This window comes from Rhodosalinus halophilus, assembly GCF_003298775.1.
Lineage (GTDB): Bacteria > Pseudomonadota > Alphaproteobacteria > Rhodobacterales > Rhodobacteraceae > Rhodosalinus > Rhodosalinus halophilus.
Genome location: NZ_QNTQ01000002.1, coordinates 1 through 109658, shown reverse-complemented (window position 1 = coordinate 109658; position 109658 = coordinate 1). Strand labels below are relative to the sequence as shown.

At 70.9% G+C, this 109658-nt stretch carries 108 protein-coding genes, 1 tRNA gene and 2 riboswitches; of the genes, 55 read left to right on the top strand and 54 right to left on the bottom strand.

What is annotated here, in order from left to right:
* Window positions 1-187 precede the first annotated feature (187 nt).
* The 10 genes from DRV85_RS02635 (at window position 188) to DRV85_RS02595 (ending at window position 9994) form a co-directional block, all read left to right on the top strand.
* Window positions 188-571, top strand: coding sequence for a carboxymuconolactone decarboxylase family protein (locus tag DRV85_RS02635; protein WP_476705474.1), 384 nt, complete (start codon window positions 188-190; stop codon window positions 569-571).
* Window positions 572-573: 2 nt separating this feature from the next.
* Window positions 574-1176, top strand: a complete 603-nt coding sequence (locus DRV85_RS02630) for an NADH-quinone oxidoreductase subunit J (protein WP_113287887.1) — start codon at window positions 574-576, stop codon at window positions 1174-1176.
* Window positions 1177-1272: 96 nt separating this feature from the next.
* Window positions 1273-1578 (top strand): NADH-quinone oxidoreductase subunit NuoK, encoded by a 306-nt coding sequence (gene nuoK, locus DRV85_RS02625; protein WP_113287886.1) that lies wholly within the window; start codon window positions 1273-1275, stop codon window positions 1576-1578.
* Between the two features lie 4 nt (window positions 1579-1582).
* A complete protein-coding gene (locus DRV85_RS19680) occupies window positions 1583-1705 on the top strand; it encodes a hypothetical protein (RefSeq protein WP_275401708.1) in 123 nt (40 codons plus the stop codon).
* A gap of 1 nt (window position 1706) precedes the next feature.
* Entirely contained in the window at window positions 1707-3800 is a 2094-nt protein-coding gene (gene nuoL, locus DRV85_RS02620; RefSeq protein ID WP_113287885.1) for an NADH-quinone oxidoreductase subunit L, read from the top strand.
* On the top strand, window positions 3800-5356 hold the full coding sequence (locus DRV85_RS02615) for an NADH-quinone oxidoreductase subunit M (protein WP_113287884.1): 1557 nt from the start codon (window positions 3800-3802) through the stop codon (window positions 5354-5356). Before nuoL ends, DRV85_RS02615 begins: the two co-directional genes overlap by 1 nt.
* Window positions 5353-6795, top strand: a complete 1443-nt coding sequence (gene nuoN, locus DRV85_RS02610; protein ID WP_113287883.1) for an NADH-quinone oxidoreductase subunit NuoN — start codon at window positions 5353-5355, stop codon at window positions 6793-6795. Before DRV85_RS02615 ends, nuoN begins: the two co-directional genes overlap by 4 nt.
* Window positions 6785-7564, top strand: coding sequence for a biotin--[acetyl-CoA-carboxylase] ligase (locus DRV85_RS02605; RefSeq protein ID WP_275401707.1), 780 nt, complete (start codon window positions 6785-6787; stop codon window positions 7562-7564). Before nuoN ends, DRV85_RS02605 begins: the two co-directional genes overlap by 11 nt.
* The gene (locus tag DRV85_RS02600; RefSeq protein ID WP_113287882.1) at window positions 7548-8330 is read left to right on the top strand and encodes a type III pantothenate kinase; all 783 of its coding nucleotides are present in this window, start codon (window positions 7548-7550) and stop codon (window positions 8328-8330) included. Before DRV85_RS02605 ends, DRV85_RS02600 begins: the two co-directional genes overlap by 17 nt.
* Window positions 8327-9994 carry a ribonuclease J gene (locus tag DRV85_RS02595; RefSeq protein ID WP_113287881.1) on the top strand — a complete coding sequence of 556 codons (1668 nt, stop codon included), beginning with the start codon at window positions 8327-8329 and terminating at the stop codon, window positions 9992-9994. The genes DRV85_RS02600 and DRV85_RS02595 overlap by 4 nt, the downstream gene beginning before the upstream one ends.
* A gap of 7 nt (window positions 9995-10001) precedes the next feature.
* Here DRV85_RS02595 and DRV85_RS02590 read toward each other — a convergent pair whose 3' ends face one another.
* The 17 genes from DRV85_RS02590 to secG all read right to left on the bottom strand — a co-directional run bounded on the left by DRV85_RS02590 (window position 10002) and on the right by secG (window position 25646).
* Entirely contained in the window at window positions 10002-10535 is a 534-nt protein-coding gene (locus DRV85_RS02590) for a phosphohydrolase (RefSeq protein WP_199525777.1), read from the bottom strand.
* A gap of 81 nt (window positions 10536-10616) precedes the next feature.
* Window positions 10617-12053 (bottom strand): DEAD/DEAH box helicase, encoded by a 1437-nt coding sequence (locus tag DRV85_RS02585; RefSeq protein ID WP_113287880.1) that lies wholly within the window; start codon window positions 12051-12053, stop codon window positions 10617-10619.
* Between the two features lie 165 nt (window positions 12054-12218).
* Complete coding sequence (locus DRV85_RS02580; RefSeq protein WP_113287879.1) at window positions 12219-13526, bottom strand: NAD(P)/FAD-dependent oxidoreductase; 1308 nt, start codon at window positions 13524-13526, stop codon at window positions 12219-12221.
* Between the two features lie 95 nt (window positions 13527-13621).
* On the bottom strand, window positions 13622-14980 hold the full coding sequence (locus DRV85_RS02575) for a glutamine synthetase family protein (protein ID WP_113287878.1): 1359 nt from the start codon (window positions 14978-14980) through the stop codon (window positions 13622-13624).
* Window positions 14977-15660: a type 1 glutamine amidotransferase gene (locus DRV85_RS02570; RefSeq protein ID WP_113287877.1), complete on the bottom strand. Its 684-nt coding sequence runs from the start codon at window positions 15658-15660 to the stop codon at window positions 14977-14979. Before DRV85_RS02570 ends, DRV85_RS02575 begins: the two co-directional genes overlap by 4 nt.
* 57 nt (window positions 15661-15717) lie before the next feature.
* Window positions 15718-17034, bottom strand: a complete 1317-nt coding sequence (locus DRV85_RS02565) for a glutamine synthetase family protein (RefSeq protein ID WP_113287876.1) — start codon at window positions 17032-17034, stop codon at window positions 15718-15720.
* Between the two features lie 89 nt (window positions 17035-17123).
* Window positions 17124-17930 carry an ABC transporter permease gene (locus DRV85_RS02560; protein WP_113287875.1) on the bottom strand — a complete coding sequence of 269 codons (807 nt, stop codon included), beginning with the start codon at window positions 17928-17930 and terminating at the stop codon, window positions 17124-17126.
* Window positions 17927-18811: an ABC transporter permease gene (locus DRV85_RS02555; RefSeq protein ID WP_113287874.1), complete on the bottom strand. Its 885-nt coding sequence runs from the start codon at window positions 18809-18811 to the stop codon at window positions 17927-17929. The genes DRV85_RS02560 and DRV85_RS02555 overlap by 4 nt, the downstream gene beginning before the upstream one ends.
* 86 nt (window positions 18812-18897) lie before the next feature.
* Window positions 18898-19623, bottom strand: coding sequence for a transporter substrate-binding domain-containing protein (locus DRV85_RS02550; protein WP_113287873.1), 726 nt, complete (start codon window positions 19621-19623; stop codon window positions 18898-18900).
* 34 nt (window positions 19624-19657) lie between these two features.
* The gene (locus DRV85_RS02545; protein WP_113287872.1) at window positions 19658-20431 is read right to left on the bottom strand and encodes an ABC transporter ATP-binding protein; all 774 of its coding nucleotides are present in this window, start codon (window positions 20429-20431) and stop codon (window positions 19658-19660) included.
* 112 nt (window positions 20432-20543) lie between these two features.
* Window positions 20544-21296, bottom strand: a complete 753-nt coding sequence (locus DRV85_RS02540) for a phosphate/phosphite/phosphonate ABC transporter substrate-binding protein (protein ID WP_113287871.1) — start codon at window positions 21294-21296, stop codon at window positions 20544-20546.
* Entirely contained in the window at window positions 21293-21730 is a 438-nt protein-coding gene (locus DRV85_RS02535) for a tellurite resistance TerB family protein (protein WP_113287870.1), read from the bottom strand. The genes DRV85_RS02540 and DRV85_RS02535 overlap by 4 nt, the downstream gene beginning before the upstream one ends.
* A 35-nt stretch (window positions 21731-21765) precedes the next feature.
* On the bottom strand, window positions 21766-22212 hold the full coding sequence (locus DRV85_RS02530; RefSeq protein WP_113287869.1) for a tellurite resistance TerB family protein: 447 nt from the start codon (window positions 22210-22212) through the stop codon (window positions 21766-21768).
* Window positions 22212-22505: a DUF1330 domain-containing protein gene (locus tag DRV85_RS02525; RefSeq protein ID WP_113287868.1), complete on the bottom strand. Its 294-nt coding sequence runs from the start codon at window positions 22503-22505 to the stop codon at window positions 22212-22214. Before DRV85_RS02525 ends, DRV85_RS02530 begins: the two co-directional genes overlap by 1 nt.
* Window positions 22506-22610: 105 nt before the next feature.
* Window positions 22611-23291: a hypothetical protein gene (locus DRV85_RS02520; protein ID WP_113287867.1), complete on the bottom strand. Its 681-nt coding sequence runs from the start codon at window positions 23289-23291 to the stop codon at window positions 22611-22613.
* A gap of 146 nt (window positions 23292-23437) precedes the next feature.
* Window positions 23438-25081 carry a CTP synthase gene (locus DRV85_RS02515; protein WP_113287866.1) on the bottom strand — a complete coding sequence of 548 codons (1644 nt, stop codon included), beginning with the start codon at window positions 25079-25081 and terminating at the stop codon, window positions 23438-23440.
* Window positions 25082-25271: 190 nt separating this feature from the next.
* Complete coding sequence (gene secG, locus DRV85_RS02510; RefSeq protein WP_113287865.1) at window positions 25272-25646, bottom strand: preprotein translocase subunit SecG; 375 nt, start codon at window positions 25644-25646, stop codon at window positions 25272-25274.
* A 173-nt stretch (window positions 25647-25819) separates the two neighbouring features.
* On the opposite strand from secG, the gene DRV85_RS02505 reads away from it, so the two are divergent.
* On the top strand, window positions 25820-27112 hold the full coding sequence (locus DRV85_RS02505) for an adenylosuccinate synthase (RefSeq protein ID WP_113287864.1): 1293 nt from the start codon (window positions 25820-25822) through the stop codon (window positions 27110-27112).
* Window positions 27112-27339, top strand: a complete 228-nt coding sequence (locus DRV85_RS02500; protein WP_113287863.1) for a DUF2842 domain-containing protein — start codon at window positions 27112-27114, stop codon at window positions 27337-27339. The genes DRV85_RS02505 and DRV85_RS02500 overlap by 1 nt, the downstream gene beginning before the upstream one ends.
* Window positions 27340-27496: 157 nt before the next feature.
* Here DRV85_RS02500 and DRV85_RS02495 read toward each other — a convergent pair whose 3' ends face one another.
* On the bottom strand, window positions 27497-30232 hold the full coding sequence (locus tag DRV85_RS02495; protein ID WP_113287862.1) for a hypothetical protein: 2736 nt from the start codon (window positions 30230-30232) through the stop codon (window positions 27497-27499).
* Between the two features lie 136 nt (window positions 30233-30368).
* Here DRV85_RS02495 and DRV85_RS02490 point away from each other — a divergent pair, with 136 nt between their 5' ends.
* Window positions 30369-31067: a thiamine diphosphokinase gene (locus DRV85_RS02490; protein ID WP_113287861.1), complete on the top strand. Its 699-nt coding sequence runs from the start codon at window positions 30369-30371 to the stop codon at window positions 31065-31067.
* Here the strand turns inward: DRV85_RS02490 and DRV85_RS02485 are convergent.
* The 5 genes from DRV85_RS02485 to DRV85_RS02465 all read right to left on the bottom strand — a co-directional run bounded on the left by DRV85_RS02485 (window position 31024) and on the right by DRV85_RS02465 (window position 35781).
* Window positions 31024-31932, bottom strand: coding sequence for a DMT family transporter (locus tag DRV85_RS02485; protein WP_113287860.1), 909 nt, complete (start codon window positions 31930-31932; stop codon window positions 31024-31026). The two genes, DRV85_RS02490 and DRV85_RS02485, sit on opposite strands and share 44 nt — an antisense overlap.
* Window positions 31933-31967: 35 nt before the next feature.
* Window positions 31968-32912 (bottom strand): DMT family transporter, encoded by a 945-nt coding sequence (locus DRV85_RS02480; RefSeq protein ID WP_113287859.1) that lies wholly within the window; start codon window positions 32910-32912, stop codon window positions 31968-31970.
* A 9-nt stretch (window positions 32913-32921) separates the two neighbouring features.
* Complete coding sequence (locus tag DRV85_RS02475; protein ID WP_113287858.1) at window positions 32922-34295, bottom strand: L-serine ammonia-lyase; 1374 nt, start codon at window positions 34293-34295, stop codon at window positions 32922-32924.
* Complete coding sequence (locus tag DRV85_RS02470; RefSeq protein ID WP_113287857.1) at window positions 34295-34984, bottom strand: glutathione S-transferase family protein; 690 nt, start codon at window positions 34982-34984, stop codon at window positions 34295-34297. Before DRV85_RS02470 ends, DRV85_RS02475 begins: the two co-directional genes overlap by 1 nt.
* Before the next feature lie 71 nt (window positions 34985-35055).
* The gene (locus DRV85_RS02465) at window positions 35056-35781 is read right to left on the bottom strand and encodes a glutathione S-transferase family protein (RefSeq protein WP_113287856.1); all 726 of its coding nucleotides are present in this window, start codon (window positions 35779-35781) and stop codon (window positions 35056-35058) included.
* Between the two features lie 108 nt (window positions 35782-35889).
* Between DRV85_RS02465 and DRV85_RS02460 the strand changes: the two genes are divergently transcribed.
* From DRV85_RS02460 to DRV85_RS02430, 7 genes are all read left to right on the top strand, one after another.
* Window positions 35890-36483, top strand: a complete 594-nt coding sequence (locus DRV85_RS02460; protein ID WP_113287855.1) for a TetR family transcriptional regulator — start codon at window positions 35890-35892, stop codon at window positions 36481-36483.
* Between the two features lie 64 nt (window positions 36484-36547).
* On the top strand, window positions 36548-37336 hold the full coding sequence (gene rpiA, locus DRV85_RS02455) for a ribose-5-phosphate isomerase RpiA (protein WP_113287854.1): 789 nt from the start codon (window positions 36548-36550) through the stop codon (window positions 37334-37336).
* 22 nt (window positions 37337-37358) lie between these two features.
* On the top strand, window positions 37359-38717 hold the full coding sequence (gene gor / locus DRV85_RS02450) for a glutathione-disulfide reductase (protein WP_113287853.1): 1359 nt from the start codon (window positions 37359-37361) through the stop codon (window positions 38715-38717).
* Between the two features lie 98 nt (window positions 38718-38815).
* Window positions 38816-39979 (top strand): FtsH protease activity modulator HflK, encoded by a 1164-nt coding sequence (hflK, locus tag DRV85_RS02445; protein WP_113287852.1) that lies wholly within the window; start codon window positions 38816-38818, stop codon window positions 39977-39979.
* Window positions 39979-41007, top strand: a complete 1029-nt coding sequence (gene hflC, locus DRV85_RS02440; protein ID WP_113287851.1) for a protease modulator HflC — start codon at window positions 39979-39981, stop codon at window positions 41005-41007. The genes hflK and hflC overlap by 1 nt, the downstream gene beginning before the upstream one ends.
* A gap of 21 nt (window positions 41008-41028) precedes the next feature.
* Window positions 41029-41223, top strand: a complete 195-nt coding sequence (locus DRV85_RS02435) for a DUF2065 family protein (protein WP_113287850.1) — start codon at window positions 41029-41031, stop codon at window positions 41221-41223.
* A gap of 161 nt (window positions 41224-41384) precedes the next feature.
* Entirely contained in the window at window positions 41385-42854 is a 1470-nt protein-coding gene (locus tag DRV85_RS02430) for a DegQ family serine endoprotease (RefSeq protein ID WP_113287849.1), read from the top strand.
* A 51-nt stretch (window positions 42855-42905) separates the two neighbouring features.
* Here the strand turns inward: DRV85_RS02430 and DRV85_RS02425 are convergent, their stop codons facing one another.
* Together DRV85_RS02425 and DRV85_RS02420 are read right to left on the bottom strand one after the other, a co-directional pair.
* Window positions 42906-43439, bottom strand: a complete 534-nt coding sequence (locus tag DRV85_RS02425) for a peptidoglycan-binding domain-containing protein (RefSeq protein WP_113287848.1) — start codon at window positions 43437-43439, stop codon at window positions 42906-42908.
* 42 nt (window positions 43440-43481) lie between these two features.
* Window positions 43482-43943, bottom strand: a complete 462-nt coding sequence (locus DRV85_RS02420; RefSeq protein WP_113287847.1) for an OB-fold nucleic acid binding domain-containing protein — start codon at window positions 43941-43943, stop codon at window positions 43482-43484.
* A 133-nt stretch (window positions 43944-44076) separates the two neighbouring features.
* On the opposite strand from DRV85_RS02420, the gene DRV85_RS02415 reads away from it, so the two are divergent.
* Together DRV85_RS02415 and DRV85_RS02410 are read left to right on the top strand one after the other, a co-directional pair.
* On the top strand, window positions 44077-44400 hold the full coding sequence (locus tag DRV85_RS02415; RefSeq protein ID WP_113287846.1) for a 2Fe-2S iron-sulfur cluster-binding protein: 324 nt from the start codon (window positions 44077-44079) through the stop codon (window positions 44398-44400).
* A 2-nt stretch (window positions 44401-44402) separates the two neighbouring features.
* Window positions 44403-45125 carry an FG-GAP repeat domain-containing protein gene (locus tag DRV85_RS02410; protein ID WP_113287845.1) on the top strand — a complete coding sequence of 241 codons (723 nt, stop codon included), beginning with the start codon at window positions 44403-44405 and terminating at the stop codon, window positions 45123-45125.
* A gap of 89 nt (window positions 45126-45214) precedes the next feature.
* Here the strand turns inward: DRV85_RS02410 and purD are convergent, their stop codons facing one another.
* Window positions 45215-46495 carry a phosphoribosylamine--glycine ligase gene (purD, locus tag DRV85_RS02405; RefSeq protein ID WP_113287844.1) on the bottom strand — a complete coding sequence of 427 codons (1281 nt, stop codon included), beginning with the start codon at window positions 46493-46495 and terminating at the stop codon, window positions 45215-45217.
* A gap of 131 nt (window positions 46496-46626) precedes the next feature.
* Between purD and DRV85_RS02400 the strand changes: the two genes are divergently transcribed.
* Entirely contained in the window at window positions 46627-47187 is a 561-nt protein-coding gene (locus tag DRV85_RS02400; RefSeq protein WP_113287843.1) for a type 1 glutamine amidotransferase domain-containing protein, read from the top strand.
* 110 nt (window positions 47188-47297) lie between these two features.
* On the top strand, window positions 47298-48845 hold the full coding sequence (xseA, locus tag DRV85_RS02395; RefSeq protein ID WP_113287842.1) for an exodeoxyribonuclease VII large subunit: 1548 nt from the start codon (window positions 47298-47300) through the stop codon (window positions 48843-48845).
* 103 nt (window positions 48846-48948) lie between these two features.
* Here xseA and DRV85_RS02390 read toward each other — a convergent pair whose 3' ends face one another.
* From DRV85_RS02390 to DRV85_RS02380, 3 genes are all read right to left on the bottom strand, one after another.
* Window positions 48949-50166 (bottom strand): META domain-containing protein, encoded by a 1218-nt coding sequence (locus DRV85_RS02390; RefSeq protein WP_113287841.1) that lies wholly within the window; start codon window positions 50164-50166, stop codon window positions 48949-48951.
* Window positions 50167-50227: 61 nt separating this feature from the next.
* Entirely contained in the window at window positions 50228-50626 is a 399-nt protein-coding gene (locus tag DRV85_RS02385) for a hypothetical protein (RefSeq protein ID WP_113287840.1), read from the bottom strand.
* A 32-nt stretch (window positions 50627-50658) separates the two neighbouring features.
* Window positions 50659-51714: an alkane 1-monooxygenase gene (locus DRV85_RS02380; RefSeq protein ID WP_113287839.1), complete on the bottom strand. Its 1056-nt coding sequence runs from the start codon at window positions 51712-51714 to the stop codon at window positions 50659-50661.
* 120 nt (window positions 51715-51834) lie between these two features.
* Here DRV85_RS02380 and ftsY point away from each other — a divergent pair, with 120 nt between their 5' ends.
* Window positions 51835-53154 carry a signal recognition particle-docking protein FtsY gene (ftsY, locus tag DRV85_RS02375; RefSeq protein WP_113287838.1) on the top strand — a complete coding sequence of 440 codons (1320 nt, stop codon included), beginning with the start codon at window positions 51835-51837 and terminating at the stop codon, window positions 53152-53154.
* Between the two features lie 87 nt (window positions 53155-53241).
* Here the strand turns inward: ftsY and DRV85_RS02370 are convergent, their stop codons facing one another.
* On the bottom strand, window positions 53242-53787 hold the full coding sequence (locus DRV85_RS02370; protein WP_113287837.1) for an MgtC/SapB family protein: 546 nt from the start codon (window positions 53785-53787) through the stop codon (window positions 53242-53244).
* A gap of 48 nt (window positions 53788-53835) precedes the next feature.
* Between DRV85_RS02370 and DRV85_RS02365 the strand changes: the two genes are divergently transcribed.
* On the top strand, window positions 53836-54738 hold the full coding sequence (locus tag DRV85_RS02365; RefSeq protein ID WP_113287836.1) for an EamA family transporter: 903 nt from the start codon (window positions 53836-53838) through the stop codon (window positions 54736-54738).
* Window positions 54731-55351, top strand: coding sequence for an inner membrane-spanning protein YciB (locus DRV85_RS02360; protein ID WP_113287835.1), 621 nt, complete (start codon window positions 54731-54733; stop codon window positions 55349-55351). The genes DRV85_RS02365 and DRV85_RS02360 overlap by 8 nt, the downstream gene beginning before the upstream one ends.
* A gap of 70 nt (window positions 55352-55421) precedes the next feature.
* On the opposite strand, the gene DRV85_RS02355 is transcribed toward DRV85_RS02360, so the two are convergent.
* The 3 genes from DRV85_RS02355 to DRV85_RS19340 all read right to left on the bottom strand — a co-directional run bounded on the left by DRV85_RS02355 (window position 55422) and on the right by DRV85_RS19340 (window position 57654).
* The gene (locus tag DRV85_RS02355; RefSeq protein ID WP_113287834.1) at window positions 55422-55901 is read right to left on the bottom strand and encodes a cupin domain-containing protein; all 480 of its coding nucleotides are present in this window, start codon (window positions 55899-55901) and stop codon (window positions 55422-55424) included.
* A 98-nt stretch (window positions 55902-55999) separates the two neighbouring features.
* Window positions 56000-56707, bottom strand: a complete 708-nt coding sequence (locus DRV85_RS02350; RefSeq protein WP_113287833.1) for a glutathione S-transferase N-terminal domain-containing protein — start codon at window positions 56705-56707, stop codon at window positions 56000-56002.
* A gap of 23 nt (window positions 56708-56730) precedes the next feature.
* Complete coding sequence (locus DRV85_RS19340) at window positions 56731-57654, bottom strand: alpha/beta fold hydrolase (RefSeq protein ID WP_199525775.1); 924 nt, start codon at window positions 57652-57654, stop codon at window positions 56731-56733.
* A gap of 114 nt (window positions 57655-57768) precedes the next feature.
* Window positions 57769-57846, top strand: a riboswitch (SAM riboswitch).
* A gap of 70 nt (window positions 57847-57916) precedes the next feature.
* Between DRV85_RS19340 and metZ the strand changes: the two genes are divergently transcribed.
* Complete coding sequence (gene metZ, locus DRV85_RS02340) at window positions 57917-59098, top strand: O-succinylhomoserine sulfhydrylase (RefSeq protein WP_113287832.1); 1182 nt, start codon at window positions 57917-57919, stop codon at window positions 59096-59098.
* 180 nt (window positions 59099-59278) lie between these two features.
* On the top strand, window positions 59279-60373 hold the full coding sequence (folE2, locus tag DRV85_RS02335; RefSeq protein ID WP_113287831.1) for a GTP cyclohydrolase FolE2: 1095 nt from the start codon (window positions 59279-59281) through the stop codon (window positions 60371-60373).
* Window positions 60374-60526: 153 nt separating this feature from the next.
* Here folE2 and DRV85_RS02330 read toward each other — a convergent pair whose 3' ends face one another.
* A complete protein-coding gene (locus DRV85_RS02330; protein ID WP_113287830.1) occupies window positions 60527-60898 on the bottom strand; it encodes a VOC family protein in 372 nt (123 codons plus the stop codon).
* Window positions 60899-61021: 123 nt separating this feature from the next.
* Here DRV85_RS02330 and DRV85_RS02325 point away from each other — a divergent pair, with 123 nt between their 5' ends.
* On the top strand, window positions 61022-62470 hold the full coding sequence (locus DRV85_RS02325; protein WP_113287829.1) for a TrkH family potassium uptake protein: 1449 nt from the start codon (window positions 61022-61024) through the stop codon (window positions 62468-62470).
* Window positions 62471-62483: 13 nt separating this feature from the next.
* On the opposite strand, the gene DRV85_RS02320 is transcribed toward DRV85_RS02325, so the two are convergent.
* Window positions 62484-64226 carry a trypsin-like peptidase domain-containing protein gene (locus tag DRV85_RS02320; protein ID WP_113287828.1) on the bottom strand — a complete coding sequence of 581 codons (1743 nt, stop codon included), beginning with the start codon at window positions 64224-64226 and terminating at the stop codon, window positions 62484-62486.
* Window positions 64227-64421: 195 nt separating this feature from the next.
* Between DRV85_RS02320 and DRV85_RS02315 the strand changes: the two genes are divergently transcribed.
* The 9 genes from DRV85_RS02315 to glmM all read left to right on the top strand — a co-directional run bounded on the left by DRV85_RS02315 (window position 64422) and on the right by glmM (window position 75924).
* Window positions 64422-65357, top strand: coding sequence for a glycine--tRNA ligase subunit alpha (locus DRV85_RS02315; protein WP_113287827.1), 936 nt, complete (start codon window positions 64422-64424; stop codon window positions 65355-65357).
* On the top strand, window positions 65347-66042 hold the full coding sequence (locus tag DRV85_RS02310; RefSeq protein ID WP_113287826.1) for an FkbM family methyltransferase: 696 nt from the start codon (window positions 65347-65349) through the stop codon (window positions 66040-66042). The genes DRV85_RS02315 and DRV85_RS02310 overlap by 11 nt, the downstream gene beginning before the upstream one ends.
* Window positions 66039-66560 (top strand): DUF6446 family protein, encoded by a 522-nt coding sequence (locus DRV85_RS02305; RefSeq protein WP_113287825.1) that lies wholly within the window; start codon window positions 66039-66041, stop codon window positions 66558-66560. The genes DRV85_RS02310 and DRV85_RS02305 overlap by 4 nt, the downstream gene beginning before the upstream one ends.
* Before the next feature lie 9 nt (window positions 66561-66569).
* Entirely contained in the window at window positions 66570-68819 is a 2250-nt protein-coding gene (glyS, locus tag DRV85_RS02300) for a glycine--tRNA ligase subunit beta (protein ID WP_113287824.1), read from the top strand.
* A gap of 316 nt (window positions 68820-69135) precedes the next feature.
* On the top strand, window positions 69136-71676 hold the full coding sequence (locus tag DRV85_RS02295; RefSeq protein WP_113287823.1) for a putative PEP-binding protein: 2541 nt from the start codon (window positions 69136-69138) through the stop codon (window positions 71674-71676).
* 179 nt (window positions 71677-71855) lie between these two features.
* Window positions 71856-72497: a cell wall hydrolase gene (locus DRV85_RS02290; RefSeq protein ID WP_113287822.1), complete on the top strand. Its 642-nt coding sequence runs from the start codon at window positions 71856-71858 to the stop codon at window positions 72495-72497.
* 103 nt (window positions 72498-72600) lie between these two features.
* Window positions 72601-73527, top strand: a complete 927-nt coding sequence (locus DRV85_RS02285; RefSeq protein WP_233495377.1) for a dihydroneopterin aldolase — start codon at window positions 72601-72603, stop codon at window positions 73525-73527.
* Window positions 73528-73570: 43 nt separating this feature from the next.
* A complete protein-coding gene (gene folP, locus DRV85_RS02280) occupies window positions 73571-74581 on the top strand; it encodes a dihydropteroate synthase (protein ID WP_113287820.1) in 1011 nt (336 codons plus the stop codon).
* A complete protein-coding gene (glmM, locus tag DRV85_RS02275; RefSeq protein ID WP_113287819.1) occupies window positions 74578-75924 on the top strand; it encodes a phosphoglucosamine mutase in 1347 nt (448 codons plus the stop codon). The genes folP and glmM overlap by 4 nt, the downstream gene beginning before the upstream one ends.
* A gap of 10 nt (window positions 75925-75934) precedes the next feature.
* Here glmM and DRV85_RS02270 read toward each other — a convergent pair whose 3' ends face one another.
* Window positions 75935-76654 carry a class I SAM-dependent methyltransferase gene (locus DRV85_RS02270; protein ID WP_113287818.1) on the bottom strand — a complete coding sequence of 240 codons (720 nt, stop codon included), beginning with the start codon at window positions 76652-76654 and terminating at the stop codon, window positions 75935-75937.
* Between the two features lie 259 nt (window positions 76655-76913).
* On the opposite strand from DRV85_RS02270, the gene DRV85_RS19125 reads away from it, so the two are divergent.
* Window positions 76914-77075: a hypothetical protein gene (locus DRV85_RS19125; RefSeq protein WP_158540093.1), complete on the top strand. Its 162-nt coding sequence runs from the start codon at window positions 76914-76916 to the stop codon at window positions 77073-77075.
* Between the two features lie 67 nt (window positions 77076-77142).
* Here DRV85_RS19125 and ilvC read toward each other — a convergent pair whose 3' ends face one another.
* Complete coding sequence (gene ilvC, locus DRV85_RS02265; protein WP_113287817.1) at window positions 77143-78165, bottom strand: ketol-acid reductoisomerase; 1023 nt, start codon at window positions 78163-78165, stop codon at window positions 77143-77145.
* Between the two features lie 133 nt (window positions 78166-78298).
* Between ilvC and DRV85_RS02260 the strand changes: the two genes are divergently transcribed.
* The 3 genes from DRV85_RS02260 (at window position 78299) to DRV85_RS02250 (ending at window position 80496) form a co-directional block, all read left to right on the top strand.
* Window positions 78299-78754 (top strand): Lrp/AsnC family transcriptional regulator, encoded by a 456-nt coding sequence (locus tag DRV85_RS02260; protein ID WP_113287816.1) that lies wholly within the window; start codon window positions 78299-78301, stop codon window positions 78752-78754.
* On the top strand, window positions 78751-79206 hold the full coding sequence (locus DRV85_RS02255) for an Lrp/AsnC family transcriptional regulator (protein ID WP_113287815.1): 456 nt from the start codon (window positions 78751-78753) through the stop codon (window positions 79204-79206). Before DRV85_RS02260 ends, DRV85_RS02255 begins: the two co-directional genes overlap by 4 nt.
* 162 nt (window positions 79207-79368) lie before the next feature.
* Complete coding sequence (locus tag DRV85_RS02250) at window positions 79369-80496, top strand: aminotransferase class V-fold PLP-dependent enzyme (protein WP_113287814.1); 1128 nt, start codon at window positions 79369-79371, stop codon at window positions 80494-80496.
* Window positions 80497-80552: 56 nt separating this feature from the next.
* Here DRV85_RS02250 and DRV85_RS02245 read toward each other — a convergent pair whose 3' ends face one another.
* The 3 genes from DRV85_RS02245 to DRV85_RS02235 all read right to left on the bottom strand — a co-directional run bounded on the left by DRV85_RS02245 (window position 80553) and on the right by DRV85_RS02235 (window position 82831).
* Entirely contained in the window at window positions 80553-81767 is a 1215-nt protein-coding gene (locus DRV85_RS02245; RefSeq protein WP_113287813.1) for a UbiH/UbiF family hydroxylase, read from the bottom strand.
* A gap of 76 nt (window positions 81768-81843) precedes the next feature.
* Window positions 81844-82095, bottom strand: coding sequence for a hypothetical protein (locus DRV85_RS02240; protein ID WP_113287812.1), 252 nt, complete (start codon window positions 82093-82095; stop codon window positions 81844-81846).
* Between the two features lie 91 nt (window positions 82096-82186).
* On the bottom strand, window positions 82187-82831 hold the full coding sequence (locus DRV85_RS02235) for a pyrimidine 5'-nucleotidase (protein ID WP_113287811.1): 645 nt from the start codon (window positions 82829-82831) through the stop codon (window positions 82187-82189).
* A 99-nt stretch (window positions 82832-82930) separates the two neighbouring features.
* On the opposite strand from DRV85_RS02235, the gene DRV85_RS02230 reads away from it, so the two are divergent.
* Window positions 82931-83599, top strand: a complete 669-nt coding sequence (locus tag DRV85_RS02230) for a GntR family transcriptional regulator (RefSeq protein ID WP_113287810.1) — start codon at window positions 82931-82933, stop codon at window positions 83597-83599.
* 92 nt (window positions 83600-83691) lie between these two features.
* Complete coding sequence (locus tag DRV85_RS02225) at window positions 83692-84054, top strand: nuclear transport factor 2 family protein (protein WP_113287809.1); 363 nt, start codon at window positions 83692-83694, stop codon at window positions 84052-84054.
* A gap of 56 nt (window positions 84055-84110) precedes the next feature.
* Here DRV85_RS02225 and DRV85_RS02220 read toward each other — a convergent pair whose 3' ends face one another.
* Together DRV85_RS02220 and carA are read right to left on the bottom strand one after the other, a co-directional pair.
* Window positions 84111-86027 (bottom strand): glycosyltransferase, encoded by a 1917-nt coding sequence (locus DRV85_RS02220; RefSeq protein ID WP_233495376.1) that lies wholly within the window; start codon window positions 86025-86027, stop codon window positions 84111-84113.
* A gap of 67 nt (window positions 86028-86094) precedes the next feature.
* Window positions 86095-87258 carry a glutamine-hydrolyzing carbamoyl-phosphate synthase small subunit gene (carA, locus tag DRV85_RS02215; RefSeq protein WP_113287808.1) on the bottom strand — a complete coding sequence of 388 codons (1164 nt, stop codon included), beginning with the start codon at window positions 87256-87258 and terminating at the stop codon, window positions 86095-86097.
* Between the two features lie 181 nt (window positions 87259-87439).
* Here carA and DRV85_RS02210 point away from each other — a divergent pair, with 181 nt between their 5' ends.
* Window positions 87440-87898, top strand: a complete 459-nt coding sequence (locus DRV85_RS02210; protein ID WP_113287807.1) for a GatB/YqeY domain-containing protein — start codon at window positions 87440-87442, stop codon at window positions 87896-87898.
* On the opposite strand, the gene DRV85_RS02205 is transcribed toward DRV85_RS02210, so the two are convergent.
* The 3 genes from DRV85_RS02205 to ctaD form a co-directional block, all read right to left on the bottom strand.
* A complete protein-coding gene (locus tag DRV85_RS02205; RefSeq protein ID WP_113287806.1) occupies window positions 87879-88781 on the bottom strand; it encodes a hypothetical protein in 903 nt (300 codons plus the stop codon). The two genes, DRV85_RS02210 and DRV85_RS02205, sit on opposite strands and share 20 nt — an antisense overlap.
* Before the next feature lie 3 nt (window positions 88782-88784).
* Window positions 88785-89282, bottom strand: coding sequence for a DUF2244 domain-containing protein (locus DRV85_RS02200; RefSeq protein ID WP_113287805.1), 498 nt, complete (start codon window positions 89280-89282; stop codon window positions 88785-88787).
* A 75-nt stretch (window positions 89283-89357) separates the two neighbouring features.
* Window positions 89358-91031: a cytochrome c oxidase subunit I gene (gene ctaD / locus DRV85_RS02195; protein WP_113287804.1), complete on the bottom strand. Its 1674-nt coding sequence runs from the start codon at window positions 91029-91031 to the stop codon at window positions 89358-89360.
* Between the two features lie 230 nt (window positions 91032-91261).
* On the opposite strand from ctaD, the gene DRV85_RS02190 reads away from it, so the two are divergent.
* Window positions 91262-92254 carry an LLM class flavin-dependent oxidoreductase gene (locus DRV85_RS02190; RefSeq protein ID WP_113287803.1) on the top strand — a complete coding sequence of 331 codons (993 nt, stop codon included), beginning with the start codon at window positions 91262-91264 and terminating at the stop codon, window positions 92252-92254.
* Here the strand turns inward: DRV85_RS02190 and lipB are convergent.
* Entirely contained in the window at window positions 92251-92898 is a 648-nt protein-coding gene (gene lipB / locus DRV85_RS02185; protein ID WP_113287802.1) for a lipoyl(octanoyl) transferase LipB, read from the bottom strand. The genes DRV85_RS02190 and lipB overlap by 4 nt on opposite strands.
* A 347-nt stretch (window positions 92899-93245) precedes the next feature.
* On the opposite strand from lipB, the gene DRV85_RS02180 reads away from it, so the two are divergent.
* A tRNA-Leu gene (locus tag DRV85_RS02180) sits at window positions 93246-93332 on the top strand.
* Between the two features lie 55 nt (window positions 93333-93387).
* Here DRV85_RS02180 and DRV85_RS02175 read toward each other — a convergent pair.
* Window positions 93388-94029, bottom strand: coding sequence for a gamma-glutamylcyclotransferase family protein (locus DRV85_RS02175; protein ID WP_233495375.1), 642 nt, complete (start codon window positions 94027-94029; stop codon window positions 93388-93390).
* 65 nt (window positions 94030-94094) lie between these two features.
* On the opposite strand from DRV85_RS02175, the gene DRV85_RS02170 reads away from it, so the two are divergent.
* The 4 genes from DRV85_RS02170 (at window position 94095) to gcvP (ending at window position 99257) form a co-directional block, all read left to right on the top strand.
* A complete protein-coding gene (locus DRV85_RS02170; RefSeq protein WP_113287801.1) occupies window positions 94095-94538 on the top strand; it encodes an RrF2 family transcriptional regulator in 444 nt (147 codons plus the stop codon).
* A 37-nt stretch (window positions 94539-94575) separates the two neighbouring features.
* Window positions 94576-94663, top strand: a riboswitch (glycine riboswitch).
* Between the two features lie 158 nt (window positions 94664-94821).
* The gene (gene gcvT / locus DRV85_RS02165) at window positions 94822-95940 is read left to right on the top strand and encodes a glycine cleavage system aminomethyltransferase GcvT (protein ID WP_113287800.1); all 1119 of its coding nucleotides are present in this window, start codon (window positions 94822-94824) and stop codon (window positions 95938-95940) included.
* Window positions 95941-95959: 19 nt separating this feature from the next.
* The gene (gcvH, locus tag DRV85_RS02160) at window positions 95960-96319 is read left to right on the top strand and encodes a glycine cleavage system protein GcvH (RefSeq protein WP_113287799.1); all 360 of its coding nucleotides are present in this window, start codon (window positions 95960-95962) and stop codon (window positions 96317-96319) included.
* 97 nt (window positions 96320-96416) lie between these two features.
* On the top strand, window positions 96417-99257 hold the full coding sequence (gene gcvP, locus DRV85_RS02155) for an aminomethyl-transferring glycine dehydrogenase (protein WP_113287798.1): 2841 nt from the start codon (window positions 96417-96419) through the stop codon (window positions 99255-99257).
* Window positions 99258-99361: 104 nt separating this feature from the next.
* Here gcvP and DRV85_RS02150 read toward each other — a convergent pair whose 3' ends face one another.
* Window positions 99362-100009 carry a nitroreductase family protein gene (locus tag DRV85_RS02150; protein WP_113287797.1) on the bottom strand — a complete coding sequence of 216 codons (648 nt, stop codon included), beginning with the start codon at window positions 100007-100009 and terminating at the stop codon, window positions 99362-99364.
* 4 nt (window positions 100010-100013) lie between these two features.
* A complete protein-coding gene (locus DRV85_RS02145) occupies window positions 100014-101132 on the bottom strand; it encodes an LLM class flavin-dependent oxidoreductase (protein ID WP_113287796.1) in 1119 nt (372 codons plus the stop codon).
* A gap of 109 nt (window positions 101133-101241) precedes the next feature.
* Here DRV85_RS02145 and DRV85_RS02140 point away from each other — a divergent pair, with 109 nt between their 5' ends.
* Complete coding sequence (locus DRV85_RS02140; protein WP_113287795.1) at window positions 101242-101808, top strand: winged helix DNA-binding protein; 567 nt, start codon at window positions 101242-101244, stop codon at window positions 101806-101808.
* A 40-nt stretch (window positions 101809-101848) separates the two neighbouring features.
* Here DRV85_RS02140 and DRV85_RS02135 read toward each other — a convergent pair whose 3' ends face one another.
* From DRV85_RS02135 to DRV85_RS02125, 3 genes are read right to left on the bottom strand one after another with little or no spacing between them, the layout of a single operon-like run.
* Window positions 101849-102682 (bottom strand): inositol monophosphatase family protein, encoded by an 834-nt coding sequence (locus tag DRV85_RS02135; RefSeq protein WP_113287794.1) that lies wholly within the window; start codon window positions 102680-102682, stop codon window positions 101849-101851.
* A 55-nt stretch (window positions 102683-102737) separates the two neighbouring features.
* Window positions 102738-105266: an ABC transporter permease gene (locus DRV85_RS02130; RefSeq protein ID WP_113287793.1), complete on the bottom strand. Its 2529-nt coding sequence runs from the start codon at window positions 105264-105266 to the stop codon at window positions 102738-102740.
* Window positions 105263-105955 carry an ABC transporter ATP-binding protein gene (locus tag DRV85_RS02125; RefSeq protein WP_113287792.1) on the bottom strand — a complete coding sequence of 231 codons (693 nt, stop codon included), beginning with the start codon at window positions 105953-105955 and terminating at the stop codon, window positions 105263-105265. The genes DRV85_RS02130 and DRV85_RS02125 overlap by 4 nt, the downstream gene beginning before the upstream one ends.
* Window positions 105956-105970: 15 nt before the next feature.
* Here DRV85_RS02125 and DRV85_RS02120 point away from each other — a divergent pair, with 15 nt between their 5' ends.
* On the top strand, window positions 105971-106648 hold the full coding sequence (locus tag DRV85_RS02120; protein ID WP_113287791.1) for an arylesterase: 678 nt from the start codon (window positions 105971-105973) through the stop codon (window positions 106646-106648).
* Between the two features lie 54 nt (window positions 106649-106702).
* Here the strand turns inward: DRV85_RS02120 and DRV85_RS02115 are convergent, their stop codons facing one another.
* Window positions 106703-106909 carry a cold-shock protein gene (locus DRV85_RS02115; RefSeq protein ID WP_113287790.1) on the bottom strand — a complete coding sequence of 69 codons (207 nt, stop codon included), beginning with the start codon at window positions 106907-106909 and terminating at the stop codon, window positions 106703-106705.
* Between the two features lie 293 nt (window positions 106910-107202).
* On the bottom strand, window positions 107203-108432 hold the full coding sequence (locus DRV85_RS02110; RefSeq protein ID WP_113287789.1) for an acyl-CoA dehydrogenase: 1230 nt from the start codon (window positions 108430-108432) through the stop codon (window positions 107203-107205).
* Between the two features lie 117 nt (window positions 108433-108549).
* On the opposite strand from DRV85_RS02110, the gene DRV85_RS02105 reads away from it, so the two are divergent.
* Window positions 108550-109449 (top strand): LysR family transcriptional regulator, encoded by a 900-nt coding sequence (locus DRV85_RS02105; protein ID WP_113287788.1) that lies wholly within the window; start codon window positions 108550-108552, stop codon window positions 109447-109449.
* Window positions 109450-109658: the final 209 nt, after the last annotated feature.

Sequence of the window (109658 nt, the reverse complement as noted above, 5' to 3'; positions counted from 1 at the left end):
CTCCCCCCGGGATATTTTCGCCAAGAAGAAGTCCGGGGTCCCCCGGGCGTGATCTTCTTCTTGGAAGAAATATCCCGGGGAGCGCGAGGGGCAGCGCCCCTCGCCATGCACCTGCGTCTGGGCCGGTCGCGCGGGTTGGGCAGGAGGAGGCGATCCTTTGAACGAACGCACCCCCTTCGAGGAGATGATGGCGCGCTGGCAGGAGCTGGCGCGGTCGATGAACCCCGCGCTCGAGACCTTCACTCCCCGCGCCATGGAGGCGATGTGGCCGACCATGCCGCGCGACTGGATGGAGATGGTCTTCGGCAACGCCTGGAACAAGGAGGGGCTCGACGCCAAGAGCCGCCTGCTCTTGACTTTGGCAGGGCTGACCATGCAGGGGGCGCAGGCCGACAGCCAGATCCGGATCACGGTGCGCCACCTCGTCGAGGCGGGTGCGACGCGCCAGGAGATCGTCGAGGCGATCGGGATGATGTCGGTCTTCGCCGGGCTGCCGGCGATGACACGGGCGATGCATCTCGCCCAGGAGGCGCTCGAGGAGCGCGAGGACGACGGGAACGACGAGGCATGAGCATGGTCACCTTCGCCTTCTATCTCTTCGCGCTGGGCTGTGTCGCGGGGGGGCTTTTCACCGTGATCTCGCGCAACCCGGTGCACTCGGTGCTCTGGCTGATCCTGGCCTTCCTGTCGGCGGCGGGCCTCTTCGTGCTGATGGGCGCGGAGTTCGTGGCGATGCTGATGATCATCGTCTACGTCGGCGCGGTCGCAGTGCTCTTCCTCTTCGTGGTGATGATGCTCGACGTGGATTTCGCCGCGCTCAAGGCCGGGATGGCGAGATACATGCCGCTGGCGCTGCTGATCGGGGTGGTTCTGCTGATGCAGCTCGCCCTGGCGCTGGGCGGCTGGCAGGCCGCGGAGGTGGCGGACGCCCAGCGGGCGCAGCCGATCCCGGTGGACCGGCACAACACCGAGGCGCTGGGCATGGTGCTCTACGACCAGTATTTCCTGCTCTTTCAGCTCTCGGGGCTCATCCTGCTGGTGGCGATGGTGGGCGCGATCCTGCTCACGCTGCGCCACCGCGCGGACGTCAAGCGGCAGGACGTGCTGGCGCAGATGTACCGCGATCCCAAGGCGGCGATGGAGCTCAGGGACGTGAAGCCGGGGCAGGGGCTGTGAGGGCCGGCGGGTGGACCGCCGTCGCCGCGGGCATTCTCGCCGCCGTGCTCGCGGCCAACGGATACTTCAGCGGGTGAGGGCGCCCGGAGGGACGGAATGATCGGACTGGAACACTATCTGACGGTGGCCGCGGCGCTCTTCGTCATCGGCATCTTCGGGCTCTTCCTCAACCGGAAGAACGTCATCATCCTGCTGATGTCGGTCGAGATCATCCTGCTCTCGGTCAACATCAACCTCGTCGCCTTCTCCTGGTATCACGGCGACCTGGTGGGGCAGGTCTTCACGCTCTTCGTGCTGACCGTCGCCGCGGCCGAGGCCGCCATCGGGCTCGCCATCCTCGTCGTCTTCTTCCGCAACCGCGGCACCATCGCGGTGGAAGACGTCAACATGATGCGGGGGTGAGGCGATGGAAGCTGTCGAATGGATCGGTATGGCGATCGCCTTCGTCGCGGGCGGGGTCGGCGTGGCCTGGGCCGCGCTGAGCGATCTGCGGTGCCCGCGGTCCGGGGATTCCGGGGAGAACCACTGACATGGAGACGCTTCTTCTCTTCGCGCCGCTCGCGGGCGCGTTGATCGCGGGCCTGGGCTGGCGGGCGATCGGCGAGCAGGCGGCGATGTGGGTCGCCACGGGGCTGCTCTTCTTCTCTGCGGTGCTGTCGTGGGTCGTCTTCCTGAGCTTCGACGGCACCACCGAGACAGTGCAGATCCTGCGCTGGATCGAGAGCGGGACGCTGGCCACCGACTGGGCGATCCGGCTCGACCGGCTGACCGCGGTGATGCTGATCGTCATCACCACCGTCTCGGCACTCGTGCACCTCTATTCCTTCGGCTACATGGCGCACGACGAGAACTTCGGCGAAGGGCAGCATTACAAGGCCCGCTTCTTCGCCTATCTCTCGCTCTTCACCTTCGCCATGCTGATGCTGGTGACGGCCGACAACCTCGTGCAGCTCTTCTTCGGCTGGGAGGGCGTGGGCCTCGCCTCCTATCTGCTGATCGGCTTCTATTATCGCAAGCCCTCCGCCAATGCCGCCGCGATCAAGGCCTTCGTGGTGAACCGGGTGGGCGACTTCGGCTTCGTGCTGGGCATCTTCGCGATCTTCTTCCTGGTGGATTCCGTCCGCTTCGAGGACATATTCGCCGCCGCGCCCGCCATCGCCGAGACGCAGATCACCTTCCTCTGGGGGTCGTGGAACGCGGCCGAGCTGGTGGCGGTGCTGCTTTTCATCGGCGCGATGGGGAAATCGGCGCAGCTTTTCCTGCACACCTGGCTTCCGGACGCGATGGAAGGCCCCACCCCGGTCTCCGCGCTCATTCACGCGGCGACCATGGTCACGGCCGGCGTCTTCCTCGTCTGCCGCATGTCGCCGGTGATGGAGTTCGCCCCGAACGCCATGAGTTTCGTCACCTGGATCGGGGCCGCGACCGCCTTCTTCGCGGCGACCGTGGGGCTGGTGCAGAACGACATCAAGCGGGTGATCGCCTATTCGACCTGCTCGCAGCTGGGCTACATGTTCGTGGCCGCCGGCGTGGGCGCCTATCCTGTGGCGATGTATCACCTCTTCACCCACGCCTTCTTCAAGGCGATGCTCTTTCTCGGCGCGGGCTCGGTCATCCACGGGATGCACCACGAGCAGGACATGCGGAACTACGGCGGCCTGCGGAAGAAGTTTCCCTACACCTTCTGGGCCATGCTGATCGGCACGCTGGCGATCACCGGCGTGGGCATCCCGGCGGTTCTCTTCACGCTGGGCGGCATCCCGATCGGTTTCGCCGGGTTCCTGTCGAAGGACGCGGTGATCGAAAGCGCCTACGCCGGCATGGGCGGCGTGCCCTTCTGGCTTCTGGTGATCGCGGCGCTTTTGACCAGCTTCTATTCCTGGCGGCTGATGTTCCTGACCTTTTGGGGGCGTCCCCGCGGCGACAAGCACACGCACGAGCACGCGCACGAAAGCCCGTGGTCGATGACCGCGCCGCTGGCCGCGCTGGCGGTGGGATCGGTCTTCGCCGGCATGGTGTGGTACAACGCCTTCTTCGGGCACACCGACACGGTGGCGAAGTTCTTCGGCATCCCCTACGCCGAGGCCTCGGAGCACGCCGAGGGCGAGAGCGCCGGGGCCGACGCGGAAAAGGGCAAGGGCGCGCATCACTACGTCTTCGCCGGCGAGCCGGGGCAGGGCGGACTCTACATGGCGCCCGAGAACACGGTGATCGCGGACGCCCACGCGGTGCCCAAGTGGGTCAAGGTAAGTCCCTTCTTCGCCATGCTGATCGGGCTCGGCACGGCCTGGCTCTTCTACATCCGCGACCCCTCGATCCCGAAGCGGCTGGCCGAGAACCAGCGGCCCCTCTACCTCTTCCTGCTCAACAAGTGGTATTTCGACGAGATCTACGACTTCGTCTTCGTGCGTCCCGCCCGCGGCGTGGCCCGCACGCTGTGGAAGCGGGGCGACGGTGACGTGATCGACGGCACCATCAACGGCGTCTCGATGGGCGCGATCCCCTGGCTCACGCGCCTCGCGGGTCGGGCGCAGACGGGCTACATCTTCTCCTACGCCTTCTGGATGGTGCTGGGGATCATGATCCTGATCACCTGGATGTCGATTGCCGGGGGGCCGCGCTGATGGACAACCTCATCTCGATCGTCACCTTCACGCCGGCGATCGCGGCGCTGATCCTCGCGGTCTTTCTGCGCGGCGACGACGAGGCGGCGCAGCGCAACGCGCGCTGGCTTGCGCTGATCGCGACCTCGGCGACCTTCCTGGTGTCGCTCTTCATCCTGTTCCAGTTCGACCCCGCCGACACCGGCTTCCAGATGGTCGAGGAGGCGGAGTGGATCTTCGGCCTGTCCTACAAGGTGGGCGTGGACGGGATCAGCGTGCTCTTCGTGCTGCTGACGACCTTCATCATGCCGCTGACGATCGCCGCCTCCTGGCACGTCACCGACCGGGTGAAGGAATACATGATCGCCTTCCTCGTGCTCGAGACGCTGATGATCGGCGTCTTCGTGGCGCTGGATCTCGTGCTCTTCTACCTCTTCTTCGAGGCGGGGCTCATCCCGATGTTCCTGATCATCGGGATCTGGGGCGGGAAGGAGCGGATCTACGCCGCCTTCAAGTTCTTCCTCTACACCTTCCTCGGCTCGGTTCTGATGCTGGTGGCGATGGTGGCGATGTATGTCGATGCGGGCACCACCGACATCCCGTCGCTGCTGCGTCACCAGTTCGGCTCCGAGACGCTGAGCCTCTGGGGCTTCCAGATCATCGGCGGGGCGCAGACGCTGATGTTCCTCGCCTTCTTCGCCTCCTTCGCGGTGAAGATGCCGATGTGGCCGGTGCATACCTGGCTGCCCGACGCGCACGTGCAGGCACCCACGGCCGGGTCGGTGGTGCTCGCCGCGATCCTGCTGAAGATGGGCGGCTACGGCTTCCTGCGGTTCTCGCTGCCGATGTTCCCGGTGGGCGCCGAGGTGATGACGCCGCTCATCCTGTGGCTCTCGGCCATCGCGGTCGTCTACACCAGCCTCGTCGCGCTCGCCCAGGAGGACATGAAGAAGCTGATCGCCTATTCCTCGGTGGCGCACATGGGCTTCGTCACCATGGGCATCTTCGCCGCCAACCAGCAGGGCGTGGACGGCGCGATATTCCAGATGATCAGCCACGGCTTCATCTCGGGCGCGCTCTTCCTATGCGTGGGCGTGATCTACGACCGTATGCACACGCGCGAGATCGAGGCCTACGGCGGGCTCGTGAACCGGATGCCGGCCTATGCCGCGGTCTTCATGCTGTTCACCATGGCGAACGTCGGCCTGCCGGGCACGAGCGGCTTCATCGGCGAGTTCCTGACCCTGATGGGCGCCTTCCAGGTCAACACCTGGGTGACGGTGGTCGCGGCGACGGGCGTGATCCTTTCGGCGGCCTACGCGCTCTGGCTCTATCGGCGCGTCGTTCTGGGCGATCTGATCAAGGCGAGCCTGAAGTCGATCACCGACATGGACCGCCGCGAGAAGGCGATCTTCGCCCCCTTCGTGGTGATGACCCTGCTGCTGGGGGTCTATCCCGCGCTCGTGACCGACATCATCGGCCCCTCGGTCGCCGACCTGCTCGAGGGCTATCACACGGCGCTCGCCGAGCATGAGACCGCGACGATGGTCGCCGCCGCAGAGGAGACCGCGCAATGATCGCACAGGACCTCGCCATCCTGCTGCCCGAGATCCTGCTGGCCGTCTACGCGATGGCGGCGCTTCTGGGCGCCGTCTACACCGGCAAGGACGCGCTTGCCGCTCCGCTCACCTGGGTGACGGCGGGTGCCTTCGTCCTGCTCGCGCTCTGGATCGGCACGCGCGGCGGCGGCGCCCAGATCGCCTTCGACGGGATGTTCGTGAACGACGCCTTCGCGCGCTTCGCCAAGGCGGCGCTGCTGCTCGCGGCGGCGGCGGTTCTGGCGATCAGCCAGGACTACATGCAGCGGCGCGGGCTTCTGCGCTTCGAGTATCCGCTGCTGGTCGCGCTCGCGGTCGTGGGCATGATGGTGATGGTCTCGGCGGGCGATCTGATGTCGCTCTACCTCGGGCTGGAGCTGCAGTCGCTCGCGCTCTACGTGCTGGCCGCATTCCGGCGCGACAGCGCCAAATCGACCGAGGCGGGGCTCAAGTATTTCATCCTCGGCGCGCTGTCGTCGGGCCTGCTGCTCTACGGGGCCTCGCTGGTCTACGGCTATTCGGGCACCACGCTCTTCAGCGGGGTTCTCGAGGCCGCGGGCGAGGGCCGCGCCGCGATCGGGCTGCTGATCGGGCTGGTGCTGGTCGCGTCGGGTCTCGCCTTCAAGGTCTCGGCGGTGCCCTTTCACATGTGGACGCCGGACGTCTACGAGGGGGCGCCGACCCCGGTCACCGCATTCCTGTCCACCGCGCCCAAGATCGCGGCCATGGCGCTTTTCGCGCGGGTGCTCTTCGACGCCTTCGGCGGCGTCGTCGCCGACTGGCAGCAGGTGGTCGCTGTGCTCTCGCTGCTGTCGATGTTCCTGGGCGCGATCGCGGCGATCGGCCAGACCAACATCAAGCGGCTGATGGCCTATTCCTCGATCGCGCACATGGGCTACGCGCTCATGGGCCTCGCGGCGGGCACGGCCTTCGGCGTGCAGGCGATGCTGGTCTATCTCGCCATCTACGTGGCGATGAGCGTGGGCACCTTCGCCTTCATCCTGTCGATGGAACGGGGCGGCGCGCCGGTCACGGAGATCGCCGCGCTGAACATGTATTCGCGCCACCACCCGGGCCGCGCGATGGCGATGCTGGTGCTGCTCTTCAGCCTCGCGGGCGTGCCGCCGTTCCTCGGCTTCTTCGCCAAGCTCTACGTGCTGCGGGCGGCCTACGAGGGCGGGCTCGTCTGGCTCGCCGTGGGCGGCGTGGTGGCGAGCGTGATCGGCGCCTTCTACTACCTGCGCATCGTCTATTTCATGTATTTCGGCGAGGAGCGCGCCGAGCCGGTCGAGGCGGGCGGCAGCCCGGTGCTCTACGGGATGCTCATGGCCTCGGCGATCGTGATGCTGGTGGGGATCGTCAACCTCTTCGGGATCGAGGGCGCGGCGGCGGCCGCGGCGGCGGCGCTTGTCCAGTAGCCTGCCTGCGGGCTGGCCCGTCGGGGCGGGGCGGCTCGTCCTGGACGAAGCGCCCTCCACGATGGCCGAGGCTGCGGCCCGCGCGCCCGAGAGCGCGGCGCCGCTCTGGATCATGGCGCGGCGCCAGACCGCGGGGCGCGGCCGCCGCGGCCGGGCCTGGGCCGATCCGCCGGGCAATCTGGCGGCCACGCTGCTGATGCCCGCGCCGCCGCCTGCCGAGGCCGCGCTGCAGTCCTTCGTCGCCGCGCTCGCGCTCTTCGACGCCTGCGTGGATTGCACCGGGCGGGCCGAGGCGTTTTCGCTGAAATGGCCCAACGACGTGCTGCTGCATGGCCGCAAGCTCGCCGGCATCCTGCTCGAGACGCTGCGGCCGGCGCATCTGGCCGTGGGCATCGGCGTGAACCTGCGCCACGCCCCCGAGCCCGACACGCTGGAACCGGGCGCTGTCGCACCCGTTTCGCTCGCCGAGGGGCTGGGCATGGACATCGACGCAGAGGCCTTCCTGACCCCGCTCGCGCGGGCCTACGACGCGCGGGCGCGGGTGCTCGCCACCTATGGCTTCGCGCCGATCCGCACCGCCTGGCTCGACCGCGCGGCCCGCCGGGGCGAGGCGGTGACGGCGCGCACGGGCCGGGACAGCGTGACGGGCCGCTTCGAGACGGTGGACGAGGCGGGCCGGCTGATCCTCGTCACGCCGCAGGGCCGGCAGGCGATCGCCGCGGCCGACATCTTCTTCGCCGAGGGAGACGCGCATGCTGCTGGCGGTTGACTGCGGCAACACCAACACCGTCTTCTCGATCTGGGACGGCACCCGCTTCATCGCCACCTGGCGGATGGCGACGCAGCATCAGCGCACGGCGGACGAGTATTACGTCTGGCTCTCGACCCTGAAGGCCTTCCAGAAGATCGAGCCGGACATCACCGACGTCATCGTCTCGTCGACCGTGCCGCGCGTGGTATTCAATCTGCGCGTCCTCGCCGACCGCTACTTCCACACCCGGCCCCTGGTTGTGGGACGGCCCGACTGCGCGCTGCCGGTGGACGTGCGGGTGGATCCGGGCACGCAGGTGGGCTCCGACCGCCTGGTGAACACGGTCGCGGGCTACGACCGCCACGGCGGCGATCTGATCGTGGTGGATTTCGGCACCGCGACCACCTTCGACGTGGTGGACGACGACGGCGCCTATGTGGGCGGCGTCATCGCGCCCGGCGTGAACCTGTCGCTCGCGGCCCTGCACGACGCGGCGGCGGCGCTGCCGCATGTGGACATCAGCCGCCCGCAGCGCGTGGTCGGCACCAACACCGTGGCCTGCATGCAGTCCGGCATCTTCTGGGGCTATGTCGGCCTCATCCGCGAGATCTGCGCACGCATCAAGGCCGAGCGCGACCGCCCGATGAAGGTGGTCGCCACGGGGGGCCTCGCGCCGCTCTTCCAGCAGGCCGAGACGCTCTTCGACAGTTTCGACGACGATCTGACCATGCACGGCCTGACCGTGATCCATGCCCATAACAAGAGACTGGAGGCACGCGCATGAGCGGCGACCGGCTGATCTATCTGCCCCTCGGGGGGGCGGGCGAAGTTGGGATGAACGCCTATGTCTTCGGCTACGGCCCGAAGGGCGCCGAGCGGCTCATCCTCGTCGATCTCGGCGTGACCTTTCCCGACATGGACACCACGCCCGGCGTGGATCTGATCTTTCCCGACGTCGCCTGGCTCGAGGCCAACCGCGACCGGCTGGAGGCCGTCTTCATCACGCATGCGCATGAGGACCATGTCGGCGCGCTCGGGCATCTCTATCATCGCCTCGGCGCGCCGACCGTCTATGCGCGTGCCTTCACCGGCCATATCGCGCGGCTCAAGATGGAAGAACGGGGGCGGGATCCGGCGAGGGTGAAGATCGTCGAGCCGCTGCCCGACATGGTCGAGGCGGGGCCCTTCCGCGTGGGCTTCCTGCCGGTCTCGCATTCGATCCCGGAAAGCGCCTCGATGGTGATCGACACGCCCGCGGGCCGGGTCGTGCACACGGCCGACTTCAAGATCGACGTGACCCCGGTGGTGGGCGAAGCCTTCGACGCCGCGGCCTGGGAAGAGGCTGCGAAGCCCGGCGTGCAGGCGCTGATCTGCGATTCGACCAACGTCTTCGTCAGCCGCCCCGGCCGGTCCGAGGCCTCGCTCGCCTCCGAGATCGAGACGCTGGTCGCGGAGTCCACGGGCATGGTGGTGGCCACCACCTTCGCCTCGAACGTCGCGCGGCTCAAGACGCTGGCCGAGGCGGGCAGCCGGGCAGGGCGCTCGATCTGCCTGATGGGCCGCGCCATGCGGCAGATGATCGAGGCGGCCGTGCAGACCGGCGTGCTGACCGATTTCCCGCGCACGGTCAGCCCCGAAGAGGCGGCCTCGATCCCGCGCGACAACCTCATGCTGCTCGTCACCGGAAGCCAGGGCGAGCGGCGCGCCGCCTCGGCCCAGCTCGCCCGCGGCAAGTATCAGGGAATCGAGCTCAAGGAGGGCGACACCTTTCTCTTCTCGTCCAAGACGATTCCGGGCAACGAACGCGGCGTGCTGCGCGTGATCAACCAGCTCTCCGAGATCGGCGTCGACGTGATCGACGACTCGACGGATCGCTATCACGTGTCCGGGCACGCCAACCGCCCCGATCTCGAGCGGATGCACGACATTGTGAAACCCAGGATGGTGATCCCGATGCACGGCGAGCACCGGATGCTGCGCGAACACGCGAAGCTCGCCAGGAGCCGGGGCTACGCCGCGGCCATTGCGCCGAACGGCACCATGCTCGATCTCACGGGCGAGGCGCCGAAGGTGGCCGAGCATGTCGAGACGGGACGCACCTATCTCGACGGAACCGCGCAGATCGGCGCGCTCGACGGCATCGTGCGCGACCGGATCCGCATGGCGCTGAACGGCCACGCGCTGGTGACGCTTATCATCGACGAGGACGGCGATCCGCTGGGCGAGCCCTGGTGCGAGATCATGGGCCTGCCCGAGACCGGTCGCTCGGGCGCGCTGGTGGAATCGCTCGAGGAGGATCTGGCGCAGTTCGTGGGCCGCGCCGGCCGCAAGGTTCTGGCCGATGACGACAAGCTGGAGGAGGGCTTGCGCCGCACCGTGCGCAACACGGCCTTCAACGAGATCGGCAAGAAGCCCGAGGTGACGGTGGTGATCAGCCGGCTGGGCTGAGCGCGCCTCAGACCGCGTCCCCGAGGGCGGCGAGCGCCGCGCGGTAGCGCTCCAGCCGCGCATGATCCCGCTCGCCCGGCGCGGCGATGCGCGTAAGGTCCATGTTGTCGCGCAGGTCGGCGATCTTGACGGCGCGGCCCAGCGGATCGGCCCCCGCCCGCTGCACGAACGCCTCGTAGCTTTCGTCCGGCCGTCGCGTCACCGCCTCCAGCCCGCGCAGCAACGCATCCGATGCGCCCATCGCCGCCAGATGGTCGAGCGTGACCGGCGTGTCCTCCACGACGTCGTGCAGCACACCCAGGATCCGGGCTTCGTCGCTCCGCTGTGCCTGCATCACGCGCAGCGGGTGCAGGATGTAGGGCGCGCCCGCCTTGTCGGTCTGTCCCGCATGCGCCTCCGCGGCGATGGCGATCGCGCGCTCCAGGGAAAGCCCGCCTTGGCGGTCCGCGAGAAGATGTGCCAGCGCAGTCGTCTCCGCCCTGTCGGCGCCATGCAGCCGCAGGGCAGAGGCCAGCGCATCGTCGAAACGATGGGATGCCATGATACCGTCCATGTGTTGTGGGGCGGCGGACGACCCTCCGCCAGGGGATGGTCGGCGCCCTGCGCGGGGCGCCGAGACGCCTCAGCCGGCCAGACGCTCCTCGAGGCTGAGCGCGATGAAGCGCGGCAGATGATCGCCCATGCCGACCGTCTTGCCGGACTTGGCCGTCTCCGTCTCGCGGGCCGGTGTCTCGGCGGCGGCCTCCTGTGCCGGGGTCGCAGCCTCTTGCGCCGCTTCGGCCGGGGTGTCGGCCGTCTTGCGCTTGCGCGTGCGGCCGCCGCGCGAGCGCTTCGGCTTCGCCTCGGACTTTTCGCGCTCGCTCTCGGGCGCGTCCGGCGTGGCCTCGGCCTCGCGCTTCGGACCCGGCTGCGCCTCGGGCAGGTCGATGCGCGGGATTTCCTTCTGGATCAGCCGCTCGATGTCGGCAAGATGCTTGTCGTCCTTGGGGCCGCAGATGGTGAGCGCCTTGCCCGCGCGCCCGGCGCGCCCGGTGCGCCCGATGCGGTGCACGTAGTCCTCGGCGTGGGTCGGCACGTCGAAGTTGAAGACATGGCTCACCGCAGGAATGTCGAGCCCGCGCGCGGCCACGTCGGAGGCCACGAGAAACCGCAGCGTGCCGTCGCGGAAGGCGTCGAGGGTCTTCATGCGCGTCGACTGGTCGAGGTCGCCGTGGATCGGCGCGGCGTCGAGCCCGTATTTCTTCAGCGACTTGGCGAGGATATCGACCTCCACCTTGCGATTGCAGAAGATGATCGCGTTCCGGCACGCCTCGCCCTCGCGCTCGATCAGCGCGCGCAGCAGCTTGCGCTTGTCGCTGGCCTCGCGGTCGCGGCGGCCGGGCTTGAACATCGCCACGCCCTGCTCGATCGTCTCCGACGCCGTGGCCTGCCGCGCCACCTCGATCCGGGCGGGCGCCTGCAGGAAGGTGTTGGTGATGCGCTCGATCTCGGGCGCCATGGTGGCCGAGAAGAACAGCGTCTGCCGGGTGAAGGGCGTCAGCGAGAAGATCCGCTCGATGTCCGGGATGAAGCCCATGTCGAGCATGCGGTCAGCTTCGTCCACCACCATGATCTGCACGCCGGTCAACAGCAGCTTGCCCCGCTCGAAGTGGTCCAGAAGGCGCCCTGGCGTGGCGATCAGCACGTCCACGCCCTTGTCGATCAGCGCGTCCTGTTCCTTGAAGCTGACGCCGCCGATCAGCAACGCCTTGGTGAGCTTCACATGTTTTGCATAGGTATCGAAGTTCTCGGCCACCTGCGCGGCGAGTTCGCGCGTCGGGCAGAGCACCAGGCTGCGCGGCATACGCGCGCGCGCGCGGCCCCGGGCGAGCATCGTGATCATCGGCAGGACGAAGCCCGCCGTCTTGCCGGTGCCGGTCTGGGCGATGCCCAGCACGTCGCGCCCTTCGAGCGCGGGGGGAATCGCGCCGGCCTGGATCGGGGTGGGCGTTTCGTAGCCCGCCTCCTCGACGGCCTTCAGAACCTTCGGGTTGAGGTCGAGATCTGTGAATTTGGTCATGTATATCCGTGGTTTACGGACACACGCGGCCCGTAGCGTCTATGCGAGCCAGCACGTTTCGGGCGCATCGCGCACCCACGGCTCGACACGCGATGTAGTCAATGCGCCGCGAATCGTCAATCCGGCAAGGCGACCTGCGCCCTGCGGCGCACGCATGGCCGCCGGTCACAGGCCGAGCCTGTCGCGCATCGCGTACCAGCTCATCGCGAGCACGAGAAGCGGCGAGCGCAGCGCGGCGCCCCCCGGGAAGGGGCACGTGGGGATCGCCGCCATCGCCTCGAAGCCCTCCGCACGGCCGGCGACCGCCTCGGCCATCAGCTTGCCCGACAGCGTGGCCAGCCCCACGCCGTGGCCTGAATAGCCCGAGGCCGAAAGCACCCGCGGCGCGACGCGCGCCAGATAGGGCAGGCGTCGCATGGTGATCGCCAGCGTCCCGCCCCAGGCATGGGTGATCCGCACGTCGTCCAGATGCGGAAACACCTCGAGCATCGGCCGCCGGACGAGACCGGCGATGTCGGCGGGGAAGCGGTAGCCGTAGCTCTCGCCGCCGCCGAAGAGCAGTCGCCCGTCGTGGCTTAGCCGGAAATAGTTGACGACGAACTTCGTGTCGGCCACCGCCACGTCGCGCGTCAGCACCTCCGCCGCGCGCGGCCCCAGCGGCTCGGTCGCCACCACGAAGTTGTTGATCGGCATGACCCGCGCGGCGACGCGCGGCGCGAGCCCGCCCAGATAGCCGTTCCCGGCGAGGATCACGTGATCGGCCCTCACCAGCCCTGCCGCGGTGCGCACGGCCGGCTCCGGCCCCTCGATCAGCTCCACCGCGCGGCTGCGCTCGAAGATCCGCGCCCCTGCCGCCTCGGCCGCCCGCGCAAGACCCAGCGCGAAGGCCAGCGGATGCAGATGCGCCGCGCCGTGATCCAGCGCGCCGCCGCGATAGCGCGGCGAGGGGCAGAGCGCGTGCCCGGCGTCGGCATCCAGCAGCTCGATGCGGGCGTAGCCGTATTCGGATGCGAGGTGGTGGGCGTCCTCGTGGATCTCCGCGCGCTCGGCGTCGGTGTAGCCCAGATGCGCGACGCCGGGACGCAGATGACAGTCGATGCCGTGCTCGGCCGCCAGATCGCGGACGAGCGCCTTGGCGTCCTCGCCCAGGTCCCAGAGCTGTCGCGCCGCGTCGCGGCCCATCAGCCGCTCGAGGGCGCGCTGGCCCACCCGCTGGCCCGAGCCCAGCTGCCCGCCATTGCGCCCCGAGGCGCCGAAGCCCGCGCGGCTGGCCTCGAGCACCACCACCCGCAGCCCCCGCTGCGCCAGGTGCAGCGCCGCCGACAGCCCCGTGTAGCCCGCCCCCACCACGCAGACGTCCGCGCGCAGCTCGCCCGCCAGCGCCGGACGTCCGGGCGGCAGATCCACCGTCGCGGCGTACCAGCTCGCCGGGTATTCGCCGGGTCGGTCGTTGGCGGTCAGCAGGTCCGTCACGCGCCTGTCCAGTCCTTCCTCTTGCGAAAAATGCGCTCGGGGGGTGAATGCCGCGGCACCCGGCAGAGGGGGGAGACAGCCCCCCGCATCCCGCGTCACACGTTCAGCAGCAGATGCTCCCGTTCCCAGGGGCTGATGATCTGCAGGAACTCCTCGTATTCGTTGCGCTTCACGGCGGCGTAGACCCTGCAGAACTCGCGGCCCAGCGTCGCGTGCAGCGCCTCGGCCTCCTCGAAGGTCTCGAGCGCGTCGCCCAGCACCTGGGGGAAGTCGCCCTCGCCGTCGTAGGTGCTGCCGCGGAACTGCTTGGTTGGCCAGTCCTCGTCGATCAGGCCCAGATAGCCGCAGGCCAGCGAGGCGGCGATGCCGAGGTAGGGGTTGCAGTCCATGCCCGCCACCCGGTTCTCGATGCGCCGCGCCTGCGGCTCGGCGATCGGGATGCGCAGCCCGGTGGTGCGGTTGTCGCGGCCCCATTCGAGATTGATCGGCGCGGCGTAGTCCTTCACGTAGCGGCGGTAGCTGTTGACGTAAGGCGCCAGGATCGAGATCGCCGCCGGCAGATGCTTCTGCAGCCCGCCCAGGAAGTTGAAGAAGGCGTCCGTCTCGCCGCCCTGCGGGCCCGCGAAGAGGTTGCGCCCCGTTTCCCGGTCGATCACCGAGTGGTGGATGTGCATGGCGCTGCCGGGTTCGCCCTCGATCGGCTTGGCCATGAAGGTGGCGAAGCAGTCGTGACGCAGCGCCGCCTCGCGGATCATCCGCTTGAAATAGAACACCTCGTCGGCGAGCTTCACGGGATCGCCGTGGCGCAGGTTGATCTCGACCTGTCCCGCGCCGCCTTCCTGCGTGATCCCGTCGATCTCGAAGCCCTGCGCCTCGGCGAAGTCGTAGATGTCGTCGATCACGGGGCCGTATTCGTCCACCGCGCTCATCGAATAGGCCTGACGCGCGGCGGCCGGACGTCCCGTGCGGCCCATCATCGCCTCGATCGGCTTTCCGGGGTCGATGTTGCGCGCGACGAGATAGAACTCCATCTCCGGCGCCACCACCGGGTGCCAGCCCTTCGCGTGGTAGAGCTCGACCACCCGCTTGAGCACGTTGCGCGGCGCGAAGGGGATGGGCGTGCCCTCGCGGTCGAAGGCATCGTGGATCACCTGCAGCGTCCAGTCGCCGGTCCAGGGCGCCGCGGTGGCGGTGGACATGTCCGGCTTGAGGATCATGTCCGGCTCGGTGAAATCCTCGGTGTCCGCCTCGGGCGTCCAGCCGCCCGTGATCGTCTGGAAGAAGATCGAGTTGGGCAGGTGGAACTGGCTCTGGCGGGCGAACTTGCTGGCCGGCACGGCCTTGCCGCGGGCGATGCCGGGCAGGTCGGCGATGATGCATTCCACCTCGTCGAGGCGTCGGCCCTCGAGATAGAGCCGCGCGGCCTCGGGCAGGCTGTTCATCCAGTCGCTCATGCGATCCTCCGCTCCGCGAGGAAGCGCGCGATCATCTCGCCCACCTCGGCCCGGTCCGTGGGGCGCTCGAGCTCGTCACGCGCGGCCGCGAGCAGCGGTTCGGGCACCAGACCCTTGCCGCGCGTCTCGGCCAGCCCTTCGATCACCTCGGCGTCGAACTCGGGATGCGCCTGCACGGTGAAGATCTCGCCGTCGTAGAGCAGCGCTGCATAGGGGCAGTCGGGATGGGTCGCCACCACCTCGGCCTCGGCAGGCTTTTCGGTGATCTGGTCCTGATGCCAGGCGTTGAGCGCGACCGCGCGGCCCTGCCAGTCGTAGACGGTGCGGCCCACGGCCCAGCCGCCCTGCCACTTCTCCACCTTGCCGCCCAGCGCCTGGGCGATGATCTGGTGGCCGAAGCAGATGCCGACCAGCGGCTTGCCGGCGGCGCGGATCTCGCGGATCAGCCGCTCCAGCGGCGGGATCCAGTCGTGATCCTCGTAGGCGCCGTGCTTCGAGCCGGTGATGAGCCAGGCGTCGGCGTCCTCGGGGCCGTCGGGGAACGCGCCGCCCTCGACGTGCCAGGTGCGGAAGTCGAAGCCGCGCCGCCCGAGCAGGCGTTCGAACATTTCGGGGTAGTCGCCGGTGCGGGGCCGGATCTCTTCCGGTGCGCGTCCGGTCTGCAGTATGCCGATCAACATGAAATCACCGCTTGGATGGCCGTGATCTAGCCCGTGGCCCGCGCGCCCACAAGAGGCTCAGGCGTTGTCGAGGTAGATCTGCCAGTGCCGCTCCGGCGGGATCTCCGCCAGCCGCCGCATCTCCTGCCGCTTGGTCATGCAGAGATTGTCCACGATCGCGTCGCCGAGGATGCGTCGCATCAGCGCCGAACCGTCGATCCGGTCGATCGCGGCGGCCCAGTCCGGGGCCATCTGCGGCAGGTCGCGCTCGTAGGCGTTGCCGTCGATCGGCGCGGGCGGGGCGAGCCCGTCCTCGATGCCCGACATCGCCGCGCCGAGCACGGCGGCGAGCAGGAGGTAGGGGTTGATGTCGCCGCCCGCGGCCCGATGCTCGATCCGCCGCGCCCTGGGCGGACCGGCCGGGATGCGCACCGCTGCCGTGCGGTTGTCGTAGCCCCAGCCCGCGCCGGTGGGGGCGTGCGCGCCGGGTACGAGGCGCGCGTAGCTGGGCCCGTGCGGGGCCAGCACGAGCGTGGACTCCGGCATCGCGCGCAGACAGCCGGCCACCGCCTGCAGGAGCAGCTCCGAGCCCGTCTCGCCGCCGTCGTCGAAGACGTTGGCGCCCTCGGCGTCGAGCACGGAGAAATGCACGTGCATCCCGTTGCCCGCATCCTCCGCGTAGGGTTTCGCCATGAAGGTGGCCGCCATGCCGTGCCGCCGCGCCAGCCCGCGCGCGAGCGCCTTGAAGAGCCAGGCGTCGTCGGCCGCCTCCATCGCCGCGCGGTGGCTCAGCGTCACCTCGAACTGTCCGAGCCCCGCCTCCGAGATCGCGGAGTCGACATCGATCCCCATCGCGGCGCAGCCCGCGTAGAGATCCGTGAAGAAGGCGTCGAAGGCGTCGAGCTGGCGGATCGACAGGATGGCGTGGCCCTGCAGCCGCCGGCCGGTCTGGGGGTTGATCGGCGGCATCAGCGTCTCGCCCGCGTCGTCGACGAGGGTGAATTCCATCTCGGTGGCCGCGACCACCTGCCAGCCGCGCGCGGCATAGGCGTCGAGCGCGCGGGCGAGCGCGTGGCGCGGATCGCCCGCGAAGGGCGTGCCGTCCTGCTCGAACATCCACATCGGAACGAGGGCCGAGGGGTTCTCGAGCCAGGGCATCGGCATCGGCCCGCGCCCGGTGGGATAGAGGATGCCGTCCTGGTCACCCGTCTCGAAAACCAGCGGACTGCCCTCGATGTCGCTGCCCCAGATGTCCACGTTGAGCGCGGAAAGCGGCATGCGCACGCCCGAGGCGTCGAGCTTCGCCGCGGCCGCGGCCGGCATCCGCTTGCCCCGCATCTGTCCGTTGAGGTCGCAGGCCGCCGCCCGGAAGGTCGTGACGTCGCTCAGATCCATGCGCTCGGTCCCCGTGGCGCCCCTGGCTGCGCCCTCGGCGTCCTTGGGTATTTGGGGACCATTGAAAGAGCAAGCGCGCATCGTGGGCCTCAGCGGATCACGTTGAGCCGCAGCCGGAGCCCGCGCCGCGCCTCCTGCGGCAGGTGGCGGTTGAGCCGCGCGTTGATCGCGCCGAAAAGCGCGATGATGACCAGCGTCAGCAGGATGAAATACCCCGCCAGGATCGGGTAGGGCACGAAGGGGTTGAAGGTCTTGTCGGCGAAGTAGTTGGCGTAGTAGAGCGCGTCGCCCCGCTGCTGCCAGGCCGGAAAGCCCGAGAAATAGACCAGCGTTGTGGCGTGGAAGAGGAAGATCGCCTCGTTGGTGTAGGCCGGCCAGGCGAGCCGCAGCATGGTGGGCCAGACGATGCGGCGAAACCGCGACCAGCCCGAGAGCCCGTAGGCGTCGGCGGCCTCGAGCTCGCCCTTCGGGATGGTGCGCAGCGCGCCGTAGAAGATCTCGCCCGAATAGGCGGCCGTGTTGAGAAAGAGCACGATGGTCGCCCCCGCCCACGCGCTGGTGAAGGGGTCGAAGACGGGGGCCACGGGCTTGAGCGAGAGAAACAGGAAATAGGCGAAGAAGAACTGGATGAAGAGCGGCGAGCCGCGGAACAGGAAGATGAACCATTCCGAGGGCTTGCGGATCGCCCGGATGCGCGAGGCCTTGCCCAGCGCCACCGCCGTGGCGAGAAAGAAGCCCGAGGCGAGGGCGATGACCGCGAAATAGACGTTCCAGATCAGCCCCGAGCCGATCAGGGTGAACTGCTGGCAGAGGGTGAAGTTGTCGCGCGGCAGGAGCCGCTCGCCGATTCCCACCGAGCGCAGGGCATAATCGGCGATGGTCTCCCAGCAGCTCACGCGCCGGCCCTCCGCTGCGCCTCGCCCTGCGCGGTGGCCTGGCCGTGCGAGAGGCGCACGGTCAGCCGCTCCAGCGCGATCTCGGAGACGCGGGTGAAGGCGAGGTAGAAGACCAGCAGTGCCAGGAAATACCACATCCGCCAGTCCCCGTGCGGATAGTCGGTGAAGCGCGGCGTTTTCGAGGAGCCCAGCTCGCGCGCCCAGTAGACGATATCCTCGACGCCCAGCAGGAAGAGGAGCGGCGTGGCCTTGATGAGCACCATCCAGAGGTTCGAGAGGCCGGGAATGGCATAGATCCACATCTGCGGCACCAGCACCCGCCAGAAGGCCTGCCGCCGGGTCATGCCGTAGGCCTCGGCCGTCTCCATCTGCGCGCGCGGCACGGCGCGCATGGCGCCGAAGAGGACGTTCGCCGCGAAGGCGCCGAAGACCAGCGCGAAGGTCAGCACGGCCAGGAAGAAGCCGTAGGTCTCGTGCATCCATTGCGGCGCGGTGTTGAGCGGCAGTTTCGCCGCCTGGCACACGATGAAGTCGTTGCCCTGGCGGATCGGCTGATCCCAGTCGGGGCAGAGCACCTGGTGGCGCGTCCATTCGAAGATCTGGTCGAGCGCGATGACGAAGAACAGGAAGAAGGCGATGTCGGGCACGCCGCGCACGATCGCGATATAGCCCTTGCCGAAGAGCGACAGCGGCAGGAACCGCGACCGTGCCGCCGCGGCCCCCGCGAAGCCGAAGGCCAGCGCCGTGGGCGCGGTGATCGCGAGCAGAAGAAGCACGGTCCCGAACGACAGGTAGAAGCTCATGTGCTTGCCCGTCGTCAGGTAGCACGCGAACCACCGGACGGTGTCCAGCGTGTCGGGATCCGTGCAGAACGGAAACACTGCCTATGTCACTCGCGATGGCGCCTGGAGGCGGTTTCGGAAATTGGCTCCCCCCTCCGTGACCGGAGGGGGGAAGGCGCGTTACGTCAGCATTCTCCGTGCGTGCTGCTGACGTCCCACTTCTCGATGAGTGCGTCGAGGCTTCCATCGCACTTCATCTCCTCGATGACGGCGTCGAAGGTCGCCCGCAGCTCCGGGTCGCTTTCGCGGAAGCCCATGCCGACGCCGCCGCCCAGCGCCACGTCCGGTCCCGCCCAGACGAGCTCCGGGTCGTCCTCGACGATCGGCGCGAGGAAGGACTTGTCGGCCAGCACCGCGTCGGCCTCGCCGCTCTTGACGGCCTGGATCGTCTCGTCCGGCGTGGCGTATTCCACCAGCGTCGCGCCCTGCTCGGCGATGTAGCCCGCCTGGATCGTGCCGGTCTGCGCCGCGATCACGCCGCCTTCCACGTCCACGTCCTCGGACATGGCGGCATAGGCCGAGGGATCCGGCGGCGTGTAGTTCTGCGAGAAGTCGATGACCTCGTCGCGCTCGTCGGTGATCGACATGCCGGCGATGATCGCGTCGTAGTTGCCCGAGACAAGGTTGGGGATGATCGAATCCCAGTCGTTCGTCACCCACTCGCACTCGAGCTCGGCGCGCGCGCAGAGCTCGTCGCCCAGCTCGCGCTCGAAGCCGTCCACCTCGCCCGCGTCGTTGATGAAGTTCCACGGGGGATAGGCGCCCTCGGTGCCCAGGCGGACCACGTCCTGCGCTGCGGCCATTCCGGCGGAGACCGCCAGCGCCGCCGAGGCGAGGATCAGTCTTTTCATCTCATGCACTCCCTTCCTTGGTTGGAGTCTGTCGTCATGCGGCGCGGGTGGAGGACAGAAAGCCCTGCAACCGCTCCGACTCGGGCGCCCCGAAGAGCGCCTCCGGCGGACCTTCCTCCTCGATCAGACCCTGGTGGAGGAAGATCACATGGCTCGCGACATCGGCCGCGAGCTTCATGTCATGGGTGACGATCAGCATGGTGCGGCCCTCGGACGCGAGGTCCTTGATGACCTTGACCACCTCCTGCTCGAGCTCGGGGTCGAGCGCGCTGGTCGGTTCGTCGAACAGAAGCGCCTCGGGCTCCATGCAGAGCGCGCGCGCGATGGCGGCGCGCTGCTGCTGGCCGCCCGAAAGCTGCGCGGGCCAGACATCGGCCTTGTCGCCGATGCCCACCTTGTCGAGGTAGTGGCGCGCGGCGCGCTCCACCTCGTCGCGGTCGCGGCGCAGCACGGTGAGGGGCGCCTCCATCACGTTCTGCAGCACGGTCATGTGCGCCCAGAGATTGAATTGCTGGAACACCATCGACAGGTTGGTGCGGATGCGGATCACCTGCGCCTGATCGGCGGGGTGGCGGTGGGGGCCGGCGCCCTTCCAGCGTACCGGCTCGCCCTTGAACAGGATCTCGCCCTGCTGGCTGTCCTCGAGCAGGTTGAGGCAGCGCAGCAGCGTGGACTTGCCCGAGCCCGAGGAGCCGATCAGCGCGAGCGTCTCGCCGCGCCGCGCCGACAGGCTCACGCCCTTGAGCACCTCGAGGCTGCCGTAGGCCTTGTGCAGGTCGCGGACTTCGATGACGGGGGTGTCTGACACGGCGGGATGCGGGCTCCTGCTGCGGGTTTCCGGTTACTAGGGCGGAAAAAGACCACTGATGCAATGCGCAACGCAAGGGAAAGCGTGCGCCGCCCGCGTCTCTGCCCGCGTCTCAGGCGGCGGTGCGGTCGAGCGCGGGCGCGGGCGGCAGGGGCATCGCCAGATAGACCGCGGCCGGGATGCGCACCAGACCGCGCAGGCCCAGCGCCGCGCGATCCGCGGGCGCGAGCGCGGCGATCGCCGCCGCGACGGCGCGCGCCAGCGGCTCGGGGTCGCGTCCCTTCGCGGTGATCAGCGGCAGGCCGGGGGAGGGGGGCGTCGTGCCGATCACCCGCAGCCCCGTGGCGAAGGCGTCGTGCCGGGCGATCAGCCGCCAGGTCTGCGCGTCCAGCGCGGCGAGGTCGGCGGCGCCTTCGGCGACCGCGCGGGCCGAAGCCGCGTGCGATCCCGTGACCGTCAGCGGGCCGAAGCTGCGCCCGGTCGCGGCGAAATGCGCCGCCGGCGCCGCCCATCCCGATTGCGACAGCGGCTCGTTGAGCGCGAAACGGGGGGCGCGAAACGCGTCGAGCCTGTCGGGGCCGTCGGCGCGCGCGACATAGACGGAGCGATACCAGCCCGGCGCGCAGCCCGGCAGGCCGAAGTCCGGCGTGCCGACCAGCGTGACGCGGTCCGTCAGATACGCCCGGAATGGCAGCCCGCAGGTCTGCGCCAGCAAGAGGTCCGGTGCCTCCCACAAGGTCCAGAGATCCTCCGCGTCGCTCAGGGCCTCGGGCCCCGCGCCCAGCGCGTCGCGGATCGCGGACCAGAGCCGTGCCGTGGAGTCCGCCGTCTCGGGGCGGCCATACATCGGCAGCCCGGCGATCACCCGCCTTCGATCCTGCGCCGCGCGCGGCCGCTGTCCACGTCGGAGACGCCCAGAAGGTTAGAGGCGAGCCGCATCAGCGCGTTCTCGTGATCGTCGCGCACCCCGTCGGCCAGCACCACCTTCCAAAGCGCCTCGATCACGCCGAGGCGCTCCTCGTAGGGCACCGCCTCCTTGATCGAGCGGGTGAAGCGCACGGTGTCGGGCGCCTCGGCCTCCAGCGCCTCGGCCTCGGACTGGAGCTTCTGCGCCTCGAAGGGCGAGAGGCCGAAGCGCTCGGCGGCGATGCGGCTGATCATGCGCCGCTCTTCCTCGGCGTAGTCGCCGTCGGAGCGCGCGACGCGGACAAGGAGCGCGGTGAGCGCGAGGCGCGCGTCGTCGTCGGGCAGCGGTTCGGGGACGGGCGCGGCGAGGCGCTTGAGGAAATCTGCGAACATGGGGCCGATATAGTCGGGCGCGGGCCGCGCGCCAATCAGGGAATGGAGCGCGCGTTCTCGCGCAGCTGGGCGCTGTCGTATTCCTCGACGCCGAGGGCGGCCTCGATCGCGGCGATGGCCGCCTCTTCCTCGGCGTCCGCCGCGCCGTCGGCCAGCATGACCTCCCAGAGCGCCTCGATGAGGCGGAGACGTTCGGTGTAGGCAATGCCGTCGCGCAGCACGGCCGCGAAACGCTCGGTCTCCGGGAGGTCGTGTTCGAGGCGCTCGGCCTGGGCGCGCAGCTTGGCGGCCTCGACCGGATTGAGCCCGAAGCGGGCGGCGAGGATGCGGTCGATGCGGCTGATCTCCTCGAAGACATAGACATGGTCGGATTTCGCCACGCGCACCAGCAGCGCGCCCAGCGCGAGGCGCGCATCGGGCTCCGGCAGCGCCTTCGGCGGATGCCGGTCGTGCGCGAAACGGGCGAGGATCTCGCGGAACATCAGCCCTCGTAGCCCTCGACGATGACGAGATCGGCCTCCGCCGCCCCCTCGCGCAGCGCTTTCGCGCGCTGGTATTCGGGGCTGTCGTAGCAGGCCTGCGCGGCCTCGAGGCTGGGGAACTCCAGCACCACGCTGCGCGGCTTCCAGCCGCCCTCGCGCGTCTGTTGCGCGCCGCCGCGCACGAGAAAGCGCGCGCCGTATTTCTCGAAGGCTTCGGCATTGGCGGCGCGGTAGCGCTCGTAGGCCTGCGGGTCCGTGACCTGCATCTGCGCGATCCAGTAGCCCTTGGGCATCCGTGCCTCCCCTGCGACGCTCATCGGCCCGCGTGCGGGCCTCTTCGCGAGGCGCGCCGGTCCGGGCGCGCGCGAGCATCGCCGCCCGGCGACGCCCCGTCAAGCTCAGCCGGTAGGCGCGGGACAGCCGAAGCGCAGATCGTCGAAGGAGACCCCGCCGGGGTCGCGGTTCTCGAGCGTGAGCCCCGCGATCCCGGCCTGCGCGTCGAGAAACCCGTGCGCCGAGATGCCTTCGGGCGCGACGATCCTCACCGCACCGATCGGTGCGCCGTCACGGGCGTAGAAGGTGGCGCGGATCGTGCCCTCGTGGCCCTCGGTCGTGCCGAAGGCGTCCACGTATTCGGTGTGCACGCGGAAGCCCACCGCGCACGCGTCCCGGGCGAAGAGAATCGCCACGCTCCCCTCGCCGCGCGCCTGCGGGTCGGGCTGGCCGAGGGGCCCCAGCGGGTAGAGCGCCATCGACCGATAGGCCGTATGGCGCGAGAGGCTGAGACCTTGCCCCGGCGCGCCGGGCTCGATGGCGAGCGGAACCGCGGGCCGGCCCGTCAGCCGGTCGTGCGGGCCGCCGTCGTCGATGTGGACGGCCCCCAGGCCCTGTCCGGCGAAGCGCTCGCCCAGCCGCGCACCCGGCACGGCAAGGCCGTGGTCGAAGCTGTAGCCCGGGTAGTCCTTCGCCGGCAGCCGGTCGAAGGTGACGAGCTCGGGCGCGAGCGGGGGCAGGTCGTCGTATGGGACCGGCGTTAGGCGCTCGGCGGCGGCCGCCGCCGGGACGATCGTCAGCCACACCGCCCACAGGCACGGGCCAGCGGCCCGGGCAGAGCCCGACCGCCCCCCCGGTCGGGCGCTTGGGTGCCCGCCCGCGGTCGGCCGCTGCCCTCTTGCCGTGCCGGGGATCGACGGCGGCAGGGTCTTGTCGGACCCGTGCGTGTCCATCACACCAGCCTGCTCATCTCCTTCGCCGCCCTTATGAAATCCGCGAAGAGCGGGTGCGGCTCGAACGGGCGGGACTTGAGCTCGGGGTGGAACTGCACGCCGATGAACCAGGGGTGGTCGGGCCATTCCACGATCTCGGGCAGGCGGCCGTCGGGCGACATGCCGGAAAAGCGCAGGCCCGCCGCCTCGAGCTTCTCGCGATACTTGATGTCCACCTCGTAGCGGTGGCGGTGGCGCTCGGAAATGCGCGTCGCCCCATAGACCTCGGCCACCTTCGAGCCCTCGGCCAGCACCGCGTCATAGGAGCCCAGCCGCATGGTGCCGCCCTTGGCGTCGTCGGGCCGCCGTTCGACCATGGCGTTGCCCTGCACCCATTCCTTCAGGTGATAGACCACCGGCGTGAAGCGCTTGCGGCCGGCCTCGTGGTCGAATTCCTCCGACCCTGCGTCGGGCAGGGCGCCCACGTTGCGCGCCGCCTCGATCACCGCCATCTGCATGCCGAGGCAGATGCCCAGGTAGGGCACCTCATGGGTGCGCGCGAATTCGGCCGCGCGGATCTTTCCCTCGGTCCCGCGCTCGCCGAAGCCGCCGGGCACGAGGATGGCGTGGAAGCCCTCCAGGTGCGGCGCGGGATCCTCGCGCTCGAAGATCTCGGCGTCCACCCATTCGACGTTGACCTTCACGCGGTTCGCCATGCCGCCGTGGGTGAGCGCCTCGGCGATGGATTTGTAGGCGTCGCCCAGCTGCGTGTACTTGCCGACGATGGCCACGTTGACCTCGCCCTCGGGGTGGCGCAGCCGGTCGGCGACGTCCTCCCATTTCGTCAGGTCGGGCCGCGGGGCCGGCGAGATCTGGAAGGCGTCGAGCACCGCCTGGTCGAGCCCTTCGCGGTGGTAGGCCAGCGGCGCCTCGTAGATGGACTTTAGGTCGTAGGCCGCGATCACCGAGTCCGGGCGCACGTTGCAGAAGAGCGCGAGCTTTTCCCGTTCCTTCTGCGGGATGGGTTTCTCGGAGCGGCAGACCAGCAGATCGGGCGCGATGCCAATGGAGCGCAGCTCCTTGACCGAGTGCTGCGTCGGCTTGGTCTTGAGCTCGCCGGAGGCCGCGATCCAGGGAAGCAGCGTGAGATGCATGAAGATGCACTGCCCGCGCGGCTTCTCCTGCGCGAACTGGCGGATCGCCTCGAAGAACGGCAGCCCCTCGATGTCGCCCACGGTGCCGCCGATTTCGCAGAGCATGAAATCGACCTCGTCCTCGCCCACGCGGATGAAATCCTTGATCTCGTCGGTGACGTGGGGAATGACCTGGATCGTCTTGCCCAGGTAGTCGCCGCGGCGCTCCTTCTCCAGCACGTTGGAATAGATCCGCCCCGAGCTCACGCTGTCGGTCTTGCGGGCGGCCACGCCGGTGAAGCGCTCGTAGTGGCCCAGGTCCAGGTCCGTCTCGGCGCCGTCGTCGGTCACATAGACCTCGCCATGCTCGAAGGGCGACATCGTGCCGGGATCGACGTTGAGATAGGGGTCGAGCTTTCTGAGCCGAACGGTGAAGCCGCGCGCCTGCAGAAGCGCGCCCAGCGCGGCGGAGGCGAGACCCTTGCCCAGCGACGAGACGACACCGCCGGTGATGAAGACGAAGCGTGCCATGTTCCGGCGATCCCCCGTGACGGGGCCGGCTCTCGGCGGCGCGCGCCGCAGGCCGACCATATGCCCTTGGCGCAGCCGACGGGCCGCGCCTCACCACGGGATTTGAGCGTTACACGAGTCGCGTGGCACTGTCCAGCCGCGCGCTAGATGCTGTAACGGAAACCCGATATCCCGCAAGGAGTTGTGTGGCTCACTCGGCCCTGGGAACCAGCGGCGCGCCCTCGTCGGCCGAGGGCGGCGGCAGCAGCCCCTCCGTGTCCGGCACCCCGGGCGCCGCCTCCGGCGCGGTCTCTTCCGGCGCGCCGTCGGCGCCCAGCCGGTCCAGAACCGAGGTGCCGGTCGCGTTCTCGGCCGCGAAGATGGTCAGCGTCAGCGATGTGCCGATGAAGGCGATGGCGAGGATCCATGTCACCTTGCCCAGCGCCGTGCCCGCCGCGCGGCCGGACATCGCGTTGCCGCCGCCGCCGCCCATGCCGAGACCGCCGCCCTCGGAGCGCTGCATCAGCACGACCCCGATGAGCGTCAGGGCGAGCAGCAGGTGGACGATGAGCACGACGTTTTCCATGACACCCCGCGTGGCTGGTCTGGCGCCCATGTAGGGGAAGCGCGCAGCAGGAGCAAGGGAAAGGCGGGCGCTCCGGCGCGGCGCGCGCGGCCTTGCCGATTTGCGGTTTCGACCTCCGCGCGCGGCGGCTATACCGGCGCGGGTTTCGGACGCGCCTGGAAGGAGCGGCAGCGATGGCGAACGTGGTGGTCGTGGGCGCCCAGTGGGGCGACGAGGGCAAGGGCAAGATCGTGGACTGGCTGAGCGAGCGGGCCGACGTGATCGCGCGTTTCCAGGGCGGCCACAACGCCGGCCATACCCTCGTGATCGGCGAGCAGACCTACAAGCTCCACGCGCTGCCCTCGGGGGTGGTGCGCGCGGGAAAGCTGTCGGTCATCGGCAATGGCGTCGTCCTCGACCCCTGGCATCTGGTCGAGGAGATCGCGACGCTGAAAGGCCAGGGCGTCGAGGTCACGCCCGAGACGTTGATGATCGCGGAGAACGCGCCGCTCATCCTGCCTTTCCACGGCGAGCTGGACCGTGCCCGCGAGGCGGCGGTTGGCGTGGCCAAGATCGGCACAACGGGGCGCGGGATCGGGCCGGCCTACGAGGACAAGGTGGGCCGCCGCGCGGTCCGGGTGGCGGATCTGGGCGATGCGGCGACGCTGCGCGCGCGGGTGGACCGTGCGCTGGTGCACCACGACGCGCTGCGCCGCGGGCTCGGCCTCGACCCGGTGGACCGGGCCGGCGTGATCGGGGCGCTCGAGGCCGTGGCCGAGAAGATCCTGCCCTTCGCGGCGCCCGTCTGGCGGGTGCTCAACGAAAAGCGCCGCGCGGGCCGGCGCATTCTCTTCGAAGGCGCGCAGGGCGCGCTTCTCGACATCGACTTCGGCACCTATCCCTTCGTCACCTCGTCCAACGTGATCGCGGGGCAGGCCGCGACCGGCACGGGGATCGGTCCCGGCGCGATCGACTTCGTGCTGGGGATCGTGAAGGCCTATACCACCCGCGTGGGCGAGGGGCCCTTCCCGACCGAGCTCGACGACGCCGACGGCGAGCGGCTGGGCACGCGGGGGCACGAGTTCGGCACCACCACCGGCCGCAAGCGGCGGTGCGGCTGGTTCGATGCGGTGCTGGTGCGCCAGTCGATCGCCACCTCGGGGATCAACGGCATCGCGCTCACCAAGCTCGACGTGCTCGACGGCTTCGACACGCTGCGGATCTGCACCGGCTACGAGCTGGACGGAGAGCGGCTCGATCACCTGCCGACGGCGGCGGACCGGCAGGCCCGGCTCACGCCGATCTACGAGGAAATGCCGGGCTGGTCGGACTCGACGGAAGGCGCGCGGAGCTGGGCGGAGCTGCCGGCCAACGCGATCAAGTATGTCCGCCGCGTGGAGGAGTTGATCGGCTGCCCGGTCGCCCTACTCTCCACCTCGCCCGAGAGGGACGACACAATTCTCGTAACGGACCCGTTCGCAGACTGATGGAACTGAGCTACAAGGCCCGCCGCCGCTGGTCGCTGGTCATCCTCGTGATCGGCCTGCCGATCTATATCGTCGCGGCCGTGACGGTGGTGAACTGGTTCGAGCGGCCAGGCATCCTTCTCGAGTTGCTGATCTACGTGGCGCTCGGCATCGTCTGGGCGCTGCCCTTCAAGTTCGTCTTCAAGGGAGTGGGCCAGCCCGACCCCGACGCACCGCGCGACGACTGAGGGTCGCGCGGCGCCGCGAAGAGGCCGGGCACGGCCGATGAGCGGCCCCGGGCTTCGGAGCGCTCGATCCACCCTGAGGGGCGTCCTCGCGCCCGGCGCAGACACGCAACGGCGCGGCAGGGACGACCCGCCGCGCCGCGCTCGGGACGAGCCTCTCTCAGCCGGCCGCGCGTCCTTCCGGACGGTAGCCGATCTCGTCCGAGACGGTGAAGCGGCCCCCGCGCAGCTTCTCGATCTTGCCCTGCCGGATGAGCTGGCCGAAATGGCGCAGACCGTCCTCGCGGCTGAACTCGGCAGCGCCGCTCTGGCGCACCGTCTTCATCAGCTGCGGGCGCGAGAACTGGTCCTGCTTCTCGACGAAGGCGAGGTAGGCGGCCGCCGCCTCGAGCAACTCGGGCAGCTCGCGCGCGCCGCGGCTGCGCGCATATGCCTCGAACCCGTCCGCGGCCCCGGAGCCGCCCGGCGCGGCGGCGGGCTCGATCTCGCGGCTCACGCGGCGCGGGCGCACCGGCTCGGTCTGTGCGCCCGGCACATCCACGCGCTGCTCCGCCACGAGCTTGAGCGGCGCGGGCCGCGGCTCTTCGGGCCGGGGGGTGCGGGTGGAGACGCCCTCGGGCCGGCGGGGCCGGACCGCTTCGGCCAGATCCTCGCGATAGGCCTGCTCCTCCTCCTCGGCGGGTGCGCTGCGGGCGAGCTTGCGGTCCGCGCGGGTCGCGGCCACCGCGGCACGCAGATGGGCGAGGGCGCTGCGGCGACGCGTGGTCTCGGGCCGCTCCATCTCGGTCTCGGTCTCGTCGAGCAGGCGCGAGACGTTTCCGGCGCCTTCGCCTTCGGGCTTCTCGCTGAGCGCCGCGTGCGCCTCGCTGCCCAGCCGGACGGTGCGGCGGGCAGCCGCAGCGATTCCGGCGCTGAGGCGGTCCTCCGCCCCGGTGTCGCCGGTCTCGCCGGCGTTCCGCCCGGGCTCACCGGCTGCCTCCGAAGCGGCCTCCCCGGCCGGCTCTGATGCGGTCTCCTCGGCGGTCTCGCTTTCGGGGGCCGTCTCCGGCGGCGCCGGCTCCGTCGCGGCGCGCATCTCTTCCTCGACGGCGCGCAGTTCGGCTTCGAGCTCGGCTTCCTCCTCCGGGCTCAGGCCGCGGCTCTCGCGCTCTGTCTCCCGCGACGCATCTCCCTCTGCGGCGGCCTGCGCCAGTTCGGCGTCCAGCGCGGCCTCGAAGTCATCCTCCGGCGCCTCCGGAGCTTCCTGCTGCGCTTCGGACGCCTCGGCTGCCGAAGCGGCTCCGGGTTCGAAAGTCTCGTCTCCGGGGGGCTCGATCTCGTGCGCCGCGGGGTGTTCCGCCGCCTCCGCCAGGGGCGCCTCCGCAGGTGCCTCGGCCGCATCGCTCGTGTCGGGCGTTTCCGGTTCGCCCTCGGTCTCGGCGGCAGGTTCCGCAGCCGCCGCGGTTTCGGGTTCGGGCGTGTCGTGCTCGGGGGCTTCGACCTCGTGCGCCGCGGGGTGTTCCGCCGCCTCCGCCAGGGGCGCCTCCGCAGGTGCCTCGGCCGCGTCGCTCGTCTTTGGCGTTTCCGGCTCGCCCTCGGTCTCGGCGGCAGGTTCCGCAGCCGCCGCGGTTTCGGGTTCGGGCGTGTCGTGCTCGGGGGCCTCGACCTCGTGCGCCGCGGGGTGTTCCGCGGCGTCCGCAGGCGTCTCGGCCGCGTCGCTCGTCTCCGGTGTTTCCGGCTCGCCCTGGGTCTCGGCGGCAGGTTCCGTCTTGGTCGCGGACTGGCCGGCGGCGACGGCGGCTTCGAACTCGGCGCGGCTCACCCGCATCACCTGCACGCGCTCCGCGGTCCGGGCTTCGGCGGGCTCTTCCCGGAAGAGATTGGCGGTCGAGTCCTCGTCCTCGTCCCCGGCGGTCAGCGACTCGCCGTCCTCGTCCTCGACGTAGTCGGACTGCGGGCGGGTGACGGCGCGGGAGACGACGGCACGGATCCGCTGCAGCTTCGCGGCGACCGACGTGGGCATGGCCGGCGGCTCGGACGCCTCCTCGATCGCGGCCAGTCCCTCGTGCGGCGCAGGGCCGCGCGCGTCCGGTGCGGCTGTCTCGGCGACCTCTTCCCCGTCGGTGGGCTGTCCAACCTCGACGCGGGGCCCCGGCGCGGACCCGGCGCGGGCGTCGGTCTCTTCGCCGATCGAGCCCGCCGCGTCGGGGGCCTCCTGCGCCTCCATCGTGGCGTCGAACCCGGCCTCGGGCGTGGCCTCGACCAGCGCCGCGGTCTCCTCGCGGCCCCCGGCCGTGCCTTCGGACTCCCGCTCGTCGCCGGACTCCAGCGTGGCGTCGCGCCCGGCCTCGGGCATGGCCTCGGCCCAGGACGCCGTGTCCTCCCGGACCTCTTCGGGCGCCCGGGCCTGCTCGAAGGAGTCCGCCGCCTCGTCGACATCGGGCGCAGGCTCGGCCGCCGTGGACGCCTCCGCAGCGCCGGGCGCCGCGGCAGGCGGGGTTTCCTGCGCGGAGACGGCGGACCCGGTCGGCTCCGGCTGCGTCGGCGCAGGCTTCGCCGCCTCGGCGTTCGAGGGCGTCTCGGCCTCGGGCTGCGGCGCGGGGGCGGGGCGGCCCGTCGCGGCGGCCTCTGTCTCGGCCGGCGCTGCGCCCTCGGGCTGGCCGAGCGAGGGACGCAGCACGATTCCGCCCTCCTCCATGCGCGCCTCGACGCGGCGCGCGATCTCGCGCTCGGCGATCCGGGCGAGCATCTCGGCATCGGGGGTCGGCGGCTCGGCCCCGAAATAGCGGTCGTCGGCGGCGAGGTCGCGGAAATACTCGGCGATCGCCTTCATCGTCTCGAAGGAGTCGTCGAACCCTTCCAGGGTGCAGGAAAACGTCCCGTAGGAGACGGTGAGGATCTTGTTACTGCTTACCATCGGACGCTCGCTTGCTCATTTCGCAACGGAGTGTTTACCACCCGTGCCCGGCCGAAACTTGCCCGAATCTATGCCGGCCACCGTATCATTTCATGTCCAGATTGTGGCCCGTTTCCAGAACAGGCAGTAAACAGGGATGAACGAGGGGATTGTTTCGCCGCGCCTGGTCAGTCCTGCGCCGGTCACGCTGGTGGGCGCCGGCGCGGCCTCGGCGGAGGATCTGCGCGCCGCGCGCGCCCATGCGCCGCGGGTCGCCGCGGCCGACGGCGGCGCGCGGCTCGCGCTCGCCGAGGGGATCCTGCCCGAGGCGGTGTTCGGCGATTTCGACAGCATGGATGCCGAGACGCGCCGGGCGATTCCCGAAGCGCGCCTGCATCACGTGGCCGAGCAGGAGACCACCGATTTCGACAAGGCGCTCCGGCACATCGAGGCGCCGCTGGTGATCGGCGTGGGCTTTCTGGGCACGCGGATCGATCATCTGCTGGCGGCGCAGACGGTGCTGATTCGCCGGGCCTACCGGCGCTGCCTGCTGCTGGGCGCGGGCGACATCGTGTTTCTCTGCCCGCCGGAGATCGCGCTCGACCTGCCGAGCGGCAGCCGTGTCTCGCTCTACCCGATGGCGGAGGTCACGGGCCGGTCGGAAGGCCTCCTGTGGCCCATCGAGGGGCTGAGCTTCGCGCCCGGCGGGATGATCGGCACCTCGAACCGGGTGACGGACGGCCCGGTGCGGCTCGAGGCGCATGCGCCGCGGCTTCTCGTGATCCTGCCGCGCGCGGCGCTCGGCGCCGCGGTCAGGTCGCTGGCGGCGCCGGGGCCGGCGTGGCCCGCTCCCTGAGCACGATGTAGAGGCCGGAGGCCACGGTCACCAGGATTCCGGCCGCCGCCATGCCGTCGGGCAGGTCGCGGAAGAGCAGCCAGCCGAAGAGCGTGGCGAAGGGGATCTCCAGATACTGCATCGGCGCGAGGGTGGAGGCGGGCGCGAAGCGCAGCGACCAGGTCATCAGCAGATGCGCCACCGTGCCGAGCACGCCCAGCAGGCCCAGCAGAACGAGATCCGCCGGCGCGGGCACGACGAGCCGCGCGGGCGCGAGGTCGAAGGCCGTGCCGATCAGCGCCAGCGGCAGGAGGATGGCCACGCCCATCAGCCCGTTCGCGGCCTGGAGCGGCACGGGCTCCGTTTCGCGGGCGATGGCGCGGGTGACCAGCATGAAGGCCGCGAAGGAGACCGCCACGCCCAGCGGCAGAAGCGCGGGCCAGCCCACTTCCTCGAAGCTGGGGCGGATCACCATGAGCGTGCCGGCGAAGCCCACGATGCAGGCGGTGAAGCGGCGCCAGCCCACCTCCTCGCCCATCAGGAAGTGCCCGGCGAGAAGCAGCAGGAAGGGCATGACGAAGGCGATCGCGATCGCGTCGGCGAGCGGCAGGAAATAGAGGCTCGTGAACATCATCGCGATGCCGGCGATGTGGAGCGCGGCGCGCGCCCAGGCCAGCCGCAGCACCCGGCCGCGCAACGCGATGCCGCGTCCCGTGGCGCGGCAGAGCGGCACGAGGATCGCCGCCTGCATCGCGAAGCGGACGAGCAGGAGCATCACGAGCGGCACCGTCGCGCCCAGAAGCTTCGCCATCCCGTCGCCCAGCGGCGCGAGAATGCAGAAGCCGAGCATCAGCAGGACGCCGAGGAAGGGCCGGTCGAGATGCATCCGGCGAGGCTACGGGGCCGGGCGCGCGGGCGCAATCATGCAGGCGGCAGCGGGCGGCGGCGCAACGACACCCGCCGCTCGCGGGCGAAGACGTAAAGGCCCGCGCCCACGATCACCGCGATCCCCGCCCAGGTGAGCGCGTCGGGGAAATCGCCGAAGACCCAGTAGCCTAGCGCCACCGCTGCCACGATCTCGAGATACTGCAGCGGCGCGATGGTGGCGGCCGGCGCGAGGCGGAGCGCGAAGCTGATGAAGAGATGCGAGACGGTCGCCATGACGCCCACTCCGGCCAGCGTCCAGAGGGCAAGCCCCGTGGGCCGGACGGGATCGAGCGCCGCGATGCCGCTGCCGTCGAGCAGCCACAGCGCCGGCAGAACGACGGCCGAGGCCGCCGTCGCCGTCCAGGCCTGCAGGGCGATCGGGTGCGTGCGCTGCGCCATCCGCCGGGTGAGCACCATGTAGAAGGCGAAGCAGAGCGCGGTGCCCAGCGGCAGGAGCGCCACCGCGCCCAGGTCCGCGAAGCTCGGCTGGATGACCAGAAGCGCGCCGAGGAACCCAACCGCGCAGGCGGCGATGCGGCGCGGCCCGACCTCCTCTTTCAGCATCAGCCCGCCCAGGATGGTCAGGATGAAGGGCGCGACGAAGAAGATCGAAAGCGCGTTGGCGATCGGCATGAAGCGCAGCGCCGTGAAGAAGCAGCCCGTGGCGGTCAGCAGCAGCACGCCGCGCAGCAGGTGCCGGAGCCAGTCGCGGGGGCCGGGCCAGCGGCCCATCCCCAGCGCCAGAGCCAGCGGCACCAGAACCGCCACCTGCACGCCGAAGCGCGCGCCGAGGATCTGCATCACCGGCACCTCCGCCGGCGTCGCCTTGGCGAAGGCGTCCATCACGGGGGCCGTGAATGCGAAGCCCACCATGCAGAGGATACCCGCGACCGTCCCGTCGCGGAGCGGCGCCGACGGGTCTGTTGCGGTCCGGTCCATAAGCCGGGCCTAGCAGTTCGGCACGTTGACCGCGAGGCCCCCCAGCGAGGTCTCCTTGTACTTCTCGCTCATGTCGGCGCCGGTCTGGCGCATCGTCTCGATGCAGGCGTCGAGGGGGACGAAATGCGTCCCGTCGCCCCGGAGCGCGAGGCTGGCCGCGGAGACCGCCTTGATCGCGCCCAGCCCGTTGCGCTCGATGCAGGGCACCTGCACCAACCCCTTCACCGGGTCGCAGGTCATGCCCAGGTGATGCTCAAGCGCGATCTCGGCGGCGTTCTCGATCTGCGCGGGGCTACCGCCCAGCACCGCGCAAAGCCCCGCCGCCGCCATGGCCGAGGCGCTGCCCACCTCGGCCTGACAGCCGGCCTCGGCCCCGCTGATCGAGGCGTTGTATTTCACCAGCCCCCCGATCGCGGCGGCGGTCAGCAGGAACTCCTCGACCTTCCGCTCGGTCGCGCCGGGCACGTGGTCCAGCCAGTAGCGGATCACCGCGGGCACCACGCCGGCCGCGCCGTTGGTGGGCGCGGTGACCACCTGCCCGCCGGCCGCGTTCTCCTCGTTCACCGCCATGGCATAGACGCTGATCCAGTCGTTGATGACATGCGGCGCCGAAAGGTTGCGCCCCCGCTCGGCGAGCAGCGCGTCGTGGATGCCCTTGGCGCGCCGCTTCACCCCCAGGCCGCCGGGCAGCGTGCCGTCGTGCGCAAGCCCCCGGTCGATGCAGTCGCGCATCACCTGCCAGATGCGCCGTGTGCCCTGGTCCAGCTCGGCCGGCCCCCGGCGCGTCAGCTCGTTCTCGCGCTTCATCTCGGCGATGGTGCGGCCGGAGGTATGAGCCATGTCCAGCATCTCGGCCGCCGACTTGAAAGGGTAGGGGACGGGCGCGCCCGCGTCGGCGTCCTTTCCGTCGGCCAGCTCGTCGGCGGTCAGCACGAAGCCGCCGCCGACCGAGTAATAGGTCTCTGCGAGGATCACGTCGCCCTGCGCGTCGAGGGCTTCCAGCACCATGCCGTTCGCATGACCGGGCAGGGCCGGCCCGAAGTCGAATCGCAGGTCCGCCTTCGGGTCGAAGGTCATGGCCGGTAGGCCGGGCGGCTCCAGCCGCCCGCTCTCGCGATTGGCGGCGAGCGCGGCCTCTGCGGCCTCGGCCTCGTAGCTGTCCGGCAGGAAGCCGGCGAGGCCGAGGATCACCGCGCGGTCGGTGGCGTGGCCCACCCCGGTGAAGGCGAGCGAGCCGTAGAGATGTGCGCGCAGGCCCTGCGCCGTCCAGGGCGCCTCGCGCAGCAGGTCGAGGAAGCGGCCGGCGGCCACCATCGGCCCCATGGTGTGGCTGGAGGAGGGGCCGATCCCCACCTTGAACATCTCGAAGACGGACAGGAACATCAGCGCGCCGCTCCTTCGGGCGGTCGGGGATGCACGGGGGCGGTGAACGGGGCGGGCCCGAGCCCCTCGGCGGCGATTGCCGCGCGAACGCTCGCGCGACGCTCCAGTTCCGCACAGACCGCGGCGAGGCGCGGATAGTCGGCGAGCGCGAACCAGTCGGTCGCGCCATCGGGGTAGAGCGCGGCCCAGCGCAGCATCGGCGCCAGGTAGAGATGCAGCACCGTGAGCCCGCGGTCCCACTCCGCCGCGGCCGCGTCCAGCAGAGCGAACTGCCGCGCCAGTTCCGCCCCCGTCGCGATGCGCAGCGCGGCCTGCGCCGACGGGTCGCCGCCCACGTAGAGGGCAGGATAGAAACGCAGCCTGAGACCCGCGTGCAGGGTGTTCGAGGCGAAGAACAGCCATTTCAGGAAGGCTGCGCGCCCGGGATCGGCGGGCAAGGGCGCCAGCGCGCCGTGCCGGTCGGCCAGCCAGAGCAGGATCGCGGCGGTCTCGAAGATCGGTCCGTCCGGCGTCTCCAGCACGGGGATCAGGCCGGCGGGGTTGAGCTTCAGGTAGCCCGGCGCGCGCTGCGCCTGTCTGCTGCGGTCCACGAGCACCGCCGCGTAGTCCGCGCCAAGCTCTTCGAGCGCCAGCCGCACGGGCAGCGAGGCGTTGTCGGGCGCGTAGTGCAGGCGATAGCGGGCGGTCATGGGGCGGGGATACACCGCGCATGGCCGAGGACGGTTGCCCGAAAGCGACGCCTGGCCGCGCGTTCCCGCGCTCAGGCAGCCGCGCGCCGGGTGGCGAGGCCGCCCGCCGCCGCGACCCTGGCGGCCCAGTCCGCGATGGCGGTATCGGCTTTCGCCGCCTCGGCGACCGGCGTGCGCATGGGCCAGTGCAACAGCGGCGCGACCTGACCCCAGACGGCGAAATCCGGCAGGTCAGGGCCGGCCGGCGACACCCAGCCGCCCTCTGCCACGCGCAGCGCCAGCATCGCGAGCAGCGCCCGACCCTCCGTCTCGATCTCCGCCGGTGTCAGTCGGCCGAGGCCGCGGGCGTGCAGCTGGCGCCGGAAGTGGCGGCGCAGCGAGGCGAAGACCGCGTCGCGCACCAGCGGCGGCAGGACGGTGCGGAGAAAGTCGCGCATGCCGTCCGCCCCGGCGGGATGCACGAAGAGCTCCCACTCCAGCACCTGGTGAAACCGCTCCTCGAAGGCCAGCCGCATCGCCTGGGCGCAGGCCTCTTCCGCGGTCCGTGCCTGCGTGGGGTCCGGCTGCCTGCGTTCGGCGGCGAGCGTGCGAATGATCGCGTCGCTGTCGCCCATCCGTTCGCCGCCGCGCTCGATCCAGGGACTCTTGCCCAGGGGGCCCTTGTCCGCGCGGTTCTCGACGACCTGCGTATGGGGGATGCCTTCCGCGCCCAGCCAGGCCAGAAGCTTCAGCGCGAAGGGCCCGGTGCTGGGCAGACCCCAGGCGGGGGCGAAGGTGTAGACCTGCAGCGTGGTCATGGCGTGCTCCCTGTCGGCTGGGCGAAGCGTCGCCCCGTCGCTTGCTTACCATTGGTAAGGAGCTTAGCTTACCAAGGGTAAGCTGGCAACGGGCAGGAGGCGGCGATCATGGAAGAGGGCGGCGCGGGCACGCGGCAGCGCATTCTGAGCGCCGCGGCAGAGATCGTGCGGATGGGCGGCCCCGGCGCGCTGACCTTCGACGCGGTGGCGGCGCGGCTGGGAATTACCAAGCAGGCGGTGATCTACTGGTTTCCGACCAAGGCCGAACTGATGTCCGGCGTCTCGGTGCCCTTCCTGGAGGCCGAGGCGGAGGCGGTCGTTGCGGCGGTAAGCGATGCGGAGTCGCCGGCCGACGCCGCGCGGCGTGTCGTCGCGGCGGTGACGGACTTCCACCTGGGCGATCTTGACCGGTTCCGTCTGATGTACGTCGTCCCGCAGAGCGGCCGCCGGCCCGGTGCGCGCGAGACGGCGGCGGTGCTCGAGCGCGTGCATCCGGTCACGACCCGCATGTACGACGCGGTCGAGGCGGCCCTGGGCGGCGGCGGCGAGGCGCGCGAGACGGCCGTCGCGCTGCATATGGCCGCGCTCGGCGTGGCGATGCTGACGGCCACGACCGAGGCGCTCGGCGATCCGATGGCGCAGGCGCCGCGCCGCCTCGCCGCCCGTCTGGCCGCAATTGCGGAGCGCGGCGCCATGCGGTGAAAACCCCCCTCGCACCCGGGCGCACGACGGCCTATAACCCGCGGCACACGACAGGAGCCGCGGCATGACCGGAGACCTCTCGCCCATCGACAAGGCCAAGTTCGTGGCCGCGCGCCGCGCCGCGGATCTGGTGGAGGACGGGATGCGCGTGGGGCTGGGCACCGGCTCGACCGCGGCCTGGCTCGTGCGCTGCCTGGGCGAGGCGGTGCGCGACGACGGGCTGAAGATTCGCGGCGTGCCCACCTCGGCGCGCACCGCCGCGCTCGCCCGCGAAGTGGGCATCGAGGTCATCAGCCTGGACGAGGCGCGCTGGCTCGACATCACGATCGATGGCGCCGACGAGTTCGACGCCGATCTCAACCTGATCAAGGGGGGCGGCGGCGCGCTGCTGCAGGAAAAGATCGTGGCCACCGCCAGCGACCGGATGGTGGTGATCGCCGACGCGGGCAAGGAGGTCGAGGCGCTGGGCGCCTTCCCGCTGCCCGCCGAGGTGATCCCCTTCGGCTGGCAGACCACGCGGGCGCTGATCGAGGAGACGCTCGTCGGCATGGACGTGCTGGGCCGCGACATCACGCTCAGGATGAACGGCGACAGGCCCTTCGTCACCGACGAGGGCAACCACATCCTCGACCTGCACCTGCGCCGCATCGGCAACCCGCGCCAGCTCGCGCTGGTGCTCAACCAGCTTCCCGGCGTGGTGGAGAACGGGCTCTTTCTCGACATCTGCGACACCGTCGTCGTCGGCCACGGCGACGGTCGCGTGGAGCTGCGCGATCTGAACGAAGGCACCGTGGAGGAGGGCCGGCTCGACTTCGTCGATTCGGACAATCTCTTCCGCGACATCAGCGACTGACCGACCCGGAACGGGAGACCTCATGGCATTCGACTACGATCTGTTCGTCATCGGCGGCGGCTCCGGTGGCGTGCGCGCCGCGCGCGTGGCGGCCGGAGAGGCCGGCGCGAAGGTCGCGCTCGCGGAAAGCAGCCGCTACGGCGGCACCTGCGTGATCCGCGGCTGCGTGCCCAAGAAGCTGATGGTCTTCGCCAGCGAATACGCGCCCATGGTCGCGGACGCGCGCGCCTACGGCTGGGAGATCGACGCCAGGGGGTTCGACTGGCCCGCCTTCCGCGGCAAGCTCGAGGCGGAGCTCGACCGGCTCGAGGACATCTACCGCAAGCTCCTGGCGGGGTCGGGGGTCGAGACCTTCGACCAGCGCGCGCGTCTCGTCGATCCGCATACCGTCGAGCTCGCCGACGGCACGCGCAAGACGGCGCGGCACATCCTGCTCGCGATGGGCGGCTGGCCGGTGAAGCCCGAGATGGAGAACGCCGAGCACGCGATCACCTCGAACGAGGTGTTCCATCTCGAGACGCTGCCGCAATCCATGCTGATCGTGGGCGGCGGCTACATCGCCTGCGAGTTCGCGGGCATCTTCAACGGCCTGGGCGTCGAGGTCACGCAATACTACCGCGGCGCGCAGGTTCTGCGCGGCTTCGACGACGAGGCGCGCGGGCTGGTGTCGGAAGAGATGCAGCAGGCGGGCGTCGACCTGCATCTCGGCACCAACGTGATCGCGATGGAAAAGCGCGAGGGCGGCATCTGGGTCAAGGCCACCAACGGGACAGAGCGCGTCTTCGACCAGGTGCTCTTCGCCACGGGCCGCGCCCCCAACACCGCCGACATGGGCCTCGAGGACGCCGGCGTGACGCTCGGCCGCCGGGGCGAGGTCGTGGTGGACGAATACTCGCAGACCTCGGTGCCCTCGATCTACGCCATCGGCGACGTCACCGACCGGCTGAACCTCACGCCGGTGGCGATCCGCGAGGGCATGGCCTTCGTCGAGACCGTCTTCCGGGGCAATCCCACCCCGGTCGATCACGTTTGCGTGCCCACGGCGATCTTCACCCAGCCCGAGATGGGCACCGTCGGGCTCTCGGAGGAGGATGCGCGCGAGCAGGGCCCCATCGAGGTCTATTGCACCTCGTTCCGACCGATGCAGACGAGCTTCGCCGGGCGCCCCGACCGGGTGCTGATGAAGCTCGTCGTCTGCGCCGAGACGCGCCGGGTGCTGGGCTGTCACATCGTCGCGCCCGGGGCCGGCGAGATGATCCAGCTGGCCGGAATCGCGGTGAAGATGGGGGCCACGAAGGAGGATTTCGACCGCACGGTCGCGGTCCATCCCACCATGTCGGAGGAGATCGTGACCATGCGCGCACCCGTCCGTAAGGCCTGAACGCGGGCGGAGCGTTCCCGGTTTCGCTTGAAATCGGAGCGGGATTGCACAGGTTAGGGCGAAGGTTCCCGAGACGCATTTTCGAAGGAAGAAAGCGGATGGCAGGACATAGTGGCGGCCCCTGGGGCGGCGGCGGCGGCAACCGCGGCGGCAGCGGCGGCGGAGGCGGCGGCCGGGACAACGGATCCGGCGGCGGGCGGCGGCCGGGCCAGGACAACGGCGGCCAGATTCCCGAGATCGACGATCTGGTGCGCAAGGGCCAGGAGCAGCTGCGCGTGCTGATGGGCGGCCGCGGCGGCGACGAGAACCGCGGCGGCGGCGGCGGACGCGGAGGGGGGCCGGGCTTCAACCGCTCGACCATCACGATCGGCGTGCTCGCGGCCGTGGGTCTCTGGGCCTTCTCCAGCTTCTACACCGTCAAGCCGGAGGAGCAGTCGGTCGAGCTCTTCCTCGGCCAGTTCAGCAACATCGGGCAGCCGGGCCTGAACTTCGCGCCCTGGCCGCTGGTGACCTACGAGGTCGTCAACGTCACCTCGGAGCGGACCGAGAACATCGGTGTGGACACCCGCGGCCGCGGCGAGGGGCTGATGCTCACCACCGACGCCAACATCGTGGACATCGAGTTCCAGGTCGTGTGGAACATCAACGACCCCGCGAAGCTGCTGTTCAATATCCGCGACCCGCAGCTCACCGTGCAGGCGGTGTCCGAGTCGGCGATGCGCGAGATCATCGCGGCCTCGAACCTCGCGCCGATCCTCAACCGCGACCGGGGAATCATTGCCGAGAACGCGCATCAGAACATCCAGCAGACGCTCGACGACTACGACAGCGGCATCAACATCGTCCGCGTCAACCTCGACCAGGCCGACCCGCCGGCCGAGGTGATCGACGCCTTCCGCGAGGTGCAGGCCGCCGAGCAGGAGCGTGACAGGCTCCAGCGGCAGGCCGACGCCTACGCCAACCGCGTGATCGCCGAGGCCCGCGGCGAGGCCGCCCAGACGCTGGAAGAGGCCGAGGGCTACCGCGCGCGCGTCGTCAACGAGGCGATCGGTGAAGCCAGCCGCTTCCTCGCCGTCGCGCAGGAGTTCGACGCGGCGCCGGAAGTGACGCAGCGCCGCCTGTATCTCGAGACGATCGAGCGCACGCTGGGCTCGGTCGACAAGTACCTGATCGACAGCGCGCAGGGCGAAGGCGTGCTGCCCTACCTGCCGCTCAACGAGCTGCGCCGCAACGTGCCGGCCGGCTCCGGAGGGACGAACTGATGCGGAAATCGACTTTCCTGATCCCGGTTCTCGTCGTTCTCGTCGCGGGGATCTGGTCCTCGCTCTTCATCGTGGACGAGCGTGAAAAGGCCCTGGTGCTGCAATTCGGCCAGATCAAGCAGGTGCGCGAGGAACCCGGCCTCGGCTTCAAGCTGCCGATCATCCAGGAAGTGGTGAAATACGACGGCCGGATCCTCTCGCTCGACACGGCGACGATCGAGGTGACGCCCGCCGACGACCGCCGCCTGGTGGTGGACGCCTTCGCGCGGTATCGCATCGACGACGTGGTGCAGTTCCGTCAGGCGGTCGGCGTGGGCGGCCTGCGGGCTGCCGAGGACCGGCTGCAGTCGATCATGAACGCGCAGATCCGCGAGGTTCTGGGCGCCGATCAGGTCACTTCCGACCGGATCCTCTCGGCCGAGCGGGCGGAGCTCGCCCGCCGCATCCGCGACAACGCACGGGAAAGCGCCCAGGGCCTCGGGCTCGAGGTCGTGGACGTGCGGCTCAAGCAGACCAACCTGCCGCAGCAGAACCTCGACGCGACCTTCGCGCGAATGCGCGCCGAGCGCGAACGCGAGGCGGCCGACGAGATCGCCCGAGGCAACGAGGCCGCGCAGCGCGTCCGCGCCATCGCCGACCGGACAGTCGTCGAGACGCTGTCGGATGCGGAGCGCGACGCCGAGATCATCCGCGGCGAAGCGGATGCCGAGCGTAACCGGATCTACGCCGAAGCATTCGGAAACAGCCCGGAATTCTTCAGCTTCTACCGGTCGCTCGCGGCGCTCGAGCGCTCGCTGCAGACCGACAGCTCGACGCTCGTGCTTGCACCGGACAGCCCCTTCATCCAGCCGCTGTTCGACGCGATCCGCGCCGAGGGCGTGGAAAGCGCGGGGGTGCAGATGATGTCTCCGGACGAGCTGCGCCAGCGTGCGCCGGAACGCACGCTGTCGGAGGAGCTGCCCGACGAGGTGCGCGAGCGCATCGAGGAAGAGGAAGGCGAGGCGACCGAGGACGGCGCCGGCGGCTGACGCGGAGAGGGCGGGGCCTGAATGGAATACGTCCTGCTCGGTCTCGGTCTGGCCCTCGTGCTCGAGGGGCTGATCTACGCGATCGCGCCGGGGCTGGTCGAGCAACTGCTCGAGACGCTGCGCGCGCTGCCGCAGGAAACGCGGCGAATGCTGGGCCTCGGCGCGATCGCGCTGGGGCTCGCTTTCGTCTGGATGGCCATGCAGATTGGCGTCTGACGGCGGGTTCCCGCCGCGGCACGTCACGCGGCATCACATGGGCTTGATGCGCGCGATTTGCGTTTGTGCTGTGTCCCGGCGGCCATAGATTGGTCACGGGACGTCGGATCGCGACCAGGGCGGTCTCGCGACGGAGCCGAGCAGAAGAGGGGAGAGATTTCATGCAAGCCACCGCACTCACACGGGCCGCGGAGCCGCTCGCGCCGTTGCGCGCGCTCTGGCTCGCCGCGCTCGCGGCGGCCTTCGTTCTGGCGCAGGCGCTGGGCGCCCACGCCCGCGCCGCACCGGAAAGCTTCGCCGACCTCGCCGATCAGGTGAGCCCGGCGGTCGTCAACATCACCACCTCGACCACGGTCGCGGGGCGCGACGGCCCCGGCATCGTGCCCGAGGGCTCGCCCTTCGAGGACTTCTTCCGCGAGTTCCAGGACCGTGGCGGCCCGGTACCCCCGCGCCGCAGCTCGGCGCTCGGCTCGGGCTTCGTGATCTCCGAGGACGGCTTCATCGTCACCAACAACCACGTGATCGAAGGCGCCGACGAGATCCTCGTCGAGTTCTTCGAGGGCTTCGAGCTCGAGGCCGAGGTGGTGGGCACGGACCCCAACACCGACATCGCGCTGCTCAAGGTCGAGCCTGACGAGCCGCTTCAGTACGTGAGCTTCGGCGACAGCGACACCGCCCGCGTCGGCGAATGGGTCATGGCCATGGGCAATCCGCTGGGGCAGGGCTTCTCGGTCTCGGCCGGCATCGTCTCGGCCCGCAACCGCGCGCTCTCGGGCACCTATGACGACTACATCCAGACCGACGCGGCCATCAACCGCGGCAACTCGGGCGGTCCGCTGTTCAACATGGACGGCGAGGTAATCGGCGTGAACACCGCGATCCTCTCGCCCGACGGCGGTTCCATCGGCATCGGCTTCGCGATGGCCGCGAACGTGGTCAAGGGCGTGGTCGATCAGCTCCAGCAGTATGGCGAGACCCGCCGCGGCTGGCTCGGCGTGCGCATTCAGGACGTCACGCCGGACATCGCCGAGGGCATCGACGGCCTCGACGAGGCGCGCGGCGCGCTGGTGACCGACGTCCCCGAAGGCCCCGCACGCGAGGCCGGGATGGAATCCGGCGACGTGATCCTGGTCTTCGACGGTCAGGAGATCGAGGACACCCGCCAGCTCGTCCGCATCGTCGGCAATTCGCCCGTGGGCAAGACCGTGCGGGTCACCGTACTGCGCGACGGCAAGACGCAGAAGCTTGCCGTGACGCTCGGCCGGCGCGAAACCGCCGAGAGCGCGGTGCCCGCCGCGCAGCCGCAGGAAGAGGCCGAACCCGAGACGCTCGATTTGCTGGGCCTCACCGTGAGCCCGATCACCGAGGAGCTGCGCGGACAGCTCGAGCTCTCCGATCAGGCGCAGGGCCTCGTCGTGACCGACGTGGATCCGACCTCGGAAGCCTACGAGAAGGGGCTGCGCGCCGGCGACCTGATCGCGGAGGCGGGTCAGGAGGCGGTGACCACCCCGGCCGAACTGGAGGCGCGCATCGAGGAGACGCGCGAGGCGGGCCGCCGCTCGCTCCTGCTGCTGGTGCGGCGTGCGGGCGAGCCGCGCTTCCTCGCGCTCTCGGTCGATCAGGAAGAGTGACCCCGTCTTCCGCCGGACAACAAAGGGGCGCCCGCCGCGGGCGCCCCTTTCTCATTCCGGGGCCGGCCGCCTGACCGGCACGAGGCCCAGCGCTTCGGCCGTCTCCCGCGCGAGCACGGGGCTGTCCGGTCCGCCGCGGGCGCGCTGCCAGCGCCGCACCGCCGCGCCCGTGGCGCTGTCCAGCCGCCCCGTCACCGGCCCGTCGTAGATCCCGCGCGCCTTGAGCGCCCGCTGCAGGGAGGCTGCGAAATCCGGCGGAAGCTCGTCGGCGCAGGGCGTCTCGAACCAGAGGATCTCGCGCTCGCGAAGGATGCGCTGGCGCGTCTCGGTGCGGAACTGTGCAGGCCGCGGCGCTGCCGCGTCGGGGCCGGGGGCCTCGGGCCGGACCAGCACCTGCTCGGTCACCGTCTCCACCAGCGCGGGCCGCGCCGCACGCCCCCAGCAGGTGCCCGGCGGCGCATCCTCCGGCGCCTCGGCGCCGCTGAAGATGGCGGGATCCGGACCGCGCGCCTCCTCGGACGCCGGTCCGCAGCCCGCGGCGACGGCGAGCGCCACCCAGGCCAGCGATCGTCTGTTCCTTGCCATTCTGACTGTCTGCCCGGCCTCTCGCGGCTGTCGCGCGCGAGCCTAGCCGCTGCGGCGGCCGCGGAAAAGCCTGCGGGGAGACGACGCCTTCGCAGGCGGCGCCTCTGCCGTGGTCCCGGGCTGATCGGCGGCGCGGCAGATGTCGAACTCCAGCAGCCCATCCAGCATCTCCGAGATGTCCTCGATCCGCTCGGCGATCACATGGGTCACGCCCGCCTCGCGCTGCAGCTTGCCGGTGACGCGCAGCATCCGCCCCGCGATCACCGCGCGGCGAAACCGCTCGTAGAGCGCGCGCCAGACCACCACGTTCACCACCCCGGTCTCGTCCTCGAGCGTGAGGAAGATCACCCCCTTCGCCGTGCCCGGCCGCTGCCGCAGGATCACCAGCCCCGCCACCGTCACCCGCGCGCCGGCGGGCGGCAGCGCCAGCGCCTCTGCCGGGAGCGCGGCAGGCGGCCGGGGCCAGCGGCGGCGGGGCGGCGGGGATGTGCGGGGCGCGGTCATGCGAACAAGGATAGAACATCCGCGACTCCACGCAAGCGCGGCGCACCGCCGCGGCCGGGGTCGCAAATCGGGCTGGCGGCGACTATCTGCCTCCGCTAGGAAGACCGACGAGACAAGGAGGGATTGGCCCGGCATGGCGAAGATCACCTACATCGAGCACAACGGCACCGAACACGTCGTCGAGGTTCCGAACGGCCTGACCGTGATGGAGGGCGCGCGCGACAACAACATTCCCGGAATCGAGGCCGATTGCGGCGGCGCCTGCGCCTGTTCGACCTGCCACGTCTACGTGCATCCCGACTGGGTGGACAAGCTCCCGCCGCGCGAGGACATGGAAGCCGACATGCTCGATTTCGCCTACGAACCCGACCCGGACCGGTCGCGCCTGACCTGCCAGCTCAAGGTCACCGACGCGCTCGACGGGCTCGTCGTCCAGATGCCCGAAAAGCAGATCTGAGGATGCTGCGGGGCGGGCTCTTCCTCGCCGCCCTCGCCTGCCTGGCCGCGCCCGCCGACTCCCGGATCGTCGCGGCGGCCTACGAGGGGCCGACCGCTCGCTACCCGCACGGCGTGCTCGGCGACGCGATCGAGCACGAGACGCTGGTCGTCACGCTGGCCGACGGGCGCCGCCTGTCGGTGACCCATCCGCCTCCGCTCGTCTTCGAGGATACCGCGCCGCGGCTGGCTGATCTCGACGGCGACGGCGCGCCCGAGGTCATCGTCGTCGAGGCGCACGAGCGCCGGGGCGCGCGCCTCGCCGTCTGGGGCCTGCGCGCGGGCCGTCTCGAACAGCGCGCCGCCAGCCCCTTCATCGGCACCCGCTTCCGCTGGCTCGCGCCCGCCGGCGCGGGCGATCTGGACGGCGACGGCTTCGCCGAGATCGCCTGGGTGGACCGGCCGCACCTGGCGAAGACCCTGCGCGTCTGGCGCTATCTGCCGGAAGGCCCGCGCCTGGAACCGGTCGCCGATCTGGCCGGCGTGACCAACCACCGCATCGGCGAGACCGACATCGCCGGCGGCCTGCGCGACTGCGGCGCGGGCCCCGAGATCGTCCTCGCCGACGCCGGTTGGGGCCGCCTGCTGGCGGTCAGGCTCGCGGCCGGCCGCCTCACCGCCCGCGACATCGGCCCGCACGCGGGCCGCCCAGGCTTCGCCGCCGCCCTCGCCTGCGCAGGGCCCTGACACGCCGCCCGGTCCTTCTTCTTGGGCCGAAATATCCCGGGGGGAGTCCGGCGCAGCCGGACGGGGGGCAGCGCCCCCCGTGCCCGCTCTCAGCGCGCGCGGCGCCCGCCCAGCGCGCGCCAGCCAATGTCCGCGCGCCAGACGCCGCCGGGCCAGTCCACGGCGCGCACCATGGCGTAGGCCCGCTCGGCCGCCTCGGCCAGCGTCGCGCCCCGCGCGGTGAGGTTCAGCACGCGCCCGCCGGCCGAGACGAAGCGCCCGCCCGCCCGCGCCGTGCCGGCGTGGAAGCACTGGTGGAAGCTGTCCTCGGGCAGGTCCCCGAGCCCGCCGATCGGCGCGCCCTTCCGATAGGCGCCGGGATAGCCCTCGGCCGCCATCACCACCGTGATCGCGTGGTCGTCGGACCAGTTCACGCGGCAGCCGGCGAGCCGCCCCTCGGCCACCGCATGCATCAGGTCGAGCGCCTGCGCGCCCAGCCGCAGCATCAGCACCTGGGCCTCCGGGTCGCCGAAGCGGACGTTGAACTCCACCAGCTGCGGCGCGCCATCCGCGATCATCAGGCCGGCGTAGAGCACGCCGGAATAGGGCGTGCCCCGCCGGGCCATCTCGGCCACGACAGGGCGGACGATCTCGTCGAGCGCGCGTGCCTCGATCTCCGGCGTCATCACCGGCGCGGGCGAATAGGCGCCCATCCCGCCGGTGTTGGGGCCGGTGTCGCCCTCTCCGATGCGCTTGTGATCCTGCGCCGTGCCGATGGGCAGCACGGTCTCGCCGTCGACCAGCACGAAGAAGCTCGCCTCCTCGCCGGGCAGGAACTCTTCGATCACCACCGCGGCGCCGGCCGTCCCGTGCGCGCCGCCGAACATCGCCGCGACGGCCGCTTCGGCCTCCTCGACGGTCTCCGCGACGACCACGCCCTTGCCGGCGGCGAGCCCGTCGGCCTTGACCACGATCGGCGCGCCCTGCGCGCGGATGTGCGCCCGGGCCGCCTGCGCGTCCGAAAACCGTGCCCAGCCCGCCGTCGGCGCGCCGCAGGCATCGCAGATCTCCTTCGTGAAGGCCTTGGAGGCCTCGAGCCGCGCCGCCTCGGCAGAGGGGCCGAAGACCGCGAAGCCCGCCTCGCGCAGCCGGTCGGCCACCCCGGCGGCGAGCGGCGCCTCGGGGCCCACGATCACGAGGTCCACCGCCTCCTCCTCGCAAAGCGACAGCACGGCCGGCGCGTCGCAGGGATCGAGCGCCGCGCAGGTGGCGATCTCGGCGATGCCCGCGTTGCCCGGCGCGACGATCAGCTTGTCGCACTTGGGGTTCTGCAGCGCCGCCCAGGCCAGCGCATGTTCGCGCCCACCGCCGCCGAGAATGAGGATGTTCATGCCGCCGCGTCCCCTCTGCCGTTCCGGCGCGTCTTAGGCAGCGGTGCGCGTCGAGGCAAGCGAGGGAACGCGACGGCGGGGGTGCGGGTTGATGGGGCGACGCACATCCCACCCCGGAAAGGAGGACGCCCATGGCCAGGCTCGACGGCAAGACGGTCGCCATTCTCGCAACCCACGGTTTCGAGCAGTCGGAGCTCGAACAGCCGCGCGAGGCGCTGGCGCAGGCCGGCGCGACGGTGCATGTCGTCTCGCCCGAGACCGACGACATCACCGGCTGGAAAAAGACCGACTGGGGCACCGCGGTGCCGGTGGATCGGCCCCTCTCGCTCGCCGACCCGGCAGATTACGACGCGGTGGTCCTGCCCGGCGGCCAGATCAACCCCGACATCCTGCGCACCAGGCCCGAGGCGGTGCGCTTCGTGCGCGAGATGTGGCGCGCGGGCAAGCCCGTGGCCGCGATCTGCCACGGCCCCTGGATGCTGGTCGAGGCGGATGTGGTCGCGGGGCGCAGGCTCACCTCCTACCCCTCGATTCGCACCGACGTGGAGAACGCCGGCGGGCAATGGGAGGATGCGGAGGTCGTCGCCGACGAGGGCCTCGTGACGAGCCGCAATCCCGACGATCTGCCCGCCTTCTCGGAGCGGATCATCGAGGAGCTCGCGGAAGGCCGCAGCTACAAGCGCGCCGCCTGAGCGCTCCGGGTCGGGCCGCCGCCCCCGCGCGGCGAGGCCCGCCCGGGCTGACCCTTTTCGAAACGTCACCCGCGCTTTCCCTCGCCCGGCGGATGGGGCATGATCGCGCCATGGCCGATCTGATCGAGGACTCCGGCGCGGCCGGAGGCAATGCGCCCGAATACACCGTCTCGGAGATTTCCGGCGCGGTGAAGCGCGTCGTTGAAGGCGAGTTCCCGCATGTCCGGGTGCGCGGCGAGCTGGGCCGCGTCTCGCGGCCGCGGTCGGGGCATGTCTATCTCGACCTCAAGGACGAACGCGCCGTGCTCTCGGGCGTGATCTGGAAGGGCACGGCCGCGCGCCTTCAGACCCAGCCCGAAGAGGGGCTCGAGGTCGTGGCGACGGGCCGGCTGACCACCTTTCCGGGGCAGTCCCGCTATCAGCTCATCATCGAGGATCTGAGACCCGCGGGGCAGGGCGCCCTGATGGCGCTGCTGGAGCAGCGCAAGAAGGCGCTGGCGGCGGAGGGACTCTTCGACGCGGCGCGCAAGCGGCCGCTGCCCTATCTGCCCGAGGTGATCGGCGTCGTGACCTCGCCCTCCGGCGCGGTGATCCGCGACATCCTGCACCGCCTGCGCGACCGTTTCCCGCGCCGCGTCCTGATCTGGCCGGTCGCGGTGCAGGGCGAGCGCTGCGCCCCCGAGGTCGCCAACGCCATCCGCGGGTTCAACGCCTTGCCCAGGGGCGGCGCGATTCCGCGCCCGGATCTGCTGATCGTCGCGCGCGGCGGCGGTTCGATCGAGGATCTCTGGGGCTTCAACGAGGAGATCGTCGCCCGCGCCGCGGCCGAGAGCGCGATCCCGCTGGTCTCGGCGGTGGGGCACGAAACCGACACGACGCTGATCGACTTCGTCGCCGACCGGCGCGCGCCCACGCCCACGGCCGCGGCCGAGCTGGCCGTGCCGGTCCGACTCGACCTGCTGTCCTGGCTCGATGGACAGGGCGGGCGGCTCACCCATGCCGTCTCGGCCGCTATGGCGCGGCGCGGCGAGCGGCTGCGCGATCTGGCGCGCGGGCTGCCGCGGCCCGAGACCCTCGTGGAATGGCCGCGCCAGCGGCTCGATTCGCTGGCCGACCGGCTGCCCGCCGCGCTCCGCGCCGGCGTGCAAGCGCGGCGCGTGGCGCTGTCGGAGGCGGGGGGCAGCCTGCGGCCCGGTCTGCTCGCACGCGCGCTGGCGGGCGAGCGGCGGCGGCTCGAGACCTGCGGTCCGCGCCTCGCCCCGGCGCTTTCGCGGCGGGTGGAGGCCGGGCGCGAGGCGCTCGCCCGCCGCGCCGACCGGCTGACCCTGCGCCCGATCGAGAGCGAGATCGCCCGCGGCAGGCAGCGGCTGGCCGAGCAGGGCGGGCGGCTCGACACGGCCTTCGCCCGCCAGGTCGAGGCGCAGCGCCGCCGGCTCGAGAGCGCCGATCGCCTGCGCGAGACGCTGGGCTACACCGCGACGCTCAAGCGCGGCTACGCCGTGGTGCGCGGCGACGGCGTGGTCGTCACGCGCAAGGCAGAGGCGGCGCAGGCGCGCGCGCTGGAGATCGAGTTCGCCGACGGGCGGCTCGCGGTGGGCGGCCGGCCGCGCAAGCCCGGCGACGGCGCCCCCCCGCCGGAGCAGGGCACGCTCTTCTGAGCCGCTCCTCGGGGCCCTTGCGGGCCCTCGTCGCTGGCACCGGCGCGCCGCGGCTGGGGCCCTCCATTACGCGAGGAGCCCCGGCAGGGGCGACGAGCGCCCCTCAGCGCCGCAGAAGCGCGAGCGGCGCGTCGTTCGCCATCAGCCGCAGCGCGCCCGTCGCATCGACGTCCCAGGCGTCCATCGCCTCCAGCACGCCGAAGAACATGCGCTCCTGCCGCATCACGGCCTCGGGGCAGGCCATCATGGTCGCCGCCACCGGCCCGATGCGCGCAGCTTCGCCGGTCAGCGCCATGCGTCCCGTGAAGCGGTTGCAGCCGCCCGAGCCGGTGATCGCGCCGTCGCGGGCGAAGACGATGTAGCTGCGCGCGTTGTCGATCACGCCGGACTCGCCCATGTCCTCGACGACCCACTCGCCACCCGACAGCAACGCCATCGGATCGCCGCCGCAGCCCTCGAGCGTCGCACCGTCGAGCGTCACGCGCACGCGCTCGGGATGCGGCCGGCCGGTCGCGGAATCGCGGCAGATCGCCGGCACGACACGCAGATCCATCGCCTCGGCCGCATAGGTGAAGCCGCCTTCCTCGATCGCCGCGTCGGGCAGCGCCGCCTGCACCGGCGCCTCGCCGCGCCGGTCGAGCAGCATCTGCGCGCCCGAGACCTCCAGCGTCCAGCCCGGCGCGTGCCCCGTGGCGGTCCAGGCCGGCGCGCCCACGGGCGGCACGACCACGCATTCGGGCAGCGTGTCGCCGTCGATCTCGACCATCGCGGTCGCGCCCTTCGTCCAGACCATCGCGGAGCGCTCCGCAGCCTCGTAGCGCGCGCCCGAGGCCGCAGGCACCTGCGCCAGCTCGATCCCCCCCTGCCGCGTGTCCAGCAGCGCCCGCGCGCCGTCGAAGGCCAGGCGGATGCGCCTGTCGCCGCAGAGCATCGTGGTGTCGAAGCCCACGGGGCGGTAGCGGAACAGCTTGATCTCGCCCAGATCGGCCACCCCTGCCGCGGGCGTGACCGGCACCGGCAGGGCGGCCCATTCGGTGCGCCCGCCATGCAGGATCGCCGCGTGGACTTCCGCCGCCTCGCCGCGGGGCAGCTCGAAGGAGAAGGCGAGCGGCACCTGCGCGCCCTCGGTGGGCCGGCGGAAAAGCGCGAGGCTCTCGCCGTTCACCGCGACCGCCTCGAGGACCATTTCCGCCGAGGGCGGCAGCGCGATGCGCGCCAGATAGGTCAGGCTGCCCTCGACGGTGCGACTCTCCTGCGCAGCGGCAGGCAAGGCGCCCGCGCTCAGCGCGAGTGCCGCCAGCGCGGCACGGAACGGGACCATGATCGTGAACCTCCCTGATGGAACTGGAAACCGAATCCCGTAAACTGTCTGGACGAGGGCATCATACGCCGACTTCGGGTCCGAGGCACTGCATCGGTTCCTCGCCCTCCGCCGCCTCGTAGAGCGGCACGCTGCTTTCGTCCTCGAAGATCGCGGTCAGCCCCTCGGGGCCGCGGAAGAAGCGCCAGCACTGCGGGCCGATATCGTCCTCGTATTCGAAGCAGATCATCCCGCGGGCGTCCTCGTACCAGTAGCCGTCGATGCAGCGCCCGTCGAGAAAGGACCAGGTCACCTCGCGGTTCTCGCGGTATTCCTCGACCCCGTAGGGCTGACCGTTCTGCCCGTAGTAGAGCGTCTTGCCGCGTGTGTAGGCGTCGAACTCCTCGGCGGTGAGCTGCTCGAGCGCGGCGAGCGGCGTGGACACGAGGGCGAGGGCTGCGGCGAGGAAAAGGCGTCTCATGCCCGGCACCTTGCCAGAGGCGCGGGCCCGGGTTAAGCGGTTTCCGCCGCGCTGCGGCGCCCCGGCGCGTCGCCGCCCCGAGGCGCCCGCCCCATCACCCGCGCCACGCGACGATCCATGAGCGCGCGCCAGGCCGGCGGCCAGAGCGCGATGGTCGCCATCACAGGCAGGCTCTGGGGCAGCACCGGCATGCCCGCGTCGAGCGCGAGCTCCGGCCAGGGCCGGCCGGGGTGCGCGTGATGGTCGGAATGGCGCGGAGCGTTGAGCATCATCGCCGCCGATTGCCGGTGCGGCGCGTTCCAGGCGTGCTGCGGGCCGGCCGGCTCCGCCCGCCCGTCCGCGCCCGCCCGCCGGCGCAGGCCGTAGTGCTGCACGTAGTCGGAGAGCAGGAGCTGCGCCTGCGCATAGGCGGCGAGGCCCGCCAGGGCGGCGAGCCCGCCCGGCCCGGCGATCAGCGCCGCGAGCGCCGCCGCAGCCGCGCCCCCCGCCAGCCACACGGCATAGGGGTGCAGTCCGCGCGGGCCGGTCCGGCGGGCGCGCATCGCTTCCTCCGCGCGCCATCCCTCGCGGAAGCTGCCCCACCAGGCGCGGGGCAGGAAGGCCCAGTAGCTCATGCCGAAGGGCGCCGAGTTCGGGTCGCGCGCGGTGGCGACATGGACGTGATGCACCAGCCTGTGGGCCGAGACGTGATGCCCGAAGAGCAGCGAGACGTAGATCGTCGCGCCCAGCCGGCGGAGCGGCCGCGCGGCGGCGTGAATCAGCTCGTGCGCGACCGAGTTCGACACCTGCCCGAAGAACACTCCGAAGCCGAAGAAGGCCACGCCGCGTTCGAGCGCGGACAGCCCGCTCGGGCCGCCGATGCCCCAAACGGCGAGCGGCCACAGCGCAAGATGCACGAGCCCGAGCGTGACGGTCAGCCAGCGCCCGTGGCCCCCGCCCGCCGGGGCGGACTGGCCGCTGATACGGTCGAGGGCGAAGGTCAGCACCGTCATCCAGAGCAGGGCGAGTGCCCCCCACATGCCGCCGGCCAGCACGGCGAGGGCGAGCATCAGGGCGGGCGCGAGGGTGGCGAGGGCGAAACGGACCATGGGCGAACTCGTCGAACAGGCGACTCGCTAGCACGGAATTGCGGAAACATCAGGGCGGGGCGTGCCCTTCCATCCCGGCACGGCAGGGTTTACCTGAGACGAAACCGTCGGAGATCCGTCATGGCGTTCTTTTCCAAGCTGAAGGACCGGCTTTTCAAGTCCTCCTCGAAGCTCGACGAGGGGCTCGAGGCCATCGTCGAGGACGGCGGCGCCGTCGAGCCCGGCGAGCCCGAGCGCGAGCCGGAGCATCCCCAGGAGCCGGAGCCGCAACCCGAGCCCGAGCCGCAGCCCGTACCCCGGCGCGAACCGGAGCCCGAGCGCGAGCCTGAGCCAGCGCCGGTCCCCGAACCCGAACCCGAGCGGGAGCCCGAGCAGCCGCCGGAGGTGCCGGAGCCGGGGCCGCAGCAGCCGCCCGAGCAGCCGCAGCCGACGGATCCCGAACCCGTCACGCCACCGCCGGGACGGCCGCAGCCTTCGGACCCGGCGCCGGGCCCGCAGCCCGTCGAGATCCCGGGCGACGCGCCCGACGAACTGCCGCCGCAGGAGAGCCGTGGCATGCTGGGCCGTCTCTTCGGCCGGCGCGAGGCGAAGCCCGTCATGCGGCGCACGCTCGACGATGACATGCTCGAAAGCCTCGAAGAGCTGCTGATCGCCGCCGACATGGGGGTGGACACGGCGCTTCGGGTCACCTCGAACATGGCCGAGGGGCGGCTGGGCCGGAAGCTCTCGGTGGAGGAGATCAAGCGCCTGCTCGCGGCCGAGATCGCGCGCGTGCTCGAGCCGGTGGCCAGGCCTCTGCCGCTCTATCCGAAGCGGCCGCAGGTCGTGCTGGTGGTGGGCGTCAACGGCTCGGGCAAGACCACGACCATCGGCAAGCTCGCCAGCCAGTTCCGCGCGGCCGGCAAGAAGGTGGTGATCGCCGCCGGCGACACCTTTCGCGCCGCGGCGGTCGAGCAGCTTCAGGTCTGGGGCGAGCGCGCGGGCGTGCCGGTGCTGACCGCGCCCGAGGGCTCGGACCCGGCGAGCCTCGCCTTCGACGCGATGACGAAGGCGCAGGCCGAGGGGGCGGACCTGCTGCTGATCGACACGGCGGGCCGCCTGCAGAACCGGCAGGATCTGATGGAAGAGCTTGCCAAGATCGTCCGCGTGATCCGCAAGAAGGATCCGGAGGCGCCGCACAACACGCTTCTGGTGCTCGACGCGACGACGGGGCAGAACGCGCTCACGCAGGTCGAGGTGTTCCGGAAGATCGCCGATGTCTCCGGGCTTGTGATGACCAAGCTCGACGGCACCGCCAAGGGCGGCGTGCTGGTGGCGCTGGCCGACCGCTTCGGCCTGCCCATTCACGCCATCGGCGTGGGCGAGCAGATCGACGACCTCGCCCCCTTCGACCCCGAGGAGTTCGCGGCGGCGCTCACGGGCCTCGAGCGCGCTGCATGACCCCGAGGCCCCGCGGGCGTGCCCGCCGCGCTGCGCGGCGCGTGTGGGCTCCGCGCAACCATCAGGGCCCATCGAAGCCGGCGCGTCTCAGCCGGATGGGTCATCCTCGCGCTCGTCCGGGTCGTGCGGACGCGTCACCGGCGGCGGGATCAGCCGCAGCAGCCAGAGCACGACGAGCGCGCCCAGCGTCGCCATGGCGGCGAGGCCGAGGCTGCCCGCGCCGCAGGCCAGCCCGATCGCCCCGGCCAGCCACATGCCGCCCCCGGTCGTCAGCCCCCGCACCCGATCGCCGCGCAGGATGATCATGCCCGCGGCAAGGAAGGCCACGCCGGCCGTGACCGCCTCGACAAGGCGGATGGGATCGAAGCGCAGGTTCTCCTCCGCCATGCCGTCCAGCGTCATCAGGTCGAAGGCCACCAGCGTGAAGAGGCAGGCGGCGAGCGAGATCATCATGTGGGTGCGCAGGCCCGCCGCCTTGTCGTGGTATTCGCGCTCCCATCCCATCAGCCCGCCGAAGAGCAGTGCCGCGCCCATGCGCAGCGCCGCCTCGGCGAAGGACAGCGTCCCCGGCGAGGCGAGCGTGCCGCGGCTTTCGGTCAGCACGCGCGAGAGATCGGCGAACGTCTCCTGCATGGCCCCAGCCTTGCCCAGCGCCGCGCCGCTGGCAAGCAGGCCGCGCGCATGAGCGCCTGGCTCGTCAGCCTCGAAGGCACGCCGGAGGGAGAGACGCTCGCCGCCGCGCTCGCGCTTTTCGCGGCCTTCCTGCACGCGGTCTTCGGCGCGCTGCAGAAGGGGCGGCACGATCCCTGGCTCAGCCGCGGCGCGATCGACGCCTCCTACGCCGCGATGGCCGCGCCCTTCGCGCTTTTCGTCGTGCCCTGGCCGGAGCCGCACATGTGGCCGATCTTCGCCGGCGCGATGCTCATTCACCTAGGCTACAAGATTCTGCAGGGGCTCGCCTACACCAAGGGCGCCTACACCGTGGTCTACCCGGTGGTGCGCGGCACCGGGCCGCTCTTCGCCGTCATCGGTGCGCTGGTGATCTTCGGCGAGGCGTTCAGCCCGGCGCAATGGCTGGGCCTTGCGGTGCTGCTGACCGGCATCTTCGGGCTTGCCGCCTACAACCTCGCCTTCTGGCCCACCGCGCGCGAGACGCTGCCCGCCGCTCTCGGCCTCGCCTTCGCGACGGGCCTCTTCGTCGCGCTCTACACGACGTGGGACGCCTATGGCATCCGGGCGACGGCCGATCCCTTCACCTTTCTCGCCTGGTTCTTCTTTCTCGACGGGATCATGATCCCGGGCTTCGTCTATCTCTACTGGCGGCGGATGCCCGACCGGCCACCGGCCGCCGGTCTCATGCTGCGGGGCGTGATCGGCGCGCTCGTGGCCTTCGGCAGCTTCGGCTCGGTGATGCTGGCCACGCGGCTCGACGAGGTGGGCGAGGCCGCCGTGCTGCGCGAGACATCGACCGTCTTCGCCGCATTGATCGGCTGGCTCGCGCTGAAGGAGACGGTCGGCCCGCGGCGGATCGTGCTGATGGCCTTGATCGCGGCGGGGGCCGTGATAGTGGAAGCCAATGGCTGAGAACCGCTCCACCGACCCGAAACCGATCTCGCCCTGGCTCAAGCAGACGCTGGAGCTGGGACCGCCGCTGCTGTTCTTCGTGATCTACCTGCGGCTCAGGGACGAGGTCTTCACCTTCGGCGGCGCGGAGTATTCCGGCTTCATCGTCGCCACCGTGGCCTTCGTGCCCATCCTGCTGGCGGCCATGGGCGCGCTGTGGTGGCTGACGGGGAAGCTGTCGCGCATGCAGGTCTTCACCGCGCTGATGGTGGTGGTCTTCGGCGCGCTCACCGCCTGGTTCAACGACGAGCGCTTCTTCAAGATGAAGACGACGATCGTCTACGGCTTCTTCGCCGCGCTTCTGGGGCTGGGGCTCCTGCTCGGGCGCAGCCTGCTGGCCTACGTGCTCTCGGAGGCGCTGCCGATGACGCAGGAGGGCTGGATGATCCTCACCCGGCGGCTGACGGGCATGTTCGCGGCGCTCGCCGCGGGCAACGAGGTGGTCTGGCGGACCATGTCCACGGACACATGGGTGAAGATCGAGACCTTCGGCTTTCCGCTGCTGCTCTTCGCCTTCCTCTGGTGGCAGATCGTGGCGCTGCAGCACCATATCGAGGACGAGGGCAAGGGCTAGCGGGGGCGCTCATCGGCCCTCGCGGGCCTCTTCGCGAGGACGCCCGCGAGGGCGGACGCGCAGGGCGCGATCAGCTGCGCACCGCCTTCTCGAGATGGCCGAAGGCGCCGTGGGCCTTCGCCTGCTCCACCATCCAGTCGACGTCGATGATGCCGGCGGGCGAGCCGTCCTCGTCGAGCCCGGCCAGCGCGCCGTTGGTGAAGCCCAGCATGATGCAGCCGTCGGGATCGCTCTTGGGCGTGTGCGAGATGCCGCCGGCCTCGACGAAGTAGTCGCCCGCGCGCACGCCGCCCTTGTCGTAGGAGAACCCGCCCTGAAGGATGTAGGCGTTGGCCGCGCCGATGTGCTTGTGCGTCACCTCAGGCGCGTCCGGGTCCACCTTGAGCAGGAACACGAACCACGAGTGGTTGCGGTTGTAGTCCAGCAGCTTGAACCAGGTGCCCGGCAGCGCCCAGGGCACCCAGTCGATCTGCTCGGCCCGGACCACGAGGCTGCCGTCCTCCCACACCTCGTGGTCCTGCCGGTCGGGATAGGTCTGTTCGTCGCGCATCTGTCATCCTCCTCCCTGTGTCGGACGGCAGGGAGTGTCGCCCCGCGCCCGCCGCCGGTCAACGGCGGTCGGGACCGGGGCCGGCGTGCGCGGCGGCGTCAGCCCTTCTGTCCGAAGAGAATCTTCTGCGCCTCGCGGTCGGTGGCGCCGTCGCCGCGCTGGTCCTTCGCCACGGCGCGGCCGGTCTGCACCGCCGGCCGCGCGGCGACGAGATCGAGCCAGCGCTTCATGTTGGGCTTGTCCTCCAGCGTCTGCTCCTGGCCCTCCCAGAGCGAGGCCCAGGGCCAGATCGCCATGTCGGCGATGGAGTAGAAGTCGCCGGCGACGTATTCGTTCTGGCCGAGCTGCGTGTCGAGCACGCGATACAGGCGCCCGGTCTCGTTGCGGTAGCGGTCCTTGGCGTAGGGCAGATCCTGCGGCGGGTCCATGGTGGGGGCATATTTGATGAAGTGGTGCGCCTGCCCGGCCATCGGGCCGAGGCCGCCCATCTGCCACATCAGCCACTGCTCGACCGCGACGCGCTCGCGCTCGCTCTCGCCGTAGAAGAGACCGGTCTTGCGGGCGAGATACTGCAGGATCGCGCCGGATTCGAAGACCGAGATGGGTGCGCCGTCGGGGCCGTCCGGGTCCACGATCGCCGGCATCCGGTTGTTGGGCGCGATCTTCAGGAAGTCGGGGTCGAACTGCTCGCCCTTGCCGATGTTCACGAGATGCAGGGCGTAGGGCAGCCCCATCTCCTCGAGGGCGATGGTGATCTTCCAGCCGTTCGGCGTGGGCCAGTAGTACAGGTCTATGGGCGTGGTCATGGCGCCTCCTTTCACGTCGCGCGTCAGGATGGCGCATTCGCGGCGGATGGCAAGGCCGGGGCCCTGGGGCGCGCCGCCTGGGCGGGGCGCGCGAGCGCGGCGGCGAGCGGCGCGAGGGGCGTGCGCGCGGGCTCGCGGAGCAGCGCCCGGTAGAAGGCGAAGACGCCGGGGCGCAGATAGGCCGACCAGTGGCAGATGCGCCGCTCGGGCGGGGCGATCGCGAAGCCGCGCGCGGCCAGCGCGGCGAGCGTGCGCGCGTCGTCGAGGCGCAGCGTCAGCCGCCGGGGCCCGGCCCCGAGGCCGCGGCCGAGCGTGACGTCTCCGCGCCTCGGCGGGGCGACGAGACCCTCGATCATCAGGTCGAACGGCAGGTTCTCGCGGCTGGCCACGTTGACGAGTTCGGCGCCGCGCCCACCCGGTGCGTCGAGCGCGGCTTCGGCCGCGCCGGCGTAGTCCGCGCCGGCGAGCAGGATCACCCGGCCGAAGGCGCCCTCGGGCGCGCGCCGCATGGCGGCGAGCGCGACGCGCGCGCCCAGCGAATGCGCGACGACATGCACGGGCCGGCCGGGCGCGGCGGCGGCGAGCAACTCGACCGTCCCGGCGAGCGCCGCGCCGGCGGCCTCGGCCCGGCGCCAAGCCTCCCAGATCGTCCCGCGGGCGTGCCAGCCGAAGGCGATCGCCAACCCTTCTGCCGGCCCGGTGCCGGTGAAGCCCAGCGCGCGGGGCCAGCTCAGCGCCTTCCAGCAGTCGTCGCGCGCCTCGAGGCCCAGGATGTGCCGGTGCGGGCAGCGGTCGGGATGGCCGGGCACGAACTTGTAGCCGTGGATCATCGCCACGATTGGGCCGTCGGTGCCGTGCAGGGCTTCGGCGAGGAAGGGACCGGGCGCCTCGCCCAGCCCGTGCAGATGCGTCCTGTCGCCCAGGACATCGAGTCGGACTAGCGTCATCGGTCCCGCCTCCTACCAGATGTTGTGGGGCGCTTAGCCCTCTTCTGCAAAGGATCGGTGACGGACGCATGACGGGGCGGTGACGGTGTTGACCTGCAACAGTGCCGGCGGTATCCGGGCGACCGTGGCGATTTGTTGCCGGATTGCGGGCCACGTTAAACAAGCCGCTAAAGAGGTCAGGCCGGACCCGCCCCCGTTCGCTTGACCGCGTCGCGGGGGCTTTTTCGTGAGGCGCGCGGTGCGCGCTTCGGGGAGGATGGCCATGGCCGAGGACTGGAGGCCGCGCACGCGGCTCGTGCACGGCGGCGCGCGCCGCTCGCAATACGGCGAGGTGAGCGAGGCGCTGCATCTGACGCAGGGGTTCGTCTACGACAGCGCCGCGGCGGCCGAGGCGCGCTTTCGCGAGGCGGGGCCGGACGAGTTCATCTACGCGCGCTACGGCAACCCGACCGTGGCCACCTTCGAGGACCGCATCGCCGCGCTCGAGGGCACCGAGGCCGGCTTCGCCACCGCCTCGGGCATGGCCGCGGTCGCGGGCGCGCTCATGGCGCTGACGCGGGCGGGCGATCATGTCGTGGCCTCCCGCGCGCTCTTCGGGTCCTGCCTCTACGTGCTCGAGGAGGTGCTCGCCCGCTTCGGCGTCGAGGTGACGCTGGTGGACGGCACCGACCTCGACGCCTGGCGCGCGGCGGTGCGCGCGGAGACGAAACTGGTGTTCTTCGAATCGGTCTCGAATCCGGCGCTCGAGGTGATCGACATCGCCGCGGTGGCCGAGATCGCCCATGCCGCGGGGGCGCTGGTGGTGGTGGACAACGTCTTCGCCACGCCGGTCTTCAGCCGGGCCGTCCCGCAGGGCGCGGACATCGTGATCTACTCGGCGACCAAGCACATCGACGGGCAGGGGCGGACGCTGGGCGGCGTGATCCTGGGCCCCCGCGAGATCGTGCGCGGGCCGGTGGAGACCTACATGAAGCACACCGGGGGCGCGCTATCGCCCTTCAACGCCTGGGTCATGCTCAAGGGGCTCGAGACCATCGACCTGCGCGTGCGCGCGCAGGCGGAGACGGCGGCGCGGATCGCCGCGGCGCTCGAAGGGCATGCCGCGCTCGCCCGCGTGATCTATCCGGGCCTGCCGTCGCATCCGCAGTTCGAGCTCGCGCAACGGCAGATGGGCACCGGCGGCACGCTCTTGGCGCTCGAGGTGGCGGGCGGACAGGACGCCGCCTTCCGCTTTCTCGACGCGCTGGGGATCGTCCTGATATCGAACAACCTGGGCGACGCGAAGTCGATCGCCACGCATCCGGCCACCACGACGCACCAGCGGCTGGCGGAGGCGCAGAAGGCGGCGCTGGGGATCACGCCGGGGCTGGTGCGGCTCTCGGTGGGGCTGGAGGATCCAGAGGATCTGATCGCGGACCTGAGCCGGGCGCTGGACGCGGTGTGACGAAGCGCCTCATCGCGCCCTTGCGGGCGCTCTTCGCGCGAGACGACGCCCCGGCGCCTCGGTGCCGCAGCGCAGACCCTCCTCGCGTGCCTGCGCGCACAAAATTTCCGTGACAATTGGAATTGTCCGGTGGCGCGGCCTATGTTCACCTCCCGGACAGGGACCAGAGGGCACGAAGCCATGAACATCCATCTCTCCGATCTCGACCGGACGCCCGGCCGCGACGAAGCCGAAGCCGCGCTCGACAAGCTGCGCCGCTGGATGGAGCAGGCGAGCGAGGCCGAGATCGCCGCGCTCGACCCCGCGATCCTGCGTCTTCTGCCCGGCGCCTCAGACTACCCCGCGCTCTCGCGCGTCTATCCGGAGCGCTTCGCGGCCGACGAGGCCTACCGCGCCACGCTGCCCGACCTTCAGAACGGCCCCGCCGCGCTCATCCGGGGGGCCCGCCGGCCGATCCAGCATGTCGGCATTTCCAACTTCCGCCTGCCCATCCGGTTCCGCACGCGCGCGGGTGGCGACGTGACGCTGGAGACCTCGGTGACCGGCACCGTGAGCCTCGACGCCGAGAAGAAGGGCATCAACATGAGCCGCATCATGCGGAGCTTCTACACCCATGCCGAGCGGGTGTTCAGCTTCGACGTGATCGAGGCGGCGCTCGACGACTACAAGGCGGAGCTCGAGAGCCTCGACGCGCGGATCCAGATGCGCCTCTCCTTCCCGATGCGGGTCGAGTCGCTGCGCTCGGGCCTCGCCGGCTACCAGTATTACGACATGGCGCTGGAGCTGGTGGAGCGCGCGGGCGTGCGCCGGCGCATCCTGCATCTCGACTACGTCTATTCCTCGACCTGTCCCTGTTCGCTGGAGCTGTCCGAGCACGCGCGGCGCGAGCGCGGCCAGCTCGCCACGCCGCACTCGCAACGCTCGGTCGCGCGGCTCTCGGTCGTGCTCACCGAGGACGGCTGCCTGTGGTTCGAGGACCTGGTCGAGATGTGCCGCCGCGCGGTGCCCACCGAGACGCAGGTCATGGTCAAGCGCGAGGACGAGCAGGCCTTCGCCGAACTCAACGCCGCGAACCCGATCTTCGTGGAGGACGCCGCGCGGCTTTTCGCCGCCGAACTCGAGGGCGACCCGCGGGTGGGCGACTTCCGCGTGGTGGCGAGCCACCAGGAGAGCCTGCACAGCCACGACGCGGTCTCGGTGCTCACCGAGGGCGAGACCTTCGCATCGGAGAGTCTCGATCCTCGGCTCTTCGGGACGCTGATCCACGCGGGCTGAAGCGCGGGCAGGGGGGCGCTGCCCCCCTCGGCCCGTTCCGGGCCTCACCTCCCGGGGTATTTCCGGCAAGAGGAAGGACCGGGCGCGGCGATTCCTCGCGGGCGCGGCGCCTGTGGGGGGGCGTGCGGCGGAAGGCGGCCGGCCGATCCGGCCTCAGTCCTTTCGCCGGCCCATCCACCAGGTGATGCCGTTGGCGTCGCGCACGCCGCCGCGCCGGTCGCCGTCGGGCTGATCCTGCACCGGCTGGACCTCCTGCGCGCCGAAGTCCAGAGCGGTGCGCTGCGCCGCCTCCGGATCGGCGACATAGACATGGACATGGGCAGCGGGGCCGCCGGGCGCCTGGCCCAGCATCACCACCGTGTCGTCGATGCGCGTCTCGGCGTGGGTGATCGCACCGCCTTCGCCGCGCAGCACGCGCAGGGTCCGGGCGCCGAAGACGGCCTCGGCGAAGTCGAGCGTCGCCTGCGCGTCCGCGACGATCAGGTAGGGCGCGACGCTGGTGTAGCCCTCGGGTTTCCACTGCATGGTGCGGCTCCTCTCGCGCGTCAGACTGCCATCGCGCGTCTCGCGCGTCAGACTGCCACCGCGCCGCGGTCCCGCGCAAGGCGCGCTTGACAGCGCGGCGGGGCCGGGCCAACGCTCGCCGTCATGTTCGATCTGCGCCCGGTGGGATATGTGATCGGCCTGCTGGTCGCGACGCTGGGCGCGGCGATGCTCCTGCCGCTGCTGGTCGATCTGGCGGCGGGCAACGGCCACTGGCCGGTCTTCGCGCAGAGCGCGGTGATCACCTGCCTCGCGGGCGGTCTGATCGCGCTGGCCTGCGCCAACGGGGTGCAGCAGGGGCTCTCGCTGCAGCAGACCTTCCTGCTGACCACCGGCGTCTGGGTCGCGCTGCCGGTCTTCGGCGCGCTGCCTTTCGCCTTCGGCGCGACCGAGGCACGTGCGGTGGACGCCTTCTTCGAGGCGATGTCGGGGCTGACGACGACGGGCTCGACGGTGCTCACCGGCCTCGAGACGCTGCCCGCGGGCCTGCTGCTGTGGCGCGGGCTGCTGCAATGGCTGGGCGGCATCGGCATCATCGTCGTGGCGATGGTGTTCCTGCCGGAGCTGCGCGTCGGCGGCATGCAGATCTTTCGCGCCGAGGCTTTCGACACGATGGGCAAGATCCTGCCGCGCGCGGCCGAGATCGCGACGCGCATCTCCTCGATCTACGTCGGGCTGACCATGCTCTGCGTGCTGGCCTATGTCGCCTCGGGCATGAGCCCCTTCGACGCGACGGTGCACGCGATGACGACCATCGCCACGGGCGGCTTCGCCAACTACGACGCCTCCTTCGCCGCCTTCGGGCCGGCGACGCACTACTGGGCCGCGCTCTTCATGGTTCTGGCGGCGCTGCCCTTCGTGCGCTTTGTCCAGTTCACGGCCGGAACGGCGCGGCCGCTGCTGCGCGACAGTCAGATTCACGCCTTCCTGGGGATCGCGGCGGTGCTGGTCGTGCTGCTCACGGCCGCGCAGGCGCTGGGGGCGGGCGCGTTCACGGAGCCCGCGCTGCGCGGCGCGCTGTTCAACGGGGTCTCGATCATGACGGGCACGGGCTATGCCAGCGCGGACTACATGCAGTGGGGCGCCTTCGCGGCGCTGCTGCTCTTCTTCGCCGGGCTCGTGGGCGGCTGCGCGGGATCGACCTCCTGCTCGGTCAAGGTCTTTCGCTATCAGCTGCTCTTCGCCTCGATCCGGGCGCAGCTCGCCCGCATCCACGCGCCGCACGGCGTCTTCGAGCCGCGCTATCAGGGCCGGCCGGTGAGCGAGGACGTGCTCAACTCGGTCATGGCGTTCTTCGTCTTCTTCGTGGTCACGCTGGGCGTGATCTCGGTCGCGCTCAGCATGACGGGGCTGGATTTCGTCACATCGGTCTCGGGCGCGGCGGCCGCGCTCGCCAATATCGGGCCGGGGCTCGGGGAGGAGATCGGACCGACGGGCAATTTCGCCGGTCTCAACGACACGGCGAAATGGACGCTGGCCTTCGCCATGCTCGTGGGCCGGCTCGAGCTTTTGGCGGTCTACGTGATCTTCACGCTGACGTTCTGGCGCGCCTGAGGAGCGGCGCGGGTCAGTCCCAGCAGTTGACCAGCACGGTCATGCCCCTCGCGCGCGTCGTCAGATCCTCGGGCGGAACCGGGGCGCTCTGCGGCGCGGCCGTGCCGGGGACGAGGCCCGCGCCCTCGATCACGGCGCGCAGCGCGTCGGCGCGGGCGGCGAAGCGCACGTCGTCCGGCAGGCGGCGCGCGGCATCTTCGGCGCGCGGCAGGAGGAGTCCCACCACCGCGCCTGCGGCGTCGAAGACCGGCCCGCCGGTGTCGCCGGGGCGGCTGTCGAGCGAGAGGCGGTTGAGATCGTCCTCGCCGGCCAGTCCGGTGAGCTCCTCGAGCTGGCCGAAGGTGAGCGTCGGCGCCGGCAGGCGCCCGCCGAAGGAGTAGCCCGCCACCGCCACCTCGGATTTCAGCCGCGGCGGACGCGTCGCGAATTCCGCGACCTGCATCGGCGCGAGGCGCGCCTCGGGCCGCAGCAGGGCCACGCCCAGCGCGTCGTCGCGCGCCGCGACCTGCGCCTCGTAGCCGTCGTCGAGGGTGACGCGCGTGCAGCCCGCGACGGCCTCGGTCGTGGTGAGCACCGCGCCCTGGCCGTCGACGTAGAAGCCCGAGCGCGCGCGCACGGGCTGGCGCACCGCGAGGCCCGCGACGAGGTCGATGTCCTGAACCGCGTTCGATCCGTCCCCGGGCGAGAGCGCGGCGCCGTCGAGGCGCGCGAAGCTCTCGCGCATCTCCTCGAGCAGCCGCCTGCGCCGTTCCTCGTCGCCGGCGGGCCAGACGAGCGTGAAGCCCTTCACCGTGCCGTCCTCGAGCGCGGCCTGGGTGACCGAGACGATCCGGTCGTCGCGGCCCTCGAGCGTGAAGCTTTGCGCGTCGCGCTCGCGCGGGCCGTCGAGCGGGACGATCTCGAGCGTCTGCATGATCTCGTAGAGCCCCGCCAGGGTGTCGCGATCGCCCGGCTGGCTGATGAGCAGCACGCGCGCCTCGGGCACCTCGCCGGTCGCCTCGTAGTGCGCGAAGGGAAACTCGTAGCGATCGAAGGACACCACGCCCGTCGGCAGCGCCATGCGGATGCCGGCGCGGTCGTCGGTGACCATGCGCAGGTCGAGGCCCTCCAGGACGGCGTTGTATTGCGCGAGAAGCTCGGCGCGCTGGCGGGTGGTGAGAACGCCCGTGGGCTCGTAGCCGGCCGCGCGCTGCCAGTCGGCCATTGCGCCCCGCGTGCCCCGCCCGAAGGCGGCGTCGATCGCGCCGCGGTAGTGGCCGGCCCACTGCAACGCGATCTGGAGCTCCTCGCGCTCGGCGCGGGTGAGTTGCGCCTCGCTCGCGCGGGCCTCGCGCGGGGTTTCGTCGGGCGGCGCGGGTTGCGCGGCGGGTGTCTCCGCCTCCACGGCCTCCCCCGGGTCGAGGTCGATGGGCGCCGCGGCGCGAGCGCTCGCGCCCACCGGCCAGAACTGGCGGCCGAGGGCGCCGGGCAGGGCGATGAAGCTGTCGCGCGGGATTTCCGCCGCCGCGCGGTAGCTGGCCAGCACGTCCTCGGCGGTGGCGCGCGTGTAGGGGCCGAGCACGATGGCGTACCAGCCCGATCCGATAGAGAAGCCGGCCACATCCGGCAGCCGCTGTGCGTAAAGACGCGCGCGTTCCTCGGCCTCGCGCAGGCTCGGTTGCGCCTCGATCTGGACCCAGACGCCGCCCTCCTGCGCCCGCAGGGGAACTGCCGCAAGCGCCAGCGCGAAAAGGAAAAAACCGAGAAGTCGCCGCATCGCTCCTGCCTGTATCCGGTTGGATCCGCCCTTAGCGCATCTATACCCCAAGGCGCGCTGCGCGCATCCTCAAATTTCCGCGGGGCTCGAGGGTGTGGCCGCGCGGGCGCGATTGACCCCGTGCCGGCCCCGGCATAGGTAAGGCCGCGCCGGGCGGGCGCCGCTGCCGCCCGCGAGCGGGAAGGGGCGAACGCGATGGCGAAGGACCGGCCGCGGAGCTTTCAGGAGGTCTGGCGCAGGCTTCAGGACTACTGGGCCGGGCAGGGCTGCGCCGTGCTGCAGCCCTACGACATGGAGGTGGGCGCGGGAACCTTCCACCCGGCCACGACGCTGCGCGCGCTGGGATCGAAGCCCTGGGCCGCGGCCTACGTCCAGCCCTCGCGCCGGCCCACCGACGGGCGCTACGGCGACAATCCCAACCGCCTGCAGCACTACTACCAGTTCCAGGTGCTCATCAAACCCTCGCCGCCGGACTTCCAGGATCTCTACCTGGGCAGCCTCGAGGCGATCGGCATCGACATGGCCCTGCACGACATCCGCTTCGTCGAGGACGACTGGGAAAGCCCGACGCTGGGCGCCTGGGGGCTGGGCTGGGAGGTCTGGTGCGACGGCATGGAGGTGAGCCAGTTTACCTATTTCCAGCAGGTGGGCGGGCACGACTGCCACCCCGTCTCGGGCGAGCTCACCTACGGGCTGGAGCGGCTGGCGATGTATGTCCTGGGCATCGATCACGTGATGGAGATGCCCTACAACGACCCCGACGCGCCCATCCCGCTCAGCTATGGCGACGTCTTCCGCCAGACGGAGGAGGAGTTCAGCCGCTTCAACTTCGACGTGGCCGAGACGGAGATCCTGTTCCGCCACTTCGAGGACGCCGAGCGCGAGTGCGAGGCGATCCTGGCCCACCCGGCCGAGGATCCGCGCTCGGGCCGGCGCATCGTCATGGCGCACCCGGCCTACGACCAGTGCATCAAGGCGAGCCATATTTTCAACCTGCTCGATGCGCGCGGCGTGATCTCGCCCACGGAGCGGCAGGCCTACATAGGCCGCGTCCGGGCGCTCGCGAAGAAATGCGCCGACGCCTTCGTGGCCACAGAGGCAGGCGGATGGAGCAGCCCGGATGCCGCGTAGGGACACGCCCTGGCGGCGGTTGCGCTACGGCCTGCTGCGTCACCTGCCGGGGCAGCGCGGGCTGGACTACGGCCGGCGCCTGAGCAAGCTCAACGCGCCCCGCGCGCAGGCCGCCTTCCGCGCCGCGCTGGCCGGCGCGGGCGGCAAGCTCTGCGTCGATCTCGGCGCCAACCTCGGCGACTACACGCGCGAGATGGCGGCGCATGCGGGCCGCGTCTACGCCTTCGAGCCCGACCCCTGGACAGCCGCCCGCCTGCGAGAGGCGGTCGCCGATCTGCCCAATGTCGAGGTGATCGAGGCGGCCGCCGGCGCGGAGGAGAGCGTGGTCACGCTCTACCGCAGTCCGGAGTTCGCGGCCGATCCGGACGCCGCCTCGCAATACGCTTCGACCGTGGCGGAAAAGCGCAACATCGACACCACCGCGGGTACCCAGGTGCGGCAGATCGATTTCGCGCGCTGGCTCGCCGATCTCGACCGCGAGGTGGCCGTCATCAAGATGGATATCGAGGGCGCCGAGGTGGCGCTGCTGGAGCGGCTTTTCGACACGCCCGCCTTTGCGCGCGTGGGCCACGTTTTCGTCGAGACGCACGAGAACCGCATCCCCGATCTCGCCCGGCGGACGCAGGCCCTGCGCCGCCGCGCGCGTCGCACGACGCGGCCCGTCGTCAACATGGACTGGAAATGAGCGGCCGGATCGTCGCCCTGTTCCTGATCGCGGTCGCCGTGATCGGCGGCGGGGCGATGTACTGGCTGCAGATCCACGCCTTCTACGAGCGGCTCGCGCCCACGGGCCCCGACGACGTGCGCGTCGTTTTCGAGGACGGAACGGCGGTGCCGCTGCCGCACGCCGATTTCCGCGGGATCGATTCCGACAGCTCGCCAATACGCTATCGCGCCTGCTTCACGCTCGCCGCGGGGGCGCGCGAGGTGCTTGCCCGCGCGCGCGTGGCGCAGCAACCCGAGCCCCTCGTCGCGCCCGGCTGGTTCGACTGCTTCGATGCCGCCGCCGTGGCCGCGGCGCTGGACGAGGGCCGCGCCAGCGCCTATGCGGGCGCCGCCGGGCTGCCCTACGGCATCGACCGGATCGTGGCCGTCTTCGACGATGGGCGCGGAGTCGCCTGGAACCAGATCAACCGCTGCGGCGCGGCCTTCTTCGACGGCGATCCCCTGCCGCCGGGCTGCCCGCCGCCGCCCGAGAGCTGACGAGAGCCGATGCCCGACCTTCTGATCGAACTCTTCTCCGAGGAAATCCCCGCGCGCATGCAGGCCCGCGCTGCCGCCGATCTCAAGGCGCGGATGACCGACGCGCTGGTCGAGGCCGGGCTGACCTACGCCGGCGCCGAGGCCTTCGCGACGCCCCGTCGCCTCGCCCTGGCGGTGCAGGGGCTCTCCGCGCGCTCGCCCGAGACGCGCGAGCGCCGGCGCGGACCGCGCGTGGACGCCCCCGAGAAGGCCATCGAGGGGTTCCTGCGCGCCACGGGGCTCACGCTGTCCGATCTCGCCGTCGAGGAAGAGAAGAAGGGCCGCGTCTACGTGGCCGAGGTCGTCACGCCCGGCCGCGACGCGGCCGAGATCGTCGCCGAGGCGCTCGAGGCGGTGATCCGCCGCTTTCCCTGGCCCAAGTCGATGCGCTGGGGCGCCGGCGACCTGCGGTGGGTCCGGCCGCTGCACGCGATCCTCTGCATCCTCTCCGACGAGGCCGGGGCCGAGGTGGTGCCGCTCGAGATCGACGGGATCCGCGCGGGCGACGTCACCCGCGGCCACCGCTTCTTGTCGCCGGAGCCGTTTTCCGTCACGAATTTCGAGGATTACGAGGCGAAGCTGAAGCGCGCGCATGTGATCCTGCGGCCCGAGGAACGCGCCGATCACATCCGCCACGAGGCCACAAACCTCGCCTTCGCCGCCGGTCTCGAGCTCGTCGAGGACGCGGGGCTCCTGCGCGAGGTTGCGGGCCTTGTGGAATGGCCGGTGCCGCTGATGGGCGCGATCGGGGAGGCGTTCCTGGACCTGCCGGCCGAGGTGCTGCGCACCTCGATGAAGGAGCATCAGAAGTTCTTCTCGGTCCGCGCGCGCTCGGGGCAGATCACGCATTTCGTGACGGTGGCGAACATCGCCGCGCCCGACGGCGGCGAGGCCATCCTCGCTGGCAACCGCAAGGTGCTGGCCGCGCGCCTCTCCGACGCCAAGTTCTTCTGGGAGAACGACCTGCGCGTGGCGAAGCAGGCCGCGATGCGCCCCTGGATCGAGCGGCTCGAGACGGTGACCTTTCACGGCAGGCTGGGCTCGCAGGCCGATCGCGTCGCGCGGATCGCCGAGCTGGCGCGGGAAATGGCGCCCAAGGTGGGCGCCGAGCCCGAGCTCGCCGCAGAGGCGGCGCGCGTGGCCAAGGCCGACCTCGCCTCGGAAATGGTCTACGAGTTTCCCGAGCTTCAGGGCCGGATGGGCCGGCTCTACGCCGAGGCCGCCGGCATGCGCGAGGAGGTCGCGGCAGCGGCCGAGGAGCACTACGCGCCGCTCGGCCCCGACGACGACGTGCCGGAGGCCCCCGTCTCGGTCGCCGTGGCGCTCGCCGACAAGCTCGACATGCTCACCGGCTTCTGGGCGATCGACGAGCGGCCCACCGGCTCGCGCGATCCCTTCGCGCTGCGCCGCGCCGCGCTGGGCGTGATCCGCATCGTGCTCGCGAACGAGCTGCGGCTCGATCTCGATACCTGGATCGACATGGGGCTGCTGCGCCACAAGATCGAGCTCAACCGCGCCGCCGCGGCGGACGGCGAGATCGACACGCTCGAGGAGGTACTGGACGAGATCGCGGTGCGCGGCGTCTTCGGCGCGGCGCTGCGCGCGGTGCTCGACGCGCGCAAGGGCGACGGCCGCGCGGCGCCCGAGGACGGTCCCGTGCTGCGCACGGTGGGCGATCTGGTGCCCGATCTCTCGACGGATCTGCTGGCCTTCCTGCACGACCGGCTCAAGGTTCACCTGCGCGGCGAGGGCGTGCGCCACGACGTGATCGATGCGGTGCTGGCGATGCCCGGCTCGGACGACCTGTGGCTCGTGGTGGCGCGGGCGCGGGCGCTGGGCGCGGTGCTGGCCACCGAGGAGGGCGAGAACCTCGTTCAGGGCTTCAAGCGCGCCAACAACATCCTGACCCAGGCCGAGGAGGCGGATGGTGTCGAGTACTCCTTCGGCGCAGAGCCGAAATACGCCGAGGAGGAGACGGAAAAGGCGCTCTTCGCCGCGCTCGACGCCGCCGAGGCCGAGATCGCGCCGGCGCTCGCGGCCGAGGACTTCGAGCGCGCCATGGCCGCGATGGCGGCCCTGCGCGGCCCGATCGACGCCTTCTTCGAGGCGGTGCAGGTGAACGCGCCCAACCCCGTGCTGCGCCGCAACCGGCTGAACCTCCTGTCCCGCATCCGGGACGTCTGTCTGCAGGTGGCGGACCTGCGCCGGATCGAGGGGTAGCCCGAGGCCCAAGGCAGCGTCGATCCCAAGAAAGAGCGCTTCCGCGCCTTCCGCGAGATCGAGCGCGACGGCCCGGGGCAGTGGCGCAGCCTGCTCCGTCCGTGCGAGGACCGGCCGACTCGCGCCTGATGCGGAGGCAGCCGCAGGCGGCGGGCGCGCGCTGCGGCGCGGCGGCGGGCCAGGGCCCGCTCGTCGCGCCCTTTCGGGCGCTCCTCGCTCAGGCGACGACGCCCGGCAGGGCGGAGGAGCCTTCGCCGCCGCCCCTTGCCAGGCCCGGCGCGGGGCGTATGCTGCGTCTGCTGAAAGAGGTGCCGCAGTGCAGCAAGAGCCCCCGCGCATCAGTCTCGTCTCGCCCGAGGCGCCGATCGCCACGCCGACGCACGGCGGCCGCGCGAAATGCCTGCAACGTCTGGTCCGTCTCGAACTGCCCGTGCCGCGCACGGTCGCGCTCTCCTTCGCCTGCGTGCGCGACGTCGCCCACGGCCGTCCGCCGGACACGGCGCAGATCCTCGCGGCCTTTCCCGAGGATGCGCTGCTTTGCGTGCGCCCCTCGTCGGAGGATCCCGACTGGGGCGGACCGGGGGCGATTCTCAACATCGGGATGAACGCCGCGCGCCGCGCCGCGCTCGCCGAAACGTTGGGCCAAGAGGCCGCGACGCGGCTCTACCTGCGCTTCGTGCAGGCCTATGCGCTGCATGTCGCGCGGCTCGACCCGGATGTCTTCGAAGCCTTCGAGGACGACGGCCCGGAGGCGCTTCAGCAGGCGCTCGACGCCTACGAGGACGAGGCGGAAGAGCCCTTTCCCCAGGATCGCGCGGTGCAGCTCGCCGCGGTGCTGCGCTCGATGGCGCGGGCCTGGGACGGCACGAGCGCGCGGCTGCTGCGCCAGGCGCGCGGCGCGCCGGCCGATGCGGGGCTGGGGCTCGTCGTGCAGGAGATGGCCTTCGGCCTGGGGCAGGGCGAGTGCGGCTCGGGCGTGCTGCAGCTGGTCAGTTCCGAGACCGGCGTGCCGCGCATCACCGGCCGCTATCTGCGGCAGAGCCAGGGCCGCGAGGCGCTGGACCACGCCGACGCGGCGCTCTTTCTCGAGCGCGACATGCGCGGCCCCTCGCTCGAGGAGCGCGCGCCCGAGGCCTTCGCCGAGCTCGTGGGCTACGCCCGGCTCATGCGCGAGAAGCTGCGCGAGGAGATGCAGGTGGAGTTCACGCTCGAGGACGGGCGGCTCTACATCCTCGACGGCGTGCGGGTGAGCCGCACCCCGCGCGCAGCGCTGCGCATCGCGGTGGCGCTGGCCGAGGACGGGATCATCCCGCGCGAAGAGGCGCTGATGCGCATCGAGCCCGGCGCGCTCTCGGAGCTTCTGCACCGGCAGGTGGCGCCCGGCACGCGGCGCAACCGGCTGGCGCGCGGCGTGGCCGCGAGCCCCGGCGCGGCTTCCGGGCGCGTCGTGTTCTCGGCGGAGGCCGCGCAGGCCGCGGCGGCGCGCGGCGAGGCGGCGGTTCTCGTCCGGCGCGAGACCTCGCCCTCGGACATCCGGGGCATGCACGCCGCGGTCGCGGTGCTCACCGAGCGTGGCGGCATGACCAGCCACGCCGCGGTGATCGGCCGCGGCCTCGGCCTGCCCTGCGTGGTCGGCGCCTCGGAACTGCGCTTTCACACGCGCAAGAAGACGCTGGTGGCGCCCGACGGCCGCACGCTGCGCGAGGGCGACATCATCACGGTGGACGGCACGACGGGCGATGTCCTGGCCGGAGCGCCCGCGATGGTCGAGGCGGCGCTCGACGATGCCTTCCAGACCTTCCTCGCCTGGGCGGACGAGCTGCGCGACATCGGCGTGCGGGCCAATGCCGACACGCCCGCCGACGCGCAGACCGCGCGCAACTTCGAGGCGCAGGGCATCGGGCTCTGCCGGACCGAGCACATGTTCTTCGAGGCCGACCGGCTCACGCCGATGCGCGAGATGATCTTCGCGGACACGCCCGAGGATCGCCGCGCGGCACTCGAGCGGCTCTTGCCCATGCAGCGCAGCGATTTCATCGAGCTCTTCCGCATCATGCAGGGGCAGCCCGTCTGCATCCGGCTCTTCGACCCGCCGCTGCACGAGTTCCTGCCCACCGACCGCGCGGGGATGCGCGAACTGGCCGATGCGCTCGACCTGCCGCTGTCGGATGTGACCCGGCGCGTGGAGGCGCTGGGCGAATACAACCCGATGCTCGGGATGCGCGGCGTGCGGCTGGGCATCGCTGTGCCCGAGATCTACGACATGCAGGCCCGCGCGATCTTCGAGGCCACGGTGGAGGCCAGCCGCGAGGGCGCGCCCGTGGTGCCCGAGATCATGATCCCGCTGGTGTCCGCGCGGCGCGAGGTCGAGCTGGTCAAGACGCGTATCGACGCCGTCGCGGCGGCGGTGATGACCGAGAAGAACGCCCGCCTCGACTATCGGCTGGGCGTCATGGTCGAAACGCCGCGCGCCTGCCTGCGCGCGGACGAGATCGCCCAGCACGCCGCGTTCCTGAGCTTCGGCACCAACGACCTGACGCAGATGACCTACGGGCTGTCGCGCGACGACGCGGGGCGCTTCATGTCGGCCTACGTCACGCAGGGCGTCTTCGCGGAGGATCCCTTTCACGTCCTCGACACCGACGGCGTGGGCGAGCTTCTGCAGATCGCGGCCGAACGGGGCAGGGCGGGGCGGCCCGACATCGTGCTGTCGATCTGCGGCGAGCACGGCGGCAACGCCGAATCAATCGCCTTCTGCCGTCAGGCCGGATTCGACTATGTCTCCTGCTCGCCCTTCCGCGTGCCGGTGGCGCGGCTCGCCGCGGCGCAGCTTGCGATCGCGGACAAGATGACGTAGCGCCCCCGAATCAATCGGGCCAGATGTAGCGGTTGTCGCGGGGCGGCTGCGGCCCATCGCCGCGGATTGTCAAGCGGTATTTCGCTCGTCTCGACCGGGTTTCTGGACAATCCGGCGCGTCTTGGGCTACCCCTCCCCCGTTGTCGGCCTGGGGGCCGTCTCAAGGGACGGGTGACATCATGCGAATTCTGCTCGCCGCGGCCGCCGCGGCGCTCGGTCTGGCTGCGGCACCGGCTGCGGCCGAGCTGTCCGCCGATCCGGCCGGTCATATCCTGCGCACCGAGCGCGCCGCGCTCGACTCCGTGTCGCGCGACCGCCTGCAACGTCTCGTCGAAGCGCCGTCGGAGGCGCGCGGCGCGACCTCCGTGAGTTACGACCGGAGCTGGCTTGCCTCGCAGCCGGTCGTGGAGGGCGGCTCCGAATGGGAATGCCTCGCCGAGGCGCTCTATTTCGAGGCCCGCGGCGAGAGCGTGCGCGGCCAGTTCGCGGTCGCCGAGGTCATCCTGAACCGGGTCGAGAGCGCGATCTTCCCCGATACCGTCTGCGGCGTGATCAACCAGGGCACGGGCAAGCGGTATCAATGCCAGTTCACCTACACCTGCGACGGCGTGGCCGAGACGATCCACGAGCCGCGCGCCTGGACGCAGGTGGGCAAGGTGGCGCGGGCGATGCTGAACGGCGCGCCGCGGGCGCTGACCAAGGGCGCCACGCATTACCACACGAAGCACGTCAGCCCGCGCTGGGCGCGCGTCTACCCGCGCACCGCGACCATCGGCGTGCATCACTTCTACCGCAAGCCCATCCAGCTCTCTTCGAACTGATCCGGGCGTCATGCCGCAAACCGGGGCCGGGGTGCCGCAAGGCGCCCTGTCAGGCGCCGCGGCGGCGGGCTACTGTCGCCGGCGAATCGGCCCGGAGCCCCTCATGTCCGACATCCGCCTCGCCTTCTCGCACCCGGTCGAACGGGCCGTTGCCACCGCCGATGATCGCCCGCGCGACCGCATCTCGCTGCGCGATCACATCGTCGAGGTGGAGATCGGCGCCTTCCAGGCCGAGCGCGGGACCACGCAGCGCGTGCGCTTCGACGTCGTGGTGGAGGTGCGGCCGGTCTCGCAGCCGCTCGACGACGACGTGGACCGGATCCTGAGCTATGACCGCCTGACCGAGGCGATCGCGCAGGAACTCGCCGCCGAGCGCGTCAACCTGCTCGAGACGCTGGCCGAGCGCATCGCCGAGCGCATTCTCCTCGAGCCCATGGCGATGCGAGCCTTCGTCCGCATCGAGAAGCTCGACCGCGGCCCCGGCGCGCTGGGCGTCGAGATCGTGCGCAGCCGCCGCGACCTGCCGCGCGACCTGCATCTGGTCCGCGACGAGGACCGCCCGCATCCGGTGATCGTCTATCTCTCCAACGAAGCGGTGGCCTCGGAACGGCTGCCGCACTGGCTGGACGGGCTGGAGCGGGCGGGGCGGCCCGCCATCCTCTGCGTCGGCGCGCCGGATCTGCCCGCGCCGCGCGCGCGCGCGGCGCTCGCGCAACGGCGCATCGACCTTCTCGCGCTCGAGCAGAACGCCTGGGTCCTCGCAGGGCGCGACGCACGCTGCGTGGTGGTCGAGAGCCGCACCGAACTCGACTGGGCGATGAAGCACGGCCAGATCAGCGTCTGGGCGCCGTCGAAGATCGTGCTCGACGCGGTGGAGGGCCCCGAGACGCAGCCGCGCGACGCCGTGGCGCTCGCGGCCTGGCTCGGGCGACAGATGCAGGCGGCCGAACTCGTGCTGGTAGGCGAGACTCCGCCGGAGGGCGCAGGCCTGCCGGTGCGCGCGGCCGACCCTTCCGCCGACGCGCTCTGAGCTTCTTGCCAAGCCGCGCGGTTTCGCCCATTCAGCGGCCAGCATGACGTATTACCGGCCCATCGTGCGCTGGGGCGCGCCGCGCCCTGCCGAGGCCCTGCCGCTCGCCGGCGGGCCGGCGTGGTTCGCCGAGGCCGAACGGCTCGCGCGTGGAGAGCCGCCGCGCCTCGTGCCCGTGGCCGAGGTGCCCGAGGACTGGCGCGCGCGGCTGGCCGCGCCGCGTCCCCCGCTCGCCGGCGTGACGCTCGACCGCCCGCGGATCATGGGCATCCTCAATGTCACGCCCGACAGCTTCTCGGACGGCGGCGTGCATTTCGCGCCGGAGACGGCGGTGGAGTCCGGCGCGGAGATGGCGGCGGCGGGGGCGGCGTTCCTCGATGTGGGGGGCGAGTCCACCCGGCCGGGATCGACGGCGGTGCCGGCCGGGGAAGAGATCGCGCGCATCGAGGGCGTGATCGCTTCGCTCTCGGCGCGCGTTGCCGCCCCGATCTCGATCGACACGCGCAAGGCTGCCGTGGCGCGCGCCGCGGTCGCGGCCGGCGCGAGCGTCGTCAACGATGTCTCCGCGCTCGGCTACGATCCCGCCCTGGCCGGCTTCTGCGCCGAGGCGGGCCTGCCCGTGATCCTGATGCATGCGCAGGGCGAGCCCGAAACCATGCAGGACGACCCGCGCTACGACGACGTTCTGCTCGACGTCTTCGACGCGCTGGCAGACCATGTCGCACGGGCCGAGGCCGCGGGGATCCCGCGCGCGCGGATCGTGGTCGATCCCGGCATCGGCTTCGGCAAGACGGTGGCGCATAATCTCGCGCTGATCCGGGGGCTCGCGCTCTTTCACGGTCTCGGCGTGCCGGTGATGCTGGGGGCCTCGCGCAAGGGCTTCATCGGCCGGATATCCGGCGCGCCGGGCGGCGCGGCGCGCGCGCCCGGCTCCGTCGCGGTGGCGCTGCGGGCGGCCGCCGAGGGGGCGCAGCTGCTGCGCGTGCACGACGTGGCCGAGACGGCGCAGGCGCTCGCCCTGTGGCGGGCGGTCGAGACAGGGGAGGCGGCATGACGCGCAATTTCTTCGGTACAGACGGGATCCGCGGGCGCGCCAACACCGCGCCGATGACCGCGGACATGGCGCTGCGGCTGGGGCAGGCGGCGGGCCGCTACTTCCGCCGCGACGGCGGCAGCAGCGTGCACCGCGTGGTGATCGGCAAGGACACGCGGCTCTCGGGCTACATGTTCGAGAACGCGCTGACCGCGGGGCTCACTTCGACGGGCATGAACGTGCTGCTGCTGGGGCCGGTGCCCACACCGGCGGTGGGTCTGCTCACGCCCTCGATGCGCGCCGATCTGGGCATCATGATCTCGGCCTCTCACAACCCGGCCGAGGACAACGGCATCAAGTTCTTCGGGCCCGACGGTTTCAAGCTCTCCGATGCGGCGGAGGCGGAGATCGAGGCGCTTCTGGCCTCGGGCGTCGATCCCGCGCCCGCGCGCGAGATCGGCCGCGCGCAGCGCATCGACGACGGCCGCTTCCGCTATGTCGAGCGGGTGAAGTCCACCTTCCCCACCGGGATGCGGCTCGACGGGATCAAGGTGGTCGTCGACTGCGCGCACGGCGCGGCCTATCGCGCGGCGCCCGAAGTTCTCTGGGAGCTCGGTGCCGAGGTCGTGCCCATGGGCGTCGCGCCCGACGGCTTCAACATCAACGACGGCTGCGGCTCGACCCGCCCGCAGGCCGCCGCCGAGGCGGTCGTCGCGCATGGCGCCGATGTCGGGATCTGCCTCGACGGCGATGCCGACCGGATCATCCTGATCGACGAGACCGGCACCGTGGCCGACGGCGACCAGCTGATGGCGCTGATGGCCGCGCGCTGGGCGGAGGAAGGGCGGCTGCAGGGCCGCACGCTGGTCGCGACGGTGATGTCGAACCTCGGGCTGGAACGCTTCCTCTCCGGCCACGGCGTCCGGCTGGAGCGCACGCGCGTGGGCGACCGCTATGTTGTCGAGGCGATGCGCGCCGGCGGCTGGAACCTGGGCGGGGAGCAGTCCGGCCACATCGTGATGACCGACTACGCCACCACGGGCGACGGCCTGATGGCGGGGCTGCAGTTCCTCGCCGAGATGGTGCGCACCGGCCAGCCCGCCAGCCGCCTCGCGCGGCAGTTCGAGCGGGTGCCGCAACTGCTGCGCAACGTGCGCTACGCGACCGGACAGGCGCCGCTCGAGACGCAGTCGGTCCAGGCCGCGATCCGCGCCGCGAAGACGCGCCTCGACGGCCGTGGCCGTCTGGTGATCCGCAAGTCGGGGACCGAGCCGCTGATCCGCGTCATGGCCGAGGCCGAGGACGAGGCGCTCATGGCCGAGGTCGTGGCCGAGGTCGTGGGCGCGGTGGAGAACGCCGCCTGATCGAAGGCGATCAGGCGCGCACCGCGAACACCGTGCTGCCGCTTGGCGCCCAGGTTTCTTCGGGGATCGCGGCGCGCAGCAGTTCCTTGGGCGGCACGAAGTCGGTCAGAGAATAGTCTCTGGTCAATCCGAAAACCATTCCGATCGTCGCCTCCATGTCTTCGCGCCCGAACTTCCGGATGTGGTCTTCCTGAAGGTACCTTTCACGCCGTTCCTCTCGCGTGAGCCGGGGATCGAGGTCTTCGCGCGAGTAGCCGCTCGTCATCGGTACCGAGAAGATGTGGATGCCGCCGGGCTTCAGGCGGGCGTGCAGCTGCTGCAGCACGATCGTGTAGTTGCAGGGCAAGTGTTCGAGAACGTGATTGTGTATGACGGCGTCGTATTGCTGCCGGGGCAAGGTATCCACGTCACGACAGAGGTCGAACCGCCCGGCAGGCGGCAATCCCTCGACATGGTAGCGCCCCGGTGTGAGATCATACCTCTCGTAGCCCGTCGCGCACGCCGCGTGAAGCCGCGCGGCGATACCGGGTTCGGGGGCGAAGTGCGCTATCCGGCTGTGCGGTCCGAGCTCGAGGCAGGCGTTCAGCAACAGCCAGGCTGATCGCGTCCGCGGCAGGCTGCCACATCGCGTGCAGCGGGGATGCTTGCGCCTTGTATGTTCACGGAAATCCTCCCCCTCGCAGATGGGACAGACGATCTTGGCAGCGGTCGGGGCAGTGGTCTCGGTCATGGCCTACCGTTTTCCTGATGGTTGCCCGCATTTGCGCACGACATCGCGGGTAGCGCAACGCGATCGCGGCGCCTCGGCGGCGACACATGTCGGCTGTGATCCCTTCCCGGGGCGCGACAGCCTGTCGCGGAACGCGGCGCGGCGGCAGGTGTTGTGGGGATGACCTCGGGGCGGCAACCGGCGCCCGGCCGGGGGCGGACTTCAAGAACAGCCGCCCCGTCCCGATCCCGGACACCGAGACCTCAAGGAGGTGACCGACATGGAAGCCTATGTGATTCCCACGCTCGCGATCGTGACGCTCGGCATCGTGGCGATCATCGCGATCAATTCGAAGCGCGTGACCGAAAAGCGGAAGAAGGATCCGCAGATCCCGGCCAGCGCGCTGGCCAAGGACGGCGATCCCCACCGCAAGGACGAGTGACGCGCGCAAGGCGTCCCCGACCGATTGACGGCCCGGGCCTGCGCCCGGGCCGTGTCGTGCGCGCCGCTCAGTTGCGTTCGCGGTCCACCATCTTGCCCGCCGAGATCCAGGGCATCATGCCGCGCAGCGTCTCGCCCACCGTCTCGATCTGGTGCGCGTCGTTGAGCCGGCGCGTCGCCTTGAACATGGGCTGGCCGACCGAGCATTCCTGCATCCAGTCGCGCGTGAAGCGGCCCGTCTGGATGTCCGTCAGGATCGCCTTCATCCGCGCCTTGGTCTCGTCATAGGGCAGAACCCGCGGGCCCGAGACGTATTCGCCGTATTCGGCCGTGTTCGAGATCGAGTAGTTCATGTTGGCGATCCCGCCCTCGTAGATCAGGTCCACGATCAGCTTCACCTCGTGGAGGCATTCGAAATAGGCCATCTCGGGCGCGTAGCCCGCCTCGACCAGTGTCTCGAAGCCGCAGCGGATGAGTTCCACGAGCCCGCCGCAGAGCACCGCCTGCTCGCCGAAGAGGTCGGTCTCGCATTCCTCCTGGAAGGTGGTCTCGATGATGCCCGAGCGCCCGCCGCCGATCGCGGCGCAGTAGGACAGACCGAGTTCGAGCGCCTTTCCGCTGGCGTCCTGATCGACGGCCACGAGGCAGGGCACGCCGCCGCCCTTGACGTATTCGCCGCGCACCGTGTGCCCCGGCCCCTTGGGCGCCATCATGACGACGTCGACGCCGGGCTTGGGCTCGATCAGCCCGAAATGCACGTTGAGCCCGTGGGCGAAGGCGATCGCCGCGCCCTCCTTCAGATTGTCGTGGACATGCGCGTAATAGGTCTCGGCCTGCAGTTCGTCGGGCATGGTGAACATCATCAGGTCGCACCAGGCCGCGGCCTCGGCGATCCCCATGACGGTGAGCCCCTCGGCCTCGGCCTTCTTCGCGCTGGCCGATCCCTCGCGCAGCGCCACGGCCAGGTTGCGCGCGCCCGAATCGCGCAGGTTCAGCGCATGGGCGTGGCCCTGGCTGCCGTAGCCCAGGATCGCCACCTTCTTGTCCTTGATCAGATTGATGTCGCAGTCGCGGTCGTAATAGACGCGCATGATCCGTCCCTCCTTGGATGTTACCGATGCGCGCACTCTAGGCCGCGCAGACGGAAAATGGATTTTGTCTGCACTGGTTTCTGCTAGAAGTCCGTCAGGATCATTCGCGTTTTACGGCAGATCAGAAGAATCCATGCTCGACGACCTCGACCGCCGCCTCCTGCGCCAGCTCCAGGCCGACCCGGGCCAGAGCCTCGCCGCGCTGGCCGAGCGGGCGGCGACCGCCCCCTCGGTCGCCTCGCGCCGCCTCGCGCGGCTGCGCGCGGCCGGCGTGCTGCGCGGCACGCGCGCGGTGATCGACTGGCGCGCGCTGGGCTGGTCGGTCGAGGTCTCGCTGCGCTTCACGCTGGACAAGACGCAACCCAACGCCTTCGACGAATTCATCGCAGCCGCCCGCGCGGTGCCCGAGGTGCTCGAGATCCAGACCTTCCTCGGATCGGTGGACGCCCGCCTCGCCGTGATCGCGCGCGACATGGGCCACTACCAGCGCATCTACCGCGAGCGCATCCTGACCCTGCCGCATATCGCCGACATTGAGGCGCTGATGCATGTGGCCCGCATCAAGGACGCCGAGGCGCTGCCGCTGTGAGCGCGCCGGATGCCACCGACCGCGCGCTCCTGCGCCTCGTGGCAGAGGACGCCACGCGCTCCGCCGCCGATCTCGGCCGCGCGCTGGGCCTCTCGCAGCCCGCCGCCTGGCGCCGCCTGCGCCGGCTGGAAGACAGCGGCGCGATCCGCGGCCGCCGCCTCGACCTCGACGCGCAGGCGGCAGGCTTCGGCGTCACCGTCTTCCTGGGCGTGAAGCTCGCCGCCAAGGGCCGCGCCAGCCTCGAGGATTTCGAGCGCGCCGCCGCCGCCATCCCCGAGGTGCAGACCGTCGAGCACGTCCTCGGCCTCTACGACTACCGCCTGCGCGTGGTCGCCCGCGACATCCCCGACTTCGAGCGCCTGCTGCGCCGCCGCATCATGACGCTGCCCGGCGCGGGCGCGGTCGAGGCCAACGTGCTGCTCTCCGAGGAACGCCGCCCCGGCCCCCTCTGACCTTGGGCCCGGTCCTTCTTCTTGGATCGAAATATCCTCGGGGGGTGAGGCGGCGAAAGCCGCCGAGGGGGGCAGACAGCCCCCCTTGGTCCGCCTGCCGCCTTGGCAAATCCGCGCCCGCCCGCTACCTCTCCCGCCAAACCCTACGAAGGAGACCGCGCCATGCCCGCGCTCTACGACACCGTCGATCCCGGCGGCCTTTCGGAATTCTCGGTGGTCTTCACCGACCGCTCGCTCAACCACATGTCGGCCGCCTTCCAGCAGGTGATGCGCGATCTCTCGTCGATGCTGCGCGACATCTACAAGGCCGAGGGCGTGGCCATCGTGCCCGGCGGCGGCACCTATGCGATGGAGGCGGTCGCGCGCCAGTTCGCCCGCGACGCCCGCGTGCTGGTGGTGCGCAACGGCTGGTTCTCCTACCGCTGGAGCCAGATCCTCGAGACCGGCGGGATCACGGCCGAGGCCACGGTGATGAAGGCGCGCCGCACCGGCAACGAGGGGCAGTCGCCCTTCGTGCCCGCGCCCATCGAGGAGGTGGTCGAACGCATCCGCGCCGAGCGCCCCGCGGTGGTCTTCGCGCCGCATGTCGAGACCTCGGCCGGCCTGATCCTGCCCGACGACTACATCCGGTCGATGGCCGAGGCCGCCCACGAGGTGGGCGCCCTCATGGTGCTGGACTGCATCGCCTCCGGCGCCGCCTGGGTGGACATGGCCGCCACCGGCGTCGACGTGCTGATCTCGGCGCCGCAGAAGGGCTGGTCCTCGACCCCCTCGGCGGGGCTCGTGATGATGTCGGCCATCGCGCTCGACCGGCTGGAGGCCACCGAGTCCGACAGCTTCGCGCTGAACCTCAAGACCTGGGCCAACATCATGCGCGCCTACGAGAACGGCGGGCACGCCTATCACGCCACCATGCCCACCGATTCGCTGCGCGCCTTCCGCGACGCGATGGTCGAGACGCGCGACTTCGGCTTCGAGGCCGCGCGCGAGGCGCAGTGGCGGCTGGGCCGCGCGGTCCGGGCGAAGCTGGCCGAGAAGGGGGTCGCCTCGGTCGCGGCCGACGGCTACGGCGCGCCGGGCGTGGTGGTGGGCTATACCTCCGACCCCGAGGTGCAGTCAGGCCGCGCCTTCCTGGCGCAGGGCACCCAGATCGCGGCCGGCGTGCCGCTCAAGGTGGACGAGCCCGAGGGCTTCATGACCTTCCGGATCGGGCTCTTCGGCCTCGATAAACTGCGCGACGTGGACGCCACGATGGCGCGGCTGGAACCGGCGCTGGACGCCGCGCTCTGAAACCGCTCGCTCGCGCCCGCGCACCTCGCTGCGCCGCCCGCGAGCGAGGAGGCCCGTCAGGGCCGAGGAGCGTTGCCCGCCCCCAGCCCCAGCCGCATCAGCCCGCGGCGCACCGGCGCGATTCCATGCAGCGCCGCGATCCCGCGGGCGCGCAGCATGCCGAAGGGCTGCCCGCCCAGCATCGACACGCCGTTGAGCATCGACACGCCCGCGACCCGCATCCGAACGTCAAGCGCGCGCTTGCGGTCGTAGGCCGCGAGCATCTCGGCGTCGCCCAGTCCTTCGGGCCGCGCCTCGGCCAGTTCCAGCAGCGCTGCGAGATCGGCGAGCGACATGTTGAGCCCCTGCGCCCCGATGGGCGGGACGACATGCGCGGCCTCTGCCACCAGCGCCAGCCGCTCGCCGGCGAAGCGGTCGGCGAGCTGCGAAACGATCGGCCAGAGCGTGATCTGCGAGGCGAGGCTGAGCGGCCCCAGCAGCCAGGCGGAGCGCGCCGACATCGTGGCCTCGAGCGCCTCCGCGGGCAGGTCGCGCAGGCGCAGCGCCTCGCGCCCTTCTTCCATCCAGACCACCGCCGAGGACGGCTTGCCCTCGTGATCGGGCAGGGGCACCAGCGTGAAGGGCCCGCCCTTGAGGTGGATCTCGGTCGAGACGTTCTCGTGCGGGATCGGGTGGGTCACGGCGAAGGCCAGCGCCTTCTGTCCGAAGCGCAGGGTGCGCGCGCCGATGCCGGCCGCATGCCGCATGGGCGAATTGCGCCCGTCCGCCGCGATCACCAGCCGCGCCCGTGCCTCGTCCCCGTCCGACAGCCGCACCCGCGCCTCGCCCGTCCGGGTGAAAAGATCCGTCGCCGCCACGCCGGGGCGGAAGCTGACGCCCGGCATCTCCTCGAGGCGCGCGGCCATCTCGCGGCGCAGGAGCCAGTTGGGCAGGTTCCAGCCGAAGGGTGCGTCGGAGATGTCGGCGGCGTCGAAATCGCGGCGCACCCTCTGACGCTCCATCTCGCCGCTGATGTCCATGATCCGCATGGTCTGCAGCGGCATGGCGTGGGGCGCGAGCCGCTCCCAGAGACCTGCGCGCGCGAGCATCGCCTGGGCGGGCTGCAGGAAGGCGGTGGTGCGCAGGTCCGCGCCCTCCGCCTCGCGCTCGGTCACGGGCGGCGCGGGATCGACGCAGAGCACCGAGAACCCCGCCTGCCCGAAGGCCGCCGCCGCGGTGAGGCCGGCGATCCCGCCGCCGGCCACCAGGATGTCGTGATGTAGCTCGGTCATGGGCGCGCTCCTTTCGAGGCGAGAGGTAGCGCGAAGCCGCGGCGCTGGCCAAGGGCGAAACGCCGCGGTTGCGGCGTCAGCGCCCGACCGTGAGCAGAACGAGCGTCGCCACGATCCCGGGCACCAGCGCCAGCGCCGGCAGCGCGAGCGCGGGCAGGCCCCAGGTCATCACGGCGATCGCCCAGAGGCTCAGGAGTGCGACGAGCAGGTAATAGATGTTGTCGCGGCTGCCCTCCGCGAGATCGCGCGCGATCCAGCCGATCACGGGGATGGCGTAGAAGGCGCGGCGGGCGCGGGACGGCCGCTCGGGTCGTTCGGTTACACTCATATTCGGCTCCTGTGATGTGATGGGCCGAAAATATGCATGGCGAACGGGCATTTAAGCGGGCGGATTGTCGCAGAGCCGGCCCTTCGGCGGATCAGATCAGCCGCGCCAGAAAGCCCGCGAGGTCGTCGGTGTGGTGGTGGATGTGCTCGGCCTCGTGCCGATCCGGCGCGACATGCACGGTGCGCATGCCCATCGCGTGGGGCTCGGCGAGGTTGCGCGGGTCGTCCTCGAACATCGCGGCGCGCGTCGTCTCCACGCCCGCGGCGCCGAAGACTGCCTCGAAGGCCTGCCGCCGCGGCTTGGGGTGGAAGTCCGCGTGCTCCACGCCATAGACCGCGTCGAAAAGGCCGGACAGTCCGCGCGCCTCGATCACCCGCTCGGCGTAGGGCGCGCAGCCGTTGGTATAGACGATGCGGCGGCCGGGCAGGGCGCGGATGCGCGCGGCAAGGTCCGGGTCGGGCGCGAGCACGGAAAAGTCGATCTCGTGCACCTCGGTCAGATAGGGGCCGGGGTCCACCCCGTGCACCTCCATCAACCCGGCGAGCGTGGTGCCGTAGTCCTGCCAGTACCGGTGGCGCAGGCGGTCGGCCTCGGCCCGGGTCACGCCCAGCGCCTCCATGACATAGGCCGTCATGCGCACCTCGATCTGGTCGAAGAGCCGCGCTTCGGGCGGATAGAGCGTGTTGTCGAGATCGAACACCCAGTGAGCGACGTGATCGAAATGCTGCTTCGGCATGACGTGGAGATATGGCAGCGCAGGGGCCGTGACAACGGTGCGCTTGTTGGACGGGCTGGCCGGCGCTACCTTCACGCAGTCCCGACGAGAGAACCACAGATGAACACGCCGACCCGTCCCGTTCCGAAACCCGCGCAGAAGGATGCCTACACGCTGATCCTCGACGCCATCGACAGCGGCGTCTACAAACCCGGCGACCGGCTTGTGGAATCCGAGCTGGCCGAGCGCTTCGGCGTGTCGCGCACGCCGATCCGCGAGGCGCTGCAGCGGCTCGAGACGCAGTCGCTGCTTACCCGCGACGGGCGCTCGCTGATCGTCTCCTCGCTCGATCACAACCAGATGGCCGAGCTCTACGTCGTGCGCTGCGAACTCGAAGGGCTGGCGGCGAGCCTCGCCGCGCGCCACGCGACCGGCGAGGAGATCCAGGTGCTGCGCGACATGGTCGAGGAGGACCGCGCGCTGCTCGACGACCCCTCCGCGCTGGCGCGGGCCAACCGGCGCTTCCACAAGATGATCCATCTCGCCTCGCACAACCGCTATCTCGTGCAGCAGCTCGACCTGGTGCATCGCTCCATGGCGCTGATGGCGACGACATCGCTCGCTGCGGAGGGGCGCGGCATCAAGGCGCTCGAGGAGCACGCGGCGATCGTCGATGCGATCGCGCGGCGCGACGAGCGCGCGGCGTACAGTGCGCTGCGCGACCACATCTCGGTGGCCTTCGTCACGCGGCTGAAGCTCGATTCGGCGGGGTCGGTCGAGGACGCCTAGCACGGCGCGCGCAGGCCCCGCGCGTATCTGGCGACGACCGGTTGCGCGGCGAGACGGACGGTGGATGATCCCGACATGGGGCAGGAGACGCCATGGAAAGAGGGTCGCGCGAACAGGCCGCGATGGAGGCGGCAGAGAGCTACTATCGGGCGATGGTGGGCGGGGACGCGGCTGCGCTGCGGAGCCTCTTCGATCCGCGTGCCGCGATCTCCGGCCATTTCGAAGGAGACTTTCTCTGGCAGGATCTCGACGGTTTCATCGCCGAAACCGAAAGCCTCGTCGGTCAACACGGCGAGGAGGTCTGCGTGGTCGAGGGGTTTCGACGAGATGGCGATATCGCGTGGGTCGCCGTGCGCGGCCGGTATAGCGGTCTGTGGTTCGTCGATCACTTGTCGATGGTCGAGGTCGACGGCCGCTGGCGGATCGTCGGCAAGACCTTCCATGTCGTGACCTAGGCTCGCGTCTCGCGCGGTTGTGCAGCCCGGCCCGGCGCGGGCGCCCGGCAGCCGGCTCACTTGTCCTCGCCGCGCAGGCCGCGCGCCTCGGCGCCGCGGGGTGCGCGTTCCGCGTCGAGCGAATGGCCGTGCGCGGTCTTGTCCCAGTAGAAGGGCGCCGAGACGAGTTCGTAGGCGGCCTTGTAGGAGGCGAGCGCCCCGATCGGGAAATAGAGGTGCATCGTCGGCACCCAGGGCACGAGGCCGCGATGCGCCGTGCTGCGCACCGCGACGACGGCGATCGCCACCGCCAGCGCCTCGGTCAGCAGAAAGGCCGTGCCGGCCCAGATCAGGGTGTCGCGGCCCAGCGGCCCCTCGAGCGGGTGCGGAATCCCCAGCGGCACCGCCCAGAAGCTCCACAGGAGCGGGGCGAGAAGAAACTGCGTCGTGGCCGTCAGCAGCAGCAGTTGCACGCCCCAGAACTTCCGCGGCCCGAGCTGGCGGAACAGCGCCCGGGGCCGCCGCATGTGCACGGCGTAGGTGAGCATGAAGCCCTTGAGCCAGCGCGACCTCTGCCGGATCCAGGGCAGCAGCCGGTTGTTCGCTTCTTCCTGGGTCACGATGTCGATCATCTCGGTCCGGTAGCCGTGCCGCGCGAGCCGGATGCCCAGGTCGCAGTCCTCGGTGACGTTGTGCGCATCCCAGCCGCCCAGGCGCTCGAGCGCGTCGCGCCGGAAGAAAAGCGTCGTGCCGCCCAGCGGGATGACCAGCCCGAGCCGGGCGAGGCCGGGCAGGACCACGCGGAACCAGCTCGCGTATTCGATCGTGAAGCAGCGGGCGATCCAGGTGGAATGCGGGTTGTAGTAGTCGAGCACGCCCTGCAGGCAAGCGACGTCGGGCGGCGCCTCGGCGAAGCGCGCGGCGACACGGATCAATTGATCCGGCTCGGGCGCGTCCTCGGCGTCGTAGATCCCCACGATCTCGCCGCGGCAGAAGTCCAGCGCATAGTTCATCGCCCTCGGCTTGGTGCGCGGCACGCCGTCCGGCACCTCGACCACCCGTATCCAGGGCGGCAGCGTCAGCTGCGCCAGCGCCGCGCGCGTCTTCCGGTCCTTTTCTTCAAGGATGAGCACCACGTCGAGCGACGCGCGGGGGTAGTCGAGCCTGCGCAGGCGCGCGATCAGCGCGGGCAGGATCTCCCCCTCGTCGAGCAGGGGTACGAGGATCGAGATGACGGGCGGGCGGTCGGGCAGCTTCGGCGGGGTCGGGCCGGGCCGTCGCGGTGCGGCGATCCGGGCGGCGAAGGCGACGGCCTTCATCCCTGTGGCCAGCGCGAGCGTGAGCGCTGCCCAGAGAAACAGCGCCCCGAAGAAGAGTCCCGGCACCAGCAGCAGGCAGCCCAGCGCCGAGAGCAGGATGGCCAGCGTGACGGCGCGGCGTTCCGGCGTGGGCTGCGACCAGTGCCGGCAGCTTTCCGCATCGGGCACCCGCTGCTCGGCGCGACGAGCCAGCGCCGGGCCATGGAGTCTGGCGACGGCCGCCTGGACGTCGGCCGCGCTGGCCACGGCCATCCGAACGGGCGCGAGGTGCTCGGGAAGCTCCGCAAGCCGGTCGTCGAAGCGCTCGGGGGCGCTGGTGGCGATCACGGTGGTGCCGTCCTCCACCCGCCAGGGCAGGAGCCCGTGGGTCAGGCAGTAGACCGGATCGAGCGCGCCGGTCAGGGCGGGGTCGGGCGGATCCTGGCCCAGGTCGATCGCCGGGACGCCGAACTGGAGCGCGAGCGCGCGGCGCAGCTGCGCCTCGGTGATCAGCCCTTCGGCGACGCAGATCCGCCCCAGCGGCGCGCGCATCTCCGCCTGCAGGCCGAGCACCCGCAAGAGATCCTGCGCGCCCATCAGGCCCAGATCGCAAAGGATCCGTCCGAGCGGCTGCCCGTAATGCGCCGTCACCCGCGTCGGGCGCGGCGCCTGAAGTGCCTGAGCCGTCACCGTCATGCCCGGCCTCTTTCATGCCGGACAAAGGTCAATCGTGAGTGGTTAACGGTAGGTTAACCCGGGTGCCTCAACTCGCGGGCTGCCGCTTGCGGGCCGCCATGTCGGCCGCGAACCGCTCGAACAGGTAGTAGCTGTCCTGCGGACCGGGGCTCGCCTCCGGGTGATACTGCACGGAATAGACCGGCCGCCCCTCCATCCGGATCCCGCAGTTGGATCCGTCGAAAAGCGAGACATGGGTCTCGCTCACCCCGGCGGGCAGCGTCTGCGCGTCCACGGCGAAGCCATGGTTCATCGAGGTGATCTCGACCTTGCCGGTCTCCAGATCCTTGACGGGATGGTTGGCGCCGTGGTGGCCGTGGTTCATCTTCACGGTCTTCGCGCCGAGCGCCAGCGCCAGCATCTGATGGCCCAGGCAGATGCCGAAGACCGGCAGATCGCGCTCCAGCACGCTGCGGATCATCGGCACGGCGTATTCACCCGTGGCCGCCGGATCGCCCGGCCCGTTGGACAGGAACACGCCGTCGGGCTCATGCGCGAGCACCTCTTCTGCCGTGGCCGTGGCCGGCAGCACCGTCACCTCGCAGCCCGCCGAGGCGAGACAGCGCAGGATGTTGCGCTTGGCGCCGTAATCGACGGCCACGACGCGATGACGCGCCTCGGTCTGGCGGGCGTAGCCCGCAGGCCAGGCCCAGCGCATCTCGTCCCAGCGGTAGGATTGCGCGCAGGTCACGTCGCGGGCGAGATCAAGCCCCTCGAGCCCCGGAAAGGCCCGGGCCGCCGTGACCAGCGCCTCGAGGTCGAAGCGGCCCTCGGGGTCGTGCGAGAGCGCGACATGCGGCGCGCCCTGCTGCCGGATCGCGCGGGTGAGCCGCCGGGTGTCCACCCCGCCGATCGCGATGCGCCCGCGCTTTCCCAGCCAGTCGCCCAGGGGCTCGGCCGCGCGCCAGTTCGACGGCTCGGTCGGATCCCATTTGACCACCATGCCGGCCGCCACAGGCTCGGCCGTTTCGTCGTCTTCTGGGTTCACGCCGACATTGCCGATGTGCGGGAAGGTGAAGGTCACGATCTGGCCGGCATAGGAGGGGTCGGTCATGATCTCCTGATAGCCGGTCATCGCGGTGTTGAAGCACAGCTCGGCGACGGTCTGGCCCGTGGCCCCGAACCCGCGGCCGTAGAACACGGTGCCGTCGGCGAGCGCGAGGCAGGCGGTCGGATGCGAAGGCTGGGGCATGGCGGCTCTCCGAGTGATCCAGCTCTACCTATGTGGGCCTCGCGGCCGGGTCAAGCATGGGCTGAAATCTGGAAAATATAGCAATATCATAGAGTTGCGTTTCATCGGCGCAGAGTTGCGCCGGTCCGGGCTCTTGGATAAGGTCCGGGGTCTGGAACCTCATGGGGATGGGGAGCGAGCGATGGAGCTTCGCCGGCGGATCAACGCTGCGCTCAAGCAGGCGATGAAGGACAAGGAGGGCGAGCGTCTGGCGACGCTGCGGCTCATCAACGCCGCGATCAAGGATCGCGAGATCGCGTTGCGCGGCGAGGAGGGCGAGCAGACCGTGGGCGATGCCGAAGTGCTCGAGATCCTGTCCAAGATGGTCAAGCAGCGCAACGAAAGCGTCCGCGCCTATGAAGAGGGCGGGCGGCTCGATCTTGCGCAGGCCGAGCAGGACGAGATCGCGGTGATCGAGGAATTCCTGCCGCGCAAGCTCTCGGACGCGGAGGTCGAAAAGGCCATCGACGCCGCGGTCGCCGATGTCGGCGCGGACTCGATCCGCGACATGGGCAAGGTCATGGGCGTGCTGAAGTCGAAATATACCGGGCAGATGGACTTCGGTTCGGCGGCCGCAAAGATCAAGGCGCGTCTGGGCTAGGAAAGGCGCGCGCGACGGCCTCGCGCTCCGCCGCGCCGACCGCGAAGCGCGCCACGAAGCGGGTCTTGAAGCCGACGCGGCCGCGGCGCAGGCCGAAGTTTTCCCCGTGGTTGAGCTCGTAGAGCACCAGCGGGCGCGGCAGACGGCTGAGCCGGCGGCCCGCCAGCGCCGCGAGATAGGGGAACATCCGGTGTTCGTGCGCCGTCATCGCGGCGAGAAACGCGGTGGTCTCCGGCTCCTGCGCGAGATCGAAGCGCAACGCGGCGCAGCTGCCGCAGAGTTTCCAGAAGGGTTTGCGCAGCGGCGCGGCCGGCGTCGGCGGCGCAGCGCGGGCGACCGCGCCGGTCGCGGCGTCGCGCACATAGCCCTCTGCGGCCAGCCAGCCGCCGGCCACCTCCCGCGCCAGCATCTCCGGGACGAGCGCGGGATGCGCGAGATCGTCGGCGTCGAAGCTCATGACGTAGCCCGCGCCCAGGCCGGCATGTGGCAGCGCACGCGCGAGCATGTCCAGCTTGGCCCATTTGTCGTTGCCCTCGACCGGCGTTTTGAAGGGCAGGAAGGTCACGCGCGCATCCTCCGGCAGGTCGGGGCGATCCTGCCCGCAGATCAGCGCACGCCAGCGCGGGTCGCTCTGGCGGCGCAGGCTCTCCACCGTCGCGGCGAGCCGGCCGGTCACCGCGTCCCAGTCGCCCACATGGTGCCGGCCCACGAAGGGGATCAGAAAGACGACGCCCTCGGGCGCGGCCCGCGCCGGCCCGCGCGCGCGCAGCCGGAGCGCCGCCGTCTCCGAGGCGGCCAGCGGCGCCGGCGCGGGCAGGCCGAGACTCGCACGCGCGAGCGTGGCTGCGCGGCGCAGCTTCGGCGTGGCGGGGGCCTGGGTCACGGATCAGAGCCGGGCGGTGGCGCTCAGACGGGCGCGCAGGTCGCCATAGAGCGCCTTGCGCTCTTCTTCCGACAGGAAGGCGCCGATCTCCACCTCGCGGCCGCTGCCGCGCAGGGTGACGTAGTTGGGCACCGGCCCGCCCTGCGCGTGCAATTCGACCCGTGTCCAGTACGGATTGCTCTCCCACTCCTGCAGCGGCCCGCGCGGGTTGCGCCGGGTGAGCCGGATCGCCTCCGGGGTAAGGCGAAGCTCTTCCAGGATTTCGCCGTCGCGGTAGCTGCGGCGCAGCGCGATCCAGATCCCGCCCACTGTCAGCAGCACGAAGGGCAGCAGACCCCAGAGCACCGGCGTGCCGATCACGGCGATGAGCGGCAGGCAGATGAAGGCGAAGGTGCCGAGGATGAAGGCCGCGAAACCGGGCAGGGGCAGCGAGCGGTGCGGCCAGAGCCGCAGCTGCGCGCCGGCAAGCGGATCCTCGGTCTCGGTCCAGGCATAGGGCATGGCGTCAGCTTATGCGGAAAGAAAAGGGAGGCAAGCCCGCGGCCCGCCTCCCCTCTGCGTCTTTTTCGGCCGCCGTCAGTGCGCCGGGCTGCGGTCCCAGTCCTCGCGCTCGGGGAGCTGCTCGAAGGTGTGCTCCGGCGGCGGGGTGGGCAGCGTCCACTCCAGCGTGTCGGCGTATTCGTTCCAGTAGTTGTTCTCCGTGATCCGTGCGCCGCGGAAGATGGCGTAGGTGATGAAGACCAGGAAGAACACGAAGCTGGCGAAGGCGATGAAGGCGCCGATCGAGCTGACGTAGTTCCAGTAGGCGAAGGCCTCCGGGTAGTCGATGTAGCGCCGCGGCATGCCCTGCCGGCCGAGGAAGTGCTGCGGGAAGAAGGTGAGGTTGGCCCCGATGAAGAAGGTCCAGAAGTGCAGCTTGCCGGCCCATTCGGGATACTGCCGGCCGGTCATCTTGCCGAACCAGTAGTAGATCGCGGCGAAGATGCCGAAGACGGCGCCGAGGCTCATGACGTAGTGGAAGTGCGCCACGACGTAGTAGGTGTCGTGATAGGCGCGGTCCACGCCCGCCTGGCTCAGCACGATCCCCGTCACGCCGCCCAGCGTGAACAGGAACAGGAAGCCGAAGGCCCAGAGCATCGGCGTCTTGAACTCGATCGAGCCCCCCCACATCGTGGCGATCCAGCTGAACACCTTGATGCCGGTGGGCACCGCGATGACCATCGTGGCCAGCATGAAGTAGCTCTGCTGCGTCACGCTCATGCCGACGGTGTACATGTGGTGCGCCCAGACGACGAAGCCCAGCGCGCCGATGGCGATCATCGCCCAGACCATCGGCAGGTAGCCGAAGATCGGCTTGCGCGAGAAGGTGGCGACCACGTGGCTGATCACGCCGAAGGCCGGCAGGATCAGGATGTAGACCTCCGGATGCCCGAAGAACCAGAAGATGTGCTGGTAAAGCACCGGGTCGCCGCCGCCCGCCGGGTCGAAGAAGGTCGTCCCGAAGTTGCGGTCGGTCAGCAGCATGGTGATCGCGCCCGCGAGAACGGGAAGCGACAGCAGAAGCATCCAGGCGGTGATGAAGATCGACCACGCGAAGAGCGGCACCTTGAAGAGCGTCATGCCCGGCGCGCGCATGTTCAGGAAGGTGGTGATCATGTTGATCGAGCCGAGGATCGAGGACGCGCCCACCACGTGGATCGCGAAGATCGCGAGGTCGGTGGACATGCCCATCTCGGTGGTCGAGAGCGGCGGGTAGAGCACCCAGCCCACGCCGGAGCCCAGCTGCCCGTTGCCCCCCGGCGAGAAGAGCGAGGCGAAGGCGAGCGCGGTGCCGGCGACGTAGAGCCAGTAGCTTAGGTTGTTCATCCGCGGAAACGCCATGTCCGGCGCGCCGATCTGCAGCGGCATGAAGTAGTTGCCGAAGCCGCCGAAGAGCGCGGGGATCACCACGAAGAACATCATCAGGATGCCGTGGTAGGTGATCAGCACGTTCCACAGATGACCGTTGGGCGTGCAGGCGCCCTCGGCCGCGGCGGTCACGCGCGCACCTTCGAGGCACATGTACTGCACCCCGGGCTCCATGAGCTCCATCCGCATGTAGACGGTGAAGGCGACGGCGATGAAACCCACCACCGCGGAGGTGATGAGATACAGGATGCCGATGTCCTTGTGATTCGTGGACATGAACCACCGGGTGAAGAACCCGCGATGGTCCTCGTGGGCGTGGCTGGAAATGGCGGCGTCTGCCATGAGGCCTCCTCGTGCTGGCGACCGGGTCTCGCGCGCTGCTGCCTGCGCGGCCCGTGTTTTTCCCATTCGTGTTCTAGAATGCCTCCGCGCGGGGGGCAATGTGCCGATGCGCCGCAAGGCGCGAAAAAATGCCACGGTATACCGCGGCGTGCGGGCGTTCAGGCGCGCGGCCCCTTCCCGCAGGCCGCGCGCCGCCCCAGATTGGCCGCGTCACGAAAAAGGAGCGACGGATGCGTCACGCGATTCTCGATCTCGCCCCGGTGCCCGAGGGCGCGGATGCGGCGCAGGCGATCGCCAACAGCGTCGATCTCGCGCGTCACGCCGAGCGCTGGGGCTACCACCGCCACTGGCTGGCCGAGCATCACAACATGCCCGGCATCGCCTCGGCCGCGACGTCGGTGCTGATCGCACATATCGCCGCGCAGACGCAGCGGATCCGGGTCGGCGCGGGCGGGATCATGCTGCCCAACCACGCGCCGCTCACCATCGCCGAGCAGTTCGGCACGCTGGCCGAGATCCACGGCGACCGCATCGACCTGGGCCTCGGCCGCGCGCCGGGCGGCGACATGGCCGTGTTCCGCGCGCTCAGACGGGGCGGGGAGGGCGACCGCTTCCCCGAGGACGTGCTGGAGCTTCTCTCCTATCTCGGCCCGCCGCGCCCGGACGCCGCCGTGCGCGCGCATCCGGGCGAGGGCACGCGCGTGCCCGTCTACATCCTGGGCTCGTCGCTCTACGGCGCGCAGCTCGCCGCGCATCTGGGGCTGCCCTACACCTTCGCCGCGCATTTCGCGCCCGCCGCGCTCGACCAGGCGGCGCGCCTCTACCGCGAGAGCTTCAGCCCCTCGGCGCATCTGGATCGGCCGTATTTCATGCTGGCGGTCAACGTCTTCGCCGCCGAAACGGATGCCGAAGGCGCCTATCTGCGGACCACCATGCAGCAGGCCTTCGCCCGCCTGCGCCAGGGCCGGCCCGGCAAGCTGCCCCGCCCGGTCGAGGACATCGACGCCGAGATCGGGCCGGAGGTGCGCGCCGCCGTGGACGAGGCGCTGCGCATCTCGGCGGTGGGCGCCCCGGGCACGGTGCGCGCGCAGCTCGCCGGCTTGATCGACCGCTATCGCCCCGACGAGCTGATCCTGACGGGACAGATCCACGACCACGCCGCGCGCCTGCGCTCCTTCGAGATCGCCGCCGAGGTGCTGGCCGACATGAAAGCCGCCGCCTAACCCACCGCCCGCTCGAACGTCCGCCGGAGCGCCACGTCCAGATCCCCCATCTCCACCGGCAGGCCGAGGTCGACGAGGCTGGTGACGCCGTGGCCCTCGATGCCGCAGGGGACGATGCCGTCGAAGTGCGAGAGGTCCGGGTCCACGTTGATCGCGATGCCGTGGAAGCTCACCCAGCGGCGCAGGCGGATGCCGATGGCGGCGATCTTGTCCTCGCGGGGCGTGCCGTCGGGCAGGGGGGGCTTTTCGGGGCGGGCGACCCAGACGCCCACGCGGCCCTCGCGCAACTCGCCGCGGACGCCGAACTCGCCCAGCGCCGCGATCACCCAGCCCTCCAGCGCGGCCACGAAGCGGCGCACGTCGCGGCCCCGGCGGCCCACGTCGAGCATCACGTAGACCACCCGCTGGCCCGGCCCGTGGTAGGTGTATTGCCCGCCACGGCGCGTCTCGAAGACCGGGAAGCGGTCGGGTGCGCGCAGATCCTCCGGCCTGGCCGAGGTGCCCGCGGTGTAGAGCGGCGGATGCTCCAGAAGCCAGATCGCCTCGCCCGCGCGGCCCTCGGCGATGGCTGCGGCGCGCGCCTCCATCTTCGAGACGGCGTCCGGGTAGGGCACGAGCCCCTGCGACGTGATCCATTCGACCATGCGCGGTCTCTAGGCCTGCGGCCATGACCTGTCAAAGCGCTCTGCCGACACGCGGCCCGGTCCGGCGCACGGCTGCGCGGCGGACACGATCCACCGGCCGCGCCTCGCAGGTGGCCCATCGCACTTGCATCGCGGCATGGGCGGGCGGGTGCCGCCGGAAAAAGTCCATATTCGCCAAAAGCTTCGCCAGAAAGGCCGATGTGCACCGAGGGCTGCCGGCCTGTCCCGAGGCGCGCCGCGCCGGGCCGCGATCCGGTGCACGCGCAGCCGCTTGCGGCAAATCCCCGGAATACCCCTTGAAACCCGCCGGCGGCCTCGTCTATATCGCGCAGCACTACCAGCGGCGTGCGGTCGTGGCGGAATTGGTAGACGCGCAGCGTTGAGGTCGCTGTGGGGTAACACCCGTGGAAGTTCGAGTCTTCTCGACCGCACCAAACGATCCCATGTTCCTGACGACCGGCGTGGTGCGCGCAACTTGCGCAGTCTCGGTCAGTCGGTTTCTGGGGGGCCGTCTGTCGCCCGAGCCTCCTCGAGAGGCACCCGTGTCACCGGCAGATCGGCGAGCAGCCCGTCCACCACGGCGCGTTCGCGCGGGATGAGCTGGCGGGCGCGCGGGTAGTGCGGCGCGGCGCGGTCGTCGAGCACGGGCGCCTCCCAGCCGGCCGTCGTCTCGGCGAAGCGCTCGGCGCCTTTCACGCCGTATTCTGCGAGAAAGCCCTGCACGACCACGTCGATGTAGCTCAGAAGGATCGGATGCCGCAGGCTCGGCGCATCATGCCCCTCGGGGCGCAGGCGGTAGAGCGCCACCTCGGGCGTGCCTGCGGCCGCGTGGCGGACGTCGTGCGTGACGGGGTGCCGGCTGTAGGCGGCCTCGCGCGCGTCGAGCGCGGCCCAGTCGCCGCCGGGCACCGCCGCGATCAGCCCGTCGATCTCGACGCCCGGGGCGGGCTCGACCGAGAGAAAGGCCACCGGCCGTATGCGGACGTGCCGCCAGACCCGGCGCCAGCCCGACACCCGCGCCCTGTGGGCCGCCGCGTAGTCGTGCGTGGCGCGGTTGACGAGGCTGCCGTAGCCGAAGAAATGCGGGTGATGGAGCATGACGGGCCAGAGATTGATATCTTCTTGATGCATGTCAAACCGGGGCGCGCGATCTTCGGGCAGTCTGGCGCGAGTTTCCGCTTCGAGGGGTCTCCGTCTTGCGCGTCACCAAGCGAACCAACATCGCGCTCCGGATCCTGATGTATTGCGCCATGAACGGCGGCCGGCTCGTCACGAAACACGAGATCGCCGAGCGCTGCAACGCGTCCGAGAACCACATGGCGCAGGTGGTCAACCAGCTCGCGCAGCTGGGCTACCTGCGGACCCAGCGCGGGCGCAACGGCGGGCTGGGGCTCGCGCGGCCGGCCGCGGAGATTCGCGTCGGCGCCGTCTTCCGCGCGCTCGAGGCGCCGGTTCCCATCGCCGAGTGCTTCGCCGACGCCGACAACACCTGCCCCCTGGTCGAGGCCTGTCGGCTGCGGCTCGCGCTCACCGACGCGATCGAGAGCTTCTTCGCGCATCTCGACGAGATCACCCTCGACGCCCTCGTTTGCGACAATCCGGCGCTCGAGGCGCTGCTGAGCCCGCCGGCCTGCCGCTGAGCCCTTGCGGCCGGTCGGGCCGCGCGCTACGTTCCCGCCCGTCAGATCGGGAGAACCGGCCGCGGGCCGGTGCCGAAGGAGCAACCGCCCCGGAAACTCTCAGGCTTCAGGACCGGTCCGGCGACAGGAACTCTGGAGAGAGGCGCGCGAGGACGCGCCCGCCGAAGGGATAGCGATCTCAGGCGAAAGGACAGAGGGGGCATCGCGTGGCGGGCGGAAGGCGGCCCGCCGGAACGGGGTGCCGGGGAGGCTTCACGCACCGGCGAGACAGGAAGGGCAGGCCATGTCCGGGCTCGACCGACTGCCGCTCGACGCGCTGCACCGCGACCTCGGCGCGCGCATGGCGGAATTCGCCGGCACCGAGATGCCGATGCAGTATGCCGGGGTCATCGCGGAACACGAGCAGGCCCGCAGCCGTGCCGCGCTCTTCGATGTAAGCCACATGGGCCAGGTGGTGCTGCACGCACCGGCAGAGGTGGCCGCGGCGGCGCTGGAGCGGCTGGTGCCGCAGGACGTGGCCGGCCTGAAGCCGGGGCGCCAGCGCTACGGCTTCTTCACGAATCCCGACGGCGGCATCGAGGACGATCTGATGATCGCCAACTACGGCGATACGCTCCGGCTGGTGGTGAACGCCGCGCGCAAGGCGGCCGACCTCGCGCTGCTGCGCGCCGGCCTGCCCGAGGGTGTGGCGGCGGAGCTTCTTGCCGACCGGGCGCTGCTCGCGCTGCAGGGGCCTGAGGCGGAGGCGGCGCTCGCGCCGCTCGCGCCCGGGGCGGCCGCGATGCGATTCATGGATGTGGCGGAGTTCGAGGTGGCGGGCGTGCCCGCCTGGGTGTCGCGCTCGGGTTACACGGGCGAGGACGGCTACGAGATCTCGCTGCCCGCCGACCGGGCCGAGGACGTGGCGCGCGCGCTGCTCGACCGGCCGGAGGTGGCGCCCGCGGGGCTCGGCGCGCGCGACACCCTTCGGCTCGAGGCCGGGCTCTGCCTTTACGGGCAGGACATCGACAGCGGCACCACGCCGGTCGAGGCGGGCCTCGGCTGGGCGATCCAGAAGGCGCGGCGCGCAGGCGGCGCGCGCGCGGGCGGCTTCCCGGGCGCGGCGCGCATCCTGAACGAGATGGACGAGGGCGCGGCGCGTGCCCGCGTCGGTCTGCGCCCCGAGGGCCGCGCACCGATGCGCGCGGGCGTGCCGCTCTATGCGCAGCAGGAGGGCGGCGCGCCGCTGGGCGCCGTCACGTCGGGCGGCTTCGGCCCCACCGTGGGGGCGCCCGTCGCGATGGGCTACGTTCCCGCCGGGCTCGCGCGGCAGGGACAGCGCCTTTTCGGCGAGGTGCGGGGCAGGCGGCTGCCGGTGACGGTCAGCGATCTGCCCTTCGTATCGGCAAGTTACAAGACCTGATGAGCGAGAGAGGGACGGCATGAAATACACCGAGGATCACGAATGGCTGCGCGAGGAGGACGGCGTCTACGTCGTCGGCATCACCGAGCATGCCGCCGAGCAGCTGGGCGACGTGGTGTTCGTGGAACTGCCCGAAGAGGGCGCCACCGTCACCCGCGACGACGAGATCGTGGTCATCGAGAGCGTCAAGGCCGCCTCCGACATCCTCGCGCCCGTGGACGGCGAGATCGTCGAGGTGAACGAGGCGATCGTGGAGAACCCGGCGATGGTCAACGAGGATCCGCTCGGCGACGCCTGGTTCTTCAAGATCCGGCCCTCCGACTCCGCGCAGCTCGACGACCTGATGGACGAGGCGGCCTACAAGGAGCTGATCGGCTGACGCCCGCCCGCGGGACGCGCCGCGCGCGCGCCTCCGGCGGGTATTCACGGCAAGAGGAAGGACCGGGTGCGGCCCGGTGTGACAGGAGCCTGAACGGATGACCTACACGCCCACCGACTACGAGCCCTACGACTTCGCGAACCGCCGTCACATCGGCCCCTCGCCGGACGAGATGGCGCGGATGCTGCGTGTCGTCGGGGCCGACAGCCTCGAGGCGCTGATCGACGAGACGGTGCCCGGGGAGATCCGGCAGGAGGCGGCGCTGGCCTTCGGCCCGGCGCTGTCGGAGGGCGAATGCCTCGACCACCTGCGCGAGGTGGCGGGGCGCAACCGGGTGCTCACCTCGCTGATCGGGATGGGCTATCACGGCACGATCACGCCGCCGGCGATCCAGCGCAACGTGCTTGAGAACCCGGCGTGGTACACGGCTTACACGCCCTATCAGCCCGAGATCGCGCAGGGCCGGCTGGAGGCGCTGCTCAATTTCCAGACGATGGTGAGCGATCTGACGGGGCTCGAGATCGCCAACGCCTCGCTTCTGGACGAGGCCACCGCCTGCGCCGAGGCGATGGCCATGGCCGAGCGCGTGGCGAAGTCGAAGGCGCGCGCCTTCTTCGTGGACGAGAACTGTCACCCGCAGAACATCGCGGTGGTGAAGACCCGTGCGGAGCCGCTGGGCATCGAGGTCATCGTGGGCGATCCCGACGATCTGGAAGCAGAGCAGGTCTTCGGCGCGCTCTTCCAGTATCCCGGCACACATGGCGAGATCCGCGACTTCACCGACCAGATCGCGGCGCTGCATGCGGCGAAGGCCGTGGGCGTCGTCTCGGCGGACCCGATGTCGCTTCTCCTGCTGAAGGAGCCGGGCGCGATGGGGGCGGATATCGCCGTGGGCTCGACCCAGCGCTTCGGCGTGCCGGTGGGCTACGGCGGCCCGCACGCTGCCTATATCGCGACGCGGGATGCCTACAAACGCGCGCTTCCCGGGCGTCTGGTGGGCGTCTCGGTGGACGCGCGCGGCAACCGGGCCTATCGGCTGGCGCTGCAGACCCGCGAGCAGCACATCCGTCGGGAGAAGGCGACCTCCAACGTCTGCACCGCGCAGGCGCTGCTGGCGGTGGTGGCGTCGTTCTATGCCGTCTTTCACGGGCCCAAGGGGCTGCGCGCCATCGCCGAGCGTATCCATGCGCGCACCGTGCGGCTGGCGCGCGGGCTGGAGGCGGCGGGTTTCCGCGTGGAGCCCGAGAGCTTCTTCGACACGATCACCGTGGACGTCGGGCCGCTGCAGCACGCCGTGATGAAATCCGCCGTCGACGAGGGGATCAACCTGCGCGCGGTGGGGGCGACGAAGGTCGGCATCACGCTCGACGAGCGCACCACGCCGGAGGTGGTCGAGGCGGTCTGGCGGGCCTTCGGCATCCTGGGCGGGCCGGGGGACGAGGACGCCTTCCGCCTGCCCGAGGGGCTCCTGCGGCGCACGCCCTATCTGGAACACGAGGTCTTTCACATGAACCGGGCCGAGACCGAGATGATGCGCTACATGCGCCGTCTCTCGGACCGCGACCTGGCGCTCGACCGGGCGATGATCCCGCTGGGCTCCTGCACCATGAAGCTGAACGCGGCGGCCGAGATGATGCCGATCAGCTGGGACGAATTCACCCTGATGCATCCCTTCGCGCCTGAGGAACAGGCGGCGGGCTACCGGCACCTGATCGACGACCTGTCGATGAAGCTCTGTGCGATCACCGGCTATGACGCCTTCTCGATGCAGCCCAATTCCGGCGCGCAGGGGGAATACGCGGGGCTGCTGACCATCCGGCGCTGGCACCGCGCGCGGGGGGAGGGGCACCGCGACGTCTGCCTCATCCCGCTGTCCGCGCATGGCACCAACCCGGCCTCGGCGCATATGGTGGGCTGGGAGGTGGTCACCGTGAAGACCGCCGACAACGGCGACATCGATCTCGACGACTTCCGGGCGAAGGCGAAGACGCATTCCGACCGGCTGGCCGGCTGCATGATCACCTATCCCTCGACGCACGGCGTCTTCGAGGAGACGGTGCGCGAGGTCTGCGAGATCACGCATGCCCACGGCGGGCAGGTCTACATCGACGGCGCGAACCTCAACGCCATGGTGGGGCTGTCGCGGCCCGGCGATCTGGGCGGCGACGTGAGCCACCTGAACCTGCACAAGACCTTCTGCATCCCGCACGGCGGCGGCGGCCCCGGCATGGGACCCATCGGGGTCAAGGCGCATCTCATCCCGCATCTGCCCGAGCATCCGGTGACCGGCGAGGGGGCGGTAAGCGCCGCGCCCTACGGCTCGCCCTCGATCCTGCCGATCAGCTGGGCCTACATCCTGATGATGGGGGGCGAGGGGCTGACGCAGGCGACGCGGGTGGCGATCCTGAACGCCAACTACATCGCGCGCCGCCTCGAGGGGGCCTATGACGTGCTCTACAAGGGGCCCTTGGGGCGGATCGCGCACGAGTGCATCCTCGACGTGCGGCCCTTCGCCGAAAGCGCGGGCGTCACCGTGGACGACATCGCCAAGCGGCTGATGGACTGCGGCTTCCATGCGCCGACGATGAGCTGGCCGGTGGCCGGCACGCTGATGGTCGAGCCCACCGAGAGCGAGACGAAGGCCGAGCTCGACCGCTTCTGCGAGGCGATGCTGGGCATCCGCGAGGAGATCCGGGCGATCGAGGAGGGGCGGGCCGACCCCGAGGACAACCCGCTCAAGCGCGCGCCGCACACGGTCGAGGATCTGGTGGGCGAGTGGGACCGCGCCTATTCCCGCGAGGCGGGCTGCTATCCGCGCGGCGCCTTCCGCGTGGACAAGTACTGGCCGCCGGTGAACCGGGTGGACAACGCCTTCGGCGACCGGCACCTCGTCTGCACCTGTCCGCCGCTCGAGAGCTATGCGGAGGCTGCGGAGTAGGCGGCGTCGGGACAGGGGGGCTGTCTGCCCCCCTCTGCCGCGTGCCGCGGCATTCACCCCCCGAGGATATTTGACCCCAAGAAGAAGGACGGGGGCCGGGCGTGTCAGCGCCGCAGGATCAGATCTTGCGCGGGCATTCGCACCTTCGGCTGCGCCGCTTCGGCGTCGTCTTCGGCGCGGCGGCCGAGGGGGACAGCGGCCGCTGCGGCGAGGCCTTCGTCCGCGAGGCCCAGGATCTCCTCCCAGGCGGCGGGCTCGAAGCCTTCCATCGGACAGGCGTCGAGGCCTTCGGCCGCGCAGGCCGCGAGGAAGACGCCGAGGCCGAGGTAGCATTGCGCGCGCGCCCAGGCGCGGCGCTCTTCGGCGTCCTTCTTCTGCAGAACGGTCTTCGCGATCGAGTCGTGTCGCTTGCTGGCGGCCGCGCCGTCGAGACCGCGCGCCGCGGCGAGGCGGGCGACATGAGCGGCGATATGGTCCTCGGTGACAGGGTCGAGGATCGCGAAGACCGCAAGGTGGCCGGCCTCGGCCACCTTGGCCTGACCATAGCTCTTTTCGGCCAGGCGGGCGCGGATGGCGGCGTCCTCGACGAGGACGATCCGCCAGGGCTGGAGGCCGAAGGAGGAGGGGGCGAGGCGCGCGGCCTCGAGCGCGCGGGAGAGCGCCGCGTCGTCGCGCGCACCGGGCAGGAACCGCTTGACCGCGTAGCGCCAGCGCAGCGCGTCGAGCATTCCCATGCCGCCCCCGTCCTTCATCGCGTCACTCCGCCGCCGTCGCTGCCTCGCCCGGTGCGGGGCGCAGCCCCTTCGCGGCCAGGCGCGGCAGCACCTCGTCGCGGAAGTAGGGGAACTCCTCGGCGTAGTCGAGGAACGACAGCGTCGAGCCCGCGAAGCCCGCCTGCGCCAGTTGCTCGATGCCGTCGGCCACCTGGTCGGGCGTGCCGATCAGCGGGAAGCCGCCATGGCCCGCGGCCATGCGGTCGCGGATCAGCGCCAGCAGGTCGTGCGGGAAGCTCTGGGCGTTGGCGAACTGCAGGTTGACGAGGTTGTCCACCGCTTCCCAGTCGGCGTTCTCCTGTGCGTACCAGTGGTGATACTCCTGCGCCTCCTTCTCGGTCGGGCGGCAGCAGACGTGGGAGAAGGTGAGCACGCCTACCTTGCGGCCCTTGGCGGCGGCCTGGTCCTTGATCTCCTGAACCTCGCCCTTCGAGCGCTCGAGGTCGATGGCGGGAGTGAAGAGATAGTCGGCGTTGCGGGTGGCGAACTCGCGGCCCTGTCCCGAGCCGGCGGCGTTCAGGATCGGCGGGCGGCCGTCCACCGGGTGCGGGTGGCCCAGCACGTTCTTCAGCCGGAAGAAGCGGCCGTCCCAGTCGAAGGCGCCCTCGCTCTGCCAGAGCTTCTGCACCACGTCGAACCATTCCTGCGCGTAGGCGTAGCGGGTCTCGTGATCGTCGGGCAGATCGAGGCCCAGCGCCTCGTACTCGGGCTTGTTCCAGCCGGCGACGATGTTGAGCCCGATGCGGCCTTTGCCCACCTGGTCGGCGGTGGCGATCTGCTTGGCCACGACGACGGGGTTGTTGGCCGCCGTGTGCATGGTGGCGAAGACGGTGAGGCGCTCGGTCCGGGCGAGCAGCGCCGTGGCCCAGGTCATCGTCTCGAGCACGTTGTGGTGGAAGTCGGTCTCGCCGCCGTAGCCGATCCAGCGGGCGATCGGCAGCATGAAATCGATGCCGGCCGCGTCGAGCATCTGCGCGAGGCGCAGATTGTTGTCCCAGCTGTTGTCCCAGCGCTCGTCCACCTTCGTCACGGTCATGCCGGACGAGCAGTTGGACGAGAAGGTGCCGAGCTTGAAGTGGTCGCCTGCGAGAAACGCGCGCATGGAAGCCTCCCTTGGTCTCTTTGGTGTGAAAATAGGATGAAATTTCAAACAAAAAATCAAAGCAAAAATTCACTTTTCAGGATTCCCTCGGCAAGTCATCCTGTTAGGCATGGTCAAGAAGGGTGACAGGGCCCGCGAATCGGCCGTCGCTTCGGACGACGCGGGGGATGTGGATCGCCGCTGGCACCTTGCCGGCGACCCGCTCGAGGTGCGGCTCACGGAGCTCGAATACGCGCTGATGCGCAGCTTCGAGAGTTTCGGCCGCTGGCAGGCGGAGTGCCTCGCGCTGAGCGCGGGCATCCAGGCCAGCGGGCCGGAGAACGCGCTGCTGCACGTCGTGCGGATGAAGGACCGGCCGAAATCGGTGAAGGAGCTCGCGCGGCTGACCAACCGCGAGGACATCCCGAACATCCAGTACGGGTTGCGCAAGCTGATGAAGGCCGGCCTGGTCGAGCGCGAGGGCGCCTCGCGCACGGGCGTGGTCTACTCGGTGACCGAGAAGGGGCGCGAGGTGACGGATCGCTACGCCCGGGCGCGGCGCGAACTGCTGGTGGCTCTCGTCGCGCGGCTCGATGATCCGGAGCGCGGCTTCGGCGAGGCGGCGCAGGTGCTCGATCTGCTCTCGGGGCTCTACGACCGGGCGGCGCTCACGGCGGCGACGCACCGGCGGGAGTGACCCGGAAGGCACGCCCTCGCCCAGCGGGCCGCCGCCCGGGTCAGGCCGCGAGCGCGGCGAAACGCTCGGCGAGACGCGCCCAGCCGTCGGCCGAGGCGGCGGTGAGCAGGGCGCCCTCGCGCCGCGCGGCGGTGTAGGGCGCGCCGTCGAGGAAAGCGGTGTAGCCACCCGCCTGCCGGCAGATCAGCACGCCCGCGGCGTGGTCCCAGGGCTTCGGATCGACGCCCACGCAGAAGTCGGCGTGCCCCCGCGCGAGCAGCCGGTATTCATGCGCCGAGCAGCGCAGAGAGGTGGCGCGGCGGAACTCCGGCAACAGGGCTGCGACGGCCGGGCGCCGGTCCTCCGGGACGAGGGTCAGGGGCACGAATCCTGACATCTCCGCGATCTCGCGCGCCGGCGCCATTCGCAAGCGTCGGTGCGGGCGGCCGGGGCGCTCCAGCCGCGTCGGCCGGTCTTCCGCCGCGGTGATCCAGTCGTCGCAGACGGGGTCGTGGATCATCGCCCAGACCGGTTCGCCCCGCCGGCAGGCGGCGAGGATCACGCCGAAGAGCGGCAGGCCGCGGGCGAAGTTCCACGTCCCGTCCACGGGATCGACAATGAAGGACAGCTCGGCCTCGGCGATGCGGTCGGCCAGGGCGGGGTCGGCCTCTGCCGCCTCCTCGCCCACGATCAGCGCCTCGGGGAAGAGCGCGGCAAGCCCCCGCGCGATCATCGCCTCGGCGGCGGTGTCGGCCTCTGTCACCAGATCGTCGGGCCCGGTCTTGGCGGCGATCTCCGACTCGTGGAGCGCGCGGAAGCGGGGCAGGATCTCCGCCCGCGCGGCGCGGCGGATCAGGTTGACGATCTGCGCTTCCCTGGCGGCGGTGAAAGGCATCGGCGGCTCCCTGGCTGAACGCCGCATGTGCCAGCCGCGCCGCGGCGCGGCAAGCCTATTCGCGTGCGCGCAGCACCTGCGCGGGACGCGCCGCCAGCGGCCGCCAGGCGAAGGCCAGCGTGGCCCCCAGCGTGGCCAGCACGCCGCCCGCCACGATTCCCAGCACCGAGGGCCAGATCACGGCGAAATCCGTCTCCATCACGAAATGCGTGACCGCCCAGCCGCCGCCGATGCCGGCGGCCAGCGCGACCGCCGCCGCGCCCGCGCCGATCAGCCCGGCGCGCAGCGCGAAGCTGGCGAGGATCCGCGCGCGCGCCGCGCCCAGCGTCTTGAGCACCGCGGCCTCGTAGGTGCGCGCGCCCTCGCCGGCGGCGGCCGCGCCGATCAGGACGAGGAACCCTACCAGCAACGTGGCCGAGGCGCCCCAGGCAGTGGCCGAGGCGATGCCGGCCAGCAGCTCCGAGACCCGGTCGATCGCGTCGCGGACACGGATCGCGGTGATGTTGGGATAGGCCGAGGCGAGGTCGCGCAGGATGGCCGCCTCCGCCGCTTCCTCGGCATAGACCGTGGCGATGAAACTGTGCGGCGCGGCCTCGAGTGCCGCGGGGTTCATCGCCATGATGAAGCCGATGCCCGCGGTCGAGAAGTCCACGACGCGGAAATTCGCCACCTCCGCCGTGATCTCGCGGCCAAGGATGTTGACGGTCAGCGTGTCGCCCAGCTGCAGCCCGATCTCGGCGGCCTCCTCGGCGGCGAAACTCACCAGCGGCGGGCCGGTATAATCCTCGGGCCACCACTCGCCCGCGGTAAGGACCGTGCCCTCGGGCGGGGTCGCGGAATAGGTCACGCCGCGGTCGCCCTGGATCACCCAGTGGCCGCCTGCCACCTCCGCCGCCGGCTGCCCGTTGATCCGCGTGATGATGCCGCGCAGCATCGGCGCGCTGTCGACCTTCGACACTGCCGGGTCGCCGTCCAGCCGGTCGCGAAAGCCTGGCATCTGGTCCTTCTGGATGTCGACGAAGAAGTAGCTCGGCGCCACCTCGGGCAGGTCGCGGGCGATGGCGGCGCGCAGGTTGCCGTCGATCTGTCCGATGGCTGCCAGCACCGACAGGCCCAGACCCAGCGACAGCACCACCGGCGCCACCGCGCCCCGCCGCGCCCCGATCGCGTCGAGCGCCCAGCGCAGCGCGGCCCGGCCGCGCGCCACGGGGGCGGCGTGCCGGGCGACCCAGCGCAGCCCCTCCGCCGAAAGCGCGAGCAGCACCAGCGCCCCGGCGATCCCGCCGGCGGTCCAGAGCGTCAGCTCCGCATTGCCCGAGAACCAGACGGCGAGGCCAAGAAGCGCCGCGACGAGCGCCACCGTGGCCGCCACGAAGCGCGGCGCGGGCAGGGCGCGCGCGCCTTCCAGCGCGTCGCGAAAGAGCGTGGCGGCGCGCACCTCCTCGGTCCGCGCCAGCGGCCAGAGGGTGAAGATCAGCGCGGTGAGCACGCCGTAGAGCGCGGCCTCGACCAGCGGTCCGGGGTAAAGGCCGAAGCGCGCCGGCACCGGCAGCCGTGCCTCGATCAGTGGCGCGAAGGCCAGCGGCACCAGCGCCCCCAGCAAGAGCCCGATGACGATGCCCAGCGCCGCCAGCGCCCCGATCTGTATGAAGTAGGTGCGGAACACCGTCGTCCGGTCCGCGCCCAGCGTCCTGAGCGTGGCGATCACGCCGGTCTTTTCCGCGAGATAGGCGCGCACCGCCGCCGAGACGCCGATGCCGCCCACGGCGAGCCCCGACAACCCCACCAGCACGAGGAAGGCGCCCAGCCGGTCGACGAACTCCGCGATCCCCGGCGCGCCGTTGCGCGCGTCGCGCCAGCGGAGCCCTGACTCCTCGAAGCGGTCCAGCGCCTCGGCGCGCAGCGCGTCGAGGTCCGCGTCCGCCGGCAGGTCCAGCCGGTATTTCGTCGAGAACAGAGTGCCCGGCGCGATCAGTCCCGAGCCGGCCAGCGCCTCCGTGCGCACCAGCGTGCGCGGCCCAAGGCCGAAGCCGTCGCCCGCCGCATCCGGCTCGCGCGCGAGGATCGCGGTCAGCACGAAATCCTGCGTGCCCAGCCGAAAGCGATCGCCGGGGGAGAGGCCCAGCCGGTCGGCCAGCACCCGCTCCATAACGCCGCCGGGCAGGTCGTCGCGCCCGTCCAGCGCCTGCGAGACCGGCATCGCGGGCTCCAGCACGACCTCTCCCACCAGCGGATAGGCGCCGTCCACCGCCTTGACCTGCGTCAGTGCGCGTTCCGTTTCCTCGCCCCGCTCGACCACCGCCATCGAGCGGAAATCGACGATCTCGGAAACCTCTTCTGCCGCCTCCTCGAAGAAGGCGCGCTCTTCATCGGTGGCGAAGCGATAGGTGAATTCCGCCTCCGCGTCCCCGCCCAGCAGCACCGCGCCCTCGGCGGCGAGCCCGCCCTCGATCGCGGCGCGGATGCTGCCCACGCCCGCAATGGCCGCGACGCCCAGCGCGAGGCAGGCGAGGAAGATGCGAAAGCCCCGGAGCCCCCCGCGCAACTCGCGCCGGGCGATGCGGGTGGCGGCCGGCCAGCTCATTCCGCCGCCTCGCGCGCGTCGTCCGCGATCCGCCCGTCGGCCAGCGGCACGACCCGGTCGCAGCGGGCGGCCAGTTCGCGCGCGTGGGTCACGAGCACCAGCGTCGCGCCGTGCCGGTCACGCAGGCCGAAGAGAAGCTCGACGATCGCCTCTCCGGTCGCGCTGTCGAGGTTGCCGGTAGGCTCGTCGGCCAGCAGGATCGCGGGCCGCGGGGCGGCGGCGCGCGCCAGCGCCACGCGCTGCTGCTCGCCCCCCGACATCTGCGAGGGGTAGTGATCCGCGCGGTGGCCCAGCCCCATCGCCTCCAGCTCCGCCTGCGCGCGGTCGAAGGCGTCGCGGTGTCCGGCAAGCTCCAGCGGCGTCGCCACGTTCTCCAGCGCCGTCATCGTCGGGATCAGGTGAAAGGACTGAAACACCACGCCCATGTGATCGCGGCGGAAGCGGGCGAGCGCATCCTCGCCCATCGCCGTCAGATCCCGCCCAAGGGCCTCGACCCGGCCGGAGGTCGCCCGCTCCAGCCCGCCCATCAGCATCAGCAGCGAGGACTTGCCCGAGCCCGAGGGCCCGACCAGCCCCACCGTCTCGCCGCGCGCGACGTCAAGCGTGATGCCGTGCAGGATTTCCACCGGTCCGGCATTGCCAGCGAGCGTCAGGGTGACATCTTGAAGGGCGAGAACGGGATCGGTCATGGAAGGGTCCGGGTCATGCTCACGAGCCTCACATATGGGCCGCGCCTGCGCGAAGCCAAGGCGATGGTCGCCGCCGTCTTCCTCGCCGCCGCCCCTGCCTCCGCGCAGGAGGTCACGCTGCTGGCCATGGGCGATAGCCTGACGCAGGGCTACGGCCTGCCGGAGGCCGAGGGATTCGTGCCGCAGATGCAGGACTGGCTCGACGCGCGAGACGCAGAGGTGGACCTCGTCAACGCCGGCGTCTCCGGCGACACCACGGCGGGTGGCCTCGCCCGCGTGGAATGGTCGCTGACCGACGAGGTGGACGGCATGATCGTGGCCTTGGGCGGCAACGACCTGCTGCGCGGCATCGATCCTGCCGTCAGCCGCGCGAACCTGCGCGGCATCCTCGAGGTGGCCCGGGGCCGCGACCTGCCCGTGCTGCTCGTGGGACTCGAGGCCACCGGCAACTACGGCCCGGACTACAAGGCCGCCTTCGACGCGATGTATCCCGAGCTCGCCGCCAGGTTCGACACGCTTTACGTCGAAAATTTCCTCGCGCCGCTGGCGGAGGACGGCGACCCGGCCACAGCCCGCCGCTTCCTGCAGGCCGACGGCATCCACCCCAACGCGAGAGGCGTGGCGCGGATCGTCGAGGCGCTGGGCCCAAGGGTGCTTGAGCTCGCGCAGGCCGCCCGCGCGGCCGGCAGCTGAAACGAAAACGGGCCGCCCCGAGGGACGGCCCGTCAAACGGAATGTGAGCCCGGCTCAGGCGAGCGCGAGGTTCACCGCCGACTGCCGGCCGTCGCGGCCGGTCTCGAGGTCATAGGTGACCTTCTGGTTGTCGGCGAGGCCGGTCAGGCCCGAACGCTCGACAGCCGAGATGTGCACGAACACATCCTTGCCGCCGCTCTCGGGCGCGATGAAGCCGTAGCCTTTGGTGGTGTTGAACCATTTGACGGTGCCGTTGGCCATCGTCTGTCTCCTAGTCGTGTCGTGTGCTGCCCGCGGAATTGCGGCAGCGTGGCTCGGTCAGTGCAGGATCGAGAAACTGAGCCGATAGGAGCAGCAGTAGTCGATAGCCGTAACGTCGCGAGACGTGAAATGGGGTATCTGCCGCGTTCTGTCAATATCCCGGCTGGCCCGCACGGCGGTTTCGGGCCGGTGCGCCTGCCCGGCCCGGTCTTCCTCTTGCCGGAAATACCCTCGGGGGGTGAATGGCCCGGAACGGGCCAGAGGGGGGCAGACGGCCCCCCTCCGCCGGCATCTCACATAAAGGCCTGCAGCCCGGTGATCGCGCGGCCCAGGATCAGCGCATGCACGTCATGCGTGCCCTCGTAGGTGTTCACCGTCTCGAGGTTCAGCATGTGGCGGATCACCTGGAACTCGGCCGAGATGCCGTTGCCGCCATGCATGTCGCGGGCGTGGCGCGCGATCTCGAGCGCCTTGCCGCAGTTGTTGCGCTTGACGATCGAGATCATCTCGGGCGCGGCCTCGGCCCGGTCCATGAGCCGGCCCACCTGCAGCGAGCCCTGCAGGCCCAGCGAGATCTCGGTCATCATGTCGGCGAGCTTCTTCTGGAAGAGCTGCGTCTGCGCGATGGGCTTGCCGAACTGCTTGCGGTCGAGGCCGTACTGCCGCGAGGCGTGCAGGCAGAATTCCGCCGCGCCCAGCACGCCCCAGGAAATGCCGTAGCGCGCGCGGTTGAGGCAGCCGAAGGGGCCCTTCAGCCCCTCGACATGGGGCAGCAGAGCGTCCTCGCCCACCTCGACGCCGTCCATCACGATCTCGCCGGTGATCGAGGCGCGCAAGGACAGCTTGTTGGCCACCTTGGGCGCCGAGAGGCCCTTCATCCCCTTCTCGAGCACGAAGCCGCGGATCTTGCCGTCATGTGCGTCCGACTTCGCCCAGACCACGAAGACGTCGGCGATGGGCGAGTTCGAGATCCACATCTTCGACCCGGTCAGGCGGTAGCCGCCGTCGGTCTTCTCCGCGCGGGTCTTCATCGCGCCGGGGTCCGAGCCTGCGTCGGGTTCGGTCAGGCCGAAGCAGCCGATCCACTCGCCCGAAGCCAGCTTCGGCAGGTATTTCTGCCGCTGTTCCTCGGAGCCGTAGGCGTAGATGGGATACATCACCAGGCTCGACTGCACCGACATCATCGAGCGGTAGCCCGAATCGACGCGCTCGATCTCGCGCGCCACGAGGCCGTAGCTCACGTAGCCCGCGCCGAGCCCGCCGTACTGCTCGGGGATCGTCACGCCCAGAAGCCCCATCTCCCCCATCTCGCGGAAGATCTCCGGGTCGGTCTTTTCCTCGTTGAAGGCCTCGATCACCCGCGGCTGCAGCTTCTCCTGCGCATAGGCGCGGGCGCTGTCGCGGATCATCCGCTCGTCCTCCTCGAGCTGGGTGTCGAGGCGGAACGCATCCTCCCAGTCGAAGCGGCCGAGGTCCGGCTTGTCCTTGGCCTTGAGTTCGGGGACGGGGTTGTCGAGGGTCATGGGCTCTCCTTCCTCCGGGATGGCCCGGATCTGACTTCGTCACAGGTCTTATACTATTTCCGCAGCGCAGGGAAAAACGCCTTTCCGGCATCCATCCATGTACTTTAGGCATACGTCATGCCCTGGTCGCGCCGTTACCTGCCCTCGCTCGCCCTGCTGCGCGCCTTCGAGGCGGTGCTGCGCGCCGGCTCGACCACCGCCGCGGCGGAGGAACTCGGCATGAGCCAGGGCGCGGTCAGCCGCCATATCCAGAGCCTCGAGGCGCAGCTCGGCACCGAGCTCTTCCTGCGCGAGCGCCGTGCGCTCGTGCCCACGGAGGCCGCGCGCCACTACGGCCGCAGCGTGGCCCAGGCGCTCGACCTCATCGGCCGCGCCTCGATGGAACTGACCGCGAATCCGGGCGGCGGCACGCTGTCGCTCGCGATCCTGCCGGCGCTCGGCACGCGCTGGCTCGCGCCGCGGCTGCCGGCGTTCCTGTCGGCGCATCCCGGCGTGACGATCAACCTGGCCACGCGCCTGCGCGCCGTGGATTTCGAGGCGGAGGGCTTCGACGCCGCGATCCATTTCGGCGCGCCCGACCGGCCGGGCTGCGACCACCTCAAGCTTGGCGACGAACCACTGGTGGCCGCCTGCGCGCCCGCGTTCCTCAAGGCGCATCCGATCGCGCGGGCCGAGGATCTGCTGCGCCTGCCGCTGCTCCAGCTCGAGACGCGCCCCCGCGCCTGGGAGCGCTGGTTCGCCCACCACGGCATCGAGGGGGCGAGTCCGCAGGGCATGATCTTCGACCAGTTCGCCACGATGACGCAGGCCGCCATCGCCGGCGTGGGGGTCGCTCTGCTGCCCGAGTTCCTGGCGGACGCGGAGTTCGCCGACGGCCGCCTCACCCGCGCCTGGGGCGAGGCGGTGACAGGCCGGGGGGCTTACTGGCTCGTCTGGCCGCGCGCGCGGGCAGACTATCCGCCGCTCAAGGCCTTCCGCGACTGGATGGGCCGGCAAAGCCTCGGGGCCGGCGGCTGACCGTCGAACCAGCCTCGGCGCCTGTCGCAAGCGCCCGGATTGGGTATTTGTGGACCATTGAAAGCCATGACCACCGCCTCTCTTTCAATGGTCTCCAAATACCCCGGGGGTCCGGGGGCAGAGCCCCCGGCCAGTCTCAGCCCAGCCGCCCCTCGGCGTCGATCCGCCGCGCGCCGCCCAGCCAGGGCGCCAGCGCCGCGGGCAGGGTC

Bases quoted from the DNA above. Each gene is read 5' to 3' on its own strand.
- DRV85_RS02570 (WP_113287877.1), bottom strand. From the start codon at position 15,660: ATGTTGATCGGCATACTGCAGACCGGACGCGCACCGGAAGAGATCCGG.
- DRV85_RS02480 (WP_113287859.1), bottom strand. From the start codon at position 32,912: ATGGACCGGACCGCAACAGACCCGTCGGCGCCGCTCCGCGACGGGACG.
- gcvT (WP_113287800.1), top strand. From the start codon at position 94,822: ATGTCCGGGCTCGACCGACTGCCGCTCGACGCGCTGCACCGCGACCTC.
- nuoN (WP_113287883.1), top strand. From the start codon at position 5,353: ATGATCGCACAGGACCTCGCCATCCTGCTGCCCGAGATCCTGCTGGCC.
- DRV85_RS02430 (WP_113287849.1), top strand. From the start codon at position 41,385: ATGCAAGCCACCGCACTCACACGGGCCGCGGAGCCGCTCGCGCCGTTG.
- DRV85_RS02150 (WP_113287797.1), bottom strand. From the start codon at position 100,009: ATGAAGGACGGGGGCGGCATGGGAATGCTCGACGCGCTGCGCTGGCGC.
- DRV85_RS02630 (WP_113287887.1), top strand. From the start codon at position 574: ATGGTCACCTTCGCCTTCTATCTCTTCGCGCTGGGCTGTGTCGCGGGG.
- DRV85_RS02585 (WP_113287880.1), bottom strand. From the start codon at position 12,053: ATGACCAAATTCACAGATCTCGACCTCAACCCGAAGGTTCTGAAGGCC.
- DRV85_RS02210 (WP_113287807.1), top strand. From the start codon at position 87,440: ATGGAGCTTCGCCGGCGGATCAACGCTGCGCTCAAGCAGGCGATGAAG.
- DRV85_RS02410 (WP_113287845.1), top strand. From the start codon at position 44,403: ATGCTGCGGGGCGGGCTCTTCCTCGCCGCCCTCGCCTGCCTGGCCGCG.
- folE2 (WP_113287831.1), top strand. From the start codon at position 59,279: ATGAACATCCATCTCTCCGATCTCGACCGGACGCCCGGCCGCGACGAA.
- DRV85_RS02330 (WP_113287830.1), bottom strand. From the start codon at position 60,898: ATGCAGTGGAAACCCGAGGGCTACACCAGCGTCGCGCCCTACCTGATC.
- DRV85_RS02565 (WP_113287876.1), bottom strand. From the start codon at position 17,034: ATGGATCTGAGCGACGTCACGACCTTCCGGGCGGCGGCCTGCGACCTC.
- DRV85_RS02425 (WP_113287848.1), bottom strand. From the start codon at position 43,439: ATGGCAAGGAACAGACGATCGCTGGCCTGGGTGGCGCTCGCCGTCGCC.
- DRV85_RS02600 (WP_113287882.1), top strand. From the start codon at position 7,548: ATGCTGCTGGCGGTTGACTGCGGCAACACCAACACCGTCTTCTCGATC.
- DRV85_RS02415 (WP_113287846.1), top strand. From the start codon at position 44,077: ATGGCGAAGATCACCTACATCGAGCACAACGGCACCGAACACGTCGTC.
- DRV85_RS02230 (WP_113287810.1), top strand. From the start codon at position 82,931: ATGAACACGCCGACCCGTCCCGTTCCGAAACCCGCGCAGAAGGATGCC.
- nuoL (WP_113287885.1), top strand. From the start codon at position 1,707: ATGGAGACGCTTCTTCTCTTCGCGCCGCTCGCGGGCGCGTTGATCGCG.
- hflK (WP_113287852.1), top strand. From the start codon at position 38,816: ATGGCAGGACATAGTGGCGGCCCCTGGGGCGGCGGCGGCGGCAACCGC.
- DRV85_RS02305 (WP_113287825.1), top strand. From the start codon at position 66,039: ATGAGCGGCCGGATCGTCGCCCTGTTCCTGATCGCGGTCGCCGTGATC.
- DRV85_RS02475 (WP_113287858.1), bottom strand. From the start codon at position 34,295: ATGTTCCTGTCCGTCTTCGAGATGTTCAAGGTGGGGATCGGCCCCTCC.
- DRV85_RS02505 (WP_113287864.1), top strand. From the start codon at position 25,820: ATGGCGAACGTGGTGGTCGTGGGCGCCCAGTGGGGCGACGAGGGCAAG.
- carA (WP_113287808.1), bottom strand. From the start codon at position 87,258: ATGCCCCAGCCTTCGCATCCGACCGCCTGCCTCGCGCTCGCCGACGGC.
- DRV85_RS02290 (WP_113287822.1), top strand. From the start codon at position 71,856: ATGCGAATTCTGCTCGCCGCGGCCGCCGCGGCGCTCGGTCTGGCTGCG.
- ilvC (WP_113287817.1), bottom strand. From the start codon at position 78,165: ATGCGCGTCTATTACGACCGCGACTGCGACATCAATCTGATCAAGGAC.
- DRV85_RS02365 (WP_113287836.1), top strand. From the start codon at position 53,836: ATGAGCGCCTGGCTCGTCAGCCTCGAAGGCACGCCGGAGGGAGAGACG.
- DRV85_RS02355 (WP_113287834.1), bottom strand. From the start codon at position 55,901: ATGCGCGACGAACAGACCTATCCCGACCGGCAGGACCACGAGGTGTGG.
- DRV85_RS19680 (WP_275401708.1), top strand. From the start codon at position 1,583: ATGGAAGCTGTCGAATGGATCGGTATGGCGATCGCCTTCGTCGCGGGC.
- DRV85_RS02240 (WP_113287812.1), bottom strand. From the start codon at position 82,095: ATGAGTGTAACCGAACGACCCGAGCGGCCGTCCCGCGCCCGCCGCGCC.
- DRV85_RS02145 (WP_113287796.1), bottom strand. From the start codon at position 101,132: ATGCGCGCGTTTCTCGCAGGCGACCACTTCAAGCTCGGCACCTTCTCG.
- DRV85_RS02105 (WP_113287788.1), top strand. From the start codon at position 108,550: ATGCCCTGGTCGCGCCGTTACCTGCCCTCGCTCGCCCTGCTGCGCGCC.
- xseA (WP_113287842.1), top strand. From the start codon at position 47,298: ATGGCCGATCTGATCGAGGACTCCGGCGCGGCCGGAGGCAATGCGCCC.
- DRV85_RS02125 (WP_113287792.1), bottom strand. From the start codon at position 105,955: ATGACCGATCCCGTTCTCGCCCTTCAAGATGTCACCCTGACGCTCGCT.
- DRV85_RS02175 (WP_233495375.1), bottom strand. From the start codon at position 94,029: ATGCATCAAGAAGATATCAATCTCTGGCCCGTCATGCTCCATCACCCG.
- DRV85_RS02325 (WP_113287829.1), top strand. From the start codon at position 61,022: ATGTTCGATCTGCGCCCGGTGGGATATGTGATCGGCCTGCTGGTCGCG.
- DRV85_RS02550 (WP_113287873.1), bottom strand. From the start codon at position 19,623: ATGAAAAGACTGATCCTCGCCTCGGCGGCGCTGGCGGTCTCCGCCGGA.
- DRV85_RS02310 (WP_113287826.1), top strand. From the start codon at position 65,347: ATGCCGCGTAGGGACACGCCCTGGCGGCGGTTGCGCTACGGCCTGCTG.
- DRV85_RS19125 (WP_158540093.1), top strand. From the start codon at position 76,914: ATGGAAGCCTATGTGATTCCCACGCTCGCGATCGTGACGCTCGGCATC.
- DRV85_RS02535 (WP_113287870.1), bottom strand. From the start codon at position 21,730: ATGTTCGCAGATTTCCTCAAGCGCCTCGCCGCGCCCGTCCCCGAACCG.
- DRV85_RS02635 (WP_476705474.1), top strand. From the start codon at position 188: ATGGCGCGCTGGCAGGAGCTGGCGCGGTCGATGAACCCCGCGCTCGAG.
- hflC (WP_113287851.1), top strand. From the start codon at position 39,979: ATGCGGAAATCGACTTTCCTGATCCCGGTTCTCGTCGTTCTCGTCGCG.
- DRV85_RS02200 (WP_113287805.1), bottom strand. From the start codon at position 89,282: ATGCCCTATGCCTGGACCGAGACCGAGGATCCGCTTGCCGGCGCGCAG.
- lipB (WP_113287802.1), bottom strand. From the start codon at position 92,898: ATGGTCGAATGGATCACGTCGCAGGGGCTCGTGCCCTACCCGGACGCC.
- DRV85_RS02270 (WP_113287818.1), bottom strand. From the start codon at position 76,654: ATGACCGAGACCACTGCCCCGACCGCTGCCAAGATCGTCTGTCCCATC.
- DRV85_RS02465 (WP_113287856.1), bottom strand. From the start codon at position 35,781: ATGACCACGCTGCAGGTCTACACCTTCGCCCCCGCCTGGGGTCTGCCC.
- DRV85_RS02500 (WP_113287863.1), top strand. From the start codon at position 27,112: ATGGAACTGAGCTACAAGGCCCGCCGCCGCTGGTCGCTGGTCATCCTC.
- purD (WP_113287844.1), bottom strand. From the start codon at position 46,495: ATGAACATCCTCATTCTCGGCGGCGGTGGGCGCGAACATGCGCTGGCC.
- DRV85_RS02140 (WP_113287795.1), top strand. From the start codon at position 101,242: ATGGTCAAGAAGGGTGACAGGGCCCGCGAATCGGCCGTCGCTTCGGAC.
- DRV85_RS02245 (WP_113287813.1), bottom strand. From the start codon at position 81,767: ATGACCGAGCTACATCACGACATCCTGGTGGCCGGCGGCGGGATCGCC.
- gcvH (WP_113287799.1), top strand. From the start codon at position 95,960: ATGAAATACACCGAGGATCACGAATGGCTGCGCGAGGAGGACGGCGTC.
- DRV85_RS02435 (WP_113287850.1), top strand. From the start codon at position 41,029: ATGGAATACGTCCTGCTCGGTCTCGGTCTGGCCCTCGTGCTCGAGGGG.
- DRV85_RS02350 (WP_113287833.1), bottom strand. From the start codon at position 56,707: ATGACCACGCCCATAGACCTGTACTACTGGCCCACGCCGAACGGCTGG.
- DRV85_RS02285 (WP_233495377.1), top strand. From the start codon at position 72,601: ATGTCCGACATCCGCCTCGCCTTCTCGCACCCGGTCGAACGGGCCGTT.
- gor (WP_113287853.1), top strand. From the start codon at position 37,359: ATGGCATTCGACTACGATCTGTTCGTCATCGGCGGCGGCTCCGGTGGC.
- glmM (WP_113287819.1), top strand. From the start codon at position 74,578: ATGACGCGCAATTTCTTCGGTACAGACGGGATCCGCGGGCGCGCCAAC.
- secG (WP_113287865.1), bottom strand. From the start codon at position 25,646: ATGGAAAACGTCGTGCTCATCGTCCACCTGCTGCTCGCCCTGACGCTC.
- DRV85_RS02390 (WP_113287841.1), bottom strand. From the start codon at position 50,166: ATGGTCCCGTTCCGTGCCGCGCTGGCGGCACTCGCGCTGAGCGCGGGC.
- DRV85_RS02220 (WP_233495376.1), bottom strand. From the start codon at position 86,027: ATGACGGTGACGGCTCAGGCACTTCAGGCGCCGCGCCCGACGCGGGTG.
- DRV85_RS02190 (WP_113287803.1), top strand. From the start codon at position 91,262: ATGCGTCACGCGATTCTCGATCTCGCCCCGGTGCCCGAGGGCGCGGAT.
- nuoK (WP_113287886.1), top strand. From the start codon at position 1,273: ATGATCGGACTGGAACACTATCTGACGGTGGCCGCGGCGCTCTTCGTC.
- ctaD (WP_113287804.1), bottom strand. From the start codon at position 91,031: ATGGCAGACGCCGCCATTTCCAGCCACGCCCACGAGGACCATCGCGGG.
- DRV85_RS02485 (WP_113287860.1), bottom strand. From the start codon at position 31,932: ATGCATCTCGACCGGCCCTTCCTCGGCGTCCTGCTGATGCTCGGCTTC.
- DRV85_RS02120 (WP_113287791.1), top strand. From the start codon at position 105,971: ATGCTCACGAGCCTCACATATGGGCCGCGCCTGCGCGAAGCCAAGGCG.
- DRV85_RS02615 (WP_113287884.1), top strand. From the start codon at position 3,800: ATGGACAACCTCATCTCGATCGTCACCTTCACGCCGGCGATCGCGGCG.
- DRV85_RS02530 (WP_113287869.1), bottom strand. From the start codon at position 22,212: ATGTTCCGCGAGATCCTCGCCCGTTTCGCGCACGACCGGCATCCGCCG.
- DRV85_RS02590 (WP_199525777.1), bottom strand. From the start codon at position 10,535: ATGGCATCCCATCGTTTCGACGATGCGCTGGCCTCTGCCCTGCGGCTG.
- DRV85_RS02225 (WP_113287809.1), top strand. From the start codon at position 83,692: ATGGAAAGAGGGTCGCGCGAACAGGCCGCGATGGAGGCGGCAGAGAGC.
- DRV85_RS02320 (WP_113287828.1), bottom strand. From the start codon at position 64,226: ATGCGGCGACTTCTCGGTTTTTTCCTTTTCGCGCTGGCGCTTGCGGCA.
- DRV85_RS02135 (WP_113287794.1), bottom strand. From the start codon at position 102,682: ATGCCTTTCACCGCCGCCAGGGAAGCGCAGATCGTCAACCTGATCCGC.
- DRV85_RS02235 (WP_113287811.1), bottom strand. From the start codon at position 82,831: ATGCCGAAGCAGCATTTCGATCACGTCGCTCACTGGGTGTTCGATCTC.
- DRV85_RS02385 (WP_113287840.1), bottom strand. From the start codon at position 50,626: ATGAGACGCCTTTTCCTCGCCGCAGCCCTCGCCCTCGTGTCCACGCCG.
- glyS (WP_113287824.1), top strand. From the start codon at position 66,570: ATGCCCGACCTTCTGATCGAACTCTTCTCCGAGGAAATCCCCGCGCGC.
- DRV85_RS02110 (WP_113287789.1), bottom strand. From the start codon at position 108,432: ATGACCCTCGACAACCCCGTCCCCGAACTCAAGGCCAAGGACAAGCCG.
- DRV85_RS02470 (WP_113287857.1), bottom strand. From the start codon at position 34,984: ATGACCGCCCGCTATCGCCTGCACTACGCGCCCGACAACGCCTCGCTG.
- DRV85_RS02420 (WP_113287847.1), bottom strand. From the start codon at position 43,943: ATGACCGCGCCCCGCACATCCCCGCCGCCCCGCCGCCGCTGGCCCCGG.
- metZ (WP_113287832.1), top strand. From the start codon at position 57,917: ATGGCCGAGGACTGGAGGCCGCGCACGCGGCTCGTGCACGGCGGCGCG.
- rpiA (WP_113287854.1), top strand. From the start codon at position 36,548: ATGACCGGAGACCTCTCGCCCATCGACAAGGCCAAGTTCGTGGCCGCG.
- DRV85_RS02595 (WP_113287881.1), top strand. From the start codon at position 8,327: ATGAGCGGCGACCGGCTGATCTATCTGCCCCTCGGGGGGGCGGGCGAA.
- DRV85_RS02250 (WP_113287814.1), top strand. From the start codon at position 79,369: ATGCCCGCGCTCTACGACACCGTCGATCCCGGCGGCCTTTCGGAATTC.
- folP (WP_113287820.1), top strand. From the start codon at position 73,571: ATGACGTATTACCGGCCCATCGTGCGCTGGGGCGCGCCGCGCCCTGCC.
- DRV85_RS02400 (WP_113287843.1), top strand. From the start codon at position 46,627: ATGGCCAGGCTCGACGGCAAGACGGTCGCCATTCTCGCAACCCACGGT.
- DRV85_RS02315 (WP_113287827.1), top strand. From the start codon at position 64,422: ATGGCGAAGGACCGGCCGCGGAGCTTTCAGGAGGTCTGGCGCAGGCTT.
- DRV85_RS02575 (WP_113287878.1), bottom strand. From the start codon at position 14,980: ATGAGCGACTGGATGAACAGCCTGCCCGAGGCCGCGCGGCTCTATCTC.
- DRV85_RS02380 (WP_113287839.1), bottom strand. From the start codon at position 51,714: ATGGTCCGTTTCGCCCTCGCCACCCTCGCGCCCGCCCTGATGCTCGCC.
- DRV85_RS02370 (WP_113287837.1), bottom strand. From the start codon at position 53,787: ATGCAGGAGACGTTCGCCGATCTCTCGCGCGTGCTGACCGAAAGCCGC.
- DRV85_RS02490 (WP_113287861.1), top strand. From the start codon at position 30,369: ATGAACGAGGGGATTGTTTCGCCGCGCCTGGTCAGTCCTGCGCCGGTC.
- DRV85_RS02495 (WP_113287862.1), bottom strand. From the start codon at position 30,232: ATGGTAAGCAGTAACAAGATCCTCACCGTCTCCTACGGGACGTTTTCC.
- DRV85_RS02525 (WP_113287868.1), bottom strand. From the start codon at position 22,505: ATGCCCAAGGGCTACTGGATCGCGCAGATGCAGGTCACGGACCCGCAG.
- ftsY (WP_113287838.1), top strand. From the start codon at position 51,835: ATGGCGTTCTTTTCCAAGCTGAAGGACCGGCTTTTCAAGTCCTCCTCG.
- gcvP (WP_113287798.1), top strand. From the start codon at position 96,417: ATGACCTACACGCCCACCGACTACGAGCCCTACGACTTCGCGAACCGC.
- DRV85_RS02360 (WP_113287835.1), top strand. From the start codon at position 54,731: ATGGCTGAGAACCGCTCCACCGACCCGAAACCGATCTCGCCCTGGCTC.
- DRV85_RS02130 (WP_113287793.1), bottom strand. From the start codon at position 105,266: ATGAGCTGGCCGGCCGCCACCCGCATCGCCCGGCGCGAGTTGCGCGGG.
- DRV85_RS02515 (WP_113287866.1), bottom strand. From the start codon at position 25,081: ATGGCACGCTTCGTCTTCATCACCGGCGGTGTCGTCTCGTCGCTGGGC.
- DRV85_RS02460 (WP_113287855.1), top strand. From the start codon at position 35,890: ATGGAAGAGGGCGGCGCGGGCACGCGGCAGCGCATTCTGAGCGCCGCG.
- DRV85_RS19340 (WP_199525775.1), bottom strand. From the start codon at position 57,654: ATGACGCTAGTCCGACTCGATGTCCTGGGCGACAGGACGCATCTGCAC.
- DRV85_RS02115 (WP_113287790.1), bottom strand. From the start codon at position 106,909: ATGGCCAACGGCACCGTCAAATGGTTCAACACCACCAAAGGCTACGGC.
- DRV85_RS02260 (WP_113287816.1), top strand. From the start codon at position 78,299: ATGCTCGACGACCTCGACCGCCGCCTCCTGCGCCAGCTCCAGGCCGAC.